The 112331-nt window shown below is 67.1% G+C and carries 105 protein-coding genes and 1 tRNA gene (1 of these 106 running past the window's edge); 48 read left to right on the top strand and 58 right to left on the bottom strand.

Annotation, left to right across the window (positions count from 1 at the left end; all coding sequences use genetic code 11):
• Window positions 1–652, top strand: partial view of a sensor domain-containing protein gene (locus V6M63_RS22480; protein ID WP_332745537.1) — the 3' portion only. 2327 nt of this gene lie to the left of the window's left edge; the window shows 652 of its 2979 coding nt (coding positions 2328–2979); the start codon falls outside the window, past its left edge; it ends in the stop codon at window positions 650–652.
• Between the two features lie 129 nt (window positions 653–781).
• Here the strand turns inward: V6M63_RS22480 and V6M63_RS22475 are convergent, their stop codons facing one another.
• Window positions 782–3757 (bottom strand): L-glutamate gamma-semialdehyde dehydrogenase, encoded by a 2976-nt coding sequence (locus V6M63_RS22475; RefSeq protein WP_332745535.1) that lies wholly within the window; start codon window positions 3755–3757, stop codon window positions 782–784.
• Between the two features lie 104 nt (window positions 3758–3861).
• Between V6M63_RS22475 and V6M63_RS22470 the strand changes: the two genes are divergently transcribed.
• Entirely contained in the window at window positions 3862–4335 is a 474-nt protein-coding gene (locus V6M63_RS22470; protein ID WP_332745533.1) for an Lrp/AsnC ligand binding domain-containing protein, read from the top strand.
• A gap of 251 nt (window positions 4336–4586) precedes the next feature.
• Window positions 4587–5129 carry a DUF3617 domain-containing protein gene (locus V6M63_RS22465; protein WP_332745531.1) on the top strand — a complete coding sequence of 181 codons (543 nt, stop codon included), beginning with the start codon at window positions 4587–4589 and terminating at the stop codon, window positions 5127–5129.
• Window positions 5130–5180: 51 nt separating this feature from the next.
• On the opposite strand, the gene V6M63_RS22460 is transcribed toward V6M63_RS22465, so the two are convergent.
• Window positions 5181–5885, bottom strand: coding sequence for a YggS family pyridoxal phosphate-dependent enzyme (locus V6M63_RS22460; protein WP_332745529.1), 705 nt, complete (start codon window positions 5883–5885; stop codon window positions 5181–5183).
• 39 nt (window positions 5886–5924) lie between these two features.
• On the opposite strand from V6M63_RS22460, the gene V6M63_RS22455 reads away from it, so the two are divergent.
• The 3 genes from V6M63_RS22455 to V6M63_RS22445 all read left to right on the top strand — a co-directional run bounded on the left by V6M63_RS22455 (window position 5925) and on the right by V6M63_RS22445 (window position 9218).
• On the top strand, window positions 5925–6968 hold the full coding sequence (locus tag V6M63_RS22455; RefSeq protein WP_056266376.1) for a type IV pilus twitching motility protein PilT: 1044 nt from the start codon (window positions 5925–5927) through the stop codon (window positions 6966–6968).
• Window positions 6969–7070: 102 nt separating this feature from the next.
• Window positions 7071–8207, top strand: coding sequence for a PilT/PilU family type 4a pilus ATPase (locus tag V6M63_RS22450; RefSeq protein WP_332745527.1), 1137 nt, complete (start codon window positions 7071–7073; stop codon window positions 8205–8207).
• 108 nt (window positions 8208–8315) lie between these two features.
• Window positions 8316–9218, top strand: coding sequence for an NAD(P)-dependent oxidoreductase (locus V6M63_RS22445; protein WP_332745525.1), 903 nt, complete (start codon window positions 8316–8318; stop codon window positions 9216–9218).
• Between the two features lie 98 nt (window positions 9219–9316).
• Here V6M63_RS22445 and V6M63_RS22440 read toward each other — a convergent pair whose 3' ends face one another.
• From V6M63_RS22440 to V6M63_RS22430, 3 genes are read right to left on the bottom strand one after another with little or no spacing between them, the layout of a single operon-like run.
• Window positions 9317–9961, bottom strand: coding sequence for a BON domain-containing protein (locus V6M63_RS22440; RefSeq protein ID WP_332745523.1), 645 nt, complete (start codon window positions 9959–9961; stop codon window positions 9317–9319).
• Complete coding sequence (locus tag V6M63_RS22435) at window positions 9958–10578, bottom strand: SIS domain-containing protein (protein WP_332745521.1); 621 nt, start codon at window positions 10576–10578, stop codon at window positions 9958–9960. Before V6M63_RS22435 ends, V6M63_RS22440 begins: the two co-directional genes overlap by 4 nt.
• Before the next feature lie 27 nt (window positions 10579–10605).
• Window positions 10606–11019, bottom strand: a complete 414-nt coding sequence (locus V6M63_RS22430; RefSeq protein WP_442909636.1) for a YraN family protein — start codon at window positions 11017–11019, stop codon at window positions 10606–10608.
• Here V6M63_RS22430 and rsmI point away from each other — a divergent pair.
• Entirely contained in the window at window positions 11019–11957 is a 939-nt protein-coding gene (gene rsmI, locus V6M63_RS22425; protein WP_332745518.1) for a 16S rRNA (cytidine(1402)-2'-O)-methyltransferase, read from the top strand. The two genes, V6M63_RS22430 and rsmI, sit on opposite strands and share 1 nt — an antisense overlap.
• A gap of 2 nt (window positions 11958–11959) precedes the next feature.
• Here rsmI and V6M63_RS22420 read toward each other — a convergent pair whose 3' ends face one another.
• Window positions 11960–12298 (bottom strand): hypothetical protein, encoded by a 339-nt coding sequence (locus tag V6M63_RS22420; protein WP_332745517.1) that lies wholly within the window; start codon window positions 12296–12298, stop codon window positions 11960–11962.
• 220 nt (window positions 12299–12518) lie between these two features.
• On the opposite strand from V6M63_RS22420, the gene V6M63_RS22415 reads away from it, so the two are divergent.
• The 4 genes from V6M63_RS22415 to V6M63_RS22400 all read left to right on the top strand — a co-directional run bounded on the left by V6M63_RS22415 (window position 12519) and on the right by V6M63_RS22400 (window position 17545).
• Complete coding sequence (locus tag V6M63_RS22415; RefSeq protein ID WP_332745515.1) at window positions 12519–13157, top strand: DUF502 domain-containing protein; 639 nt, start codon at window positions 12519–12521, stop codon at window positions 13155–13157.
• Window positions 13158–13218: 61 nt separating this feature from the next.
• Window positions 13219–15906, top strand: a complete 2688-nt coding sequence (locus tag V6M63_RS22410) for a bifunctional acetate--CoA ligase family protein/GNAT family N-acetyltransferase (RefSeq protein WP_332745513.1) — start codon at window positions 13219–13221, stop codon at window positions 15904–15906.
• Window positions 15903–16529, top strand: coding sequence for a protocatechuate 3,4-dioxygenase (locus V6M63_RS22405; RefSeq protein WP_332745511.1), 627 nt, complete (start codon window positions 15903–15905; stop codon window positions 16527–16529). Before V6M63_RS22410 ends, V6M63_RS22405 begins: the two co-directional genes overlap by 4 nt.
• A complete protein-coding gene (locus tag V6M63_RS22400) occupies window positions 16529–17545 on the top strand; it encodes a metal-dependent hydrolase (protein ID WP_332745509.1) in 1017 nt (338 codons plus the stop codon). Before V6M63_RS22405 ends, V6M63_RS22400 begins: the two co-directional genes overlap by 1 nt.
• A gap of 24 nt (window positions 17546–17569) precedes the next feature.
• On the opposite strand, the gene V6M63_RS22395 is transcribed toward V6M63_RS22400, so the two are convergent.
• Together V6M63_RS22395 and dinG are read right to left on the bottom strand one after the other, a co-directional pair.
• Window positions 17570–18040 (bottom strand): CopD family protein, encoded by a 471-nt coding sequence (locus V6M63_RS22395; RefSeq protein ID WP_332745507.1) that lies wholly within the window; start codon window positions 18038–18040, stop codon window positions 17570–17572.
• 25 nt (window positions 18041–18065) lie between these two features.
• Entirely contained in the window at window positions 18066–20375 is a 2310-nt protein-coding gene (gene dinG, locus V6M63_RS22390) for an ATP-dependent DNA helicase DinG (RefSeq protein ID WP_332745505.1), read from the bottom strand.
• 135 nt (window positions 20376–20510) lie between these two features.
• On the opposite strand from dinG, the gene V6M63_RS22385 reads away from it, so the two are divergent.
• The 3 genes from V6M63_RS22385 (at window position 20511) to V6M63_RS22375 (ending at window position 22322) form a co-directional block, all read left to right on the top strand.
• The gene (locus V6M63_RS22385; RefSeq protein ID WP_332745503.1) at window positions 20511–20798 is read left to right on the top strand and encodes a GNAT family N-acetyltransferase; all 288 of its coding nucleotides are present in this window, start codon (window positions 20511–20513) and stop codon (window positions 20796–20798) included.
• A 34-nt stretch (window positions 20799–20832) separates the two neighbouring features.
• Complete coding sequence (locus tag V6M63_RS22380) at window positions 20833–21933, top strand: patatin-like phospholipase family protein (RefSeq protein ID WP_332745501.1); 1101 nt, start codon at window positions 20833–20835, stop codon at window positions 21931–21933.
• Window positions 21934–22022: 89 nt separating this feature from the next.
• Entirely contained in the window at window positions 22023–22322 is a 300-nt protein-coding gene (locus tag V6M63_RS22375; RefSeq protein ID WP_332745499.1) for a hypothetical protein, read from the top strand.
• 14 nt (window positions 22323–22336) lie between these two features.
• Here V6M63_RS22375 and V6M63_RS22370 read toward each other — a convergent pair whose 3' ends face one another.
• The 4 genes from V6M63_RS22370 to V6M63_RS22355 form a co-directional block, all read right to left on the bottom strand.
• Window positions 22337–22738 (bottom strand): GreA/GreB family elongation factor, encoded by a 402-nt coding sequence (locus V6M63_RS22370; RefSeq protein ID WP_332745497.1) that lies wholly within the window; start codon window positions 22736–22738, stop codon window positions 22337–22339.
• 260 nt (window positions 22739–22998) lie between these two features.
• On the bottom strand, window positions 22999–25452 hold the full coding sequence (locus V6M63_RS22365; protein ID WP_332745495.1) for an ATP-binding protein: 2454 nt from the start codon (window positions 25450–25452) through the stop codon (window positions 22999–23001).
• Between the two features lie 144 nt (window positions 25453–25596).
• Window positions 25597–26274 (bottom strand): MarC family protein, encoded by a 678-nt coding sequence (locus V6M63_RS22360; protein ID WP_332745493.1) that lies wholly within the window; start codon window positions 26272–26274, stop codon window positions 25597–25599.
• Window positions 26271–27797, bottom strand: a complete 1527-nt coding sequence (locus V6M63_RS22355; RefSeq protein ID WP_332745491.1) for a BCCT family transporter — start codon at window positions 27795–27797, stop codon at window positions 26271–26273. The genes V6M63_RS22360 and V6M63_RS22355 overlap by 4 nt, the downstream gene beginning before the upstream one ends.
• 465 nt (window positions 27798–28262) lie before the next feature.
• Between V6M63_RS22355 and V6M63_RS22350 the strand changes: the two genes are divergently transcribed.
• Window positions 28263–29825 carry a methyl-accepting chemotaxis protein gene (locus V6M63_RS22350; RefSeq protein WP_332745489.1) on the top strand — a complete coding sequence of 521 codons (1563 nt, stop codon included), beginning with the start codon at window positions 28263–28265 and terminating at the stop codon, window positions 29823–29825.
• Between the two features lie 32 nt (window positions 29826–29857).
• On the opposite strand, the gene V6M63_RS22345 is transcribed toward V6M63_RS22350, so the two are convergent.
• Window positions 29858–30613 carry a helix-turn-helix domain-containing protein gene (locus V6M63_RS22345; RefSeq protein ID WP_332745487.1) on the bottom strand — a complete coding sequence of 252 codons (756 nt, stop codon included), beginning with the start codon at window positions 30611–30613 and terminating at the stop codon, window positions 29858–29860.
• 85 nt (window positions 30614–30698) lie between these two features.
• Here V6M63_RS22345 and V6M63_RS22340 point away from each other — a divergent pair, with 85 nt between their 5' ends.
• The gene (locus V6M63_RS22340) at window positions 30699–31574 is read left to right on the top strand and encodes an AEC family transporter (protein ID WP_332745486.1); all 876 of its coding nucleotides are present in this window, start codon (window positions 30699–30701) and stop codon (window positions 31572–31574) included.
• Window positions 31575–31607: 33 nt separating this feature from the next.
• Entirely contained in the window at window positions 31608–32300 is a 693-nt protein-coding gene (locus V6M63_RS22335; protein WP_332745485.1) for a glutathione S-transferase family protein, read from the top strand.
• A gap of 2 nt (window positions 32301–32302) precedes the next feature.
• Here the strand turns inward: V6M63_RS22335 and V6M63_RS22330 are convergent, their stop codons facing one another.
• The gene (locus V6M63_RS22330; protein WP_332745483.1) at window positions 32303–32815 is read right to left on the bottom strand and encodes a MarR family winged helix-turn-helix transcriptional regulator; all 513 of its coding nucleotides are present in this window, start codon (window positions 32813–32815) and stop codon (window positions 32303–32305) included.
• A gap of 100 nt (window positions 32816–32915) precedes the next feature.
• Here V6M63_RS22330 and V6M63_RS22325 point away from each other — a divergent pair, with 100 nt between their 5' ends.
• From V6M63_RS22325 to V6M63_RS22295, 7 genes are all read left to right on the top strand, one after another.
• Window positions 32916–33878, top strand: coding sequence for a Bug family tripartite tricarboxylate transporter substrate binding protein (locus tag V6M63_RS22325; RefSeq protein WP_332745482.1), 963 nt, complete (start codon window positions 32916–32918; stop codon window positions 33876–33878).
• Window positions 33879–33903: 25 nt separating this feature from the next.
• A complete protein-coding gene (locus V6M63_RS22320; RefSeq protein ID WP_332745481.1) occupies window positions 33904–34896 on the top strand; it encodes a Bug family tripartite tricarboxylate transporter substrate binding protein in 993 nt (330 codons plus the stop codon).
• A 7-nt stretch (window positions 34897–34903) separates the two neighbouring features.
• Window positions 34904–36232 carry a sulfatase family protein gene (locus V6M63_RS22315; protein ID WP_332745479.1) on the top strand — a complete coding sequence of 443 codons (1329 nt, stop codon included), beginning with the start codon at window positions 34904–34906 and terminating at the stop codon, window positions 36230–36232.
• A 29-nt stretch (window positions 36233–36261) separates the two neighbouring features.
• Window positions 36262–37923, top strand: coding sequence for a SulP family inorganic anion transporter (locus tag V6M63_RS22310; protein WP_332745478.1), 1662 nt, complete (start codon window positions 36262–36264; stop codon window positions 37921–37923).
• A 92-nt stretch (window positions 37924–38015) separates the two neighbouring features.
• On the top strand, window positions 38016–38537 hold the full coding sequence (locus V6M63_RS22305) for a response regulator (protein ID WP_332745477.1): 522 nt from the start codon (window positions 38016–38018) through the stop codon (window positions 38535–38537).
• A complete protein-coding gene (locus tag V6M63_RS22300; RefSeq protein WP_332745476.1) occupies window positions 38534–43663 on the top strand; it encodes a CHASE domain-containing protein in 5130 nt (1709 codons plus the stop codon). Before V6M63_RS22305 ends, V6M63_RS22300 begins: the two co-directional genes overlap by 4 nt.
• A complete protein-coding gene (locus V6M63_RS22295; protein ID WP_332745475.1) occupies window positions 43660–44868 on the top strand; it encodes a sensor histidine kinase in 1209 nt (402 codons plus the stop codon). The genes V6M63_RS22300 and V6M63_RS22295 overlap by 4 nt, the downstream gene beginning before the upstream one ends.
• Before the next feature lie 40 nt (window positions 44869–44908).
• Here the strand turns inward: V6M63_RS22295 and V6M63_RS22290 are convergent, their stop codons facing one another.
• Window positions 44909–49690 carry a PAS domain S-box protein gene (locus V6M63_RS22290; protein ID WP_332745474.1) on the bottom strand — a complete coding sequence of 1594 codons (4782 nt, stop codon included), beginning with the start codon at window positions 49688–49690 and terminating at the stop codon, window positions 44909–44911.
• Between the two features lie 197 nt (window positions 49691–49887).
• On the opposite strand from V6M63_RS22290, the gene V6M63_RS22285 reads away from it, so the two are divergent.
• Together V6M63_RS22285 and V6M63_RS22280 are read left to right on the top strand one after the other, a co-directional pair.
• Window positions 49888–51024 (top strand): sensor histidine kinase, encoded by a 1137-nt coding sequence (locus V6M63_RS22285; RefSeq protein WP_332745473.1) that lies wholly within the window; start codon window positions 49888–49890, stop codon window positions 51022–51024.
• 16 nt (window positions 51025–51040) lie between these two features.
• Window positions 51041–51964 (top strand): delta(1)-pyrroline-2-carboxylate reductase family protein, encoded by a 924-nt coding sequence (locus tag V6M63_RS22280; RefSeq protein WP_332745470.1) that lies wholly within the window; start codon window positions 51041–51043, stop codon window positions 51962–51964.
• Between the two features lie 3 nt (window positions 51965–51967).
• Here the strand turns inward: V6M63_RS22280 and V6M63_RS22275 are convergent, their stop codons facing one another.
• Window positions 51968–52387 carry an Lrp/AsnC family transcriptional regulator gene (locus V6M63_RS22275; protein ID WP_332745468.1) on the bottom strand — a complete coding sequence of 140 codons (420 nt, stop codon included), beginning with the start codon at window positions 52385–52387 and terminating at the stop codon, window positions 51968–51970.
• Window positions 52388–52492: 105 nt separating this feature from the next.
• On the opposite strand from V6M63_RS22275, the gene V6M63_RS22270 reads away from it, so the two are divergent.
• Complete coding sequence (locus V6M63_RS22270; protein ID WP_332745466.1) at window positions 52493–53569, top strand: ornithine cyclodeaminase; 1077 nt, start codon at window positions 52493–52495, stop codon at window positions 53567–53569.
• Between the two features lie 45 nt (window positions 53570–53614).
• Here the strand turns inward: V6M63_RS22270 and V6M63_RS22265 are convergent, their stop codons facing one another.
• The 9 genes from V6M63_RS22265 to V6M63_RS22225 form a co-directional block, all read right to left on the bottom strand.
• Window positions 53615–54604 (bottom strand): PEP-CTERM sorting domain-containing protein, encoded by a 990-nt coding sequence (locus V6M63_RS22265; protein ID WP_332745464.1) that lies wholly within the window; start codon window positions 54602–54604, stop codon window positions 53615–53617.
• 162 nt (window positions 54605–54766) lie between these two features.
• Window positions 54767–55516, bottom strand: a complete 750-nt coding sequence (locus V6M63_RS22260; RefSeq protein WP_332745462.1) for a hypothetical protein — start codon at window positions 55514–55516, stop codon at window positions 54767–54769.
• A gap of 55 nt (window positions 55517–55571) precedes the next feature.
• Window positions 55572–56693, bottom strand: coding sequence for an NADH:flavin oxidoreductase/NADH oxidase (locus V6M63_RS22255; protein WP_332745460.1), 1122 nt, complete (start codon window positions 56691–56693; stop codon window positions 55572–55574).
• Window positions 56694–56715: 22 nt separating this feature from the next.
• Window positions 56716–58071, bottom strand: a complete 1356-nt coding sequence (locus tag V6M63_RS22250; RefSeq protein WP_332745458.1) for an amidase — start codon at window positions 58069–58071, stop codon at window positions 56716–56718.
• A 15-nt stretch (window positions 58072–58086) separates the two neighbouring features.
• Window positions 58087–58773, bottom strand: coding sequence for a DUF2848 domain-containing protein (locus tag V6M63_RS22245; protein ID WP_332745456.1), 687 nt, complete (start codon window positions 58771–58773; stop codon window positions 58087–58089).
• A 42-nt stretch (window positions 58774–58815) separates the two neighbouring features.
• The gene (locus V6M63_RS22240; protein ID WP_332745454.1) at window positions 58816–60099 is read right to left on the bottom strand and encodes a TRAP transporter large permease; all 1284 of its coding nucleotides are present in this window, start codon (window positions 60097–60099) and stop codon (window positions 58816–58818) included.
• Window positions 60096–60716 (bottom strand): TRAP transporter small permease subunit, encoded by a 621-nt coding sequence (locus V6M63_RS22235; RefSeq protein WP_332745453.1) that lies wholly within the window; start codon window positions 60714–60716, stop codon window positions 60096–60098. Before V6M63_RS22235 ends, V6M63_RS22240 begins: the two co-directional genes overlap by 4 nt.
• A 79-nt stretch (window positions 60717–60795) precedes the next feature.
• Entirely contained in the window at window positions 60796–61842 is a 1047-nt protein-coding gene (locus tag V6M63_RS22230) for a TRAP transporter substrate-binding protein (protein ID WP_332745451.1), read from the bottom strand.
• Between the two features lie 73 nt (window positions 61843–61915).
• A complete protein-coding gene (locus tag V6M63_RS22225) occupies window positions 61916–63115 on the bottom strand; it encodes a M24 family metallopeptidase (RefSeq protein WP_332745449.1) in 1200 nt (399 codons plus the stop codon).
• Between the two features lie 83 nt (window positions 63116–63198).
• Between V6M63_RS22225 and V6M63_RS22220 the strand changes: the two genes are divergently transcribed.
• Complete coding sequence (locus tag V6M63_RS22220) at window positions 63199–63927, top strand: GntR family transcriptional regulator (protein ID WP_332745448.1); 729 nt, start codon at window positions 63199–63201, stop codon at window positions 63925–63927.
• 11 nt (window positions 63928–63938) lie between these two features.
• Here the strand turns inward: V6M63_RS22220 and V6M63_RS22215 are convergent, their stop codons facing one another.
• Window positions 63939–64823, bottom strand: a complete 885-nt coding sequence (locus V6M63_RS22215) for a LysR substrate-binding domain-containing protein (protein WP_332745447.1) — start codon at window positions 64821–64823, stop codon at window positions 63939–63941.
• A gap of 136 nt (window positions 64824–64959) precedes the next feature.
• Here V6M63_RS22215 and V6M63_RS22210 point away from each other — a divergent pair, with 136 nt between their 5' ends.
• Window positions 64960–65799 carry a class II aldolase/adducin family protein gene (locus tag V6M63_RS22210; RefSeq protein ID WP_332745577.1) on the top strand — a complete coding sequence of 280 codons (840 nt, stop codon included), beginning with the start codon at window positions 64960–64962 and terminating at the stop codon, window positions 65797–65799.
• Between the two features lie 22 nt (window positions 65800–65821).
• Here V6M63_RS22210 and V6M63_RS22205 read toward each other — a convergent pair whose 3' ends face one another.
• A complete protein-coding gene (locus V6M63_RS22205; protein ID WP_332745445.1) occupies window positions 65822–66376 on the bottom strand; it encodes a hypothetical protein in 555 nt (184 codons plus the stop codon).
• A gap of 183 nt (window positions 66377–66559) precedes the next feature.
• Between V6M63_RS22205 and V6M63_RS22200 the strand changes: the two genes are divergently transcribed.
• Entirely contained in the window at window positions 66560–67807 is a 1248-nt protein-coding gene (locus V6M63_RS22200) for an MFS transporter (RefSeq protein ID WP_332745444.1), read from the top strand.
• On the opposite strand, the gene V6M63_RS22195 is transcribed toward V6M63_RS22200, so the two are convergent.
• Entirely contained in the window at window positions 67779–68732 is a 954-nt protein-coding gene (locus V6M63_RS22195; protein ID WP_332745442.1) for a LysR family transcriptional regulator, read from the bottom strand. The two genes, V6M63_RS22200 and V6M63_RS22195, sit on opposite strands and share 29 nt — an antisense overlap.
• 84 nt (window positions 68733–68816) lie before the next feature.
• On the opposite strand from V6M63_RS22195, the gene V6M63_RS22190 reads away from it, so the two are divergent.
• Window positions 68817–69260, top strand: coding sequence for a PACE efflux transporter (locus tag V6M63_RS22190; RefSeq protein WP_332745440.1), 444 nt, complete (start codon window positions 68817–68819; stop codon window positions 69258–69260).
• A gap of 10 nt (window positions 69261–69270) precedes the next feature.
• Here V6M63_RS22190 and V6M63_RS22185 read toward each other — a convergent pair whose 3' ends face one another.
• A complete protein-coding gene (locus tag V6M63_RS22185; RefSeq protein WP_332745438.1) occupies window positions 69271–70710 on the bottom strand; it encodes an aminotransferase-like domain-containing protein in 1440 nt (479 codons plus the stop codon).
• 79 nt (window positions 70711–70789) lie between these two features.
• Between V6M63_RS22185 and V6M63_RS22180 the strand changes: the two genes are divergently transcribed.
• The 3 genes from V6M63_RS22180 (at window position 70790) to V6M63_RS22170 (ending at window position 73270) form a co-directional block, all read left to right on the top strand.
• A complete protein-coding gene (locus V6M63_RS22180; protein WP_332745436.1) occupies window positions 70790–71530 on the top strand; it encodes a c-type cytochrome in 741 nt (246 codons plus the stop codon).
• Window positions 71531–71627: 97 nt separating this feature from the next.
• A complete protein-coding gene (locus V6M63_RS22175; RefSeq protein ID WP_332745434.1) occupies window positions 71628–72896 on the top strand; it encodes a c-type cytochrome in 1269 nt (422 codons plus the stop codon).
• A gap of 5 nt (window positions 72897–72901) precedes the next feature.
• Window positions 72902–73270 (top strand): thioredoxin domain-containing protein, encoded by a 369-nt coding sequence (locus V6M63_RS22170; protein WP_332745432.1) that lies wholly within the window; start codon window positions 72902–72904, stop codon window positions 73268–73270.
• A 15-nt stretch (window positions 73271–73285) separates the two neighbouring features.
• On the opposite strand, the gene V6M63_RS22165 is transcribed toward V6M63_RS22170, so the two are convergent.
• From V6M63_RS22165 to V6M63_RS22105, 13 genes are all read right to left on the bottom strand, one after another.
• Window positions 73286–73702 carry a PaaI family thioesterase gene (locus V6M63_RS22165; protein WP_332745430.1) on the bottom strand — a complete coding sequence of 139 codons (417 nt, stop codon included), beginning with the start codon at window positions 73700–73702 and terminating at the stop codon, window positions 73286–73288.
• A gap of 34 nt (window positions 73703–73736) precedes the next feature.
• Window positions 73737–75095 carry an MATE family efflux transporter gene (locus tag V6M63_RS22160; protein WP_332745428.1) on the bottom strand — a complete coding sequence of 453 codons (1359 nt, stop codon included), beginning with the start codon at window positions 75093–75095 and terminating at the stop codon, window positions 73737–73739.
• Window positions 75092–75799: an SDR family oxidoreductase gene (locus tag V6M63_RS22155; RefSeq protein WP_332745427.1), complete on the bottom strand. Its 708-nt coding sequence runs from the start codon at window positions 75797–75799 to the stop codon at window positions 75092–75094. Before V6M63_RS22155 ends, V6M63_RS22160 begins: the two co-directional genes overlap by 4 nt.
• Before the next feature lie 92 nt (window positions 75800–75891).
• Window positions 75892–76482, bottom strand: coding sequence for a TetR/AcrR family transcriptional regulator (locus tag V6M63_RS22150; RefSeq protein ID WP_332745426.1), 591 nt, complete (start codon window positions 76480–76482; stop codon window positions 75892–75894).
• A gap of 83 nt (window positions 76483–76565) precedes the next feature.
• Window positions 76566–77144, bottom strand: coding sequence for an amino acid synthesis family protein (locus tag V6M63_RS22145; protein ID WP_332745425.1), 579 nt, complete (start codon window positions 77142–77144; stop codon window positions 76566–76568).
• A gap of 48 nt (window positions 77145–77192) precedes the next feature.
• Window positions 77193–78161 (bottom strand): Bug family tripartite tricarboxylate transporter substrate binding protein, encoded by a 969-nt coding sequence (locus tag V6M63_RS22140; protein ID WP_442909635.1) that lies wholly within the window; start codon window positions 78159–78161, stop codon window positions 77193–77195.
• A gap of 81 nt (window positions 78162–78242) precedes the next feature.
• Window positions 78243–79238: a zinc-dependent alcohol dehydrogenase family protein gene (locus V6M63_RS22135; RefSeq protein ID WP_332745424.1), complete on the bottom strand. Its 996-nt coding sequence runs from the start codon at window positions 79236–79238 to the stop codon at window positions 78243–78245.
• Window positions 79239–79253: 15 nt separating this feature from the next.
• Window positions 79254–80117, bottom strand: coding sequence for a fumarylacetoacetate hydrolase family protein (locus V6M63_RS22130; RefSeq protein WP_332745422.1), 864 nt, complete (start codon window positions 80115–80117; stop codon window positions 79254–79256).
• A 41-nt stretch (window positions 80118–80158) separates the two neighbouring features.
• Window positions 80159–80707, bottom strand: coding sequence for a VOC family protein (locus tag V6M63_RS22125; RefSeq protein ID WP_332745420.1), 549 nt, complete (start codon window positions 80705–80707; stop codon window positions 80159–80161).
• Between the two features lie 45 nt (window positions 80708–80752).
• Window positions 80753–81481 carry a GntR family transcriptional regulator gene (locus V6M63_RS22120; protein ID WP_332745418.1) on the bottom strand — a complete coding sequence of 243 codons (729 nt, stop codon included), beginning with the start codon at window positions 81479–81481 and terminating at the stop codon, window positions 80753–80755.
• A gap of 62 nt (window positions 81482–81543) precedes the next feature.
• Complete coding sequence (locus V6M63_RS22115; protein WP_332745416.1) at window positions 81544–82545, bottom strand: 3'-5' exonuclease; 1002 nt, start codon at window positions 82543–82545, stop codon at window positions 81544–81546.
• Window positions 82546–82590: 45 nt separating this feature from the next.
• Complete coding sequence (locus V6M63_RS22110; protein ID WP_332745414.1) at window positions 82591–83448, bottom strand: class I SAM-dependent methyltransferase; 858 nt, start codon at window positions 83446–83448, stop codon at window positions 82591–82593.
• A 67-nt stretch (window positions 83449–83515) separates the two neighbouring features.
• Entirely contained in the window at window positions 83516–85531 is a 2016-nt protein-coding gene (locus tag V6M63_RS22105; RefSeq protein ID WP_332745412.1) for a 4-oxalomesaconate tautomerase, read from the bottom strand.
• A gap of 217 nt (window positions 85532–85748) precedes the next feature.
• Between V6M63_RS22105 and V6M63_RS22100 the strand changes: the two genes are divergently transcribed.
• Genes V6M63_RS22100 through V6M63_RS22085 form a run of 4 tightly spaced genes read left to right on the top strand, consistent with a single transcriptional unit; the run spans window position 85749 to window position 90077 of the window.
• Entirely contained in the window at window positions 85749–86609 is an 861-nt protein-coding gene (locus tag V6M63_RS22100; protein ID WP_332745410.1) for an FAS1-like dehydratase domain-containing protein, read from the top strand.
• Window positions 86610–86642: 33 nt separating this feature from the next.
• Window positions 86643–87842, top strand: coding sequence for a CaiB/BaiF CoA transferase family protein (locus V6M63_RS22095; RefSeq protein WP_332745408.1), 1200 nt, complete (start codon window positions 86643–86645; stop codon window positions 87840–87842).
• A gap of 10 nt (window positions 87843–87852) precedes the next feature.
• Window positions 87853–88683: an HpcH/HpaI aldolase/citrate lyase family protein gene (locus tag V6M63_RS22090; RefSeq protein ID WP_332745406.1), complete on the top strand. Its 831-nt coding sequence runs from the start codon at window positions 87853–87855 to the stop codon at window positions 88681–88683.
• A 47-nt stretch (window positions 88684–88730) separates the two neighbouring features.
• On the top strand, window positions 88731–90077 hold the full coding sequence (locus tag V6M63_RS22085) for a class-II fumarase/aspartase family protein (protein ID WP_332745405.1): 1347 nt from the start codon (window positions 88731–88733) through the stop codon (window positions 90075–90077).
• A gap of 125 nt (window positions 90078–90202) precedes the next feature.
• Here the strand turns inward: V6M63_RS22085 and V6M63_RS22080 are convergent, their stop codons facing one another.
• Complete coding sequence (locus V6M63_RS22080; protein WP_332745403.1) at window positions 90203–91120, bottom strand: LysR family transcriptional regulator; 918 nt, start codon at window positions 91118–91120, stop codon at window positions 90203–90205.
• A 176-nt stretch (window positions 91121–91296) separates the two neighbouring features.
• On the opposite strand from V6M63_RS22080, the gene V6M63_RS22075 reads away from it, so the two are divergent.
• Together V6M63_RS22075 and V6M63_RS22070 are read left to right on the top strand one after the other, a co-directional pair.
• Window positions 91297–92274, top strand: coding sequence for a Bug family tripartite tricarboxylate transporter substrate binding protein (locus tag V6M63_RS22075; RefSeq protein ID WP_332745400.1), 978 nt, complete (start codon window positions 91297–91299; stop codon window positions 92272–92274).
• A 583-nt stretch (window positions 92275–92857) separates the two neighbouring features.
• A complete protein-coding gene (locus tag V6M63_RS22070) occupies window positions 92858–93580 on the top strand; it encodes an IclR family transcriptional regulator (RefSeq protein WP_332745399.1) in 723 nt (240 codons plus the stop codon).
• A gap of 3 nt (window positions 93581–93583) precedes the next feature.
• Here the strand turns inward: V6M63_RS22070 and V6M63_RS22065 are convergent, their stop codons facing one another.
• The 6 genes from V6M63_RS22065 to V6M63_RS22040 are packed head-to-tail and all read right to left on the bottom strand — an operon-like array spanning window position 93584 to window position 99085.
• Entirely contained in the window at window positions 93584–94567 is a 984-nt protein-coding gene (locus tag V6M63_RS22065; RefSeq protein WP_332745397.1) for a Bug family tripartite tricarboxylate transporter substrate binding protein, read from the bottom strand.
• A gap of 31 nt (window positions 94568–94598) precedes the next feature.
• Entirely contained in the window at window positions 94599–95567 is a 969-nt protein-coding gene (locus tag V6M63_RS22060) for a Bug family tripartite tricarboxylate transporter substrate binding protein (RefSeq protein ID WP_332745395.1), read from the bottom strand.
• Window positions 95568–95616: 49 nt separating this feature from the next.
• Window positions 95617–96267 (bottom strand): glutathione transferase GstA, encoded by a 651-nt coding sequence (gene gstA, locus V6M63_RS22055; RefSeq protein WP_332745393.1) that lies wholly within the window; start codon window positions 96265–96267, stop codon window positions 95617–95619.
• A 21-nt stretch (window positions 96268–96288) separates the two neighbouring features.
• Window positions 96289–97350, bottom strand: coding sequence for a cyclase family protein (locus tag V6M63_RS22050; protein ID WP_332745392.1), 1062 nt, complete (start codon window positions 97348–97350; stop codon window positions 96289–96291).
• Between the two features lie 18 nt (window positions 97351–97368).
• Window positions 97369–97995: a glutathione transferase GstA gene (gene gstA / locus V6M63_RS22045; RefSeq protein WP_332745390.1), complete on the bottom strand. Its 627-nt coding sequence runs from the start codon at window positions 97993–97995 to the stop codon at window positions 97369–97371.
• Window positions 97996–98038: 43 nt separating this feature from the next.
• Window positions 98039–99085, bottom strand: coding sequence for a WD40/YVTN/BNR-like repeat-containing protein (locus V6M63_RS22040; protein WP_332745388.1), 1047 nt, complete (start codon window positions 99083–99085; stop codon window positions 98039–98041).
• Window positions 99086–99452: 367 nt separating this feature from the next.
• Between V6M63_RS22040 and V6M63_RS22035 the strand changes: the two genes are divergently transcribed.
• From V6M63_RS22035 to V6M63_RS22025, 3 genes are read left to right on the top strand one after another with little or no spacing between them, the layout of a single operon-like run.
• The gene (locus V6M63_RS22035) at window positions 99453–100055 is read left to right on the top strand and encodes an amino acid synthesis family protein (RefSeq protein WP_332745387.1); all 603 of its coding nucleotides are present in this window, start codon (window positions 99453–99455) and stop codon (window positions 100053–100055) included.
• 27 nt (window positions 100056–100082) lie between these two features.
• Entirely contained in the window at window positions 100083–101063 is a 981-nt protein-coding gene (locus tag V6M63_RS22030) for a tripartite tricarboxylate transporter substrate binding protein (RefSeq protein ID WP_332745386.1), read from the top strand.
• Between the two features lie 5 nt (window positions 101064–101068).
• Window positions 101069–101950, top strand: a complete 882-nt coding sequence (locus V6M63_RS22025; protein ID WP_332745384.1) for an alpha/beta fold hydrolase — start codon at window positions 101069–101071, stop codon at window positions 101948–101950.
• A gap of 120 nt (window positions 101951–102070) precedes the next feature.
• Here V6M63_RS22025 and V6M63_RS22020 read toward each other — a convergent pair whose 3' ends face one another.
• Window positions 102071–102811: a dienelactone hydrolase family protein gene (locus tag V6M63_RS22020; protein ID WP_332745382.1), complete on the bottom strand. Its 741-nt coding sequence runs from the start codon at window positions 102809–102811 to the stop codon at window positions 102071–102073.
• A 47-nt stretch (window positions 102812–102858) separates the two neighbouring features.
• Here V6M63_RS22020 and V6M63_RS22015 point away from each other — a divergent pair, with 47 nt between their 5' ends.
• The gene (locus tag V6M63_RS22015; RefSeq protein ID WP_332745380.1) at window positions 102859–103314 is read left to right on the top strand and encodes a MarR family winged helix-turn-helix transcriptional regulator; all 456 of its coding nucleotides are present in this window, start codon (window positions 102859–102861) and stop codon (window positions 103312–103314) included.
• A gap of 207 nt (window positions 103315–103521) precedes the next feature.
• Here the strand turns inward: V6M63_RS22015 and V6M63_RS22010 are convergent.
• Window positions 103522–103597: transfer RNA gene (locus V6M63_RS22010), tRNA-Arg, on the bottom strand.
• A gap of 143 nt (window positions 103598–103740) precedes the next feature.
• On the opposite strand from V6M63_RS22010, the gene V6M63_RS22005 reads away from it, so the two are divergent.
• Complete coding sequence (locus V6M63_RS22005) at window positions 103741–104589, top strand: c-type cytochrome (protein ID WP_332745379.1); 849 nt, start codon at window positions 103741–103743, stop codon at window positions 104587–104589.
• A gap of 33 nt (window positions 104590–104622) precedes the next feature.
• Here V6M63_RS22005 and V6M63_RS22000 read toward each other — a convergent pair whose 3' ends face one another.
• From V6M63_RS22000 to V6M63_RS21990, 3 genes are read right to left on the bottom strand one after another with little or no spacing between them, the layout of a single operon-like run.
• A complete protein-coding gene (locus V6M63_RS22000; protein WP_332745378.1) occupies window positions 104623–105159 on the bottom strand; it encodes a DUF2946 family protein in 537 nt (178 codons plus the stop codon).
• A gap of 10 nt (window positions 105160–105169) precedes the next feature.
• Window positions 105170–106168 (bottom strand): YheT family hydrolase, encoded by a 999-nt coding sequence (locus V6M63_RS21995; protein WP_332745377.1) that lies wholly within the window; start codon window positions 106166–106168, stop codon window positions 105170–105172.
• On the bottom strand, window positions 106165–106602 hold the full coding sequence (locus tag V6M63_RS21990) for a YybH family protein (RefSeq protein WP_332745375.1): 438 nt from the start codon (window positions 106600–106602) through the stop codon (window positions 106165–106167). Before V6M63_RS21990 ends, V6M63_RS21995 begins: the two co-directional genes overlap by 4 nt.
• 138 nt (window positions 106603–106740) lie before the next feature.
• Between V6M63_RS21990 and V6M63_RS21985 the strand changes: the two genes are divergently transcribed.
• Genes V6M63_RS21985 through V6M63_RS21975 form a run of 3 tightly spaced genes read left to right on the top strand, consistent with a single transcriptional unit; the run spans window position 106741 to window position 108790 of the window.
• Window positions 106741–107349 (top strand): LemA family protein, encoded by a 609-nt coding sequence (locus tag V6M63_RS21985; protein WP_332745373.1) that lies wholly within the window; start codon window positions 106741–106743, stop codon window positions 107347–107349.
• Window positions 107346–108260: a TPM domain-containing protein gene (locus tag V6M63_RS21980; RefSeq protein ID WP_332745371.1), complete on the top strand. Its 915-nt coding sequence runs from the start codon at window positions 107346–107348 to the stop codon at window positions 108258–108260. The genes V6M63_RS21985 and V6M63_RS21980 overlap by 4 nt, the downstream gene beginning before the upstream one ends.
• A 2-nt stretch (window positions 108261–108262) precedes the next feature.
• Window positions 108263–108790: a TPM domain-containing protein gene (locus V6M63_RS21975; RefSeq protein ID WP_332745369.1), complete on the top strand. Its 528-nt coding sequence runs from the start codon at window positions 108263–108265 to the stop codon at window positions 108788–108790.
• Window positions 108791–108804: 14 nt separating this feature from the next.
• Here V6M63_RS21975 and V6M63_RS21970 read toward each other — a convergent pair whose 3' ends face one another.
• The 4 genes from V6M63_RS21970 to atpG all read right to left on the bottom strand — a co-directional run bounded on the left by V6M63_RS21970 (window position 108805) and on the right by atpG (window position 112329).
• Window positions 108805–109377: a cyclic nucleotide-binding domain-containing protein gene (locus tag V6M63_RS21970; protein ID WP_332745367.1), complete on the bottom strand. Its 573-nt coding sequence runs from the start codon at window positions 109375–109377 to the stop codon at window positions 108805–108807.
• A 120-nt stretch (window positions 109378–109497) separates the two neighbouring features.
• The gene (locus V6M63_RS21965; RefSeq protein ID WP_056266665.1) at window positions 109498–109914 is read right to left on the bottom strand and encodes a F0F1 ATP synthase subunit epsilon; all 417 of its coding nucleotides are present in this window, start codon (window positions 109912–109914) and stop codon (window positions 109498–109500) included.
• Window positions 109915–109988: 74 nt separating this feature from the next.
• A complete protein-coding gene (gene atpD / locus V6M63_RS21960) occupies window positions 109989–111419 on the bottom strand; it encodes a F0F1 ATP synthase subunit beta (RefSeq protein ID WP_305678159.1) in 1431 nt (476 codons plus the stop codon).
• Between the two features lie 43 nt (window positions 111420–111462).
• Window positions 111463–112329 carry a F0F1 ATP synthase subunit gamma gene (gene atpG, locus V6M63_RS21955; protein WP_332745362.1) on the bottom strand — a complete coding sequence of 289 codons (867 nt, stop codon included), beginning with the start codon at window positions 112327–112329 and terminating at the stop codon, window positions 111463–111465.
• Window positions 112330–112331: the final 2 nt, after the last annotated feature.

The following is a 112331-nucleotide window of genomic DNA, read 5'->3' as shown; positions in this document are numbered from 1 at the left end:
TCTGACCTGGCCAGCGGAGTTCATCCCGGTCGCCGAAGACACGGGCCTGATCCTGCCGCTGGGTCAGTGGGTGCTGGAAACCGCCTGCGAGCAGCTCGCCATCTGGGCGCACCGCCCGCAGACCGCCAGCCTGAGCATCGCCGTCAACGTGAGCGTGCGCCAATTCCGCCACCCCGATTTCGTGGACATGGTGATGGCCGCGATCACGCGCACCGGCATCCGGCCGCACCGCCTCAAGCTCGAACTCACCGAGAGTCTGCTGGCCGACCGCATGGAGATCACCATCGACAAGATGGGCATGCTCAAGGCGCTGGGCGTGACGCTCTCGCTCGACGACTTCGGCGTGGGCTACTCGTCGCTCTCGGTGCTCAAGCGCCTGCCGCTGGACCAGCTCAAGATCGACAAGGGCTTCGTGGCCGACGTGCTGACCGACCCCAACGACGCCGCGATCTCGCGCGCCATCATCGCGCTGGCGCAGAGCCTGAGCCTGCAGGTCGTGGCCGAGGGCGTGGAGACGCAGGAGCAGCGCGACTTCCTGGCCTACCAGGGCTGCGACCAGTTCCAGGGCCACCTGTTCTCCAGGCCATTGCCCATCGAAGAGCTGGACGCGATGCTGGAGAACCCGACCTCCGGCATGGTGGTGGCTGGATGACACCCCCCGCGTCGCCTTCGGCGCCTCCCCCCTCTCTCGCCTGCGGCGGGAGGGGGGCGACAGCTTGGGCCGGCCGAGCCGGACCCTTGCTGTCCCTGGGTGGGTGCTGGCTCGCTCGCGAGGCGTCTCTCAGCTGGTGAACAGCGCCACGTTGCCACCGGCTGCGGTGGTGTTGATGGTCAGGGTCTGCTCGGCACAGAAGCGCAGCAGGTAGTTGGGGCCACCCGCCTTGGGGCCGGTGCCGCTGAGGCCCTCACCACCGAAGGGCTGCACACCGACGACCGCTCCGATCATGTTGCGGTTCACGTAGACATTGCCCACGCGCGCCGCACTGGCCAACGCCTGCGCACGGCTGTCGATGCGGGTCTGGATGCCCAGCGTGAGGCCGTAGCCCAGCGCGTTGATCTGCTGCATCACAGCCATCGGGTCGCCGCTCCAGCGCACCACCTGCAGCACCGGGCCGAAGATCTCCTGCGCCACCTCGGCAATCGACGCCACCTCGAACATCTGCGGTGCGATCACGTGCGCCAGCGCAGGCACGGCACGGCGGCTGCCCAGCAGGGGCCGTGCGTCGGCGTGCAGACGCTGGACGTGGCGGGTGATGCCCTCGAAGGCTTCGGCGTCGATCACGGGTCCCAGGTCGGTGGTGAGGGCGGACGGGTCACCCGCCACCAGCTCCTTGGCGGCCCCTTCAATCATCTCGATCACACCGTCGGCAATGGCCTCGTGCACGCACAGCAGGCGCAGCGCCGAGCAGCGCTGGCCCGCGCTGCGAAACGCGCTCTGCACCACCGCGTCGGCCACCTGCTCGGGCAGCGCCGTGCTGTCCACCAGCATCGCGTTGATGCCGCCGGTCTCGGCGATCAGCGGAATGATCGGGCCGTCCTTGGCGGCCAGCGCGCGCTGGATGATCTTGGCCACCTGGGTGGAGCCGGTGAACACCACACCGGCGATGCCGGGTTGTGCCACGAGCGACGCGCCCACGGTCTCGCCCGGGCCATGCAGCAGTTGCAATGCGCCGGCGGGCACGCCGGCGGCGTGCAGCAGCTTCACCGCTTCGAGCGCGATGGCAGGCGTCTGCTCGGCCGGTTTGGCCAGCACGGTGTTGCCGGTGGCCAGGGCGGCAGCCACCTGGCCCGCGAAGATCGCCAACGGGAAATTCCAGGGGCTGATGCAGACCCACGCGCCCCGGCCTTCCATGCGCAAGGTGTTGCTCTCGCCGGTGGGGCCGGGCAGCGTCTGCGGCGCCATCACGCGCTCGGCATCGTTGGCGTAATAGCGCAGGAAATCGATGGCTTCGCGCACCTCGGACACCGCGTCATTCCAGCCCTTGTGCGCTTCCTTCACCAGCAAGGCGCACAAACGCGGCAACTGCTGCTGCATGGCATCGGCCGCGCGGCGCAGCGTGGCGGCGCGCTCGGACACCGGCGTGTGGTTCCAGCCAGCGAAGGCCTGCACGGCCTTGACCACAGCGGCCTGCGCTTGTGCGGCGGAGGCCTCGGGCACCGCGGACACCACCAGCGCGGCGTGCGCGGCCAGCAGTGGATCGCGATGCGCGACCACAGCCAGGTCCAGGCCCAGGCTGTTCGGGCGCTTGGGGCCGTACAGGTCCGGGGGCAGCGGCAGGGTTGATGACATCCCCTCGGGCTTCGACTGCTCCAGCGGCGAGAGCAGCAGCTCGTCCATGCCCACCGATTCGTCGGCGAGCTGGTGCACGAAGGAGGAGTTGGCGCCGTTCTCGAGCAGGCGGCGCACCAGGTAGGCCAGCAGGTCGCGGTGCGCGCCCACGGGCGCATAGACGCGGCACGACACGGCCGGGTTCTTCAACACCTCGCGGTAGATGCCCTCGCCCATGCCGTGCAGGCGCTGCAGCTCGAACGGGGTACCCTGACGCGCTGCCAGTTGAAGAATGGCGGCGATGGTGCCCGCGTTGTGCGTGGCGAACTGCGGGTAGATGGCATCGGGCGCATTCAGCAAGGCCTGCGCACACGCCAGGTAGCTCACATCGGTGTGCGGCTTCTGCGTGAACACCGGGTAGGCCGGCAGCCCCAGCTCTTGCGCGCGCTTGATCTCGGCGTCCCAGTAGGCGCCTTTGACCAGGCGGCACATGAACTTGAGTTGGTATTGCCGCCCCAACAACGCCACATGTTCAATGAGCTCCACCGCGCGCGTCTGATACGCCTGCAACGCCAGACCAAAACCCTGCCACTGCGGGCAATGTTGCGCCACGAGCCTGGCGAGCGCTTCGAACACCTCCAGCGAGAGTTCGAGCCGGTCAACCTCTTCGGCATCGATGGTCAGGTTCAGGTTGGCGGCAGCCGCGCCCTCGCACAGCTGCCACACGCGTGGCACGAGTTCGCGCATCACGCGCTCGTGTTGCGCGTCTTCGTAGCGCGGGTGCAGCGCACTGAGCTTGATGGAAATGCCATCGTTCTGGCTCGGTGCACGCTGGGGGTCGGCCGTGCGGGCGATCGCGGCGATCGCGTTCTGGTAGCTCGCGAGATAGCGCAGCGCATCGGCATCGGTGCGCGCGCCCTCGCCCAGCATGTCGAAGCTGAAGCTCAGGTTGGCTTGGCGCTTGCGCGCCGAGGCCGCTTCCTTCATGCCCTCTTCGATCGTCTGCCCCAGCACGAACTGGCGGCCCAGCAACTGCACCGCGCGCAGCGTGGCGGCCACCACCGTGCGCGCGCCAAGCTTGGCCATCAGGCCGGGCTCGTTGCCCGCTTCGGGCAGGAACCTCTTCGACATGGCAATCGCCGTGGAGGACAGGCGTGCCAGCGTGGAGTCGGCGGCGCCATCGAAATCGGCACGCCCCAATTGGTCCGCCGTGAGCGCGATCGCGGTCTCGGCGTCGGGCACACGCAGCAGCGCCTCGGCCAATCGCATCAACGCCAGGCCCTCGGCGCTGGAAATCGGGTATTCCTTGAGCAGGCTTTCCATGGCCCAGAACGGCGGCGGGTTCTCGCGCACCGAGCGCACCCAGGGCGCGGCCTGTGTGGCCGCGGCGGCCCAATCGAGTGCGCCCTGCAACGCGCTCAGGCGGTGGGCCAACACCCCGGCTTCGGGGCGGTAGGGGAAGGGCAGGCAATCGGTGGTGCGCGACATGAAAGGCTCCAGAGCAGGCGTTGATTTGCGAATCTGCGTATGTTCTCGCCTTCGAAGCCGAACTTTTCACTAAAAATGTTGCCTCAACTGGATAATTCACATCCATGAATCCCCATTCCGCCGAACCGGACCGCATCGACCTCAAGATCCTCAAGCTGCTGCAGGCCGACGGCCGCCTCACCAATCTCAAGCTGGCCGAGGCGGTGGCGCTGTCACCCACCGCGGTGCTCGCGCGCACCCAGCGCCTGCAGCGCGACGGTTTCATCCTGGGCTACGAGGCGAGGTTGAACCCGCTCAAGCTCGGGCGCGGGATGATGGTTTTCGTGGAAGTGCTGCTCGACCGCACCACGCCCAACGTGTTCAACGAATTCAAGGCCGCGGTGCAGGTGCGCGACGAGATCATGGAATGCCACATGGTGGCCGGCGGCTTCGACTATTTGCTCAAGACCCGCATGGCCGACATGGCCGCCTACCGGGACTTCGCCGGCAGCGTGCTGTGGCAACTGCCGGGCGTGCGCGAGACGCGCACGTATGCGGTGATGGAAGAGGTGAAGAACAGTTCGCAGTTGCCTTTGTGAGGACATAGCGATCCGTTACTCATGCGGCATCTACCCCTGTGGAGGTGTTTCCTCCCTGTGTCGATGAACCGCCGGTTCAACACAGCGCTGCGCTGATCTGCCGGCGGCGAGCAGCGTAGTTTCAAAGAACTACAACTCGGACACTGGGGTTGGTACGAAATCACTCAACCGCGTCTTGGTGATCCATTGACGTAGCCGTTGACAGCTGGGGCGGCCTTCGCACAATCGGCGCACCACTTCAAGGAATCCACATGTCACGCATTTCGCTTGTCTTGCTGCTGAGCACCCTCTGCGTCATCACCGTGCACGCCCAAAGCACCAAACCCGGCTTGTGGGAAATCAACCAGAAGATGGGCGGCAGCGCCGAGATGGACCAGGCCATGGCGCAGATGCAAAAGCAGATGGCCGGCATGTCGCCGGCAGAGAAAAAGATGATGCAGGACATGCTGGGCAAGCAAGGCATGACGATGCCCACACCCGGCGCCGGAGGCGGCATGGCCATGAAGGTCTGCATCACGCCCGAGATGGCGGCGAAGCAGGACATGCCGGTGCAGACCGAGGGCGATTGCACCACCACCATCACCTCGCGCAGCGCCAACACCCTCAAGATGAATTTCGTCTGCAAGAACCCGCCGTCCACGGGCGAAGGCACCTACACCTTCAGTGGTGACTCCGCCTACACCATGAAGATGCTGATGAAGACCACGCAGCAGGGCAAGCCGGTCAGCACGACGCTGGACGGCCAGGGCAAGTGGCTGTCGGCCAGCTGCGGGGCTGTCAAGCCGCTGAAGTGAGGCCCCCACGCTCCACCGCTGCGCGGGTCGCTGCCCCCCACGGGGGCTGATTCAGCTGCGTGTGGGTCGGCTGCCGAACACGGCCCGCCCCACGCGCACCATCGTCGAGCCTGCGGCCACGGCGGCCTCCAGGTCGTCGCTCATGCCCATGGACAAGGTGTCCAGGCCCATGCCCTGTGCGTTGAGTTGATCGAACAAACCCTTGGCGCGCAGGAAAAGATCGCGCTGCGATTTGAAATCCGGTGCCGGTTCGGGAATGCACATGAGTCCGCGCAACTGCAAGCGAGGCAGGAGAGCCATCGCCCGCGCCAGATCTGCAAGCCCCTCCGGCGCCACACCCGACTTGTTGGCGCCTCCATCCACATTGACTTGCAGGCAGACCTGCAGGGCCGGCAGATGGGCTGGGCGTTGTTCGCTCAAACGTTGTGCGATCTTGAGCCGGTCCACCGATTGCACCCAGTCAAAGTGCTCTGCAACCGGGCGTGATTTGTTGCTTTGCAACGGTCCGATGCAATGCCATTGCAGTGCAGCACCGGGTCGCACGCGGCGCAGTTCAACGATCTTTTCCACGCCTTCCTGCACATAGTTCTCACCAAATGCATGCTGACCGGCGTCCAAGGCCAGACAGACGGTGTCTGCGCCAAACGTCTTGGAAACCGCGAGCAATGCGACCTCGCTCACATCCCGATCCGCCGCCCTGCAAGCCCGTGCCAAACGCTCGTGAACCTGTTGGAGATTGCCTTCAATGGTCGTCATAATCAGTCGTCATACCTCAACACCGCACGGGACCCCGGGATGGATATCACCCAATTGCTCGCCTTCAGCGTCAAGAACAAAGCATCCGATCTTCACCTCTCGGCCGGTCTCCCACCCATGATACGGGTGCATGGTGACGTGCGACGGATCAACGTCGAACCGCTGGACCACAAGCAGGTCCACGGCATGGTGTACGACATCATGAACGACAGCCAGCGCAAGCAATACGAAGAGTTCCTGGAGTGCGACTTCTCGTTCGAGATCGAAGGCCTGTCGCGCTTTCGCGTCAACGCCTTCAACCACAACCGGGGTGCCGGCGCGGTGTTCCGCACCATCCCGAGCAAGATCCTGACGCTGGAGCAACTCAACGCACCCAAGATCTTCGGTGACCTCGCCTTGCGCCCGCGCGGTCTGGTGCTGGTGACGGGCCCCACCGGCTCTGGCAAGTCCACCACCTTGGCCGGCATGGTCAACCACCTCAACGAGACCGAGTACGGCCACATCCTCACCGTGGAAGACCCGGTGGAATTCGTGCACGAGTCCAAGAAGTGTCTGGTGAACCAGCGTGAGGTCGGTCCACACACCTTGAGCTTTGCCAACGCGCTGCGCTCGGCCCTGCGCGAAGACCCGGACGCGATCCTGGTGGGCGAGATGCGCGACCTGGAAACCATCCGCCTGGCCATGACGGCGGCAGAGACCGGCCACCTGGTCTTCGGCACGTTGCACACCTCGAGCGCGGCCAAGACGATCGACCGCATCATCGACGTGTTTCCGGCCGAAGAGAAAGACATGGTGCGAGCCATGTTGTCCGAATCGCTGGTGGCCGTGATCTCGCAGACCTTGTGCAAGACCAAGGACGGCACGGGCCGGGTGGCGGCGCACGAAATCATGCTGGGCACCAGCGCGATCCGCAACCTGATCCGTGAGGCCAAGGTGGCCCAGATGTACTCGGCCATCCAGACCGGCAGCAACGTGGGCATGCAGACGCTGGACCAGAACCTCTCGGAGCTGGTCAAGCGCAACGTGATCAGCCCGGCCGAAGCGCGGGGCAAGGCCAAGATTCCGGAAAACTTCCCGGGCTAGTCATGACGACCGCCCAGCTCCACCGCTGCCCTCCAAGGGGGCTGGCCTTGCCTGGAGCGGCCCTGCGCGGCGGCCGCCGCTGCTGATCTAAAGGACTCTTCAATGGAACGCGACCAGGCCTCGAAATTCATCAACGACCTGCTGCGCCTGATGCTCAGCCGCAGTGGCAGCGACCTCTTCCTCACCGCCGACTTCCCGCCGGCCATCAAGGTGGACGGATCGGTGGTCAAGGTGTCGCCCCAACCGCTGAACGGGTCGCACACGCTGGCTCTGGCGCGCGCCATCATGAACGACAAGCAGGCCGCCGAGTTCGAGCGCACCAAGGAGTGCAACTTCGCGATCTCACCACCGGCCATCGGCCGCTTCCGCGTGAGCGCCTTCATCCAGCAGGGCAAGGTCGGCATGGTGATGCGGACCATTCCCGCCGTGCTGCCCACCATCGACAAGCTCGGCCTGCCGCAGGTGCTGAAAGACGTGTCGCTGTCCAAGCGCGGTCTGTGCATCCTGGTGGGCGCCACGGGTTCGGGCAAGTCCACGTCGCTGGCCGCCATGGTCGACTGGCGCAACGAGAACACGCACGGCCACATCATCACCATCGAAGACCCGGTGGAGTTCGTGCACCCGCACAAGAACTGCGTGGTGACGCAGCGCGAAGTGGGCCTGGACACCGACAGCTGGGAAGCCGCGCTCAAGAACACGCTGCGCCAGGCGCCCGATGTGATCCTGATGGGCGAGATCCGTGACCGCGAGACCATGGAACACGCGATCCAGTTCAGCGAAACCGGCCACCTCTGCCTGGCCACTCTGCACGCCAACAGCGCCAACCAGGCGCTGGACCGCATCATCAACTTCTTCCCCGAAGAGCGCCGCGCTCAGCTGCTGATGGACCTCTCGCTCAACCTGCGCGCCTTGGTGTCGCAGCGACTGATTCCGCGCCAGGACAACAAGGGTCGCCACGCCGCCGTGGAGATCATGCTGAACTCACCACTGATCTCCGACCTGATCTTCAAGGGCGATGTGGCCGAGATCAAGGAGATCATGAAGAAGAGCAACCAGATGGGCATGCAGACGTTTGACCAGGCGCTCTTCAACGCCTTCGAGGCCAACCTGATCACGTTTGAAGATGCGCTGCGCAACGCAGACTCGCTCAACGATCTGCGCCTGCAGATCAAGCTCAACAGCCAGCGCGCCAAGACGCTGGATCTGGCTGCGGGCACCGAGCACTTGACGATAGTTTGACCCACCCCCGCGCCGCACCTGCGGTGCGTCACCCCCTCAGGGGGCAATGCCTGCGGCCTGGCAAAGCCAGTTCCGCGGCATTCTTGAAAACACCAAAGAGACCATCTCATGAGCAACATTGCAGAGAAAACCTACGAATCCGTGGCCCCAAAGAAGGTGGCCTTCATCGGCCTGGGTGTCATGGGCTACCCCATGGCTGGGCATCTGGCGCGGGCCGGGCATTCGGTGACGGTCTACAACCGCTCCAGCGCCAAGGCCGCCGCCTGGGTGGCCGAGTTCGGCGGTGCGCACAAGCCCACGCCGCGCGAAGCGGCACAGGGCGCCGACATCGTGTTCGCTTGCGTGGGCAACGACGACGACCTGCGCTCCATCACGCTGGGTGCGGACGGTGCGTTCGCCGGCATGGCTTCGGGCGCGATCTTCGTCGACCACACCACGGCCTCGGCCGACGTGGCGCGCGAGCTGTACCAAGCCGCCAAGACCCTGGGCCTGTCGTTCGTGGATGCCCCCGTGTCGGGCGGTCAGGCCGGTGCCGTCAATGGCCTGCTGACCGTGATGTGCGGGGGTGACGCCGCGGCTTTCGACGCGGTGAAGCCCGCGGCCATGGCCTTCTCGCGCGCCTTCACGCTGCTGGGCGAAACCGGCGCCGGCCAGTTGACCAAGATGGTCAACCAGATCTGCATCGCCGGCCTGGTGCAAGGCCTGTCGGAAGCCATCGCCTTCGGCCAGAAGGCCGGGCTGGACATGAACCAGGTGCTGGACGTGATCGGCAAGGGTGCGGCGCAGAGTTGGCAGCTCGACAACCGTGGCAAGACCATGGTGGCCGACAAGTTCGACTTCGGTTTTGCGGTGGACTGGATGCGCAAGGACCTGGGCCTGGTGCTCGACGAGGCCAAGCGCAACGGTGCACGCCTGCCGGTCACCGCCCTGGTGGACCAGTTTTACGCCGATGTGCAGGCCATGGGCGGCAACCGCCTGGACACGTCCAGCCTGATCAAACGCCTGAAATAGGGCTCCCCCCGCGCCACGCCTTCGGCGTGTCACCCCCCAGGGGGCAACACCTGCGGCCTGGCAAAGCCAGTTCCGCGGTGTTCTTGTCTGAGAGCGCTTTACCTGGCGGGCGCAGGCTGGGACTGCATGTTGGCCAGTTCGGCCTCGGTGATGATCTCGAACACACGCACCACGCGCGACACCCCCGGTGTGTTGCGCGCGAGGTCGGTCGCGCGGTCGGCTTCGCGCTGTGTCACGCGGCCCATCAGGTACACCGTGCCGCGCTCGGTCACCACCTTGAAGGCGCTGGCCGAGAGGTCTTTCGCATCCACCAGCGAAGCCTTGAGACGGCCGGTGATCAGCGTGTCCGTTGCGCGCTCCTTGAACGACGGGCTGCTGGTCACGCCGAGTTCGTTGATGACCGCACGGACGTTCTCCACGCCGGAGACGATCTGCGTGATCTTCGTTTTGACCGCTTCGCTGGACGCTTCGCCGGTGAGCAGCACGCGGCGGTTGTAGCTGGAGACGGAAACGCGCGCATGTGCATCGCCCAGTTCGTCCTTGAGGCGGTTGGACGCCCGCAGTTCGATGCCCTGATCGTCGAGCTGGGCGCCCGAGGAGCGGCGGTCCACCACCACCAGGGCGCCCACGGCCGCACCGCCGACCACCAGAGGGGCACAGGCGCTCAGCGTGGCGCCAATCGCACCCACGAGCAGGGCAGCGGCGGCGATGCGGTGCAGGGAAACGGATTTGATCGGGTTCATGAGGCACTCTCCATGTTGGGGTTTGACACGTCGGGCAGACCCAGCAGCTGGGCATCCACACCGTCACAAATGCAGTGCAGCACGAGGTGGTGCACTTCCAGAATCCGGGCCGCGAGGTCGTGTGGCACGCAGATGTGCACATCGGTGTCGCGCAGCAGCAGTGCCAGCTGGCCACCGCGCGCACCGGTGAGGGCCACCACGGTCATGTCGCGTTCGTGCGCGGCCTCCACCGCCGCCAGCACGTTGGACGAATTGCCCGAGGTGGTGAGCGCCAGCAGCACGTCGCCGGCCTGGCCGAGCGCGCGCACCTGGCGGGCATAGACCGAGCGCACGTCGAAGTCGTTGGCGATGCCGGTGAGCACCGCGGCGTCGGCCGAGAGCGAGAACGCTGCGAGCTCGGGGCGTTCACGGTCATAGCGGCCGACGAAGCTCGCGGCGAAATGCTGGGCGGCGGCGGCTGATGCGCCGTTGCCGCACGAGAGCACCTTGCCACCGCCGGTGACGCTGGCGAGCACCGCGTTGGTCGCGGCCTCGACCACCGGCGCGAGCGACTGCGCGCACTGGTACTTCAGATCGGCACTGTCGATGAACTGTTGCTGGATGCGTTGCAGAAGCATGGGGCGATCATAGCGGTGGGGTCTGTATCAAATTGCGCCGGAGGCATCGAAGGCCGCGCGCAGCCAGTCGATGTGGCCACTCGCGCCGTCGATCAGCACCGCGTCGAAACGGCATGGGGGTTCTGAGCCCAGGCGCAGCAAAAAGTGCCGCGCGGCGAACACGATGCGGCGCTGCTTGAGCGGCGTGACGCTGGCACCCGCGCCGCCCTGGCGCTGGCTGGCGCGCTGACGCACCTCGATGAAGACCAGCGTGCCGTCGGGCTCACGCATAATCAAATCGATCTCGCCACCGCCCCGTCCCGGGGTCTTGAAATTGCGCTGGACCAGCTTCAAGCCCTGGCGCTGCAGGTGCCGCAGCGCGGCGTCTTCGGCCGCATCACCCCGGGCCTTGGTGGTCGGTGCAGGGGCCATTGGCGCCCCGTCTTTTCTGGAACTCCACATTGTCTGCAAGCTCTCCATCCCTGTTGGCGGCCGCGCGCGACGCGGCGGCGCACCAGCATTATCCGCAGGGCGCGCTCTACATGGTCGCGACACCCATCGGCAACCTGGCCGACATCGGGCTGCGCGCGCTGCAGGTGCTCTCGCTGGTGGACACCGTGGCCTGCGAAGACACGCGCCACACCGCCGCGCTGCTGCAGGGCTACGGCCTGCACAAGCCGCTGCTGGCCCTGCACGAACACAACGAGGCCGAGGCCGCCCAGACGGTGGTGCAGCGCCTGCAGGCCGGCCAGCGCGTGGCCTACGTGAGCGACGCCGGCACGCCCGGCGTGAGCGACCCGGGCGCGCGCCTGGTGGCGGCCGTGAACGCCGCGGGCCTGCGCAGCGTGCCGGTTCCGGGTGCCAGCAGCATCACCGCACTGCTCAGCGTCTCGGGCACGGTGGCGGGCATGGGTGGCTGGGACGGGCGCTTCGTGTTCGCCGGCTTTCTGGCCAGCAAGGCAGCCGAGCGGCAGCGCGAGGTGCAGCTGATGGGCGCCGATGCCCGCGCCTGCGTGCTGCTCGAAGCGCCGCACCGCATCGAGGCATTGGCCAAGGACCTGGGGCTGCTGGGCGAACGCATGCTCACCGTGGGCCGCGAACTCACCAAACAGTTCGAGGAAGTGGCCCATCTGAAGGCGCAGGACTTCACCGCCTGGCTGCAGGGCAACGCCAACCGCACGCGCGGTGAATTCGTGCTGCTGGTGCACCCCCAGCCAACCACGGCGCAGGCCGAAGGCAGCGTGGACGCGGCCGCCTTGCGCACGCTGGACGTGCTGTTGAAAGAACTGCCCCTGAAAACCGCGGTGAAGCTGTGCGCCGAGATCACCGGCCAGCCCCGCAACGCGCTCTACGACGCTGCGCTGGCGCGGCGCCAGGACGGCGCCGGTTCAGGCGACTGAGGTCAGCGGATCACGCGCGCCATCGGGTCCTGCCCGGAACGCGGAGCGGGTGCATTCGGTACCTCGTGGGCCTGCACGTCGACCACATCGCCCATGGGCTGGGCAGGGCCACGGCCTGGCCACACGCCCTGGGTGTAACGCTGCGAGGTCTCGCGGAAGCGGTTGAACACCACCAGGGGCGCAGGCTTGCGGCCGGTGATCAGCGCCCAGAGCGAGATGCCCAGCACCACCACCAGCGTGGCCAGCAGCAGGATGAGCACGAACGCCAGCGCCATCACGCCGAGCGCGAGCTTGAGAACACCGCGCACCACGCGGGCAAAAAAGTCGAGTAAACCGTTCATGAATGAATGAGCCTCAATGGCCGGTGTTGGTTCCGCGGTCAGGCTGTGCACCGATCCAGCCCACACCGGCGTTCGGGCCAAACATGCCGCACATGAGGCCATTGTCCGCCCATGCAAGGTCTGCCGGCGCACCGACGGTCGTCGCACCGACCGGCGACACTGACTGATATGCTGACCGCTGCTCGCGCGCACAGCCCCCGCGAGGTCCACCAAGGCCCCCATGAAACCGATATACCAGTACTTTTTTCGCGGCCTGATCACGTTCCTGCCGCTGGCCATCACGGTCTATGTGCTCTACCTCACCGTGGCCTGGATCGAGTCGATCGCCATGTGGATGATCCGCCCCTTCATCGGCGACTTCTACCTGCCAGGCCTGGGCATCGTGCTGGGCGCGGGGCTCATCCTCGGGCTGGGCTTCCTGATCTCGCAGCCCAACGTGGCGCGCTGGCTCTCGTGGATCGAACTGCCGTTCACCAACCTGCCGGTGGTCAAGAGCATCTACTCCTCGCTCAAGAGCTTTGCCGACTACTTCTCGCCCCACAAGGACACCCCGCAGCAGGCCGTGGTCGTGCTGCGCATGCCCGGCAACGAGCTGTCCATCGTCGGGCTGGTCACGCGCCAGAACATGCAGGACCTGCCGCCCGGACTGGCCGAACTGGACCAGGTGGCCGTGTACCTGCCCATGGGCTACATGATCGGCGGCTACACCGTCTTCGTGCCGCGCAGCTGGATCACGCCGATCGAGATGTCGGTCGAGGAGGCCATGCGCTCTTCGTTGCTGGCCTGGATGGCATCGAACCGCAACGGCGACAGGGCCGCCATCCCGGAGCCCACCGAGCTCACCCGCCCCGCCCCATGAGCGCCGCCCGGCCGTTCCGAAGGCGCTCAGCCCCGCAGTGCGCAGCACGGAGGGTAGCCCAGTGAGCATCCGCCACCTCGACGCCCTCTTTTCGCCCACCTCGGTGGCGGTGATCGGGGCCTCGATGCGGCCCACCAGCGTGGGTGGCACGGTGTGGCGCAACCTGAACAACGGAGACTTCAAGGGCGCGCTGTACGCGGTCAACCCCAAACACGCCGAGCTCGGCGGCGTGAAGGCCTGGGCCTCGGTGGCCGCGCTGCCGACAGCGCCCGAGCTGGCCATCCTGTGCACCCCGGCGACCACCGTCGTGGGGTTGATCACGGAGCTGGGCGCACGCGGCACCCGCGCGGTGATCGTGCTCACCGCCGGGCTGGACGCCGCGCAGAAGCAGGCCATGCTCGATGCGGCGCGCCTGCACACGCTGCGCATCCTCGGGCCCAACTGCATCGGCATGCTGGTGCCGCACCTGGGCCTCAACGCCAGTTTCGCGCACACCGGCGCGCTGCCGGGCGAACTGGCCTTCGTGTCGCAGTCGGGCGCGCTGGTCACGGCCATGCTGGACTGGGCGGGCTCGCGCGGCATCGGCTTCTCGCACTTCGTTTCGCTCGGCGAACGTGCCGATGTCGACTTCGGCGACATGCTCGACTTCCTGGGCAGCGACCCCAAGACGCGCGCCATCCTGCTCTACATCGAAAGCATCGAAGAGCCGCGCAAGTTCATGTCGGCAGCGCGCGCGGCGGCGCGCAACAAACCGGTGATCGTGGTCAAAGCCGGACGTTCGGCCGCGGGGCAACAGGCCGCCGCCTCACACACCGGCGCGCTCGCCGGGTCCGACGCGGTGTTCGACGCGGCGATCGCGCGCGCCGGCATGCTGCGCGTGAACACCTTGCAAGACCTGTTTCTCGCCGCCGAAACCCTCTCCCGCTTCCACGGCAACCGGGCTGATCAACTGCTCGTGCTCACCAACGGCGGTGGCGCCGGCGTGATGGCGGCCGACGCCGCCGCCACCGAAGGCGTGCCGCTGGCGGCGCTGGGCGACAAACTGTGTGCACAGCTCAACGCCGTGCTCCCCGCCAACTGGTCGCACGCCAACCCGGTCGACATCATTGGCGACGCACCGGCCGCGCGCTACGTGCAGGCCCTGCAGGCGCTCGCGCAGGACAGCCGAAGCGCCGTGCTGTTCATCCACGCGCCCACCGCCATCGTGCCCAGCCTGGAGATTGCGCAGGCCCTGCTGCCGCTGGCCAGCGCCAGCCCGAAGCGCGTGCTGGGCTGCTGGCTGGGCGATGGCGCGGTGGCGCAGGCCCGCGCGCTGTTTCGCGGCGCGGGTGTGCCCGACTTCAACACGCCCGAAGACGCGGTGCGCGCCTTCTCGCTGCTGCGCACCTACCGCGAACACCAGGCCGAGCTGCTGCAGACGCCGCCGGCTCGCAGCGCGGCCCACGCCGCCGATCTGCCGCGCATCCGCGCCATCGTGGACGGGGTGCTGGCCAGCGGGCGCGAACTGCTGACCGAGCCCGAAGCCAAGGACCTGCTGGAGGCCGCCGGCCTGCCGGTGGTGGCCACGCGTGTGGTGGGACCGCTCGCATCAGAGGCGCAGACGGCCGCCGACGCGCTGGGTTATCCGGTGGCGCTCAAGATCCTGTCGTTCGACATTTCGCACAAGTCCGACGTGGGCGGCGTGCGCCTGAACCTGGGCAGCGCGGCCGAAGTGGGCGAGGCCTGCGCGACCATGCTGGCGCGCGTGCGCGAACAGCGCCCCGATGCCCGGGTGGAAGGCTTCACCGTGCAGACCATGGTGCGCAAGAAGCACGCGCACGAACTCATCGTCGGCGCCAGCGTGGACCCGGTGTTCGGCCCGGTGATCCTGTTCGGCCAGGGCGGCGTGGCGGTGGAGGTGCTGGCCGACACCGCGCTGGCATTGCCGCCGCTGAACACGACGCTGGCGCTGGCGCAGATCGCCCGCACCCGCGTGGCCCGGCTGCTGCACGGCTACCGCGACGAACCTGCGGCCGACATGGATGCCGTTGCGCAGGTGCTGGTGAGCGTGTCGCAACTGCTGGCCGACGTGCCCGAACTCGCCGAGCTTGACATCAACCCGCTGCTGGCCAACCACGAAGGCTCGGTGGCGCTGGATGCCCGCGTGCGCGTGTCGGCCAGCCGCCAGGCCGGCGCCCACCACTTCGCGATCCAGCCCTATCCCCAAGACCTGGTGGAAACCTGGGACTGGCAAGGCCAGCCCGTCACGCTGCGCCCGATCCGCCCCGAAGACGAGGCTCAGCACCGCCGCTTCCTGGAAAAACTTGACCCTGAAGACATCCGCCTGCGCGTGTTCTACAGCCGCCGCCACATCGAGCACAGCGAGCTCGCGCGCCTGACCCAGATCGACTACGCACGCGAGATGGCCTTCATTGCCACCCGCCTGGGGGCAGACGGCGTGGAGGAAACCCTGGGCGCGGTGCGCGCGGCGGTCGATCCGGACAACGACACGGCCGAGTTCGGCGTGATCGTGCGCTCCGACCTCAAGGGCAGTGGGCTCGGGCACAAGCTCATGACCAAGCTGATCGAGCACCTGCGCGCGCGCGGCACGCGGCGGCTGGTGGGCACGGTGCTGCGCATCAACCACGGCATGCTGGAACTTGCGCGCTCGCTGGGTTTCCAAGAGACGACCAACCCCAGCGATCCGGGCGACCACGAAACGCGGTTCGTCGCGCTGGACCTGCCCACCCCAGCCGCACCACCGCCATGAACAACACACCCAACCGCCGCCACCTGTTGATCGCCAGCGCCGCGGCCCTGGCCGCCCCCGCCTGGTTGCCGTCCGCCCTGGCGCAGGCGAAAAACCTGCGCCCCACGCCCAGCCAGACCGAGGGCCCGTTCTACCCCGTGGCCCTGCCGGCCGACAGCGACGCCGACCTGCTCAAGAACGGCAACGTGAACTACGGCCAGGGCCAGCCGGCCTGGGTCGAGGGCACGGTGGTCGATCTGGCCGGCGTGCCGGTCTCGGGCGCGGTGGTCGAGATCTGGCAGTGCGACCATGCAGGGCACTACCACCACCCGGGCGACGGCGGCCGGGCCGACCCGGCGTTTCAGGGCTTCGGCAAGGTCACGGTGGGGCGCGACGGGCGCTACCGCTTCCGCACCATCCGCCCGGTGCAATACACCGGTCGCACGCCGCACATCCACGTGAAGGTGCGGCTGGACCGCATGGAGCTGCTCACCACGCAGCTCTATGTGGCCGGGGATCCGGGCAACGAGCGCGACGGACTCTGGCGGCGGCTGAGCGAAGAAGGTCGCGCCGCGCTCACCGTCCCGTTCACACCCGGCAATGACGGCGTGCGCGCCACCTTTCCCATCGTCGTTCAGGCCTGATGGATTCGCTCACCCAGATTGCACTGGGCTCTGCGGTCGGCGTGGCCGTGATGGGCCGGCGCACGGCGGTGTGGAAAGCCGCACTGTGGGGTGCCATCGGTGGCACCCTGCCCGATCTCGATGCTTTCATCGACCACGGCGACGCCGTCCTCAACATGACGCGCCACCGCGCCGAGAGCCATGCGCTGTTCATCCTCACGCTGGCTTCGCCGGTGCTGGCCTGGATCGCCTCGCGCATCCACGGTGAAGCGGCCTTGTTCAAGCGCTGGTGGCTGGCGTTGTGGCTGGTGCTCATCACGCACCCGCTGCTCGACGCCATGACGGTGTACGGCACGCAGCTGCTGCAGCCTTTCACCGACCACCCATATGCCGTGGGCAGCATCTTCATCATCGATCCGCTCTACACCGTGCCGCTGATCGCGGGCGTGGTGGCGGCGCTGCGCCTGAAGAACCCGCGCGGGTTTGGCTGGAACCTGGCCGGCCTGGCGTTCAGCACGCTCTACCTGGTATGGAGTGTGGGCGCGCAGCAGCACGCCACGCAGGTCGCGCGCGCCTCGCTGCAGCAAGACGGCATTCCCGCCACCGGCCTGCTGGTCACGCCCTCGCCCTTCAACACGGTGCTGTGGCGGCTGGTGGCCACCACGCCGACGCACTACTTCGAGGGCCACTACTCCTTGATGGACGACGACCAGCGGATCGCCTGGACGCGGCACGAGCGCGGTGCCGGCCTGCTGGAGCGGCACGCCGACGAACCGTCGGTGGCGCGCATGGCGGCGTTCACCCACGGTTTCTACAGCGTGTCGGAAACCGGTGGGCGCTTGTTCGTGACCGACCTGCGCATGGGCCAGGAGCCCAGCTACACCTTCCGCTTCGACCTGGGCACCGAGGCCGCGCGCGCCAACGGCGGGCACCGGCCCACGCTCAACGGGCAGCGGCCCGACATCGGCGCAGCGCTTGACTGGTTGTGGCGCCGGATGTGGGGCGAACAACTTCCCTCGCCGCGCCCGGGTGCTTGAGCGGCCGCCGGGCGGGGCGCTCGTTCAACCCAGAACGACCGTCGCCGCGATGGTGGCCACACCCAGGATCAGGTTGACGCCGACCCAGATGCGGATGGCGGCGATTGCCGCACCGCCGGCGGCCCAGTCGCTGGCGTTCACGGCGCGATCGAGGCGCTTGAACAGCGCGAAGCGGATGTGACCGAAGATCACGATCATCAGGATGCCCAGGGCGGCCATCACGGTCCAGCCCAGCGGCATGTTGAACGACAGTCCCGCCTGCACCGACTCCTTGGCCACACGCCCGATCATCCAGAGGCCCGTGACCAGCACCAGCACCACCACGACCAGCACGACGGCGAAAAAACGCTTGAGCACGTCGTGCATGAAGCGGATGCGCACCGGCGGCTCCAGCGACTGCAGGGCTGGACGCAGGAAGGTGTGCGCGAAGAACATGCCGCCGATCCACAGAACGATGGAGAGGACGTGGATGAGCTTGAGGCTGGCGTAGATCATGGGGCGCTTTCGTTGGAGAGAAAAATCAGACGTCGGACAGCACATCGCCCACGCGGCGCTGCAAGCGGTAGGGCGGCAGGCCTTGCAGCATGCGCCGGCCGTAGCTCTGGCGCAGCAGGCGCGCGTCGTAGCAGACCACCACGGCCTCGTCGGTTTCGCTGCGCAGGGCGCGGCCAGTCCACTGCAGCAGGCGGGCGCCAGTGGCGGGCACCACGAGTTCACTGAACGGGTCGCGGCCCTGCGCCTTGAGCCAGTCGGCGCGCGCCTGGCCCACCGGGTCGCTGGGTGAGGCGAACGGCAGCTTGGTGATGAACACCCACTCGCACAGCTCACCCGGCAGATCGAGCCCCTCGCCGAACGACTGCAGACCGAACAGGATGGAAGGCTCGCCATCGGCCACACGCTCGGCGTGGCGGCGCAGCAGCACGGTGCGCGAGGCTTCGCCCTGCACCAGCACGCGCTCGCGCAGCGCGCCGTGTTCGCCGCGCTCCAGCAGGCCCTGCGCCTGGCGCATCTGCGCCCTGGAGGTGAACAGCACCAGCGCGCCGCGCTTCACCTCGCGCAGGTCGGCCATGAGCGAGGCCAGCATCTCGCGCGTGTAGCCCTCCACGTCCTTGGGGTCGGCCACGGTCTGCACCACCACCAGCCGGCCCTGGCGCGCATGGTCGAACGGGCTCTGCACCTCGCGCGCGGCCACCGCGTCGTCATACGCCAGACCCGACTCGTGCAGGAAATGGTCGAAGTTGCCGCAGGTCACGAGCGAGGCCGACGTGACCACCGCGGCGCGCACCTTGTTCCACAAGTGGTTGCGCAACAGGCTGCCGGGCTGCAGCGGGCAGGCGTGCGCGGTGAGCGTGACCAGGCCATGGTGTATGCCGGCCTCCAGCCACTTGGCCAGCGGCGGCTGGCCGTCGTTGGCGGCCTGCATCCACAGCGTGGCGGTTTCCTGCGCGCTCTGCAGGCGCGGCGCGAGCACGCCCAGGCGGCTGTAGAGCTTGGCGCAGCGCGCGGCATCACTCGGGTTCTCGCGCGCGTTGGCCTTGAGCTGCGTGGCCAGGGCTTCAAACACCTTGAGCAGCGCGCTGGCGTGGGCGTGCATCTGCGCCACCACCTCGCTCCAGCCGGGCGGCAGCACGCCGCCGTCGAAGCGGTCGACGATGGGCGGGGCGTTGTCGGTGAAGCCGCTGCGCGCGGGCGGGCGCCCCGGGGTGCGCCCGGTGAGATCGAGCCATGCCGGCAGCGCACCGATGCGCTGCATGGCCAGGCGCGCGAGTTCTCCCTGCGCGGTCTTGAGGTCCTTGGCGAGTTGCGCCACGTCCGAGGTGGGACGGGCATCCAGCGCACCGGCCACCTCGTCCACCGCGCGCGGCAGCTTGTCCAGCCACTGGCTGCGCATGAGGTCCATGGACGCGGTGAACTGGCCTTGCGCCACCGCGCCCAGGTGGTGCGCCTCGTCGAACACCACATAACAATCCTGCGGCGCGGGCAGCGCGTGCAGGCCGAGCGTGGAGAGCAGCAGGTCGTGGTTGACCACGATCACCTGCGCCTGCGCCAGTTTGGCGCGCGCCTGGTAGTAACTGCAGCTGTTGTAGCTGGGGCAGTGGCGCGCGGTGCAGGTGTGGCGCTCGGCGGCCACCGGGGCCCACAGGCTGCCCTCGGGTGGTTCGTCGAGCCGGTCACGATCCCCATCCCAACTGCCGCCGTCCAGCGCGTTGGCCCAGGCGGTGTACTGCACGCCGCGCTCCTGCCAGCGCGCCGCCGCCGAGGCCGAGGCCACGGCGCGCGCGGCCACGCCCGAGGCGCTGGTGTCGGTGGGGGCGTCGTCGCTCTCGAAGAGGTCGGCGCTCGCTGCATCGCCACCCGAGAGCTGGTCCAGCTTCAAGCGGCACACGTAGCGCCCACGCCCCTTGGCCAGGGCGAAGCTGAACGGTTGCGGCAGCGTGGTGGCCAGGGCCGGCAGGTCCTTGGCGATCAACTGCTCCTGCAGCGCCACGGTGGCGGTGGAGATGATCACGCGCTTTTGCTGCGCCAGGGCCAGCGGGATGACGGTGGCCGCGTACGCCGCCGACTTGCCCACGCCGGTGCCGGCCTGCACCACCGCGATGCCGCGCGCGGGCAGGGCCGCGTCGCTGGCCACCGAGTCGTCGCCCGGCGTCACGCCCGAGAGCGTGTGCGCGATGTGCGCGGCCATCTCGCGCTGGCCCGGCCGGGCGCGGTAGCCGCTCGCGTGCGCCACCACGTGGTCGAAGGCCGCCAGGGCCAGCGCCTCGCGCGCCAGCGGGCCGGTGGGCAGCGCGGGTGTTTCGTCAGCGATCGGCTCGAGGATGGTGGACATGCGGGGGCGAGAAGGCAAAGCGCGATTGTCCCAGACAGCATGCCTGCCCCGGGATCAGGGGCGCGGGACGTGCAAACGGTGGACGCATCGCGCGTGGGTGGTAGCCTGACGGTTCGTCCACCACCGGAGATCGTCATGGCCCATTCCATCGAACACCAGGACAACGGCTCGCGCGGCGCCTTCTACATCCAGCGCAGTGGGCAGCGCATCGCCGAGATGACCTACAGCCGCACCCACCCGTCGCTGGTCGTCGTCGACCACACCTATGTGGACCCGAGCCTCAGGGGGCACGGCGTGGCACACCAGTTGCAGGACGCCATGGTGGCCTGGGCCCGTGGGACCGAGACGAAAGTCATCCCCGTCTGTTCGTACGTGAAAGTCCAGTTCGACCGTGATCCATCGATCCGCGATGTTCTGGCATGACCAATCCTTCACCGACACCCGCACCCTGGCGCCCATGACAACGACTCCCCGCCCGAAACGCAAGCCCACCCCCCGCACCGCCAGCGGCAAGCTGCCGATAGACCTGGCCCTGCAAGGCGGTGGCTCCCACGGCGCCTTCACCTGGGGCGTGCTCGACCGCTTGCTGGAAGAAGAGTCGCTGGAGATCTCGGCCATCAGCGGCACCAGCGCCGGCGCCATGAACGCGGTGGCGCTGGCCGCTGGCCTCATGGATGGCGGGCGCGAAGGCGCGCGGCGCGTGTTGCGCCAGTTCTGGACGCGGGTGGCCGAAATCTCGCCCTTTCACAGGCTGCAGAGCAGTCCGCTGAGCGTGGCGTTCGGCCCTGCGCAGGCGCTCATGGCGCCGTGGCTGGCGCCGTTCAAACAATTCAACGCGGCGCTGGGCAGCCAGCTCTCGCCCTACCAGCTCAACCCGCTCAACCTCAACCCGCTGCGCGACATCCTGGTGGAGACGGTGGATTTCAAACGCGTGTGCGCCTGCCACAAGATGCAGCTCTTCATCTCGGCCACGCAGGTGCGCACCGGCGCACTGCGCGTGTTCGGCCAGCACGAACTCACGGCCGACATGGTGATGGCCTCGGCCTGCCTGCCGCTCCTCTTTCAGGCGGTGGAGATCGACGGTGAGGCTTACTGGGACGGCGGCTACGCGGGCAACCCCTCGCTCATGCCGCTGATCACCGACACGCCGGCCGACGACCTGCTGCTGGTGCAGATCAACCCGGTGCTGCGCGACACCGTGCCCCGGCGTGCCAGCGAGATCCTGGACCGCATCAACGAAGTGACGTTCAACGCCAGCCTGCTCAAGGAGATGCGCAGCATCGCGCTGCTCAAGCAACTCATCGAGGGCGAGGGCCGCGCCGGCCAGCGCCACCGCCAACCGCTGTTCAAACGCGTGCAGGACCTGCGCGTGCACCTGATCGACGGTGGTGAATCGCTCAGTCCGCTGGGCGCGGCCAGCAAGACCGAAACGCAGTGGTCCTTCCTCTCCAGGCTGCACGAACTCGGCCATGCCTCGGCCGATCGCTGGCTGCTCGCCCACGGGCAGCACCTGGGCGAGCGCAGCAGCTTCGACCTGGCCGGTGTGCTCGACGGTTGAAGGCGCGGGCTCCGGCCTTCAGTAGAATCGCCGACCCGATGACGACGTGCGCAAGCCGCCTCGTCACCCCCCACATTCACTGGACCGCCATGCCTTATTCCGTCTCCCACCACAAGCTCAACCAGATCCTGTCGGCCCATGGCCTGAAGGCCGGTGATGCTGGAGGCATCGACAAGCTTTTCGGCGGCAACGACGGCTACTACTGGTTCGGCACCCTGCGCGACCTGTGCCCGCCCGGCAAGACGCTGGTCTGGGAAACCCAGTACGACATGGTCAACGCCATCCAGGCGCACGAGAACGCGACCGCCGCGGAGGATGAGATGAAGCCGCAGGTGCCCAGCGCGGCCAACATCGCGGCGCTGTCCAAGGCGCTTCACGACCCCCTCTGAAGGCGTTGCGCCCGTCAGGTGGTGTAGTCACCGCTGGCTTCGGGCTGAAACAGCAGCGTGACGATCTCGGCCGCGCAGGTGTCCCCGTTGGGCGTGCGCCAGCGGGCGGTGGCGCCCACGCGCTGGCCGAGCAGGCTGGCTCCCACGGGAGATAGCACGGAGATGAAGCCCAGGTGCGGCTCGGCGTCACTGGGGTAACACAGGGTGAGCTTCTGCCGCTTCCTCGATGCGAGGTCTTCGACGATCACCTGCGAATACATCGTGACGATGTCGGGCGGGATCTCGCGTGAAGGAACGAGGTCCTGGGCATCGAGCGCGTCGACCAATGCCGCAGGCAGGGGCCCGCCGCGCAGCTTGTTCAGGCGGGTGAAGTCGAGTTCGGTGAGCAACCGCTCACCAGCAAGGTTCTTGTGCATGGGCACTCCAACTGGTGCAGGCGCGCCGCAAAAAAGGCGACGCCCGCCATCGCGCTGGGCTGGGGCCCGGCGATGGTTGGATTGCGCAAAAAGGAGGAAGGGGTATCGCCGGGCTCAGGAATGTGCAGCCGGCTGGCGCAGTCCCGCCGAGCCCATCAGCTTGCGACCGGCCACGGCGCCGCTTGCCGCGAGGGGCATGCAGGCTGCCGGGTGGGCAGTGATGGTGGGGTGGAACGCCATGGCGGCATTGTAGGCCGCGCTCACCCCGCGGGCAGCTGGAAGCAGAATGCGGCCCCACGCCCCACGGTGCCTTCACCACTCACCCGACCGCCATGGCGTTCGATCACGCGGCGCACCGTGGCCAGGCCCACGCCCGAACCTTCGAACTCGTGGTGGGCGTGCAAACGCTTGAACGGCTCGAACAGCTGGTCGGCATAGGCCATGTTGAAGCCTGCGCCGTTGTCGCGCACGCAGAACTCCACCACGCCATGGGGCCGTTCGGCTTGCGTGAACGCCACCACCGCGTCGGGCGTCTGGCTCGTGTACTTCCAGGCGTTGCCCAGCAGGTTCTGCAGCACCACCCGCATGAGGCCAGGGTCGGCGATGACCTGCATGCCGTCATCGATGCACCACCGCACATGGCGGCCAGGATCGGTGCTGGCCAGCTCCTGGGCAATCGAGTGGGCCATGCGCGTGAGGTCCACCGGTTCGCGCCGCAGCTCGGCGCTGCTCAGGTGCGCCAGGGTCAGCAGGTCGGAGATCAGCCGGCCCATGCGCCGCGACGACGCGCGAATGCGACCGACATGGTTCCGGCCGTTTTCGTTCAGCACCGCACCGCACTCCTCTTCGAGCAAGCTGGCAAATCCGTCGATGCTGCGCAGCGGGGTGCGCAGGTCGTGCGAAACGCTGTAGGCAAAAGCCTCCAGCTCGCGGTTGAGCACGGACATTTCCCGGGTGCGCTCGGCCACGCGCAGCTCCAGTTCTTCGTTCAGGCGTTTGAGCGCTTCTTCGGCGGTGTGCACTTCGGTGATGTCCTGCACGGTGCCCACGCTGTGCAAGGGGCGGTCGCCGTCGAACTCGGTCAAACCCGAGACCCGAACATGTTTGATGCGTCCGTCGGCCATGAGCAGCCGGTGCACCAGGTCGTAGGGCTCGCGCTCGTCGAAAGAGCGCTGGTAGGCCTCGGTCACGAGCACGCGATCGCCGGGGTGCACGCTGGTGATGAAGGTCTTGTAGGTGGGCCTGACCGCCGTGTCCACCTCGAAGATGCGGAAGATTTCGTCGGTCCAGCTGAGTTCGTTGGTGGTGAGATCGCGTTTCCAGCTGCCCACGCGGGCCAGGCGCTGCGCCTCTTTCAGCCGGGCTTCGCTCTCCTGCAGGGCGGCTTCGGTGCGCTTGCGCAGGGTGATGTCCTGCATGGTGAACTGCATCAGCGGGCGCCCGTCGAGTTCGAACGCCATCAAATGTCCCTCACCGTCCCACTCGGTGCCATCGGGGCGCCGCTGGCGCCATTCGAAGACCACCACACCTGAACGCTGGGCCAATTGGAAATACGCCGCGCCCTTCTCGGCCGAGGTCCGACCATCGGGTTGCACCCGCGTCGAGACATCCAGCGGCGACTTGCTCAGCAGCGCTTCGCGCGTGGGATAGCCGTAGAGCGCCAAGGCCGCCGCGTTGCAATCGACAAAACGGTTGGTCCGGATGTCCATCACCAACATGGCCAGTGGCGAGCTTTCGAACTGCCGCAGGCGCAGCACCTCGCTGGCTTCCAGCGCCGATGCCTTGCGCCCCACGCGCAGCAGGAGCGCAATGATCAAGCCGCCGCTCAACAGCAGAAGCACGATGAGCGCAGCGGTCACCCGGCGGCTGTTCTCCAGGGCCGGCGCCAGGGGTTGCAGCACCGCTGCGTCGGCAATGCCGATGGCCACCACCAGACCGGATGCGCGCAGCCGGTACCAGCCATAGGTGCGGGAGATGCCGTCCAGCAAGCCGCGGATGCGAAAGCTTCCGCTGCGGGCGTCTCGGTCGGTGAGAAAGGGCCGATCCGCCGGCACGCGGGTGCCCATGGCTCCGGCGTGGTCCAGGCTGCGCGCGAGGAACGTCCCATCGGGCGCGATCAAGGCCACCACGTCCTGATCGGAGAGCTGCAGGGAGCCCAGCCTGCGGGCGATGAAATCGGTGGACACCACGAGCTGCACGGTGCCGTCGAACACGCCCTCGCGCAGGATCGGACGGTTGACCACGACCGCATAGCGGTCGACGGTGGGCGACTTGATCGGGCGGCTGATCAAGAGACGGTCGTCGGCGGCCGCATCGCGTTGCGCGTGGAAATGCGCCTGATCGCCCACAAAGGTGTCCATCGGCGCGGCCAGGCTGTCGTAGACCAGGTATCCGGCGGCATTGACCACCGAGATGTGGGTCACGAAATCGGTCGGGAGCGCCTTCAGCACGTCCAAGGCCGCGCCGTCGAAGCCGTTCGGGTCGCTCAACCATTCGCGGCGCAGGTCGCGCAACTGCAGATCGAGCGTGGCGATCATGCCTCCGACCTGCCCACCCATGGCATCGGCCAGGTGGATGCTGCGCTTCTCGGCCTGCAGGAGCACCTGCTCGCGAAGCAGCGTCTGGGAACGCTCCGACTGCCACCACAGAAATGCCGCGGCCAGCACCGTGAGCAGCGCCACCAGGACGGGCACGAGGCGGGCGCGGTGGCTCACGGAGCGGGCCTGGACGCTGAAGGGATCGACGCGGCGCAGTGAACTCCGAGCGGCATGGGTGGGTGGCCAGTTTCGTCAGCGGGTGCCGATGTTTCAAAAATATACCCCGGGGGGCAGCACCCTGCGCAGCGGATTCACCCTAACTCAGACCCACAGTCCCCGCAGCAATTCGCTCAGTCCGTCCCAGACAATCTGCACACCCAGGCAGAGCAGGATGAAGGCCGACAGGCGCAGGAAGATCACGCTGCCGGCCTCACCCAGGGGCTTGAGCAACTGCTGGGCATAGCGGAAGGCCAGGTACAGCAGCAGCCCGATGGTGACCAGCGCGAGCACGCCGCCGCCCATGCGGGCCAGCGACAGCGACAGCCGCGTGTCGTTGAGCGCCACGCCCACGGTGATGGCCGCGGCGATCGAGCCCGGCCCGCAGCTGATGGGAAACGTGAGCGGGTAGAAGGCCTGGCGGCGCGCCTGTTCGGGCGTGAACGATTCGGCCAGCGCGGTGCGGCGGTCGTCGCTGGCGTGGCTGGCGTTGAGCAGCCGCCATGCCGCCGCGGCCACGATGAGCCCGCCCCCCACCCGCACGATGGGCAGCGAGATGCCGAAAAAGTCCAGCACGTAGGAGCCCACCAGCATGGACCCCACCATGAGCGCAAACATGTTGCGTGCGATGCGCCGCGCCAGCAGCGCGCGGGTGCTGGACGAAGCGCCTTCGGTGAGACCCAGGAAGATGGGCGCGGTGGCCGCCGGGTTGAGGATGGGCAGGATGGCAGCGAACACGAACAGGTAGCTCTTGCCCACCGCCAGCAGCAGTTCGGAGGTCATGCCACGGGCTGTTCCAGCAGGCTCTTCATGCGCCGGCGCAGTGCCTTGTCGCGCTTCTGTTCGTCGTCCCAGTCTGAGCGCACACCGCGCCACAGGGCCACCGCCATGAGCACGATGACCAGCGTGAACGGCAGGGCAAACACGATGGTGGCGGTCTGCACCGCCTTCACACCGCCGGCCAGCAGCAGGCTGATGGCAATGCCCGAGACCAGCAGGCCCCAGACGATCTTGACGCGCGCGCCCGGGTTGGCCTGGCCACCGGTGCTCATCATGCCCAGCACCAGCGTGGCCGAATCACCCGAGGTGACGAAGAACACCAGCACCAGAACCGTCGCCACGCCGCTGAGCAGGCCGCTCATGGGCAGGGTGTCGAACATGGCGAACATGGCGGTGGACACATCGGCGCCCACGGCCTCGGCCATCGGCAGGCCCTGCATGATTTCCTGGTTGAGCGCGGTGCCACCGAACACCGAGAACCACACGAAGGCGGCCAGCGTGGGCGCCAGCACCGTGCCCAGGATGAACTCGCGGATGGTGCGCCCGCGCGACACGCGCGCGATGAACAGGCCCACGAACGGCGACCAGCTCACCCACCAGGCCCAGTAGAAAACGGTCCAGCCGCTGACCCAGCCGCTGTCGCGGAACGGCGTCATGCGCAGGCTCATGCGAACGAACTCGCTCACGTAACTGCCCAGCGTGCTGGTGAAGGTGTCGATGATGGCCACGGTCGGCCCCATCACGAAGACCGCCAGCGTGAGCAGTGCGGCGAGGATGAGGTTGATGTTGGAGAGCCACTTGATGCCCCGGGTGACGCCGGTGACGGCGGAGGTCAGGAACAGCACCGTGGTCACCAGGATGATGCCGACCTGCGAGGCCTCGCCCACCGGCAGGCCCAGGAGCGAATTCAGACCGCTGTTGATCTGCAGCGCGCCCATGCCCAGCGAGGCCGCCACGCCGAACGCGGTGGCGATCACGGCCAGCACGTTGACGACCGGCCCGAGCTTCTTCAGTGGCGCCCACGGCAGCGATTCGACCGCGGTGCTCACCAGCGCGGAACCGCCCTTGCGGAACTGGAAGAAGGCGATGGCCAGTGCCACGATGCTGTAGACCGCCCAGGGGTGCAAGCCCCAATGGAAAAAGCTGTAGCGCATGGCGGCATTGGCCGCCTCGGGCGTGTGGGCCACGATGCCGGGCGGCGGCGCGCCGTAATGGGAGATCGGCTCGGCCACACCCCAGAACACCAGGCCGATGCCCATGCCGGCGGCAAACAACATGGCAAACCACGACCCGATGGAGAACTCCGGTTCGTCGTCTTCGGCGCCCAGCTTGAGATCGCCGTAGCGGCTGAAGGCCAGCACCATCGCCAGCACCACCAGACCCAGCACGACCCACAGGTAGAGCCAGCCGAAGTCGCGCGTGATCATGGCCAGCAGGGTGTCGAACACGCCGCCCAGCGAATCCGGGGCGACGACGCCCCACAGGACGATGGCCAGGATGAGTCCGGCCGAAAAGATGAGTTGCATGGGAATGGTCCTCCAAGTGATGGGTATGCGCCACAACGCGGGACATGGTCTGTCTGGCCGGACACGCAAGGTCCGGCCACTGCATGGCCAGCGGATGGTGTGGATTGGGTCGCACGGGGCGACGAGAGCGACGGCAGCGGTGGCCCGATGTGGCAGGACTGCCCGCTGCGCACCTCCTTCTTCGGAGGGGCACTGGAAGGGACCACGGGGGTCGCTTCGCTGCGGGGCTGTCAGCAAGGGCCGGCACCGCCAGCGCAACCATGTGCGCCGACCATGCCGTCGGTGAGGGCCTGCATTGTCCCCCGATTCGCGCCAAAGGCAGGGTCCAATGCCGCCCACCCCGACGGACCCAACCGCGGGGGGTGGGGAAATACGGGGTCAAACCCACCCATTTCCAACTACAGCCTGGCGCCAGGGCGTCGATACAACCGGGACCTCCCCGGCATTTCTCGACTGGATCTCCCCATGTTCAACCTGTCTTCACTCGGCGTCTCCAAGCGACTCGGCATCCTCGTGGCCAGCGCCGTGGCCGGCCTCGCCGTGCTGCTGGCCATCTTCCTCACCTCCGAAAAAGCGCTGATTCTCGAAGAGCGGCAGGCCGGCGTGCGGCAGACGGTGGAGACCGCGCACGGCCTGGCGGTGCACTTTCACGGCCTGGCCACGCAGGGCAAGATGACCGACGAGCAGGCCAGGGGCCTCGCGCTGGACGCCATCCGCTCCCTGCGCTACAGCGGCACCGAGTACTTCTGGATCAACGACATGCAGCCGGTGATGGTGATGCACCCGATCAAGCCGGACCTCGAGGGCAAGGACCTGAAGGGCAACAAGGACCCGACCGGCAAGCACCTGTTCGTCGAATTCGTCGAGACGGTCAAGAAGTCGGGTGCGGGTTATGTGTCCTACATGTGGCCCAAGCCAGGCAGCGAAGCACCGGTGCAGAAAGTGTCCTATGTGAAGGGTTTTGCGCCTTGGGGCTGGGTGATCGGTTCGGGCGTCTACGTGGACACCGTGACGGCGACCATCTGGGAACGCGCCCTGATGATGGGCCTGAGCTCGCTCGCGCTGGCCGTGCTGCTGTTGGTGGCGGGTCTGGTGGTCGCGCGCAGCATCCTCAGGCAGCTCGGCGGTGAGCCGAGCCACGCCGCCGCCATCACAGACCGCATCGCACAGGGCGACCTGAGCGTGAGCATCGACCTCAAGCCCGGCGACACCCAAAGCCTGCTGCACGGCCTGCGCGCGATGCGCGACAACATGGCCGGCATCGTCGGCCGCGTGCGCCAGGGCAGCGAGTCGGTGGCGCTGGCCAGCAACGAGATCGCGCAGGGCAACCACGACCTGAGCGCGCGCACCGAAAGCCAGGCCAGCGCGCTGGAGCAGACCGCCGCCAGCATGGAGGAGCTGGGCAGCACCGTGCGCCAGAACGCCGACAACGCGCGCCAGGCCAATGCGCTGGCGCAAAGCGCCTCGTCGGTCGCCGTGCAGGGCGGCGAAGTGGTGGGGCAGATGGTCGACAAGATGCGCGCCATCAACGATTCCAGCAAGAAGATCGCCGACATCATTTCGGTGATCGACAGCATCGCCTTCCAGACCAACATCCTCGCGCTCAACGCCGCGGTGGAAGCGGCGCGCGCGGGCGAGCAGGGGCGCGGCTTTGCCGTGGTGGCGGGCGAGGTGCGCCTGCTGGCCGGGCGCAGCGCCGAAGCCGCCAAGGAAATCAAGGGCCTGATCTCCGACAGCGTGGACCGCGTCGATCAAGGCTCGGCCTTGGTGGACCAGGCGCGCAACACCATGAACGAGGTGGTGCAGAGCATCCGCCGCGTCACCGACATCGTGGGCGAGATCAGCTCGGCCAGCACCGAGCAGAGCAGCGCGGTGGCGCAAGTGGGCGAGGCCGTCACCCAGATGGACCAGAGCACGCAGCAGAACGCCGCCATGGTCGAGCAGATCGCATCCGCCGCCAGCGGCCTCAAGAGCCAGGCCAACGAGCTGGTGCAGACGGTGTCGACCTTCAAGCTGGCTGCGGCCTGAGCCGGCTCCAGTCGCGCGAGCGCGCCTGGCCTTCAGGCCGCGCGGTGCATCGCCCGGGACAGCGTTGAAGGTCCGGCGTACCCGGTCTCCCGCGCCACGCGCTTGAGGCCCATGCCGGTGGCCACCATGCGGTGGGCCAGCGCCAGCCGCAGGTTCTCCAGGTATTTGCCGGCGGACACGCCCATCACGGCCTTGAAGCGGTTGGCGAAGGACGTCCGTGACATGCCGCCTTCGAGCGCGAGCGTGGCTAGCGTCCATGGGCTGGCCGGGTCGGCGTGCATGGCGACGAGCGTGCGCGCGATGCGCGGGTCGGCCAGGCCATTGAACAGCCGCATGCTGCCCATCGGCGCGGAGACCAGGTGACGCAACAGGCCGATCAGCAGGATGTCGCCGGCCCGGTTCATGAACAGGGGTTGCCCGCACCGCCGGGTCTCGATCTCCGACGCGATGAGGTGAACGACCTGGATCAGTGACGGGTCCGCCCGCGTCAGGCCGATCTCCAGGGGCTGCCTGAATTCGTCCAGAAAAAGCCGCCCCACCGGGCCATCAAAAGCCACCTCGAAACTCATCCAGAGCACGAGGCCACGCGCGCGCAACGCCTGGACATCCACCCCTTGGCCGGGCGGGCTCACCAGCAGCCGCAGCGCATCGATCAGCGGGGGTTGGCCGTCGGCCGGTGCGGCGCGAACGATGTGCAGGGACAACTCCTGTCCCCGGTCCGACGGCCACACGCGCGGCGACAGACCTTCCAGCAAGGCGGAGAGGCGATCCAGACGGGCTTCGGTCATTTCTGTACGAAAGGCTAACAAAAGTGATCGAATTGTTGCATGGCGTCAAGAACAATGGCGGGCCTTGTCCTTCAAGCCCTTGCCCATGTCTGCTCAGATCGCTGGTATCACGCTGCCCATCCTGGTGATCGTCCTCATCGGTTTCTTCCATGCCCGCTCGGTCAAACCCGATCTGGCGGGTGCCAACCGGCTGGTGGTCGACATCGCCCTGCCGCTGCTCATCTTCACCTCGCTGTCGACCAAGGCTTTCGAAGCACAGACGGCGCTGTGGTTCGCCGGCGGCTCGGTGCTGCTGATCGCGTTGAGCGGTCTGATCGCGTGGCCGCTGAGCCGGCTGGCCGGCCTGTCGCCACGGGCGTTCCTGCCCTGTGTGATGTTCGCCAACGTGGGGCCTGTCGGCATTCCGCTCACCGTGCTGGCCTACGGCCCGCAGGGCCTCGCGCCCGCGCTGATCCTGCTGGTCCTGTCGAACCTGCTGCATTTCTCGCTCGGCACCGGTCTCATGAGCGGGCGCGTCGAGTGGCGCATGGTCTACGCCAACCCGCTGGTGTGGTCCACGCTGCTGGGCCTGGCGTTCTCGATGGTCGGCCTGCGCCTGCCCGAGTGGCTGGGCACGCCGCTCACCATGATCGGCAGCGTGCTCGTGCCCATGATGTTGCTGTCGCTGGGCGCGCGGCTGGCCGTGGCGCAGATCGGCGATGCGCACGTGGGTGTCACCGGCGCGGTGCTGGCGATGGTGGCCCGGCTCATGGCCTGCGGCCTGGTGCTGAGCGTGGTGCCGCTGCAGGGCGTCGAGCGCGGTGCGCTCATCCTCTTTGCGTGCCTGCCTCCCGCTGTCTTCAATTTCCTGCTCGCCGACCGCTTTCACGTGGAGCCCGGCAAGGTGGCTTCCATGGTCATCGTGGGCCATCTCACCGGCCTGGCCTTTCTGCCCCTGGGCATCTGGCTGGCCTTCCTTTGAACCCCTCCCCTGTCCGACCCGAAAGGCGCCCCCATGATCCAGTTCCATTTCCATCCCTCGCCCAACCCGCTGAAGATCGCGCTGTACCTGGAGGAAACCGGTCTGCCTTACGAGTTGATCCCGGTGGACACGCGCAAGGGCGAGCAACACAGCGAGGCCTTCAAGGCGATCAACCCCAATGCCAAGACCCCCGCGATGCTCGATGGCGACACGCGCGTGTTCGACAGCAACGCGATGCTCCTCTACCTGGCCGAGAAGACCGGGCAGTTCGTGCCGCACGACAGCGCGGCAGCGCGTGCCGAGATGTATTCCTGGCTGATGTTCGTGGCCACCGGCATCGGGCCCTACTGCGGCCAGGCGGTGCATTTCAAGCACTTCGCGCCCGAGCCCAAGGCCTATGCGGTCAACCGCTACGACTTCGAGGCCTGGCGCCACTGGACCATCGTCAACGACCACCTCGCCGCGCAGCGCTACATGCTGGGCGACCACTACACCTTCGTCGACATGGCCGTCTGGGGCTGGGCGCGCGTCGCGCCCTTCGTGCTCGGCGACGACGCCTGGGAGAAGCTGCCGCACGTCAAGCGCCTGCTCGACGAGATCAACGCCCGCCCGGCGGCGCAGCGCGCCGAGGCGCTGAAGACGCGCTTCAGCTTCAAGGCCGAGGTGGACGAGGACGCGCGCAAGGTGCTGTTCCCGCAGAACGCGCGTCTCGCCAACGGCGACTGAGGCTACTCCCCGCCGTCCTGCGGCAGCGGCGCCTCGGGCGCCGCCGCCACCATGCGGCTGGCCTGCGCCTGCAGCGCGTCCACCATGGTGTCGAGCTGCTGGCGCTGCGCCGCCGTGAGCCCGGACACCAGCTCGCGGTTGATCGCCGCCACGCGCGGATAGATCGCACCGTACAGCCGCCGCCCTTCGTCGGTGAGGAACACGTTCACCTCGCGCCGGTCCGACGGCTTGGGCTGGCGCACCACCAGCTTCTTGGACGCCAGCGTGGTCAACGTGCGCGAGGTGCGCGCGCGGTCCAGCATGGCGTGCTCGGCCAGCTGCGACGACAGGGCCCCCTCGCGCTCGGCCAGGAACGACAGGATGCGCCACTCGCGCCGCGTGATGCCGAATTCCGACTCGCACATGTGCACCACCAGGCGGCCCGCCGTGATGTGGATGCGGTAGAGCCGGTACAGCAGCAGGTCGGCCTGGTGCTGCGGCTCGATCAGTCGGTCGTGAGAGCTTGTGTCCGGCATGTAGGGAAAACACCCGCATTGATTGATTTCTGCAATTGATTGTCCCTGCATAGCATGGTGAGCTGCACCGGGAAACACCCAACAACCCAGGAGACACAGCATGCAAACACGATGGATGGCGGGCACCTGTCTGGCCCTTGCGGCCTTGGTCAATCCCTTGAGCGGCTTCGCGCAGGACAAGCCGCCGCTGAAGATCGTGGTGGGCTTTCCGCCGGGCGGCTCGGCCGACACGCTGGCGCGGCTGCTCGGCGAGGCACTGCGCAACGACTTCAGCCCCGTCGTGGTGGAGAACCGACCCGGCGCGGGCGGCCGCATTGCGCTGCAACAGGTCAAGCGTTCAGCACCCGACGGGCAGACCGTGATCGTGCTGCCCAGCGGCCCGATGGTGCTCTTCCCCCACGTCTACAAGAAGCTGGACTACGACGCGGTGACGGACTTCACGCCGGTCTCCCTGCTGGCGCGCTTTCAGTTCGGCGTGGTGGCCGGGCCGGCCAGCTCCGCCAGGACGGTGAAGGACATGATCGCGCAGGCCAAGGCACAACCCGGCAAGGCCAGCTACGGCACGCCGGGCCTGGGCACGCTGCCGCACTTCATGGGCGTGCTGTTCGAACAGAAAGCAGGCGCTTCGCTCAACCACGTTCCGTTCCAGGGCGGTGGTCCGGCCAACACCGCGCTGCTGGGCGGCCACATCGACTACAAGTTCGACGTGGTGTCCGAGACCGCCGAACTGCACCGCGCCGGCAAGGTGCGCATCATTGCCGTCACGGGCAGCCAGCGCGATCCGCAGGTGCCCGAGGTGCCCACCTTGAAAGAAGCGGGCATCGACATGGACGCCACCGCCTGGTTTGCCATGTATGGCCCGGCCGGGCTCAGCCCCGGCGTGCTCGCGCGCCTCAACACCGCGGTGGCCCAGGCCATGCAGCGGCCCGAGATGCGCGAGCGCATGCGCGGCCTGGGCTACGACCCGGTGGGCTCCACGCCGGGCGAACTGGCCGCCGAACAGAAATCCGACCTGAAACGCTGGGAAGCCCCGATCAAGGCCACCGGCGTGCAACTCGACTGAGCGACCTCTGAAAGAAGCACCACCCATGAACAACCCCTGCATCTCGCGCCGCCGTCTGAGCGCATTCGCATCCCTCGCGCTGGCCGCCGGCCTTGCACTGGGCGCCACCACCGCCTTCGGCCAGGACAGCTACCCGAACAAGCCGGTGCGCTTCGTCAACAACTTCCCCGCTGGCGGCCCGTCCGATCTGCTGGCCCGCTCGGTGGCGGCGGTGCTGCAGGACACGCTCAAGCAGCCCTTCGTGGTCGAGAACAAGGCCGGCGCGGCCGGCAACATCGGCGCGGCCGACGTGGCCAAGAGCGCGGCCGATGGCTACACCGTGCTGTTCGGCATCGACACCATCTTCACCGTCAACCCGCACCTCTACCCGACGATGCCGTTCAAGCGCGGCGATTTCAAACCGGTGGTGGTGATGGCGTCGTCCGGCCTGCTGGTGGGCGTGAACCCCGCCACCGGCATCAAGAACCTCGCCGGCATGATCCAGGCCGCCAGGACCCAGGGCCTGAACTTCAGCTCGGCCGGCAGCGGCAGCCCGGGCCACCTCGCGGTGGAAGTGATCAAGGAAGCCACGCAGGCCAGGATCACCCACGTGCCCTACCGCGGCAACACGCCGGCCGTGACCGCCGTGCTCTCGGGCGAGGTCGACGGCGGCGTGCTCGCCACGCCCGGCATGCTGCCGCACGTGCAGGCCGGCAAGATCACCGCGCTGGCCGTCACCAGCCGCCAGCGCTCGCGCCTGGCACCCGAGTTGCCGACGGTGAGCGAAGCCGGCCTCAAGGCGCTGGAGCAGGAAGTGCTCTACCTGGTGATGGCACCCGCCGCCACGCCCGACGCGGTGGTGCAGACGCTGCAGAAACACATCATCGACGCGCTCAAGCGCCCCGACCTGCAGACCCGCATGGCCACCCTCGACCTGTTCTACGAAGGCCTCACCGGTGCGCAGGCCGGCCAGCGCATCGACACGCTCTACAACCGTTACGGCCCGATCGTGAAAGCCACCGGCATGAAGGTCGAGTGAGCCGTTCATGACCCAGCGCCCCAACATCATCTACATCGTCTGCGACGACCTCGGCTACGCCGACCTCGGCTGCTATGGCGGGCGCGAGGCCGACTTCGGCGTCGTCTCGCCCAACATCGACCGCCTGGCCGCGGGCGGCGTGAAGTTCACGCAGGGTTATGCCAATTCGCCGGTGTGCTCGCCCACGCGATTCGCGCTCATCACCATGCGCTACCAGTACCGGCTGCGCGGCGCGATGGAAGAGCCGATCAACAGCCGCAGCAAAGGCAGCACCACACTGGGCCTGCCGCCCGAGGTGCCCACCATGCCCTCGCTGCTGAAGGAGGCCGGCTACCACACCACGCTCATCGGCAAGTGGCACCTGGGCTACCCCCCTTCGTTCGGGCCGTTGCGCTCGGGCTACGACGCGTTCTTCGGCATCATGGCCGGCGGCGTGGACTACTTCACCCACTGCTCGTCCAGCGGCGAACACGACCTCTACATCGACGAAGACGAACACCACGAAGTGGGCTACCTCACCGACGTGCTCTCGCAGCGCGCGGTGGACCACGTGCACCAGCGCGCGGCCGACGCGAAAGCCGGCAAGCCCTTCCTGCTCAGCCTGCACTACACCGCGCCGCACTGGCCCTGGGAAACGCGCGACGACGCGCATGTGGCCTGCGACGTGGCGAAGAACCTGTTCCACCTGCACGGCGGCGACGTGCAGACCTACCGCCGCATGATCCACCACATGGACGAAGGCATCGGCAAGCTGATGGCCGCGCTGCGCGAGCACGGACTGGAAGACAACACGCTGGTCGTCTTCACCAGCGACAACGGCGGTGAACGCTTCTCCGACAACTGGCCGCTGGTGGGCGGCAAGATGGACCTCACCGAAGGCGGCATCCGCGTGCCCTGGATCGCCCACTGGCCCGCCGCCATTCCCGCCGGCACCGTGAGCAGGCAGCACTGCATGACGATGGACTGGTCGACCACGCTGCTGGAAGCGGGCGGTGGCCAGGCGGACCCGGACTGGCCGCTGGACGGCGTGAGCCTGCTGGGCGTGCTGCGCGACCCAGTTCAGCGATTTGAGCGCCCGCTCTTCTGGCGCATGAACCACCGCGGCCAGCGCGCGCTGCGCGAGGGCGACTGGAAATACCTGCAGGTGGACGGTCACGAATACCTGTTCAACATCGACAAGGACGAGCGCGAGCGCGCCAACCTCGCCCCGCGCGAGCGCGAGCGGCTGGCGCGCATGCGCGCGCAGTGGCTGGCATGGAACGAAACCGTGCCGCCGATCCCCGCCGACGCCAGCGTGAGCCTGGGCTATTCCATGAAGGACATGCCCCAGCGCTGAGGCGGATACCGCCCAAGTAGGATCGGAGCATGTCCCGCCTGAAACGCCTGCTGCCCTTCCTGAACTGGCCGCGCCCCGACGCCGCCTTGTTGCGCGGCGAGGCCATGGCCGGACTCACCGTGGGCCTGATGGTGGTGCCGCAAGGCGTGGCCTACGCCGCGCTGGCCGGCATGCCGCTGATCACCGGCATCTACGCCTCGCTGCTGCCCGCACTCATCGCGGTGCTGTTCAGCGCCTCGGTGCGCTTGTCGGTCGGGCCCACCGCGCTCACCTGCCTGCTCATCAGCGCCTCGCTCAGCGGGCTGGCCGAGCCCGGCAGCGCGCAGTGGATCGCGCTGGCCGTGTGGCTGGCGCTGCTCAGCGGCCTGCTGCAGATCGTGCTGGGTTTTGTGCGCTTCGGCTGGTTGCTCAACCTGGTGAACTCACCCGTTCTGATGGCGTTCACCCAGGGCGCGGCGGTGCTCATCATCGCCTCGCAGTTGCCGGCGCTGCTCGGGCTGGGCAGCTGGGACAGCCTGGCGGTGGCGGCGCAGGTTCACCTGCCGTCGCTCGCCTTCGGACTGGGCAGCCTTGCCGCGCTCATGCTGGCGCGGCGCTGGCGCCCGGGCTTTCCGACCGTGCTGTCGGTGGTGGTGGCCAGCGCCGCCATCAGTCACGGGGTGGGCTTCGAGGCAGCGGGGGGCGCGGTGATCGGCACGCTGCCGCAGGGCCTGCCCATGCCCTACCTGCCCACCTGGCCGGGCTGGAGCGTTCTCGGCCAGCTGGTGCTGCCCACGCTGGTGATCACGCTGGTGAGTTTTCTGGAGACGGCGTCCAGCGCCAAGGTCGACAGCGGGCAACGCGGCCAGCGCTGGGACCAGGATCAGGACCTGATCGGCCAGGGTCTGGCCAAGCTGGCCTCGGGGTTCTGTGGCGCGTTTCCCACCAGTTCGTCGTTCTCGCGCTCCGCGCTCAACCTGTACGCGGGCGCCAAAACCGGCTGGGCCACCGTGTTCTCGGTGGTGGTGGTCGTGGTGGCGCTGCTGGTGCTCACTCCGCTGCTGCACCACGTGCCGATGGCGGTGCTGGCGGCCATCGTGATGGTGGCCATCCTGGGCCTCATCAAGCCGCGCGCCTTCGTGCAGCTGTGGACGCTGTCCCGGGTGGAGGCCGGCATCGCGGGCGTCACCTTCGCCGTGACCTTGCTGGCCGCGCCGCGCCTGTACTGGGGTGTTCTCGCGGGCGTGCTGATGGCACTCTCCCACTTCCTCTACCTGCGGCTGCACCCGCGCATCATCGAGGTCGGCCTGCACCCGGACGGCAGCCTGCGCGACCGCCACCTGTGGCGGCTGCCACCGCTGGCGCCGGACCTCTACGCGCTGCGCATGGACGCCGCGCTCGATTTCGCCACCGCCAATGGTTTCGAGCGCGCGGTGGCCGAGCACATCGCGACCCATCCCGGCACCCGCCACGTGATGTGGATCGCGCACCCCATCAACTGGATCGACGCCACCGGTGCCGAGGCCTTCGGCCGTTTGCGCGAGCACCTGGACGACCTGCGCATCGAGCTGCATCTGGTGGGCATCAAGCTGCCGGTGGAGGAGGTTCTCCAGCGGGCCGGCTACCTGGACGCAGGTCCACGGCTTCACCTCTACCGCACCGAAGCCGAGGCGCTGCGCGCCACGCAGGCGTTGTCCGGCGCGCCGAGCTGAGCGCTCCGCCCGGCCAACGGGGTCAAGAAACGCACGGTTCGCGCCGATATCTCGGAAGACCCCCGTTGTTGCCCTGCATGTTGGGGTCAAATATGAACCGTTGCCGCTGGCATGCTCACGGTGGTGTCAGCCGGGCCCAAGAGCCTTCGGCGAACATGGCGCCGCGTGCCCCGGGCACAGCAACATCAGGGTTGAACAAAAAAGTGCTTTCTGGAGCCTTGATGAGCTGCCGCGTGTTGATGGTTGACGACAACGAGAACGACCTGCTGTTCACCCGCATCGCCTTGCAGCGCTGCGGAGTCGACTATGAGGTTCGCACGTTCGAGCGGGCGCAAGAGGCGCTCAGCCTGCTGGCCACCGATCCCGCGCACGGCACCGACCTCATCCTGCTGGACATCAACATGCCCGTCATGGACGGTTTCAGCTTCCTGCGGGCCTTTGAAGCCTTGCCTGCCAGGCAGCGCGGCCACGCCGTGGTGGTGATGCTCTCGTCCTCGTCCGACCCGGCGGACCGCGCCCGCGCCGCGCGTCACGGCTGCGTCCGGGGATTCATGAACAAGCCGTTGGAAAAAACAGCGGCCGCCAGCCTGATCCATCTGGTCCGCGCACCATGACACCCGGTCAGACCAGCCGCCGATGGGCGCTGGCACTGTGGTGCGCGGGTGTATTGCTCAGTGCCCTGGCCGCCGGGCAGGTGCAGCGCGACAACCACCGGCGCTTGGTGGCGCACACCAGCGCTGCCGCCGATGCGCTGGGCGCCGCGATCCAGGAGCGCTTCAAGCACTACGAATACGGCTTGCGAGGTGCTCGCGGAGCGGTGGCCGCCAGCGGCGGAGACCGGGTCACGCGCGAACAGTTCAAGGCCTATGTGAACAGCCGCGAGAGCCGGGAGTTTCCCGGCGCACGCGGCTTCGGCTTCATCCGGCGGGTACCGCGGGCCGACGAGGCCGCCTTCGTGGCCCGCGCCCGCAGCGAGGGCCCCGCAGACTTCAGCATCCGTGAGCTGGCGCCGCACGCACACGACCGTTTCGTCATCCAGTACATCTACCCCGAGGAGGCCAACCAGGGCGCGACCGGTCTGGACATCGCCTCCGAACCCAGCCGCCGCACGGCGGCGCTGGTGGCAGCGCGTGAGGCCGAGGCCCGCCTGACCGCCCCCACCACCCTGGTGCAGGCCAGCGGGCTGGCGCGCCGGGGATTCCTGTTGCTGCTGCCGGTGTACCCCGACTTCCCGCCCAGCCCGGAACCGGCGGCTCGCGAGGCCGCCACGCTGGGCTGGACCTACGCGCCCCTGGTGGTCGACGAGGTGCTGGCCGACCTGGCGCCCCAGTTGCGCACGGTGGCGATCTCTCTGACCGACGGCGCCGAGCAGGTGCCTTTTTTTGAATCGCAAGATGCGTTCCGCTCGGACGTGGAGATCATCCGCCCGCTGGATGTCCAGGGCCGCCAGTGGGTGATGCGCGTGGCCCCGCTGCCCGTTCTGATCACGTCGACCCACACCGGCTCGGTCGCATCAACCCTGATGGCGGGGCTGGTCTTGAGCAGCCTGCTGGCCGTGGGCCTGGCCTTGCTGCTGGAGCACCGCTGGCGCGCGCAAGAGCACACGCCCCCAGCAACGGTGACGCGGCAGTTTCGCCGCCAGCCCGTGCACCTGGCGGCTTTCCTGCGCAGCCGGCTCGCCCTGCGCGCCGGCCTGGGTTTTGCCGTGGTGCTGGCGCTGCTGGTCACCAACGACTACTTCCAGCAGCTCAAGACACAGCACCAGCAAGCCGAACTGGCGCTGCAGGCTGCCGTGGACTCGCTGGCACGCACCGCCGAAGGCAAGTACGCCGAGCGGCGGCGCAGCGTGCTGTTTCTGGCCAACACGCCGCCGGTCAAGGGTCTGGTTCGGGCCCTGCAGCAGGGGGGTGTGGATACGCAGGAGGCGTCCACCGAGGCACTGTGGCGGCGTCGCATGGAGCAGATCTTCACCGCCTACCTCGCCGCCACGCCCGAGGTGTTCATGGTGCGTTTCGTTGGCGCCGCCCATGAGGGCCAGGAAATCGTGCGTGTGACACACCAGGACGGCCAGATCGTGGTGGCACCGCCCGATCGCCTGCAACGCAAGGGCGACATGCCGTACATGCGAGAGGCGCTGCGCCTGGGGGACGGCCATGTCTTCGTGTCGGAGGTGAACCTCAAGCGGGAATACGGCCCGGTGGATCTGCCGCACCGCCCCACCATCCGCTACGCCACACCCGTGTACGACCCCCAGGGCCGGGTGTTTGGCGCGATCGTGATCAACGTGGATCTGACCGGGCGACTGGGTGTGCTGCCGGCCGGCGCTGGCCCCATGCCAGAGGTCTACGCGACCAATGCGCACGGGGATTTTGTGGTCCACCCCGATCCATCGATGACCTTTGGCTTCAACCTGGGCCAACGCCACCTGTGGAGCGACGGGTTCCAGCCGGCCGTTGCCCCCGATGCGTCCACCGGGGAGCGCATCACGTGGTGGAACGGTCCTCAGGGCCTGGTGATGGCCGCACACGCCAGCGTGATCGGCAACCCCGATTCGTCCATCGGCGTCCTGCGCTACACGGCCACCCGCCTGGAGAGCGATCTGAAAGCGGCGGCACTCGCCCACGCGCGCAGGGCCCTGCCTCCCATGCTGGCCGCGGGCCTCGTCGGCGCTTTCATGCTTTATCTGTACTGGGTGGGCGTGCAGCGCAGGTTTCAGGCGCGCGAGGATCGCCTGCAGCTCGCCGCCATCGTCGACCAGTCCCCCGATGCCATCGTTGGCCTGGATACCCAGGGCCGCGTGACATCGTGGAACCGCGGCGCGCAGCGGCTCTTTGGTTACACGGCGAAGGAAGCCATGGGGCAGGGGCTGGATGCGCTCACCATGCCACCTGGCCAGCCGATGCGGGCGATCGGGACACTGCCCGATTCGGGTGATGCACCGCCGATGGAACTGTGGCGCCAGACGCGCACCGGTCAGGCCCTGCTGGTGGCCATGACCCTGTCGCGGCTGGACGACGAGGCGGGCTCGCCGATGGGCGCATCGGTGATCGTGCGCGACATCACGGCCGAGCGCGCGGCCCAGCGCAAGGTGATGGAACTCAAGGAGGGCCTGGAGAGGCAGGTGCAGGACCGCACGGCCGCCCTGGTCGAGGAGCACGAGCGGCTCGACAACATCCTGCGCGGCACCGACGCCGGCACCTGGGAATGGAACGTGCAGACCGGAGAGTTGCGTGTCAACGAGCGCTGGGCCAGCATCATCGGCTACCGCATCGACGAACTCGCGCCGCTCTCCGTGGATCGTTGGCTGGAGCGGCTTCACCCGGGCGACGAGGCACTGACCGACGGGATGCTGCAAGGACATTTCTGCGGTGCTTTCGACATGTACGAATGTGAGGTGCGCGCGCGCCACCGGGACGGTCACTGGGTCTGGGTGCTCGACCGCGGCCGGGTGCGCAGCTGGACCGCCGATGGACAGCCCGAGTGGATGTACGGCACACACCAGGACATCTCCGCGAGCAAGCAGGCGCAAGAGAACACAGCCCGCAGCGAGGCGCTGTTGCGGGGCGCGATCGACGCGGTCGACGAAGCTTTCGTGCTGTTTGATCCCGACGATCGGCTGGTCTTCTGCAACGACAAGTACCGCCGGGTCTACCCGAGCGTGGCGCATCTGATGGTTCGGGGTGCGACCTTCGAGTCGCTCGTGCGCGCCGGCGCCGAACTCGGCGACTACGAGGACGCCATTGGTCGTGTGGACGACTGGGTCGCCGAGCGCCTTGCGGCTCACCGCAGTGCCAACACCGAGCTGGTGCAGAAGCTCACGAACGGCCGCACGATGCGCATCATCGAGCGCCGCATGCCCGATGGCCACACCGTGGGTTTCCGCATCGACATCACCGACCTCGTACAGGCCAAGGAACAGGCGCAGGAAGCCTCGCGCATCAAGGGCGAGTTCCTGGCCAACATGAGCCACGAAATCCGCACGCCGCTCAACGCCATGATCGGCATGACCCACCTGCTGGGCGACACACCACTCACCCCATACCAGACGCAACTGCTGTCGAAGTCGCGGGTGGCCAGCCGCTCGCTGCTGGGCCTGGTCAACGACGTGCTCGACCTGGCCAAGATCGAGGCCGGGGGTTTCGATCTGGACCAGAAACCCTTCAGCCCGCAGGACATGCTGGGCGAGATGGATGCGCTGTTCCGTCCCCAGGCCGAGGCCGCCGGCATCCGCTACCTGATCACGGTGGCGCACGATGTGCCGCGCGTGCTGCTGGGCGACGCCCTGCGCGTGCGGCAGATCTTCATCAACCTGATCGGCAACGCGCTGAAATTCACGCAGGCGGGCAACGTGTGGGTGATGCTGGACACCGTGGCGATGGACGATGCCCAGGTGCGCCTGCGCGGCACGGTGCGCGACACCGGCACCGGCATCGATGCCGACACGCAGTCCCGGCTGTTCACGCCGTTCACCCAGGCCGACTCCTCCTCCACCCGCCGATTCAGTGGCACCGGTCTGGGCCTGTCGATCGTGCGCAAGCTCACCGAGATGATGGGCGGCGAGGTGGGACTGCGCAGCGAACCCGGGCGCGGCAGCGAGTTCTGGTTCGAGCTGGTGTTGCAGCGCCCCTCGGCTGCCGCGCTGCAGGCCCTGGGCGCCGCCGCGCGCGACAACGGGGTGCGCCTGGAGGCGCCCGGGCAGGCGCTGCGCCACCTCAACCTGCTGCTGGTGGACGACAGCGAGATCAACCTGGAAGTGGCCTCAGGTCTGCTCGGACGCGAAGGTGCCCGGGTGTGCCTGGCGCGCACCGGACGCGAGGCCCTGGAGGCCATCCGCGCCACACCCCAGGCCTTCGACGCGGTGCTGATGGACCTGCAGATGCCCGAGATGGACGGCCTGGAGGCCACGCGGCGCGTGCGCGGCGAGCTCGGCCTGACCCATCTGCCGGTGATTGCGCTCACGGCAGGCGCGCTCGCCGAAGAACGCCTGCATGCCAAGGAGGCCGGCATGAACGGTTTCCTCACCAAACCGCTGGACCCCGAGCGGCTGGTGCGCATGGTGCGCGAGTGCGTCGACCAGGCGAGCGCAAACGCCGTCCACGCGCCCGATCCGCCGGGCGTGCCCACGGCGTTTGCACCACCGGACGGCGCCTGGCCACAGGTCCCCGGCCTGGACAGCGCGCTGGCCCAACACCGGCTGGGGGGCGACCTGGAGCTGTGGCTGAAGTCGCTTCAGCGTCTGCAGGACGAGTTCGGCGACCTCGCGGTGCGCACCCTCGCCCTGCCCGAGGCCGGCACCGGGCGCCAGACGCTCGCCGCGCGGCTGCACAAGTTGCGCGGCAGCGCCGGCACGCTGGGCGCCACCGAGCTGATGCAGCTCGCCCAGGCACTCGAGACCGGCCTGATCGACAACCGCCCCCCTGCGCAGCTCGACGCGCGTTGGCGCGCGCTGCAGAACGCGCTGGAGGCGCTGCGCCGCCACAGCGAACCGGTCTTGAAGGCCGCTCGCAGCGCCGCGTCTTGCAACACAGCCCCGGAGCCCCCGGGAGCCGACGCCGACATCCCGCACTTTGTGGAGCTGCTGCAGCGCCAGGACCTCGACGCCCTGGCCTGGTGGAAGCTGCACGCCAGCGGGTTGAGGGTTCGACTGGGTGCGGCCACAGTGGAACGCGTGGGACACTGGCTCGACGAGCTCGATTTCGCGAGCGCCAGTGCAGCCTTGACCGAGGAGCTTCCACCATGATCAGCCCCACCACCGGGCTTGAGACCGCCGCGGCGCCGCCGCTGCTGCCCGACATCCTGATCGTCGACGACGATCCGGGGATGGTGCAGGCCCTGGCGCGGGTGATCCGCCCGCTGGGGCGCCTGCGCTTTGCCACCCAGGGTCTGGACGCGCTGCGGCTGATGGCCGAGTCGCCGCCCGACCTGGTGCTGCTCGATGCCCAGATGCCGGGCATGTCCGGCTTCGAGGTGCTGGAAGCCATCAAGGGCGACCCGATGCTGGCCGACATCCCGGTGATCTTCGTGACCAGCCACGCCGAAGCCAGCTTCGAGCAGACCGGGCTGGAGAAAGGCGCGGCCGACTTCATCGCCAAACCGATCCGACCGGCCATCGTGCAGGCACGCGTGCGCACCCAGCTGCGGCTCAAGCAGGCCAACGACGCGCTCAAGCAGGTGGCCGCCACCGACCGCCTGAACCTGGCCGAGGCCCTGGTTGAACTGCGGGAGAGCCATGCCCAGCTGCTCAAGACCGCCGAGGAACTGCAGCTCGCCAACGAAGGCCTGCTGCAGTTCGTGCGCATCTCGTCCCACGACCTGCGCGAGCCGCTGAACACCGTGGTGCAGTTCATCGGGCTGGTGGAAGAAGACCACAGCGCAGACCTGCCCCCGGACACACGCCACTACCTCAAGCTGGTGCGCAACGCGGGCGAGCGCATGCGCACACTGCTCGACGATGTGGTGCGCTATGCGCGCCTGCAACATGGCGAGACCGAGCCGCGCACACCGGTGGCCCTGGCACCGCTCATGACCGAGGTCTGCGATGCCCTGGCCGCGCAGCTGGACGCCACCGGTGCGCAATTGCACATCGGCGAGCTGCCGGTGGTCACGGGTCACGCGAGCCTGCTCTCCCAGCTGTTCCAGAACCTGGTGACCAACGCACTGAAGTTCATGCCGCCGGGCCGCGCGCCCCGCATCGAGATCACGGCCGAGACCCACGCCGGCATGACCATGGTCAGCGTGAAGGACAACGGCATCGGTATCTCGCCCGAAGGCATGGACAAGCTGTTCCAGCCGTTTGCACGGCTGAACCTCCGGCGCGAATTCGAAGGCTCGGGGCTGGGGCTGGCGATCAGCCGCCAGATTGCCGAGACACACGGCGGCACGATCACCGTGCGATCGCAACCGGACGAAGGCTCGGCGTTCGACGTGCGGCTGCCGCTGGCTTGAACCCGGTTTCCGGGCGCTCCGACAGAGCGGTGCGCCCAGATCAATCCACCGTCCTGAACACCGCGCGCAAGGCCTCCAGCCGCGGCGGCTTGCTGAGCAGGTGGTCCACATGGGGCGGGCACTCCCCCTCTTCCTGCATGCGCCGACCCCAGCCCGTGAGCATCACCACCGGCGTGCCGGGCGACTCGGCCTTGACGGCGGCCGCCACGGACCGGCCATCGACCTCGGGCATGCCGAGGTCGGTGATGACCACGTCGAACGCCTGCGCCGACAGCGCCGCCTTGAACGCCGCGATGCCCTCGCTGCCCCCGGCCGCCGTGACCACCGTGTGTCCTTCAGCGGCCAGGGTGTCGGACAAGGAACGCAGCAGCAGGGGATCGTCGTCCACCAGCAGGATCTTCAGCACCCGTCGCCGGGCGGGTGCGGGAATCGGCGCTGCGTCGATCGGGGCTGGCTCGGCGTGCGCGGCAAAGTCCAGGCAGATCGTGGTGCCCTCGCCTGGCGCGCTCTCGATGGTGATCTCGGCGCCGTGGCGCTGCATGCTGCCGTAGACCATGGCCAGGCCAAGCCCGGAGCCGCGCTGGCCCTTGGTGGTGAAGAACGGCTCCAGGCAGCGCCGTTGCGTCTCGGTGTCCATGCCGATGCCGGTGTCGATCACTTCCAGTCGCACCCGCAGCGCTCCGTCGGCGAGCACCACACGCCGCGTGCGCAGCGTGAGCGTGCCGCCCTCGGGCATGGCGTCCACCGCATTGAGCACGAGGTTGGTCACCGCGTCGCGGATCTCGCCTTCCATGACGAAGACCGGGGACAACAGGTCGCCCAGGTCGAGTTCGATGTCAACCGAGATGCCCGCTTGCTGGGGCATGTCGCGCCAACGCGCGCGCGTGAGGTCGAGCACCTGCCTGACGAGCTGGTTGAGGTCCACCGCGCGACGCCGCACGCCGGCATCGCCGGGCCGGTAGAAATCGCGCATGCGCGCCACGGTTTCGGCCACGTCGTCGATGGCGATCTGCACCGTCAGCAGCTGGGCACGTCCACGCTCGCTCAACGCCGGTTCGTTGGCCAGCAGCGATTCGGTATAGAGCACCACCGGCGAGATGGCGTTGTTGATGTCGTGCGCGATGCCGCTGGCCATTTGCCCCAGCACGCGCAGCCGCTCCTGCTGCAGCACCGCCTGCTGCGCTTCGCTGAGCTCGTCGTAGGCCCGCTGCAACGACCGGTGCAGCCGGGCCTGGTTGGCGGCCAGCGCCACGTGCTCGGCGAGCTGGCGCATGAACTCGCATTCACCGCTGTCAAAACCGTGGCTCTGCGCGCGCGCGGCCACCAGCACGCCCAACACCTCGCCCTGCGCATGCAGGGGCGCAAACACCGCCGAGCCCATGCCGGTGTGTGCCAGCCGCTGGAGCCAGGCAAACGGGGTGTCGGCCAGCACCGGCTCGTGCACGAGTTCGCCGCTCGCGCAACGCGCCAGACCGCTGCCCGCCAGGGGCAGCACATCGCCCTCGCGCAGCCCGATCACCTGTCCACGCTCGGTGGCTTGCGCACTCAGGTGGGCGACGGTGAAGGCCTGGGTCGTCAGGTCGAACAGCAGGGCCGCCGAGAACACGGTCGAAAACCGGGATTCGATGTTGTCGCAGACCACGCGAAAGATGCGGTCCAGGTCGAGGCGTTCGTCGGTGGCGCGAACGATGTGGTTGAGCAGCTCGGTGCGCGAGAGCTGCAACTGCAGCCGGGCCTCGGCCTCGACGCGCTCGGTGACGTCCTGCACGGTGCCTCCGATCGACACCATCGCACCACTGGCGTCGCGCCGCGGTTCGTCGATGTTTTCCTCGTACCAGCGGACCTCTCCACCGGGCTGGACACAACGGTAGGTCCAGCGCCGCGAGGTGCCGTCCCGAAGGCATTCGGTCATCGTTCGCAGGTAGTCGGCACGGTCGTCCGGGTGGATGCGGTCCATGGTCTGCTCCACGCTGGGCGGGCCGTCGGCGGGATCGCGACCCGTCAGGGCATAGAGGTTGGCCGACCACACGGCCGAATGGTCCTGGGCCAGGCGTTCCCAACTGCCCATGCGGGCCAGCGACTGCGAACGCGCCAGGCTGGCCTGCGAAGCCTGCACCGCCATCAGCGCCTGCGCGCGCTGCTGCTCCAGCGCCACCTGGTCGGTGATGTCCATCGCCACCACCAGCTCGGCATCGCGACCGTTGTAGTTCAGGCTCTGGGTGGTGATGTCCACCGCGATGGACGTGCCGTTCTTGCGCAAATGCACCCAGGTACCCACGCGCTCACGGCCATCGGGCGACGCCACGGGCGCGCGGCTGCGCAGGCGATGCCTTTCACTCTCGGGGCGGATGTCGTCGATGGACAGTGCCAGGAACTCCTCGCGGCTGTAGCCGTACTGTTCAATGGCCGCGTTGTTCACTTCGAGGAACGCCCGGGTGGCGCGATCGAACACCCACATCGGGTGCGGATTGCCCAGGAACAGCAACTGGAAGCCGCCGCGCAGCCGGGCTTCCTTCTGCTCGGCCAGCTTGCGCTGGGTGATGTCGCGCTCGGTCGCCACCCAATGGGTGAAACGGCCTGTGCCGTCGGTGATCGGCACCATGTCGAGCTCCAGCCAGAACTCGCTGCCGTCCTTGCGGTAGTTGATCAACTCCTCGCGAACCGGCTCCCGGTGCTCGATGCTGCGGCGGATGCGATCGAGCGCATCGGGATCGGTCATGGGGCCGTGCAGCATGCCCGGGGTCTGTCCGATCGCCTCCGCCGCGCTGTAACCGGTCAGGCGCTCAAACGCCTGGTTGACATACAGGATGCGCGGACCCAGCCCATCGGACGACTCGACCCCGGTGATCAGCACGATGTCGTTGACCCGCGCCACGCACGTCTCCAGCAGCTTGAGCCGGGCCTCGCGCGCGTGGCGTTCCTGGGCTTTCTGCAACTGGTCCAGCGCCGCCGACAGGCTCCCGCCAATGGCCGTCAGCAACTGGCTCTCTTCCTGCAGGAAGTACATCGGCTCATCGGCCATGAGCACCAAGGCCAGGGGCAACTGCCCCTGCGACGCGATGGGCACCACCGCCAACGCCTTGAAACCACGGTGCAACGCCGTGGCAGCCCAGCGGCCCATGCTGGCGTCATTGGCTATGTCGTTGGACACCACCAGCTGCAAGGTGCGCAACGCGGTGGGCACGGGGGAAGCGTAGGTGTCCACCTCCACCGCCGCGCGGTTGAGCAGGTCGGTGTAGCCGTCATCCGCGCCCGCACTCATCAGCGCCGTCATGGTGCGCTTCTGCGGGTCCATGCTGGCCACCCAGGCCATGCGAAGCTCGCCCTGCTCCACCGCGATGTCGCACACGCGCTGGAGCAGGCTGTCCCTGGAGTCCGCCGAGACGATGGCCGCGTTGATCTGGCTCTGCACCTGGTACATGCGCCGCAGCCGGTGCTGCTCGGTGATGTCTTGCATGGCGCCGGCGAACACCACCGGCTCGCCGGCTTCGTTGCGTTCCACGAAGGCAAAACTGTCGACCCAGCGCACACCCCGGTCGGTGCGCACGATGCGGTACTGGTGGCGCAGCGCTTTGCCACCCTGGAGCAGGCTGTCGCGCTGCGCCATCACCCGATCCATGTCGTCGGGATGGATCATGTACTGGAACATCTCGGCAGTGACCGGCCCCATGGCGGGATCCAGTCCGAACAGCTCGTAGACGGTGTCGGAGGCGCTGTACTGCCGGGTCTTGAGATCGAACTGGTAGAAGCCCACGCGGGCGATCTGCTGCGCCTTGATCAGTTGGGCCTGGTTTTGGGTGAGCTCGCGCAGCATGGCGTCCAGCCCGCTTTCAAGCTCGGCGAATTCGCGGCCCGTTGCAGCCGGCAAAGGCCCGGCCAGCGGCTGGTTTCGAGCGGCCGCACGCATGCGCGCCAGCAGATGCGACACCGGGCGTGCGATGTGTCGCAGGCCCAGTTGCCAGGCCAGCACCAAGCCCACCAGCGCGGCCAGAGCCATCACGGCGAGTTGCAGTTGCAATTGGCGGGTGGTCGAGGCGAGCACATCGTTGCGCTGTCCACCCGCGATGACGAACAGCCCATCACCACCCAGGCCATCGATCGGAACCAACTCGTACAACCAGTCGATGCCCTGGGCATCGCGCAGATCGAGGCTGCCCGTTGTCCTGGCGAGCACAGCCGCTCGCAGACCGTCGTGTTCGATGGTGGTGCCGATGCGATCCGGGCCGGTCCGGCTGGACGCGAGCAGCGTGCCTGCCGCATCGGTGATGTCCACGTGAATGGAACCCGGCAGCGGCAGGGATTGCAGCTTCTGCGCGGAGGGCGACAGATCCACCGTGGTGAAGGCCACACCCACGAATGCGTTGCCATCGTCGAACACCGGCATGCCGAAGCCGAGCTGGCGCTTGCCCGAAACCCGCCCGATCAGGTATTCGCCCATGGAGAACTTCCGCTCACGGACCGTGTTGCGGAAGTAGGCGCGGTCGGCCACGTTGATGCGCTGCCGGCCCTCATTGGCCAGGCATTGAACGTCGCCCTGCAGGTCGACCACACCGATGTTGCCGTAGCCCGGCGTGGCGGCCGAGACGTTGCGCAGGAACTCGTAGCAGAGCTCGCGCAGGTCGTTTCGGCGCACCGAGGGACCGGCCGCCACCGTGGCCAGGATCTGGCGCACCCCTTCGATGACTTGCTCCTGGTTGGCTGCGGCCAGCACCCCCACGGCCCTGATTTCCTGGCGTCCGCGCTGCACGGCAGCGTGGCTGGTGCTGCTGTAGCCGACCCACAGCATGACCAGACCCGGCAGGATCGCCACGACCACCAACATGAGCAGCAGGCTGCGGATTCCCCTCTTGTGACGCAAGGCGTTGCCCCTGTTGAATAACCAGAAATAAATCACCGTTTGCCGCTGATCCGCATGCTCGCACAAACGCGGTAGGTGGTAGGGTATGCGTCAAGGTCCGATCGTGAAAAAACCCCACATGTGGCAATGACCTGCCGCTGATCGACAACTGGCACCCCACCATGCCAATCCGCAGTTCCGCCCAGCACCGTCCACGCCCACGTTTGCTCGTGGTGGACGACGAAGCTCCCCAGCAACGCGCGCTCTGCGAAATCCTGGTCGATCAGGGCTATGAGGTCGAGGGCTGCACCGATCCGCTGGTCGCCCTGAGCAAGCTCGACCAGTCCACCTTTGAACTTCTGCTCACCGACCTGCAGATGCCGGGCATGGACGGCATCGAGCTGACCCGACGGGCCCAGGCAGTGGCGCCCGACATGGTGATCGTGCTCATGACGGCGCACGGCAGCATCGGCAGCGTGGTGGACGCCATGAAGAACGGCGCCATCGACTACGTGCAGAAACCCTTTCGCATCAGCGGCATCGTGCCCGCCGTGGAGCGTGCACTCGAGGTGCAGCGCCTGCGGGTGAACAACCGCCGGCTCGAAGCCGAGGTGTCTCAACAGCTGAAGGAGCTGGTGGCGGTCAACCAGGAGCTTGACGCGTTTGCCGCCCGGCTCGCGCACGACCTGCGCGGACCGCTGGTCAACATGCGCAGCATCCTGGAGCTGACCTTGCAGGACTCGGGCGATCAGCTCGACGCGCAGCAGGCCGAGATGGTGCGCCTGGGCGTGCAGTCGGGCGACCTGGCGCTGCGCATGGTGCGCGACCTGCTCGATTTCGCCCGCCTGGGCAACCAGCCACTCACCATGGCACCGCTGCAACTGGACGATGTCCTGAAGGCGGCGCTGACCACGGTGCAACCGTCCAGCGCCAACCGCGTCATCGAATGGAGCATCGACCCGCTGCCGGCCATCAACGGGCATGCGGGCCTGTTGCAGCAGGCGTTCGTCAATCTGCTGGGCAATGCGATCAAGTACACCTCGGCGCGCGACGTGGCGCACATCAGCGTGACGGCGCAGGTGCTCCCCGGTGGCGGCCACCAGATCGTGTTTGCCGACGACGGCGCGGGCTTCGACCCCCGGCAGTCGGACCAGCTCTTCAAGCCGTTTCGTCGCCTGCACACGGCCGACGAGTTCGTGGGCGAGGGCATGGGCCTGGCCAATGTGCGGCGCATCGTCGAGCGCCACGGTGGCACGGTGATGGCACGCGGGCGGCTGGGCGAAGGCGCCAGCTTCACCATCGTGCTGCCGGCCACTTAGGGCGATGATGGGCGGCATGACGCCCCTGTTGAACGCCCGACAAACCGCCGACGCCCTGCCCTACCCGGCACTGGCCGACGACATCGAAGCCCTGCTGCGCGACCCCACCGTGGTGGTGCCGCCGCGCACCGTGCAACCCCTGGCCGGTGGTGGCAGCCTGTTCGTGATGCCCGCCGCCGATGCGCGCGTGGCCATCACCAAGCTCATCACCTTCATTCCCGACAACGCCACACGCGATCTGCCCGCGATCCAGGGCGACATCGTGGTGTTCGATGCCCTCACCGGCCAGCGCACCGCCCTGCTCGATGGTCCGACCGTGACGGCGCGGCGCACGGCGGCGGTGTCGCTGCTGGCCGCGCGGCTGCTGGCGCCGCGCACCGACGGGCCTTTGCTCATCGTCGGCGCAGGCGTGCAGGGCCGTGCGCACCTGGAGGCCTTTCAGGCCGGGCTGGGCGTGCGGGAGGTGTGGGTGGCCTCACGCAGTGCGGCGAGCGCCGACGCGCTGGTGCAGCATGCGCGCAGCCTCGGCATGAACGCCGGCCACGTGATGGATGCCGACGCCGCCCTGGCCGATTGCCCGCTGGTGGTGAGCTGCACCTCGGCGCAGGCCGTGGCCCTGCGCGCGCGGCCTCGCACGGACGCCTTCGTGGCGGCGGTGGGTGCCTTCACACCGCGCATGGTGGAGTGGGCACCCGAGGTCTGCCGCTGGCTCGCCGCCGAAGGCCTGCTGGTGGTGGACACGCGCGACGCCGACCACGAGGCCGGCGACCTCTTGCAGGCCGGCATCGACGTGCCCGCACTGGCCACGCTGGCCGACGTGGTGCGCGAGCCGCCCACGCATCGGCGCAACGGGCCGGTGTTCTTCAAGAGCTGCGGCTGGGCGGGCTGGGACCTGGCCGCGGCGCGCTGCGTGTTGAGCGGCCAGGCGCCTCGGCGGTGACCGTCAGCGGTAGGTCGCCAGGTGGATGCTGGTCTCGGTGCTCTGGATGCCCTTGATCAGGCGGATGCGCTCCAGCACCTGCGAGAGTTCGGTCATGGAGCCGGCGCTGAGCTCGGCCAGCAAGTCCCAGCGGCCGTTGGTGTCGTGCAGCGCGGCCACGCCGGGCTCGCCCAGCAGGCTGGCGATCACCGCGCGCGTCTGGTTGCCGTCCACCAGCACCGCCATCCAGGCGCGGATGCGCTCGGGCTCGGCCTCGGGCCGCAGGCGCACCGTGTAGCCCACGATCAGCTGCTGGTCTTCGAGTTTGCGGATGCGGTTGGTGACGGTGCCGCGCGAGACCTTGAGGCGGTGCGCCAGCTCGGCCACCGTGGCGCGCGCGTTCTGGCGCAGTTGGGCAATCAGGGCCTGGTCAATGTCGTCCATGCTGATCATTTTGCCATTCATGACTGACTTTTTGCTGCATTTACTCTGAATATGGCAAGTTCTTGCCGATTCACATTGCCACACGGCTGCGGGACACTGTCTGGCATGACCTCGAGCACCACCATGAACCCCGCACACACCCTGTTTCTGAGCGCACCCGCTGCCGCCGACCTCATCAACCGCCACGGCATCCCGCAGACCCTGCGCGGCATGCGCGACGCCATCGTTGAAGACTTCGCGCGCTGGGCCGATTTCGACAAATCGGCCCGCGTGGCCAACCACAGTGCCGACGGCGTGATCGAGCTCATGCCGATCGCCGACGACACGCTCTACAGCTTCAAGTACGTCAACGGCCACCCGAAAAACACCCGCCTGGGCCTGTCCACCGTGATGGCCTTTGGCGTGCTGGCCGACGTGGCCACCGGCACCCCGCTGCTGCTGTCCGAACTCACGCTCACCACCGCGCTGCGCACCGCCGCCACCTCGGCCTTGGCCGCTCAGACGCTGGCCCGGCCCGACAGCCGTGTGATGGCGCTCATCGGCAACGGCGCTCAGAGCGAATTCCAGGCGCTGGCCTTCCAGCACCTGGTGGGCATCACCACGCTGCGCGTGTTCGACGTGGACCAAGACGCCACCGCCAAGCTGGTGGCCAACCTGGCCGGCAGCGGCCTGGCCATCGTGGTGTGCGACAGCACCGCCGAGGCCGTGCGCGGTGCCGACATCGTGACCACCATCACCGCCGACAAGACCAACGCCACCATCATCACGCCCGAGATGCTCGAGCCCGGCATGCACATCAACGGCGTGGGCGGCGACTGCCCCGGCAAGACCGAGCTGCACGCCGAGGTGCTGCGGCGTGCCAGCGTGTTCGTGGAGTACACGCCGCAAACGCGGGTGGAAGGCGACATCCAGCAGATGCCGGCCGACTTCGCCGTGACCGAACTGCACGACGTGCTGGCCGGCCGCCAGAGCGGCCGCACCCACGCCGGGCAGATCACCGTGTTCGACTCGGTCGGCTTCGCGCTGGAGGACTACTCCGCCCTGCGCTTCATGCACGCCCTGGCGATCGAACAAGGCATGGGCACCACGGTATCGCTGATCCCCGATCTGGCGGACCCGAAGAACCTGTTTGGCGCGCTGCGCCCTCAGGTGGCTGCGGCCGCGCTGCGCCTGGTGGCATGAGCGCGCCGGGTAGTCCAGTGAGCCACCTGGATCGCGGGCAGCGGCTCAGACCCGCGCGAGCTTGCGTTGGCGGCGCGCCAGCGCGATGCCCAACAGTCCCAACGCCAGCAGGCTGAGCGAGATCGGCTCGGGCACCTCGGCTCGCAGGAACGGCGTCACGTCGGCAAAGGTTTCACCCCAGCGCAGTTCGTCGAAGGCACCCGGAAGATGGCCAGCGCCGGAGAACGTGAACTGGGTGATGGCGCCATGGTGGGTCACGAACAGGTCGGAGGCGGCCACGGACAGAGCGGCGTTCGACGCGATGGGCTCGATCGAATCGGTCGGATCCAGGTACAGGGTCAACACGTCTGCGTCGATGGGGTTGAAGTCAAACCGCAACACCACGAGATGCACGCCCGCCAGCGCTTCCAACGTCAACCCACCACCATCCACCAGCATGGATTCGGTGCCGCTGACGGTGGTCACCGCCAGCGTCAACTCGTTGACCCCTGAAAAGTGGTTCACGAAGAGGTCCACCGCGAGGAACGAATCGCCCACACCGCCGTTCCACATCTCGTAGCCGCGCTTGCCGAAGTCCGTCGCGGCATCCGTGCCCTGGGTACCGAAATCGATCAGGAAACTTTGGTAGAGGGTGAGTGGGTCCAGGCCACCCCCCAGCCCACCGGCAATCGGTCGGCCGGTGCGCCCGAAGGTGCAGCAACTGAACTGCACGGTTTCCTGTATCTGGCCGCCGCTGGAAGGGAACAGCGGGTAGGACAGACTGCCGATGTCCTTCACCACCTGCGCATCACCACCGCTCTGCACCCAGGCGCCTGAATAGAAAGCGGTCGGGCCGGTGGCCGGGTTCTGGCCACCCAGCGGGTTGGTGCCAGCCACCTCGTCGCCGGCCACGTAGTCCGCCGGCCCGGCGCCCACCGCGAACGGGTCGTACACCAGCAGGGCGGCGCTCGCGGAAGAGATGAAGAAGGGGGAAATGGTGATGGCAACCGCGGCGGCGAGGGCGGCGGTGCGGCGCAACAGGTGGAATCGCAACATGGGAAAGCCTCCATCAGTGGTTCCCCGGTGCGGGGGCTCGAGCGCCTGCAAGAGATGTGCCGCAACATGCACCGCGGCCAAAATCAAGCACTTGCGCGCGCCAACCCTCAGCCCGACGGGGGCATGTGTAAACGAAGCTGACACCACCGCTTCATGAACCTGTCAAGCGGATCGCCTGAACGTAAGCCACTGGATCAGCAGTGCAGCGCCGAAGGCCAGACCGAACGCCGCCGGCGCGCCCAGCGGGATGAGCGCCACTGCGAGCACGAAGCAGAACACCACGAACGCGTACAGGCCCTTGACCAGGCCGGCGAGCAGGTGGATGGCACCCTGGCCGCCCCAGGCGATGTGCGAGAACACACCCAGCACCATGCCCATCACCGGGAAGATCGTGAGCATGCCGCTGCCCACGGGACCCAGCTCGCCGGCGGACAAGGTGACCGTGGTGACGAGCGCGCCAGCCGCTGCGCAGCGCACCGGCAATTCCCAACGCGACACGGCGCGCCCCGGGTTGACGAAAGCCACCTTGGGCAAACGGCGCGCGGCCATCGGAAGGCCGAGCAGCGCCATGGCCAGCGCCACCCAGGGCGAAGGATGCAGGGTCACGAGCACCCAGCCCACCAGCACGAACGCCAGCACGCCCGCCGCGGCACACACGAACCACCGGTACCGCAAGGCCATCCAGGCGTAGGTGACACCGAAGGCGACGTTGCCCAGCACCGCCATCAAGGTCACGTGGGCGGCCTGCGCCGCAAAGGCCGCGCCCTGGTCCAGCGCAATGAAGAGCAAGGTGGGGCCGGCCACCACGGGAAAGCCCGAGAGCCAGCCCGCCATGGCCGGGCCCCAGCGGCGCCCGGCCAGCGTGATCAGCGCAACGAGGCCGGGAACGAGGAAGAGTTTGAGCAGCAGCACCAGGGGCAGGCGTTCGCAACGGCTTCAGGGCAGCGGTGGCCGCTGCCCAGCGCCGTCAGCGCTGGCCGATCCGCACGTCGCCGAAGATGGGTGCGTGCCCGTGGGGCAGGCAGCGCAGCAGCTGCCGCGGTGGCACCACGGTGCCGCCCACCTGCGCCGCGGCGCGCCAGGGCCAGCGCGGATCGTGCAGGAAGCCGCGCGCCAGTGCCACGATGTCGGCCTGCCCGTCGTGCACGATCCGCTCGGCGTGCGCGGGGTCGGTGATGAGGCCGACGGTGACCACCGGGATCGTCACCGTGGCCTTGACCTCGGCCGCGAAGCGCACCTGGTATCCCGGCCCGATCGGGATCTTCTGCTGGTGCGACAGACCCCCGGACGAGATGTCGAGGAACGCACAACCGCAGGCCTCCAGCCGGCGCGCCAGCTCCACCGTCTGCGCGATGTCCCAGCCGCCCTCGGCCCAGTCCGTGGCCGACAGGCGCACGCCCACCGGCATGTCGGGGCCGGCCGCGTCCAGCACGGCCTGGAACACCTCCAGCGCCAGCCGCATGCGGTTCTCCAGCGAGCCGCCATAACGGTCGGCGCGCTGGTTGGCCAGCGGCGACATGAACTGGTGCAGCAGGTAGCCGTGGGCCATGTGGATTTCGATGGCGTCGAAGCCGATCGCACGCGCGCGGCGCGCGGCCTGCGCGAACGCGTCGATCGCGTGGCGGATGTCGTCCTCGGTCATCGCGTGCGGGGGCGGCTCGTCGGGCTTCTGCGCCACGGCCGAGGGTCCGTGCGGCAGCCAGCCGCCGTCGACCGGTGCGATGAGCGATCCACCTTCCCACGGCGTGCGACTGGACGCCTTGCGCCCGGCGTGCGAGAGCTGCAGCGCCAGCGGGATGCGGGAGATCGCGCGCACCGCATCGACCAGCCGTTGCAGCTGGGCCTGGTTGTCGTCGTTGTACAGACCCAGGCAACCGGGCGTGATGCGGGCCTCGGGGCTGACCCCGGTGGCTTCAACGCACAACAGGCCCGCACCCGACATGGCCAGGCTGCCGAGGTGGCCGAAGTGCCAGGCGACGGGGTTGCCGTCGACCGCGCAGTACTGGCACATGGGGGAAATCATGATCCGGTTGGGCAGGGTCAGGCGACCGAGCTGCAACGGCGTGAAGAGGTTGGAGGGTTCGGACATGGTGTGCAGGCAACGTGGTGGGTCAGGCGCCCTGCAGGGCGGCCTCGATGGCCAGGCTGATCGAGAGCAGGCGCTGGTCGTGCAGGCGCGGCGCGGCCAGCATCAGGCCCACCGGCGCGTCACCCGGGCGGTGGCACGGCAGGGAAATGGCGCAGCCGTCGAGGAAGTTGATCAGCGTGGGGTTGCGCAGGATCAGCAGGTTGGTCTGCGTGTACACCTCGTCGCTGGCGGCGGTCTCGGCAAGCTTGGGCGCGATCACCGGCACCGTGGGCATCACCAGCGCATCGTGGTCGGCCATCTGCGCCTGCACCTCGGCGATCCAGGCGGTGCGCGCGTTCAGCACGTCGATGTAGTCGGCCGCCGACATGGCCTGGCCGCGCTGGATGCGCGAGGACACGCGCGGGTCGTAGCGCGGACCGCTGGACGCCAGCAACTCGCGGTGCCAGGCCCAGGCCTCGGCCGCCACCAGCCCGCCCTTGGCGTTGATGGTGGCCAGGCGCGCGAACGCGGGCACGGCCAGCTCCTGCACCACGGCGCCTTGCGCCGAGAGGCGCGCGAGGGCCCGCTCGAAGCTGTGGGCCACTGGCGCGTCCACACCATCCATCACCAGCGTGCTGGGCACCGCCAGGCGCAAGCCTTTCAACGACGCCGGGCGCAACACCGCGGGCGCGTCGCCACTGAGGATGGCATCGAGCTGCGCGCAGCAGGCCACGCTGGGGGCGATGGCCCCGATCGAGTCGAGGCTGGTGGACAGGGGCAGCGCACCTTGCGCGGACACCCGGCTGGCCGTGGGCTTGAAACCGACCAGGCCACACAGCGCGGCAGGAATGCGCAGCGACCCCCCGGTGTCGGAGCCCAGGCCCGCGAGCGCCATGCCGTCGGCCACAGACACCGCCGCGCCGGATGACGAACCACCCGGGATGCGGCCGGTCGCGCGGTCCCAGGGGTTGAGCGGCGTGCCGAAGTGGGGGTTGATGCCCAGGCCGGAGAACGCGAACTCGGTCATGTTCGTGCGGCCCACGATCACGGCGCCGGCCGCCTTGAGACGTTGCACCGCCACCGCGTCTTCCGTGGCCGCCGGGTGGCCCTGCAACGCCACCGAGCCGGCCTGCGTGGTGTCGCCCGCCACGTCGAACAGGTCCTTGATGGAAATCGGCAAGCCCTCGATGCCCGAGCGGGCCTGGCCCGCGGCCAGCAGCATGTCGGAGATCACCGCCGACTGGCGTGCCGCCTGCGCGTAGACGCGGGTGAAGGCGCGTGCCCCCTCTCCCTGGGGAGAAGCGATGCGCTCAAGCGCCTGCTCCACGAGCTCATGCGAACGGGTGGCGCCCTCGCGCAAGGCTGACGCGCAGTGACTCAGGGTGACGATGGGGTGCATGGCGGTCTCCGGGGTTCAGGCCACTTCGGGCAGGACTTCAACAGCGTAACGGTGCTTGAGGCTGCGTCCGCTGCGGGGATCGAACAGCTCCATGATGAAGGCGGTCGACGGCCGGATGCCGCCGATGGCGCCGACCGTGCCGCAGCTCATGGCCACGCCTTCGGGCAATGCGGCAGCACCGCCCAGATAACCCGCGATCAAGTCGGAGGGCGTGCGCAGTGCGCTCAGGGCCCCTTCCTGGTACAGCACCTCGGCGCCGTTTTCTTCGATGAAGGAGCGGATCACCAGCTCGTCCCAGTGCCCGGCCACATCGGCGAAGCGCCAGGCCGTGGTGCCCACGGGCTTCACGCAGAGCTGCTTGGACAGCGCCACGCTGTGCGACTCCAGCTTGCGGTCGGTGTGGTCCGAAGTCAGGCTGACATACATCTCGCCGTCAACCGTGAAGACCAGGGTCTCCACCTCGCCCGAGGAGTGCGGGCCCACCGCCTGGATGCCGGGTGCCTGGCTGAGCTGGTTCGCGGCCACGCGGTAATACAGCGGCACGGCGCTGGGGCGCGGCACGCCGATCAGTGCCAGTTCTTCGATGTGGTGTTCGATGGCGTCCCGGTCGCGACCGGCCCAGCCGGCCACGATGAAGGTGTGCACGTCGGTGCTGAGGGTGCGCGAGGCACTGCCTGCGTCAAGCTGGAAAGAGAGCTTCATGTGAAACCTGGAATGAATGGATGAAAGAGAAGCGTGCGGGCGTCAACCGAAGACGCGCGGCAGCCAGAGGGCAATGTCGGGGAAGACGGCGAGCAAGGCGACCATGACGAACAGCGCCGCCACGAAGGGCAGGCTGCCCACGATCACGGCGTTCATGGAACCGCTCTTGCGGATGCTGTGCACCACAAAGAGGTTCATGCCCACCGGCGGCGTGATGAGGGCGGTCTCCACCATCAGGATGATCAGGATGCCCAGCCAGATCGGATCGAAGCCGAGCGCGATCATCACGGGCGCCACGATGGGGATGGTCACGATCATCATGGACAGGGTCTCCATGAAGCAGCCCAGCACCACATAGAACAGCACCACGACCAGAATCATCATGCCGGGCGACAGGCCCAGACCACCAATGCTTTTGGTGAGCGCGTCGGTGAGGCCGGTGGCGCTCATCACGAAGTTGAGGAAGCCCGCGGCGATCACGATCAGCATGATCATGGCGGTGGACTTCATCGTGCCTTCGAGTGCGTCGCGCAGCATGCGGATCGACAGCTTGCGCGAGAACGCCGCCAGCACCAGCGCACCCACCACCCCCAGCGCGGCGGCTTCGGTGGGCGTGGCCAACCCGGCGTAGATCGAGCCCACCACCAGGAAGAAGATGCCCAGCGGCGGCAACAGGTGCTGCAGGCTGCGGAATCGTTCACCCCAGCTGGCCCGCACCGGCCGGCCACCCCACGCGGGTTTGACCACGCAGGCCAGGATCACCACCAGCATGAACAGGCCGGCCAGCAACAGGCCGGGGATGATGCCCGCCAGGTACAGCTTGGGCACCGACGAGTTGGTCAGCACGCCGTAGATCACCAGGTTGATCGAGGGCGGGATCAGGATGCCCAGCGTGCCGCCGGCGGCGATGCTGCCCAGGAACAGCGGCTCGTTGTAGCCGTGGCGTTTGATCTGCGGCACCGACACCGTGCCCACCGTGGCCGCGGTGGCCACGCTGGAGCCCGAGGTGGCGGCGAACAGGGTCGAGGCACCGATGTTGGCGTGCATCAGGCCGCCCGGCAGCCAGGAAAGCCACAGCGCCATGGCGCCGTACATGCGCTCGGCAAAACCGGCGCGCAGCAGGATTTCGCCCAGCATGATGAACATGGGAATGGCCACCAGCAGGAATTCGTTGCTCGAACTCCAGGCCAGTTCGCCCATGGCGCGGCTCAGCGGCAGCATGGAGAACAGCGGGTCGAGGATGAGGCCCAGCACGCCGAGCGCGGCCGCCACCGGAATGCTCAAGCCGATGAGCACCAGCAGGATGAGGACGGCGGTGGCGATCATGAACGTTCTCCCTGGATGATGCGTTCGCCTTCGAGGGCGCCCTCTTCGGCTTCCTCTTTGGCGGAGACGACGCCGCACAACGCCTTCACCGTGGCCAGGTCACCCGTGACCATGGCCACCGAGGCCCGGGTCAGCATGAGCGCGAGCACCACACACATCCACACCATGCCCAGCACCCACAAACCTTGCGGAATCCACAGCGGTGTGGCCAGCGGCGTGTTGGCCGCGGCGTTGCGCACGAACGACGTCTCGGCGACCGAATACGCGTGCCAGGTGAGGAACACCATGAACACGCCCAGGGCCACCAGCGAGAGCCAGTCGAGGAACGCCGAGACGCGCACCGGCAGGCGCTCGTAGATCACGTCCACGCGCACGTTGGCCCGCTGCAGCACCACGAAGGCCAGCGCCCACGAGGTGCTGATCGCAAACACGTAGCTGGAGATTTCGTCGGCACCACCGACGGTGATGTTGAAGAACTTGCGCACCAGGATGTCGTAGGCGATGAGGAAGACCGCGGCCAGCGTGAGCGCGCCGCCCGCCCAGACGGCGGCCCGGGAAAAGGTCTCGGCCAGCCGCAGCGTGCGGCCCAGCCAGGGCAGAGGTTGGGAAGGTTTCATGGTGATTCCGGTGAATGCCAGGCGTGACCAGCGATCCCGGACGGCCCACCGGGACGCCCGAGGTCGGCGGTCAGCGTGCTTACTTGCGGGCGGTCAGACCCAGGCTTTTACCGATGGTGGCGTTGAAGTCGCTCACGCACTGGGCGGAGCAGCGTGCAGCCCACTTGGGCAGCACGGTGTCCTGCATGGTCTTCTTGAGCAGGGCGCGATCGGCCTCCGAGGGCTGGACCAACACCATCTTGCCCTTGACCGCCTGCGTGCAGGCGGCGGCACCGGAGTTGCAGTCGTAGCCAAGCTGGGTCTGGGCTGCGGCGCCGTTCCACATCGAGTCGATCATCTTGTCGATGTTGGTCTGCAGGAAGGTCTGCACCTTGGGGTCCAGGCGGTTCCAGGCCTTCTGGTTCACCGCGTGGATCTGCGGATTCCAGTTGATGGGCAATGCCACCAGATGGGTGGACACCTCGTACCACTTGGCCGAGTAGCCCGACATGGAGCCGGTGATGGCGCAGTCGACCACCTTGTTCTGCATCGCCGGCACGACTTCACCAAACGCCATGGTGACGCTGGTGCCGCCCAGGGCTTCGATCAGCTCGGCCTGGGTGCGGCTGCTGGTGCGCACTTTTTTGCCCTTGAGATCGGCCAGACCTTTCATGTCGGCATTGCAGAACAGCACCTGCGCCGGGTAGGGCGAGAGACCCAGCAGCTTCACGCCGTTGGCGCCGCCGTACAGCTTTTCATAGACGGGCTCGAACGCGGCCACCACCTGGCGCTGCGTCTTGGCGTCGGTGGTGAGACCGGCCAGGTCCACCGCTTCGTTGATCGGGTCGTCGCTGGCGAAGTACGACAGCGTGGCGGTGCCGAACTCGACCACGCCTTGCGACATCAGGCGCAGCAGCTCGGGGCCTTTGAGGCCCATTTCGTTGAAGCCTTTGATCTCGGCCGTGACCTGGCCACCCGACAAGGCGGGCACCGTGGTGGTCCAGAACGGCTTCTCGAAATCGTTGTAGGGGGCGAGGTTGCTCAGGCCACCGACGATCTTGAGCTGGGTCTTGGGCAGCTCTTGTGCATAGACATTGCACAGACTGGCAGCGGCGAACAGTGCGGAAGCAACGGACAGGTTTTTCATCAAGAACTCCGGTGAGGTGGGGGGAAGGAAACAGGAAAGGAAAAGAGGGAGCGGGGAAAGGCGTGGGCTGTCGTCATGACCAATCGGCAAGACTGCGCGGGAAATCCAGCAGGCATTCGTTGTGGTTCTCGTGCACAAGCACCATTTCGCCGATGGCAGCGCCACCAGTACCGGCGAGAAAGACGTTGGGGTGGAGCTCCAGAAGCATGCCGGGCCGGGTCGGCGTTCGGCTGAGCTGACGTTCTGACGATGCAGCTCCGAACCATTGGGGAAAGCACGGCGTGGCATGCGCTTCCTCGTATGAATGACCAAGTCCGTGTCCGTATCGAAAACACGTGGATTCGAGAGCGCCGCGGGCAGGCAGCAACGATTGCATGGCCGCTTCAACATTCTCCAATGGCGACCCGCAGCGCAAGCCCTTGAGCCCGGCAACCAGGGCCGCCTCGATCGCCTCGTGCAAACACCGGATCGCGGCGCTCGGCTCGCCCATGTGGCCCATTCGTATGCCGTGGCCCCAATGTCCGTCCACCGTCAGCATGACGCCAAACAACACCTGATCATTGGCCTGAGGAATGCGCAGGCATTCTTCCTTCCAGTAGCGTGGATAGTCGGCCATTGGCGCCACTGTCAACCAGGTACGGCAGTGGTCAGCGCCCAGCTTGTGCGCGCGGTGCGCCATCTCGGCCTGGATGCGCCAGGCAGGTTGACCCGTTCGCAGCTCCTGCCGCAGCGCGCCGAAAAGTTGGTCACAGATACCGGCCGCCCGGCGGTGCGCTGCCTGTTGCACGGGATCCAGCTCACATCGGACTCCATCCAGCCACGAATCCATGGATCTGGTTTCACAGGAAGGAGCCAGAGCCGCCTGCAGGCCTGCCCAAGCGGCTTGCGGCATTTCATCAACGCCCACGGTCGCGACACTGCGCGCTGACCCGAGCAGGTGCTTCACATGCGCCCCCCACGTGGCGGGTGATGCGTCAATAACCACCAGATCAGGGTGTCGCAGGCGGGCGAGCGGCACCAAAAATGGACTTCCCACCAACAAAGCGCACGCTGTTTTGGTGCACACCAGCAATGAAGTGGCGTCGTGTCCATCCCAGTGGGTCAGATACCTCAATGCACCGTGAGAGCGGGTGCCACTGCCCAAGCTGCTGCCGTGCCCGAACACAACGAAACCCTGCAAACCCAGCATCTGCGCGTGCGCCAACAAGCGTTCACGGCGTTCGCGGCAGACGGCGAGGTGCGCCTCGGGGGCAAATGTGGCTTCAGTGTTCATTCGGTTTGGACATTCTCTGGATCAGGATACTGCCACTCTTGTGAAATTTCACATCAGTATTAACACTATGTCTAGCGAATTTCATGCCAGGTTTTGTCTTGCGCTACAGTGTTTCCCTTTTGCTAGGACACGCTTTGCCAGTCTCTTCGCGCGCCCGCGTCTCACAGAAACCACCCGCTGCGGACTTGTCTCAAAACGAGCAGGCCTATGCGCGGCTGCAAGAGCGGTTGACCACACTGAAGTACAAGCCGGGCGACTACTTGAACACTGCGGTGCTGATGAACGATCTGGCTCTCGGACGCACGCCAATCAACCACGCGCTGCACCGACTGTCAAACGAGGGCCTTGTTCAAATCATCCCGCGCAAAGGCGTGATGGTCTCTCCGTTGTCCATCGACGACGCACTCGACTTGATCACTGTGCGATCGGTTAATGAAGCGCTGTGCGTGCGCCTGACAGCAGCCCGGATCACGCTGGCCGAACTGAACTCGATCCGTGGCTTGGCCGCACAGTTCGACTCAGCGGTTGCAGAGCGCGACATGACGCGCATCATGAATTGCGACCGCCTCTTCCACGAGGCCATCGCAGAGGTCTCGCGCAATCAGGTCCTGATCGAGATACTCAAGGTGTTGCACGCTCGATCGCAACGCTTCTGGGCCATATCCCTGGCCATGCCGGACCACCTGAGCGAAGTGCAGGACGAGCACCGGGCCATCCTGAAGGCACTGACCGATGGCGACGCAGCCGCCGCCGAAGCGGCCGTGCAGGAGCACGTGATGTCGTTCCAGCGCGCTCTGCTGCGCACACGCTGAGGGCGCGGGGTTCAGGTCGTCTGCGCCTGCACCCACTGCACGAACGCCACCACCGGCGCCCGCGCCCGGTCGGTGGCGCGCACGCTCAGAAAGTGCACCGGCCGCACGATCTTGCGCAGGCTGCGCTCACCCAGCACCACCAACTCGCCGCGCTCGATCTCGCGCGCCGCCAGGCGCGTGCTCTCCAGCGCCACGCCCATGCCGTCGACCGCGGCGGCAATCGCCATGGCCGCGCGGTCGAACGATGGCCGGGGGCGCACGGGCAGCTCCAGACCGTTGAGCTCAAACCACTCGGCCCAGCCGACCGGGCTGAGCTGCGAGTCGATGAGCGACAGGCGCCGGATTGCCTGGGCGGGGCGCTCCCTGGCCACCAGCAAGGCGGGGGACACCAGGGGTGCGATGCGCTCGTCACCGAGGGAGATCACATCCAGCCCGGGCTTGTGGCGAGCCACACCGTAAGACAGCGCCACATCGATGTCGCGCACCACGCCCAGGTCCACCGGGTCGGCGCCGGTGGTCAGGCGGATGTTGATCAAGGGGTGCCGCGCCAGGAACGAGGGCAGGTGCGGGCCGAGCCACTTGAGCGCCAGGCTGGGCGCGCAATGCACCGCCAGCACCTCGTCGTGCATGGGCAGTTGCACCTCGGCGCAGGTGGCCTCCAGCGCGTCGAACAATCGGCCCAGGCTCTCGAACAGGCGGCGGCCCTCCAGCGTGGTCTGCACCTGGCGGTGGCGGCGCTCGAACAGCGCGCGCCCGAAGTGCCGCTCCAGGTCGCGGATCTGGTGGCTGATGGCCGAGGCGGTGAGGTGCAGCTCAAGCGCTGCCAGCGCAAAACTCTGCAGGCGCGCGGCGGCCTCGAAGGTGCGCAACCGCGCCAGCGGTGGAAGATTTCTCATGCAATGGGCTTTCAGATGAAACTGGCTCATGCTTCCATGAGCATTCATCGTTTGTCAATGCAAGCGCCCTGGCCCACCATGGCGGCTCATCACCACCCGAGGAGACACCATGTCCGCCGTGCTTGAAAAGCTCTCGATGCCGGGCCAGAAGGAATACCGGCACGACCCGCTGACCGACCTCAAGGTCTCGATCTACCAGCCCGACCAGCCCGGCCTGATCTACCCCGGCATCCCCACGTTCGACAACGTGGCGCAGGAGCGCCAGTACCTGAAAGAGCGCCTGGCGGGTGCCTGCCGCGCGTTTGCGCGCCAGGGCTTCGACTACGGCTTCGCCGGCCACCTGACCATCCGCGATCCCGAGCACCCGCACCTGTACTGGACCAACCCGATGGCGGTGCATTTCGCGCAGGTGAAGGTGTCCAACCTGATCCTGGTGGACCACCAGGGCCAGGTGGTGGAAGGTCGCCACGCGGTCAACCGCGCCGGCTTCGTGCTGCACGCGGCGGTGCACGAGGCGCACCCCGACATCATCGCCATGTGCCACGCGCACACGGTTCACGGCACGGCGTTCGCCTCACTGGGCCAGCCGCTGCAGCCGATCTCGCAGGACGCGGCCGCGTTCTTCGAGGACCACGTGGTGATTGGTGACGAAGCCGGCCAGGTGGCGGTGGAGGTGAAGGCCGGCCTGAAAGTGGCCGACTGGTTCAAGGGCGTGAAGGCCGCGATCCATCAGAACCACGGCCTGTTCACCGCGAGCCGCCACAGCATCGAGGCCGCGGCGTTCTGGTTCATCGCACTCGAGCGCTGCTGCCAGCAGCAACTGGCCGTGATGGCCACCGGTGCGACCCCGCGCCTGGTGCCCGCCGAGCGCGCGCGCTACAGCCGCGAACACGTGGGCAGCGAGTACATCGGCTGGCTGCACTTCCAGGCCATCTGGAACGACCTGGTGCGCAGCGAGCCCGACCTGTTCGACTGAAGCGGCGCCAGCGGCGCGACGTTCAGCGCTGGCCGTGGGCGGCCTTGGCGGCCTTGATGCAGGCGTCCTTGGCATCACCGGACATGGCATCGCATTTTTCAGCCGCTGCCTTGTACTTGGCCTCGTTGACTTCCTCTTTGCTGTCGGCACGGGCCTCGGCCGTGGCCTTCGAGGCTTTGGCGGCGGCGAGAGCGGCCACGTGCGCTGCCTTCGCTTCCTTGTTGCACACGTCCTTGGCGTTGCCGTTCAGGTCGTCGCAGCGCTCCTTGGCCACCTCGTAAATGCCATCGGCCTTGACGGTCTGAACCTTGATGCCATCGGCCGGCTTGCCGCTGACGCTGAACTCCAGCTCGGCGCGCGCGTTGTTTTCCTTGGCCTTGGCCTCTTCCATGCAGATGTCCTTGGCATTGGCCTTGAGGCTGTCGCATGCGGCCTTCGCGGCCTTGTAGTCCGCGCTGATCGTGGTCTTGGCGGCAGCGTATTCGGCCTTGGTGGGTGGGGCGGCCTGTGCGGCCAGCGGAGCCCACAGACAAGCGCTGACCAACAGCACGGCGCGAGAATGGGAAGTGGTTTTCATGGGGAGCCCTTTCAATGTTGACGGAGTTGCGTGGAGCGGCGCCAGGCCGCTTGAGGGATCCACGTCCACAGCATCGGCCAGCCAGCGCGTGGGGTCTGTTCGGTTTCGAACGTTGCCCAACGCACACAAGCCAGCAACGCGCGTGACAAGCGCGCTCACACGCACGGCGTAGCATCGGGCGCCATGCCCCACACCCCTGCCGACCCCAGCCTGATCGACTCGCGCGTGGCCGTGCGTCGCCTGCTCACCACCCTCGCGCTGGTCACGCTGGGCAACAGCGGCATGTACGTGGTGGCGGTGGTGCTGCCCGCGGTGCAGGCCGAGTTCGGCGTGGGCCGGGCCGACGCTGCCCTGCCCTACACGCTCATGATGATCTGCCTGGGGATCGGCGGCCTGTTCACCGGCAAACTGGCCGACCGCCACGGCATCACGCCGGTGCTGCGCGTGGGCGCGGTGGCGGTGGCGGGTGGCTTCATCTGGGCGGCCTGGTCGGGCAGCATCTGGACCTTTGGCCTGGCGCACGGGCTGCTGCTGGGCATGCTGGGCAGCTCGTCCACCTTTGCACCCTTGCTGGCCGACACCGCGCTGTGGTGGAACAAGCGGCGTGGCATGGCGGTGGCCATTGCGGCCAGCGGCAACTACGTGGCCGGCACCGTGTGGCCACCCCTGGTGCAGTGGGGCATATCGACCATCGGCTGGCGCCAGACCTACGTGATCCTGGGCGTGGTGTGCGGCACCGGCATCTTTCTGCTGGCCAACCTCATGCGCCAGCGCCCACCGCTGGTGGTGACCGCACCGGTGAGCGTGGGTGAAGCAGCGCCCGACACCAGCCGCCCGTTCGGCCTGAGCCCGAACCACGCGATGGCCCTGCTGTGCGTGGCCGGCGTGGGCTGCTGCGTGGCCATGTCGATGCCGCAGGTGCACATCGTGGCCTATTGCACCGACCTGGGCTTTGGCGCGGCGCGCGGCGCCGAGATGCTGTCCCTCATGCTGTTCTGCGGCATCGCCAGCCGGCTCCTTTCGGGCTGGATCTGCGACCGCATCGGCGGCATCCGAACGCTGCTGCTGGGCTCGGCCCTGCAGTGTGTCGCGCTGCTGCTGTTCCTGCCGTTCGACGGCCTGGTCTCGCTCTACCTGATTGCCGCACTGTTCGGCCTGTTCCAGGGCGGCATCGTGCCCTCGTACGCCATCATCGTGCGCGAGTATTTCCCGCCCAAAGAAGCCGGCGCGCGGGTGGGCGCGGTGATCATGGCCACGCTGGTGGGCATGGCGCTGGGCGGCTGGATGTCGGGCTGGGTGTTCGACCTGACCGGCAGCTACCACGCGGCCTTCCTCAACGGCATCGCCTTCAACCTGCTCAACATGAGCATCGCGCTGTGGCTCTACTTCCGGGTGCGCCGCATCACCCGCGCGCAGCTGGCCGGCGCTTGATCACGGCGGCCTTGCCCGGCTGCGCGCCCTGACGGCGCACGCCGTCCAGCAACTCCAGGAAACGCCGCGCCGCCACCCCCAGCGGCTGTGCCTTCGCCCAGACCGCGTCCACCCACAGCGGCATGGCGTTGCTGAAGTTCTCCAGCGGAATCTCCACCAGTTGCCCGGCCGCCAGCGGCGCGCGCACAAAACCCTGCGGCAACCACGCCCAGCCCAGCCCGGCGATCACCAGCCCCATGGCGGCCACCGGGGTGTCGGTGCGCCACTGGTGGCGCGACATCACGATGCGCTCGTCCACGTCCACCGAATGCCGGCCGGCCACGATGATCTGCCGCTCCACGGCCAGGTCGTCCTCGCGCACGCCACGCGTGGCCTTGCGCCCGCGCAGCATCGGATGGGTGGGCGCCACCACCGCCACCAGAATCTCGCGCCCCACCTCCTGAAAGCCCTCGCGCGCATCGAGACTGGCGCGCTCGAACACCAGGGCCACGTGGGCCCGCCCGCTGTGCAACATGCCCAGGGCGTCGGTTTGCGGTGCCGCCAGCACCTCCACCTCCAGCAGCGGGTGTTCGGCCGACAGCTGCACCAGCGCCGCGCTCCACGGCGTGGCCGCCAGCAGCTCCGGCGCCACCGCGATGGTCAGGCAGGGCTCCAGCCCCTGGGTGAGCGAGAGCGCGTGCGTGTCCAGTTTGAGCAACTGCTCCGCCAGCATGCGCGCCTGCGGCACCAGGGCCGTTGCCTGCGGCGTGGGACGCGGCTCGCGGCCGCTGCGGTCAAACAGCACCAGGTTCAGGTCGGCTTCCAGATGGCCGATCGCCATGCTCACCGCGGACGGCACCTTGCCCAGCGAGCGCGCCGCGGCCGAAAAGGAGCCGTGGTCCAGCACCGCCAGAAACACCTTGAGGGATTCGAAGTCAAATTTCATCTGTCAGTTCTCCTGATAGAAGCTGACTTTTAGTATCAATCAGAACGACATACAGTGCGGCCATTGAAACAACGGAGACGAGCTGTGCAGGGAATCTGGAGACGCGTGGTGTACATCAGCCTGTATGAAGTGGTGGCCATCGCACTCGCTGGCTGGGGCTTGATGCTCATGTCGGGCCACAGCTTGCTGGACAGCGGGACGCTGGCCATCGCCACCTCGTCCGTGGCGGTCGTCTGGAACCTCGTCTTCAACACCTTCTTTGAACGGTGGGAGGCCCGCCAGGCCACCACCGGACGCAGCGTGAAACGGCGGGTGCTGCACGCGGTGAGCTTCGAGGTCGGCCTGGTCGCCATGCTGGTGCCCCTGATCGCCTGGTGGCTGGGCGTGAGCCTGTGGCAGGCGCTGGTGATGGACATGGCCCTGGTGGTCTTCTTCCTCGTCTACACCTTCGCCTTCAACTGGGCCTTCGACGAAGTGTTCGGTCTGCCGGCCTCGGCCACGAAAGGCATGGCGATCCAGGCACCTTGATGCCTCGCGCTCAGCGCACCGATCGGGCCATCTCGGTGGCCAGCGCGCCCAGCGTGCGCAAGGCCGCGTCCACACGACCGTCGCCCGGGTGCCCGACATTGAGGCGCAGGTGGTGGGTGAAACGCCGGTCGGCTGAAAACAGCGCGCCGGGCGCCGTGCTGATGGACTGCGCGCGGGCCCGGTGGTGCAGCACGAGGGCGTCCACCGAAGGTGGCAGTTCGAGCCAGATGAAGTAGCCACCCTCGGGCCGTGTGGTGCGCGTGCCGGGCGGAAAGTGCCGCTCGATCAGCCGCAGCGCGTGCTTGCGCTGCGCCGACAGGGACTCGCGCAGGCGCCTGAGGTGGCGGTCGTAACCGCCCTGGGCCAGGTAGTCCGCCAGCGCCAGCTGGGTCGGCAGGGCGCTGGCCAAGGAGGTCGTCATCTTCAGCCGCTCCACCTGCGATGCGTACCGCCCCGCGGCGGCCCAGCCCACCCGGTAGCCGGGCGCCAGGCACTTGGAGAACGACGAGCAGTGCAGCACGCCGCCGCTCTGGTCATACGCCTTGGCCGGTGGCGGGCGCAGCGAGCCCGCATACAACTCGCCATACACGTCGTCCTCGATCAGCGGCACGCGGTGGCGCGCGAGCAGGTCGACCAGCGCCTGCTTGCGGACCGGCGACATCAGCGCGCCCAGCGGGTTCTGAAAGCTCGGCATGAACCAGCAGGCGGCCACCGGATGCCGATCCAGCAGCCCGCTCAAGGCCTCCAGGTCCACACCGTCTCGCGGGTCGGTGGCCACCTCCACGGCCTTGAGGTGCAGGCGCTCCAGCGCCTGCAAGGCGGCATAGAACGTGGGCGATTCGACCACCACCACATCCCCCGGCCGGGTGACCGCCTGCAGGCAGAGGTTGAGCGCTTCCATCGCGCCGTTGGTGATGATGAGCTCGTTGTCCGCCAGCGCCATGCCCTGCAAGGCGCAGCGCCGGCGCAAGGCCTGGCGCAGCCCTTCGTCGCCAGCGGTGAGCGCACCGGTGATCTGGGCCGGGTTGAGGCCGCGCATGGCGCGCGCACCGCAGCGGGCCAGCTCGTCGAAGGGAAACAGGTGCGCGGCCGGAAACGCCGAGCCGAGCGGCACCACATCGGCGTCGCGCGTGGACCCCAGCAGATCGAACACCAGCTCGCTGATGGCCACCGGCGTGGCCTCGCTGCGCGGCGCGGCCACCTGGGGGCCGCCCCGCACGGCGCGGCGCGTGGCCCGCACATAAAACCCGGAGCGCGCCCGCGCCTCGACCAGGCCCTCGGCCTCCAGCTGGCCATAGGCCTGGAACACGGTGGACGGGCTCATGCCGCGCTGCTGGCGGGTCTCGCGCACCGAGGGCAGGCGCTCGCCCGGGCGCAACACGCCCCCGCGGATGGCCGCGGCCAGTTCGTCGGCCAGTTGCTGGTACCGGGGCACGCGAAAGCTGTTCATCGGATCGCACCATCTGATCTGGTCATTTTTCAATTCATCTGAGTCTTGCAGATCAGATGAATTGTGTGAGGATACCCACATGCTTCCCATCCCAGCCCTGATCGCCCTGCTGCTCGCCACGTGCATCCCGTGGGGCGCCGCCGCACAACCCGCCCCCCGTTTTGAAGACACCCTGGCCCAGCGGGTGCAGGCCTGCGCCAGTTGCCACGGCCAGCAGGGCCGCGCGCGCCCCGACGGCTACTACCCCCGCATCGCCGGCAAGCCGGCGGGCTACCTGTACAACCAGCTCAAGCATTTCCAGAGCGGCCAGCGCCGACACGCGCTGATGGCGCGCATGGTCGATCCGCTGAGCGACGCCTACCTGTGGGAGATCGCGCACCACTTCGCATCGCTGGACCTGCCTCACGCGCCGGCCTTGCCTGCGCGCGCGCCGGCCGCCGTGCTGCAGCGGGGCGAGCAGCTCGCGCTGCGCGGCGATGCATCGCGGCAGGTGCCCGCCTGCACCGCCTGCCACGGGGCGGCACTCACCGGCGCGCAGCCCGCAGCACCCGGGCTGCTGGGCCTGCCCCCGGACTACATCAACGCGCAGCTCGGCGCCTGGCACAACGGCACCCGCCAGGCCCAGTCGCCCGACTGCATGGCCACCATCGCGCGCCGCTTGCCGGTGCAGGACGTGGCCGCCGTGAGCGCCTGGCTGGCCGCGCAACCGGTGCCGCCGTCCGCCGCGCCGGTGGCATCCACCGGCACCCAGCCACCCCTGGAGTGCGGCAGCTTCACGCCACCCGTGGCACCGGCCTCGGTGAAGGCGGTGCGGCCATGAGCGCGCCGGGCCGCTCCCAAGCGCTCGTCCCGAAGCGCGCAGCGCGGAGGGTAGTCCAGTGAGCGCGCATCCGTCCCGCCGACGCGGCGCCCTGGCCATGGGTCTTCTGCTGGTCTTGCTCATCTGCGCAGGCGCCTGGCTGCTGTGGCCATCCCGGCCCGTGCCCGTGCAGCCCCTGAGCACGACCGCCCGCCTGGACGACACCGCCACCATCGAGCGCGGCCGCTACCTCGCCCTGGTGGGCAACTGCCAGGGCTGCCACACCGAGCGGGGCGGCGCCGCATTCGCCGGCGGGCGCGGCATCGGCACACCCTTCGGCACGGTGTACAGCAGCAACCTCACGCCCGATGGCACCGGCCTGAAAGACTGGAACGCCGACGACTTCTGGCGCGCCCTGCACCATGGGCAATCGCGCGACGGGCGCCTGCTGAACCCGGCCTTCCCGTACACCAACACCACCCACGTCACGCGGCCCGACAGCGACGCCCTGTTCGCGTTTTTCCGCAGCCTGGCGCCGGTGGCATCGACCGTGCCGGGCAACGCCCTGGGCCGGTACCTGGGATCGCAAGCCGCGCTCAAGGCCTGGCGCGCGCTGTACTTCCGGCCCGACGACACGGTGACTGCGGCACCGGTGGACGAGCTGCAACGCGGCGCCTACCTGGTCAATGGGCTGGCGCACTGCAGCGCCTGCCACGTGCCGCGCAACGCCCTGGGCGGCAGCAGCGACATGCTGTCGCTCGCCGGCGGGTTCATGGCGGCGCAGGGCTGGTACGCGCCCTCGCTGCTCGACCCCGCCGAAGGCGGCGTGCAGGAGCGCGAGGTGGCCGACATCGTGGCGCTGTTCCAGACCGGGCGCAGCGGCACGCACATCGTCACCGGACCCATGGCCGAGGTGGTGCAGCACAGCACGCAGCACTGGGAGAGCAGCGACCTGCGCGCCATGGCGGTGCACCTCCAAGCGCTCCCCGTGACCCGCAGCCGCGTGCTGACGACGACCGAAGCGCGGTCCGACAAAGCGCTGACCCAGGGCGCCAGGATTTACGAGCAGCAGTGCGCGCAATGCCATGGCGCGCAGGGGCAAGGCACCCGGGGCAACGATGGCGCCTGGGCCTACCCCGCGCTGGCGGGCAACAGCACGGTGCTGCAGGGCGTGCCGGCCAACCTGGTGCAGGCGGTGCTCTACGGCGGCTTCGGCCCCAGCACGGCGGGGCATCCGCGCCCCTTCGGCATGCCGCCCTTCGTGCTCGAGCTGAACGGCCAGGACATCGCCGACCTGCTGACCTATGTCAGGAGCGCGTGGGGCAACGACGCGCCGGCGGTTTCCGTGCTCGACGTGCAGCAGCTCCGAAACATGGCAGGAAAGTAAGCCGCATGCCGACACCCTGGATCGTTGGCCTCTGCGCTCAGTGGTGCCATGTTTGCCGCGACCTGGCGCCCGACTTCCAGGCCCTGTCGCTGGAGCATCCCTCGGCCACCTGGCTGTGGATCGACGTCGAGGACCATGCGGAGCTGGTGCAGGCGCTGGACATCACCACCTTTCCCACCGTGCTGGTGGGCCTGGGCGAGCAGTTGGTCTTCTTTGGCGAAGCGCCCGGCAACGCCGCGCGGTTCAGGGCGTTCCTGCAACCCTTCGCGCTGGGCCGCGTGACGCACGCGCTCCAGCCGCCCGATGAAGCCGCTGCCGAGGTCTTCGCGCGGCTTCGGCAGGTGCCCGCGCCGCCGGGCCGGTTGGCGGGCTGAGCCGGCGGCCCGGCGTCAGCCCTTGGGGAACAGCACCATCTGCGTGCAGCGAAACAGCGCGATCGTCTTGCCCGTTTCGCGGTGCGTGACAACCGCGTCCCACACCTGCGTGGTGCGACCCAGGTGGGCGGGCGTGGCCACGCAATCGATGGTGCCCTCCAGCGCCGTGCCCAGGTGGTTGCTCTTGAGCTCGATGGTGGTGAAGCCCTTGGCCTCTTTGGGCAGGTTGGCCACACAGCCATAGCCACAGCTGGTGTCGGCCAGTGTGACCACGCTGCCCGCGTGCAGGAAACCGTTGGGCGCCATGGTGGTCGGCGTCACGGCCAGCTCGGAGCGAACCTCCTGCGGGCTCACGTGCGTGATCACCAGACCCAGGTGGCCGGGCAGAGCGCCGGCGCCGCGCTGGTTGAATTCGTCGGCGAGGTTGGTCATGAAAGTCTCCTGTGGTGGATGTGAATGGCGAGTGTCATCGGGTCCAGCTGCCCAGGCGGATGGCGATGGCCAGCGTGGAGCCGTAGACCACCAGGCTGAACGCAATGACGGCGAAGAGGCCGCTGGCCGAGGTCTTGAACACATGCACGCACAGCCAGCCACCCACCACCAGGATCACCAGGCGGCCCATGCTGCCGGCCAGCGGCCAGAACATGCGGCCCGCGCCTTGCGACGCAAAGAACAGCGCGAGGCCCAGGCCGAAGAAGGCATAGCAGCCGCCCACGATGTTGAGGTAGGTGGCGCCCAGCGCGAGCACCGCGGCATCCGTGGTGAACAGGTCCATCCACAGCGAAGGCGCCAGGGCGGTGACCACGCCGATGGCGCCCGTGATCGCCGCCACCACCGCACCACCGGCCCAGGCGACGCGCACCGCGCGCGCCGACTGACCCGCGCCCATGTTGGTGGCGACCATGGCGGTGAGCGCGGTGCCAAAGCCGAAGGCGATCGGCACCAGGATGTACTCCAGCCGCGCCGCCACGCCGTAGCCCGCGAGCGCGGCCGTGCCATAGCTGCCCACAAAGGCCGTGGCCACGGCGATGGAAGCGTTGCTGATCACCGGGCTCAGGGACGCCGGCAAGCCCACGCGCAGGATGTCGCGCAGCAGCGGCAGATGCAGGCGCCAGGGCGAGCGCTGCAGGTGCACGGCACCATCGCGGCGCAGCAGCCAGGCCACCATCACGGCCGCAGACAGCGCGTTGACCACCAGCGTGCTGACAGCGGCACCCGCCACACCCATGCCCGGCACGGGCCCCCAGCCGAACACCAGCAGCGGTGCCAGTGCGAGGTGCAGCAGCGCCGTGCCCAGCAGCAGCACCGAGGGCAACACCATGTTGCCCGCGCCGCGCACCACGGCGGCCAGCACGTTCGTGAACCAGATGATCAGCGCGCCGCTGAACAGCACGTTCGAGTACGCCAGCGCCGCCTCCAGCGCGGCGCCGCGCCCGCCCATGCCACCGAAGATGCTGCGCCCGAAGCCCAGCAGCGCCAGCATGAACAGCGCTGCCAGCGCCGCCGAGATGAACAGCGCCTGCTGTGCCAGACGGCTCGCGTCTTCGCTGCGCCCCGCCCCCAGCGCGCGCGCCACGGCCGCGGTGGTGGCGCCACCAATGCCGCCGGCCGACATCTGCAGCATCAGCATCGACAGCGGAAACACCAGCGCGATGCCGGCCAGCGCATCCGCGCCCAAGAGGCCGAGGATGTAGCCGTCGTAGCCGATCACGATCGTGGCCGCGAACAGGCCCATCACGTTGGGCGTGGCGAGGCGAAACAGTGTGGGCAGCAGCGGCGCGTGCAGCATCTGCTGCAGGCGGGTCTGGGCAAGCACCGAACTCATGGCGTGGGGCTTCGCAGGTAAACACCCGGCTCGGCCGACAGGCCGCGCTTGACCTGCTGCGTGATCTCGTCGCCCAGCACCTCGTCGGCGCCGGCCTCCAGCGCGTCGAAGGCGCGGCGCACGATCTCTTCGGGCGTCGACTTCGGCATCTCCAGGCCGTGCGTCAGGTCGGTGTCCACAAAGCCCATGTGCAGGCCCAGCACCTGCGTGCCCTGCGCGCGCAGCTCGTTGCGCAGGCCATTGGTCAGCGCCCAGGCGGCGGACTTGCTCGCGCCGTACGCGGCCAGCATCGGCGAGTTGATCCAGCTCGCGATCGACAGCACGTTGAGGATCGCGCCGCCGCCCTGCGACGCCAGCACGGGCGCAAAAGCCTGGCTCACGCGCAGCGGGCCGAAGAAGTTGGTCTCCATCTGGCTGCGCGCCGCCTCGAGGCTGTCCGCCGTGAGGAAGCCGCCCAGGGAGGCGATGCCGGCGTTGTTGATCACCAGCGTCACATCGCCAGCGTGCCGCGCGGCCGTGGCCACCTGCTCGGCGTTGTTCACGTCGAGCGCGATCGGCTCGACGCCGGGCAGTGTCACGCTGGCCGGGTTGCGCGCGCCGGCGTAGACCTTGCGCGCGCCGCGCGCCAGCGCCTCGCGGGCAAAGGCCAGACCGATGCCTCGGTTGGCTCCAGTGATGAGAACGGTGGCGTTGTGGAGTTGCATGGTTCAGGTTCCGGGTTGACTGCGGCGGCGGCCTAGATTATGACGATCGTCATATTCAAGAATGAAAAAAATGCGATGAAACGGCCCATGGCTCAGGCCGGGGGCGAGACGTCGTGCTGCGCCAGCAGGGCGCTGCGGTTGGCGGCCAGCAAAGCCTTGCCTTCGGTGTTGTCGCCCAGGGCGCGGGCGAGCTGCAGCGCACCCACCATCTGGCTGGCGATGGCCGCGGCGCTCCCGGGCACGGCACCGGCGGGCAGTGACCGTTCGACCAGTGCCATCAGGCTGCGCACGCGCTGGGATGCGGCGGCACGCACGTCGGGCGACTGGCGTGGCATCTCGGAGGCGAGTGCGGCCACGGCACAGCCGTTTTCGATGCCGCTCAAATGGCGGTCCGACAGATAGCCTTCGATGAGCGCCTTGAACGGGCTGGCACCGCGCGCCTGGCGCGTGGCGTTGCCCTTGGCGATGCGGCTGGCGCTTTGCTGTCCGGCGTGCTCCAGGGCCTCGGCCAGCAGCGCGTCGCGCGAGGCGAAGTGGGCATAGAACCCACCGTGGGTCAGGCCCGCCTCTTTCATGATGTCGGCCACGCCGACCCCGTTGAACCCGGCGCGCCGGATCGCGCGCGCGGCCGTGTCAATGATGCGTTCGTGGGTCAGGGCCTTGCGGCTGGGTGCGATTTCCATGGGCGCATTGTAACCATCAATATGACGATCGTCATATTGTCAAAACCCTGCCCAGCATGGGGATGCTGTGTCCAGCGGCGGGCTCAGCGCTGGCCGTCGTGCACCGACACCTTCTCTTTGGTCAGCCCGCCCAGGCGCGAGTGGATGCGCCCGCCGGTCCCCATGACGAGGGCAAACAGGATTTCGTCGGGGCGCGGCGCGTCCTGGATGCCGATCTCCATGCTGTTGTAGTGGCTGCGCACGTAGGCGGCATGGATGTGGTGCAGCGGCACCATCAGCCGGTAGCCCGTGGCGGCCACGGCCTTGGAGGCGGGAACGATGGCCTTGGGCTCGCCCAGCACCGCGCGCATGGCCCAGCCACCCGCCTCGTGCCAGACGGCGGCGTGTTCGAGCTCGCCGTTCACCCCCACGATGGCGGCCTTGCTGTAGACCTCCACCTGGTCGCGTCCCAGCGTGGCCACCAGCTCTTCGGCCAGGAGCGTGCCCAGGCTGCGGAGTTCTGCCATGAAAGGCAGCAGGTCGGGCTCGTAGCGACCGGCGTAGGGGTTGCGGATGACCGCGCACGCCGCCGCCAGCTTCAACGGCTCGGCCGGTGCCGGGCCCCCCTCGTGGTAGATGGTTTCAATGGTCAGGCTGCGCTTGCGGATTTCGATCAGGGACATGGTGTGCAGTCGGTTGGGAAGAAGGTCGTCATCGAGGGCCGATGCCGCTCACTGTTTGGGAATTTTCGCGTCCGCCACCACTTGCGACCAACGCTGGGTTTCGTTCGCCACCATGGTCTTCATTTCTTCCGGCGTGCTGCCCCGGGCCTCTCCGCCCATCTCTTCCAGGCGGGCCTTCACGGACGGCAACAGCAGCGCCTTGTTGATCTCGGCATTGAGGCGATCCAGCACCGGCCTGGGCAGCCCGGCGGGCGCCAGCACGCCAGCCCATGAGCGCACGTCGTAGCCCGCCACGCCCTGCTCCGCCGCGGTGGGCACTTCCGGCAGGCCGGGGCAGCGCTGGGGACCGGTGGCGGCCAGGGCACGCAACTTGCCACCCTTGATGTTGGAGAGCACAGCCGTGGGCGGGGCGATGATGAAGGGCACATCACCCGACAGCAGCGCGGTCAGCGAGGCCGAGTCGCCCCGGTAGGGCACGTGCAGCATCTGCACGCCCGCCATTTTGGCCAGCAACTCGCCCGCCAGGTGGTGCGTGGAGCCGATGCCCGCCGTGCCGTAGGCGACGGAGCCGGGCGCCGCGCGCGCGGCGGCCAGCACATCGGCAAAGCTCTTGTACCTGGACTCGGCCGTGGTCACCACCAGGAAGGGGAAGAAGGTGATGGTGGAGACGGCGTCGAAGTCCTGCACGGTGCGGTAGGGCAGCGTGTTGTAGAGCGCGCCCGCCACCGCGTGGCCGCCCGTGGCCAGCAGCAGCGTGTAGCCGTCAGGCTTCGCCCTCGCCACGGAGGCGGACGCCAGGGTGCCACCCGCGCCACTCTGCGACTCCACGACGATGGGCTGGCCAAGTGCCTTGCCGATCTCGATGCCGATGGTGCGGGCGATGTTGTCGGCGTTGCCGCCCGGAGCAAAGCCCTGGAGCATCTTGATGGGGCGCTCCGGGTACGCGTCGGCATGGGCCGGGAACCAGGGCGTGACGGCCAGGGCGGCGCCGGCCTGCATCAAATGTCTGCGTTGCATGGAATGTCTCCTTTGCGGGTGGTGGATGAAGCGGCGGCCACAGTGCGTGCTGTGGCGTTGTTCCGCGGTGAAGAAATCAGGTCAGGGTTGCAGCACGATCTTTCCGGTGAACGTTCCAGCGTCCAGCAGCACATGGGCCTGTCGTGCGTCGCTCAGCGGCAGCAAGGTGGGCGCGGGTGCTTTCACATGCCCCGCCGCCATCAGATCGATGGCGCCCTGCATCAGCGCGCGCCGGCGCTGCGTGTCTTCGTCGAAGGTGTGCATGGAGAAGCAGCGCACCGCCAGGCTGCGCCCGAGCAGGCTGCGCAGGGTGGCGAACACGTCCCGGGCCGGCGGGCCGGCGACGATGTTGTAGGAAACGGCTGTGCCCAGCGGCGCCAGGCTGTGCAGGCAGTCGATGAGGGTCTGCCCACCGATGGGGTCCAGCGCCAGGTCCACGCCCACGCCCTCGGTGAGGGCCTTCACACGCTGCGGCAGATCCGGCTGCGCCGGATCGAGCACCGCGTCAAAACCGTTCGCCATGGCTTGGGCGCGCTTGTCGGCCGAGCGCGCCGTGCCCAGGGTCAACATCTGGTGGTGCCGCGCCAGTTGGGCCAGCATGGTGGCCACACCGCCAGAGGCACCCGTGATGAGCACGCTGCGCGCGTCGGCACGGCCGCCGTTGAGCCCCAGCAGCAGCGCCTGGGCCAGTTGCAGATTGGGCAGGCTGACGGCGTCGGTGAACGCGATGGCATCGGGCAGCCGGTAAGGCGCGGACTCGGGCACGACGATGGCCTGCACGTAACAGCCACCGCGCTGCGCCAAATCGCGCGCGCTGACCAGCACGCGGTCGCCCACGGTCCACTGCGTCACACCCGGGCCCACCTGATCCACCACGCCGGCCATCTCGGCACCGGGGATGGCGGGCAGCGGCGGCATCCATTTGTAGGTGCCGTTGCGAATCAGCGCGTCGGGGCGCCCGACGCCGATCGCCTGGGCGCGCACCCGCACCGCGCCGGCACCGGCATTGGGCTCCGGCAGCGCCACCAGTTGCAGCGCGTCCGGACCGCCCGGCGTGTGAACCTGAACCGCCTGCACAGCGCTTCGCCTCGCTCAGACCTGCGCCACGATGGGATTGACCAGCGTGCCGACGCGTTCGATCTCGACCTCGCACACGTCACCCGGCTTCATGAACAGCGGCGGTTTGCGGCTCCAGCCCACACCGGCCGGTGTGCCGGTGGCGATCACGTCGCCGGGCACCAGGGTGAAGATGGTGGAGGCGTAGCTGATGAGCTTCGCAATGGGGAAGATCATGTGGCCGGTGTGGCTGGACTGCACCACCGCGCCGTTGAGCCTCACCTCCAGCTTGAGCTCGGCGTTGGGCTCGATCTCGTCGGCGGTGACCATCCAAGGACCGAAGCCGCCAGTGGATTCGAAGTTCTTGCCCGAAGCGATCTGCTTGGCGTGGAACTGCCACTCGCGCACGCTGCCGTCGTTGTAGCAGGCGTAGCCGGCCACATGCTCGAAGGCCTCGGCTTCCGGAATGTCGCGCCCGGCCTTGCCGATGATGACGGCCAGCTCACCCTCCCAGTCCAGCGACTCGGAGACACGCGGACACACGATGGCCTGCCCGTGGGCCACCTGCGAGCGCCAGACGCGCAGGAAGATGGGGGGCTCTGCGGAGAGTTCGCGCTGCATGCCGGCGGCCAGCACCTCCTGGTGATGGTCCATGTAGTTGCGCACGGCGCAGACGATCTTCTCCGGGCGCGGAATGACCGGCAGGTACACGATGGAAGCGAGGGCACCGTCCACAGGCTGACCGGCGGCGTCCTGTGCCGCCTGCTCCCAGCGCCCCGCGCCCAGGTAATCGGCCAGCGTGGGGTATTGCGCAAAGGCACGGCTGAGGTTCACGACGTTCTCGCCCACGGCGGCGCCGTAGCTCTCTTGTCCGTTGTGAAGGTATGACAGCAGTCGCATGAAGTCTCCTGAAAATGGAAGGGGGTAGCCGGTGTCGTGATTCAGGCGCGGGGCGCCGGCTGCGCAAAGCGGGCCTGCCACTCGTCGATGGGCATGAAGGTCGGGTCGGCGCGGCAGATGGCCTCGGTCTCGCGCATCAGTTCTTCATCGCTCTTCTCGAGGTCCAGCGGATCGCCGTGCGGCTGGGCCACGTAGTACGGCGTGTCGATGTAGACCTCCACCGTGTTGCCCTCAGGGTCCGAAAAGTAGATGGACAGCGCGTTGCCATGGTTGAGCCCGCGCATCTTGGTGGCGCCAGCGGCGAGCGCGCTTTGGCGGATCTCACGCATGGACTGGATGCTGGGCACCACGAACGAGATCTGCATGACCGTGCTGAAGGTGGCCTCCTTCGGGCGACCACCGGCAATCACGAGCTGGTGGTGCTGATCCGGGCTCGCGCTGAGGAAGATCAGGTCCACCGGAAAGGTCTTGCCCCGACCGCGATCGGTCTGCGTCAGACCGAACACCCGGGTGTAGAAGTCCACCAGCAAGTCGGGGTCGGTGGCGTAGATGCCGAAGTGCGAAGGCGTGGGTCGGGTCACGGAAAGCATGGGAGCCTTTCTCGAAGGTGGCGGAAATGGCGAAGAAGCTGGGGATCAGTTGGTCGCGGCGCGCATGCGCAGCAACGCTGCTTCCACGTTGCGCTGCGTGCCTTGCGTGTGCTCGGCCAGCAAGGCGCACGCGGTGTCGGCGTCGCGCTTGAGCACCGCTTCCAGCAGGCGCTTGTGCTCGCGGTTCTTGCTGCGCGAGCTCACGCGGTGGCGCGCGGAAAAGCGCCGGTAGCGCTCGGCCTGGTCGAACAGGCTGGCGCACAGCGCGAGCTGTCGCTGCGAAGGGCAGCCGGCGAGCAGGCACATGTGGAAGTCGCGGTGCACCTGGCTCCAGGCCTCGTCGAGCACCTGCGGGCCTTCACCGAGATGGGCTTCGGCCCGCTCCAGGCGGTGGGCCGAGGCCACCACGGCGGCCTCCCAGGCAACGTCGCCGTGTTCGATGGCCAGGCGAAGCGCGGGCACCTCCACCATCAGGCGCATGTGGGTCAGGTCGGCCAGGTCTTCCGAGGAAATCTGCGCCACACGAAACCCGCGCCGATCGTCCGCCTTGACCAGGCCTTCCTGGCTCAGCCGGTTCAAGGCCTCGCGCAGCGGGCTGCTGGAGTACCCATAGGCCGCCTGCAGCTCGTCGAGCTTGAGCTTGACGCCGGGTGCATAGGCCCCGCCAATGACATCGCGCCGCAAACGCAAAAACGCCTGTTCGGACAGCGTCTGGCCTGCGTACGAAGTGAATTCCGGGAGTTCTGTATTTTGCACAAAGTGGATTTTGTGCATAAAAACGATTTTGTGCAAGACATTTTGCAGGCACCTCCCTGCACAGACCAGCGGGCAAGGGCCTACAGCCCCCGTTGCGACACCTCCCCCAATCTCGCCGAGTAGCGCACCCGGCTGTCCAGCGTCTCGATGTCCACACGTGCGCTGCGCCGCCCATACACCTCTGCCTTCAGCCATTCGAGCTCGGCGTCCAGACGCTGCGTGTCGGGCACGGTGCAAAACCAGACCTTGGTGTCCGCATCCCAGCGGTAGCCCCGGCTTTTGAGCAGGTCCTTGGATTCGAACGGCGAGCCGGTGGCGCGCAGTTTGAAACGGGGCAACGAGGCAGCCGTGATCAGTTGCGAGAAGCCCGTGGTCGCGCTGCCGGCCACCGTCTTCGACAAGACCTGCAGCAAGGCATGGCAATCCACCTGGGCGCGGTGGGCATCAAAGAACCAACCCTGGTCCTGGGCCAGCGCGCTCAGCTTGGACGAACCCGCGCCGGCGGCCTTCCAGTCGATGTCGGCAAACGAGCACGCCCAGGCTTTGGCGGCAAAACAGGGGAACCGGGTTTCCACAAACGGGCGATCGAAGCCGGCGTTGTGCGCCACGATCAGATCGGCCTGCATCACCATGGCCTCGACCTGCGCATCGTCCAGGCGATGCCCCTGGACCATGTCATCGCTGATGCCGGTCACCTCCCGCGCCACCGCTGGAATGGGCATGCCGGGGTCTTCGAATCCTTCGAACAGCTCGACCGGCCCGAACGGCAAGCCGGTGGCCATGTCCACCTGCACCAGCAGCATGGCCAGTTCGATGATCCTGTCGGTTGGGTGCGAGAGACCGGTGGTTTCGGTGTCGAGCACCAGCACGCGCCGACAGGTCGGGTCGGTTTGCCCCGAAGCCACGGGCGCGGGTCCGAAATCCGTGACGGGGACGAGACGCCGCAGAACGCGAAAGTCAGGATGCCGCTCCAACCGCTGGGCGATCTTCTCCAAGGTTGGCAGGGGTGGTGGACGGGTGTGTTCAGCGGACACACCTTGTGCCGGACCCGGTGAATCGAATTCGAAACTGGACTGGTTCATCGAACAAGCCTACCCGACTCGCCGCGTCCCGCCCAACGCCGGCCTTCAGCCGATCGCCTCCGCGGCGCCTGTCGGCAGATGCATCGATGGCGTCTCGACACGCAGCCCCCGGATCGCCCAGGCAGCGGCCTCGAGATGAATGCCGCCATCGGGCTGTGTCGGCAGTTCGCGCTGCAACAGATCCCGAATGGCGTCCTGCCTGTGCGGCGCCAAGCCGGCCAGCCAGGTCGGCGCGGCGCCCTGGCGACCGAGAAAAGGTTGCCAGTAGTCGTCAAAGCTCGAGAAGTGGGTCGGTATGTCGATGGCGCGGACGTCGACGTTGACCAGACCCGCATCGACCCACAAGGATCGCAGCGGCGCAGGCGCACACACCGGAAAGCGGCTGGCCTCGTCCGGCACCTCGGCCGGGCCGCACACGGCGATCGCGGCATCCCAGAAGCGCCGCATCATCTGCATGCCGCCGGCGTAGTCCCAGACATAGGCGGCCACCTGTCCGTGGGGCCGCGTGATCCGCGCCATCTCGGCCACCATGGTCGCCGGCTGAGCCACGAAATTGAGCACGAGCCCGGAGACTGCCGCGTCGCAACTGGCGGTCTCCATGGGCAAGGCGAGGGCATCGGCGACCGAGAAGCGCACGCTGTCGTCGGCGATGCTCGCCGATGCAAAACCGACGAAGCCGGCCGACTTGTCGATCGCGTGGATGGAGCGTGGGTTGCAGTGGCTCAGGATGGTGTGTGTCAGCGCACCGGTTCCGCAACCGATGTCGGCCCAGTCCGCGCCCGGCCTGGCAGCCAGCCAGCGGGTGAATTCCGTCGCCACCTGTCGGCTCCAGCGCCCCACGTACAGCTCGTAGGGACCGGCCTCGCCCCAGCGGTCGTGTGTGGGCATTGGCTGATCAGTCATCTGCTTCTCCACCATCTGTTGAGCGCACGCCAGTCTGGCAGAGGGGGCGGGCGGAATCAAGCTTGAGCTACTCGAGGAAGGCCGCGAGCCGCATTTTCGTGTCGCCCAGCGCGTCCTGTGCCACCAGATCTTTCCATCGGAGGAGCTCATCGCGGAGTGTTGTGCGCAGTGCATCGGGCTTGCCCGGCTCGACGCTCGCGCCATGGTCCCTGAACTGGGCGATCACGGCCGCATCGGCCAGAACTGCATTCAGCGCCTGGTTCAACCGGGAGATGATGGGTTCTGGTGTCTTGGCCGGCGCGAACAGTCCGTACCACTGCGTGACATCCACGCCCCCTATCCCCGCCTCCGAGAGCGTGGGCAGCGTGGGCAGGCTCTGCAGTCGCTGGGTGCCTGCAACACCGAGGGCGCGCAGTTGACCACCGCGAACGAACGGGTGGGCGGTGAACAAGCTGGGAAACATGATCTGCGTGCGCCCGCTGACCACGTCCGAGATGGCAGGCCCCGCGCCGTCAAACTTCACGCCAGCCATCTCGGTGCCGCTGCCGAGCTGGAACAGCGCCGCCGCAAAGTGGGGCGGCGTGCCATCACCCGCCGAAGCGTAGATCAAGCTGCCGGGATCTGCCTTGAGTTGGGACACCAGGTCTTGAACGCGGTGCGCGGAGACACTCGGATGCACCACCATCAACGTCGGCGATGAGCCCACCAGGCCGATCGGCTCGAAGTCCCTGACGGGGTCGTAGCCCAGTTTCTGCAGCGCCGGGTTCATCGCGTGCGTGCCCACATAGCCAAACATCAAGGTGTGGCCGTCGGGCTCCGCACGGGCGACGAATTCGCTGGCAATGGCACCGTTCGCGCCCGCCCGGTTGTCCACCAGCACCTCTTGCCCCAGCAGTCGCCCCATCTTGCTGGCGATGATGCGGGCCATGGTGTCGTTCCCGCCACCTGCTGCGGTCGGAACAATGATGGTGATCGGCTTTTGCGTCGGGGCTGCAGCTTCCTCTGGACGCGAAAAAACGTAGTCAGGCAAGTGCATTTCCCCCTGCATGATCTTGCGCGCCGTGCGAACCAGCGCGGCACCCTTGACCTCGGCCGCATCGCCTTGGCCCGCGAGCTCCACCTCGACATCGATCTGGCCCGCCGGATGCAGCACCACCAGCTTGTGGCGGCCCGCTTCGCGCGCGATGCCGCTGGCGACCGTGCCGGGCAGCGCGAAAGCGCTGGCCACACCAATGGCGCCCGTGACGGCGTGCGACGCGTGGCAGCGGTGCGGCGTGAAGTATCTCGAGGTGACGCTGTTGGGCGCATCTCCTTCGCTGACCAGCACCGGTTTCGGTATGACACTGCTGGAGACGTCACCCAGCCCCATCATGCGGCCCGCCTGCAGACGCAGCGATTCGATGCGCGCCAGAAGCGCGGCGTTGGCGTCCAACGCCACCGGCTTTTCGCGGCCTGTGACGCCGAGATCGGCCGCGCGAACGATCATCAGCGGCATGGCTGCGTCGATGCAGGTGACGGCCGTGCCGTCGATGTGATCGATGCGGTTGCCCGTGGGAAAGACCTGGCCCGTCACCGCGCCCCAGGCGTCCAGAAAGTCCAGCAGGATGGGAGCAGCCGTGCCGGCGACGCCATCGATGCGTGCATCACCCTCGTACGTCACGCGGCCGTTCGGGGTGCGCACCGTGACATCGATGCGCGAACGGGTGTTGACATTGAACACGCGTACCTTGGTCACGCCGTCCTGCGCCCTCACCAGGCCTTGCTCGATGCCGAATGGCGCCACGCCCGAGAGCATGTTGCCGCAGTTGGGCCGGGTGTCGACGGAGCGGTGGCCCACGCCAACCTGCGCAAACAGATAGTCCAGATCGCAGTCGGGCTGGGCGGACCGCGAGACGATGGCCACCTTGCTGTTCAACGTGCTGCCGCCGCCAACGCCGTCGAGCTGAAGCGGGTCCGAGGCCCCGATCGCACCGATCAGCGCCTGGTCGCGGGCTTCGTCGCCTTCGGGCAGCCATTCGCGCAGAAAGAAGGGACCGCGCGAGGTGCCGGCACGCATGAGGACACAGGGGATGACTTTGTTCATGACCGCATTCTCAAGAGCTGCGCAGCTTCTGTGAATTGCATTGTTGAGAAGCATTGATCCATCGTTTGCAATAAACGGGCTGGCCCGATCATGGCTTTCTATTGATGCACCAAAGGCATCACTTGTTCTCAATATTGCAATTTACTTCGCCACTGGATGAACGGAAACTGCTTCCACAGCACCCACCATTCCAGCCCTGAGAGCGAAGGACATCCGCATGAGCCACACCACCGACGACCTGCGTGCATGGATCGGTCGCAGCGAGACGGTGCAGGACACCGTCAACCCGACGCCAGTGGCCGCCCTGACCGCCACGCTCGACCATCCTGCGACCAGCACCGGTCCCGGCACGGTGCTGCCGCCGCTCTGGCACTGGTTGTACTTCCTGCCGCTGCACCGGCAATCCGACCTCGGCGCAGACGGCCATGCCAAGCGCGGCGGCTTCCTGCCACCGGTGCCCTTGCCGCGCCGCATGTGGGCCGGCAGCCAGTTCGCGTTCCTGTCTCCGATCCGCGTGGGCGATCAGGTGGCCCGCACCTCCACCATCGATGACGTGAGCACCAAGGAAGGCCGCACCGGCAAGCTCGTTTTCGTGAAGGTTATCCACGAGGTGCGCTGCAACGGCGCGACCAAACCTGCCCTGGTGGAATTCCATGACATCGTCTACCGCGATGCCCAGCAACCCGGCGATGTGGCACCTCCCCCGCAAGCAGCCCCCACGCAAGCGGCCTGGCGTCGCCAGATCGTGCCGGACGACGTGCTGCTGTTTCGCTACTCGGCACTGACCTTCAACGGCCACCGCATTCACTACGACCGGCGGTACGTCACCCAGGTCGAAGGCTACCCGGGTCTCATCGTGCATGGCCCGCTGATTGCCACGCTGCTGCTGGACCTGCTGCGCCGCGAGATGCCCGCTGCCGAGGTGGCCGGCTTCCGCTTCAAGGCGGTGCGCCCGACCTTCGATCTGCACGCGTTCCATGTGCAGGGCGAGCCCGCCGTCGACGGCAAGACCGTGCACCTGTGGGCCAGCGACCACGAAGGCTGGCTGACGATGGACGCCACCGTTGTGCTGCGCTGAGCCGTCCATCAAGACAGACCACCCGAGACTCTCATGCAACCACTTGCAGGCATCACCGTCGTCACCCTGGAACACGCCATCGCAGCACCTTTCGCCACGCGCCAGCTGGCCGACCTGGGCGCGCGCGTCATCAAGATCGAGCGCCCCGGCACGGGCGACTTTGCGCGCGGCTACGACCAGCGGGTGCGTGGCCTGGCATCGCACTTCGTCTGGACCAACCGATCCAAGGAGAGCCTCACGCTCGACGTCAAACACCCGCAGGCCGCCAGAATCCTGCAGCGCCTGGTGCTGGAGAAGGCCGACGTGGTGGTGCAGAATCTCGCGCCCGGCGCGGCGGCCCGGCTCGGCATGGGCTACGAGGCGCTGTCCAAGACCAAGCCCGGCTTGATCGTCTGTGACATCTCGGGGTATGGCGATGACCTGGAGAACCCGGGACCCTACCGCGACAAGAAGGCCTACGACCTGTTGATCCAGAGCGAGGCGGGCTTCGTCTCGGTGACCGGCACGGCGGACGAGCCCTGCAAGGCCGGCCCCTCCATTGCGGACATCGCCGCGGGCATGTACGCCTACAGCAACATCCTCGCGGCCTTGATGCAGCGCAGCCAGACCGGCCGAGGCCAGCGCATCGACATTTCCATGCTGGAGTCCCTGGCCGAATGGACGAGCTACCCGCTGTATTACGCCTTCGAAGGCGCCGCACCGCCACCGCGCACCGGCGCCAGCCACGCGACGATCTATCCCTATGGCCCGTTTCCGGTGGGCCCGGCGGAGCAAGGTGCCCACGTGATGCTGGGCCTGCAGAACGAGCGCGAATGGGTCAGCTTCTGTGAAAAGGTGCTGCAACAGCCGGCCCTGGCCACCGACCCCCGCTTCACGGCCAACTTCAAGCGTGTCGCCGAGCGCGCCGCCTTGCGAAAGATCATTGAAGACACTTTCCGGCCCCGGACGGTGGCGGAGGTGGAGGCTCGGCTGGAAGCGGCACAGATCGCCAACGCCCGCGTCAACACCATGGCCGATGTCTGGGCACATCCGCAACTCCAGGCGCGCAAGCGCTGGACCGAGGTGGGCTCGCCACAGGGGCCGCTGCCGGCGATGCTGCCACCGGGCACCTGGAACGAAGGTCCGCGCATGGACCCGGTGCCCGCGCTCGGCGAGCACACCGATGCGATCCTCGCCGAGCTGGGTTACGACACGGACGACATCGCCGCGCTGCGCGCAGCCAAGGCCATCTGAGGAAGTGGCCATGTCAGCACGCCCCGCCCCCGCGCGCACCTACCTCTTCGTGCCCGGCACGCGGCCCGATCGCTTCGGCAAAGCCTTGGCCAGCGGCGCCGACGCGGTCGTGCTCGATCTTGAGGACGCGGTGGCGCCCGACCACAAAGCCGCCGCACGCGACCATGTCGTCCAGTGGCTGCAGTCCGCCGCGCCTGCTGAGCGCGCCCGCTGCGTGGTGCGCCTCAACGATTCCACATCGGACTGGTTTGCCGACGACCTGGCAGCCTTGGTGGGCACTGGCGTGACGCAGGTCATGCTGCCCAAAGCCGAGCAGGCGCAGCAGATCCAGTTTGTCGTCGAGGCCATGCCGCGCGTCCAGGTGCTGGCGCTGATCGAAAGCGCGCGCGGTGTGGCCCAGGTGGACGAGATCGCGGGCACCCACGGGGTGGTCCGCCTGGTGTTCGGCACCCTGGACTTCGCACTGGACCTCGATCTGGACATCCGCCGGGACCCCATCGGTTTGAGCTACGCGGCGGCGCGCATCGCGCTCGCCTCGCGCATGGCGGATCTCGAGGCACCCGTGGCCGGTGTCACGCCGCAGCTGGATGACGAAGCCCGCCTGTTGGCCGACCTGGCTCTGGCGCGTTGCCATGGCTTCGGCGCCAAGCTGTGCATCCACCCGAGCCAGGTGCTGTCGATCCATCGCGCGCTGCAGCCCGGCGAGGCCGAGCTGGTCTGGGCGCAGCGCGTGCTGGCGGCCGATGCGGCTTCGCCCGGCGTGGCCCGGCTCGACGGCCGCATGGTCGATCTGCCCGTGGTGCGCCAGGCCCGCCGCACGCTGATGGCCGCAGGGCTTTGAACCCGGACCTCATCCCCTCAACAGAACACCACGGAGAAAGACACACCATGGCTTCCACCATCATCGATTCGCGCATCTTCGGCGACATGTTCAGCGACGCGCGCATGCGCGATGTCTGGTCCGACGAGAACCGCACGGCCAAGTACCTCGACATCGAACGCGCGCTGGCCAAGGTGCAAGGACAACTCGGCATCATTCCGCAGGAGGCCGCGGACGAGATCGTCAAGAACTGCGAGCTGTCGCAGATCGATTGGGTGAAGCTCAAGGCCAAGACCGAACAGATCGGCTACCCGATCATCGCGGTCGTCAACCAGATCAACGCCAACTGCCGCGACAAGCTCGGCGAGTACTGCCACTGGGGCGCCACCACACAGGACATCACCGACACCGCCGCCGTGCTTCAAATGCGCGAGGGTCTTGCACTGGTGGAGCAGGACTTGAACGAGATTGGCGAAGCGCTCGCCTCGCTGGCCCGAAAGTACCGGGACACGCCGGTCATCGGGCGCTCCAACCTGCAGCAGGCCACGCCCATCACCTTCGGCTACAAGATGGCCAGCATCCTGGCGGGCATCGACCGGCATCGGGAGCGGCTTCGACAGCTCAAACCGCGTGTGCTGATGGGGGAATTCGGTGGCGCCTCGGGCACGTTGTCGTCACTGGAGACGGGCGCCATGGAAACGCAGGCGGGATTGATGAAGGAACTGGGCCTGGCCCAGCCGCTGATCTCGTGGCACACCGTGCGCGACACCATCGCCGAAGTCGGCGCGTTCCTGGGGCTCGTCGGCGGCTCGCTCGGCAAGATCGCCATGGATGTCAAGCTCATGATGCAGACCGAAGTGGCGGAGGTGTTCGAGCCCTATGCGCCGGGCCGTGGTTCGTCGTCCACCATGCCGCAGAAGCGCAACCCGATCTCCTGCCTCTACATCCACGCCAACATCTCGGTCGCCCGCCAGCATGCCGCGGCACTGATGGATGCGATGGTGGCCGACCACGAGCGCTCCACCGGTCCATGGGAGATCGAGTGGGTGTCGCTGCCCGAGATCTTCTGCCTGATGTCCGGCGCGTTGAAACAGACCAAGTTCGTGCTCAAGGGTCTGGAAGTGGACGCCAGCCGCATGCGCGCCAACATCGACATCACCAATGGCCTGGTGATGTCGGAGGCGGTGATGATGGGCCTGGGCCCCTACATCGGCCGTGAATACGCCCACGATCTGGTCTATGACCTGTGTCGCCAGGCGCTGAAGGAAAACCGGCCGTTGATCGAGATTCTGGCCGTGCATCCGGAGATCACCCCGCACGTGACCCGTGCCCAGCTCGAGGCCATGTGCGAGCCGTCCAACCACCTGGGCCAGGCTGGCGTCATGGTCGATCGCGTGCTCGCGGCGCGCGGTTGAAGTGGAACTCCCCGCTGCGCCGCTGCGCGGCTTCCCCCCGCTGTTGCGCGCCTTCGGCGCTTCGAGGGGGGACGGCGCCTTGGGCCGGCGGAGCCGGACCCTTGGCGCCTCTGGTCGGTGTTGTGTCAGGCGCTGCGGGCCTTGCCCCGCTTGGCCTTCATCTCTGCGAAAAACTCGTACAGCTGCAGCGCCGCCGGTGAGAGCGAACGGCCCTTGCGCCGGATCAGCCCGACCTTGCGCGTGATGATCGGGTCCACCAGCGGCACGCTCACCAGCAACGGATGACCGGGCGCGGGCATGGCCATCGAAGGCACCGCCGCCACGCCCAGCCCCGCTTCCACCAGGCCCAGCATGGTCGTGACGTGCTGCGCTTCGTAGATGTTCTGCGGCAGGCCGGTCTGGCCGGACAAGGCCTGGTCGATCAGCAAGCGGTTGCCGGACGCTTTGCTCACGGAGATGTAGTCGTACTTGGCCAGCTCGGCCCAGGACACGCGGCGCTTTCTGGCGAGGGGATGATCGCGGCGGCAGGCCGCCACGAAGCGCTCTTCCAGCAGCGGTTTGAACTCGATATCCGGCTCCTGGCTGCCCATGAAGTTGAGCCCGAAGTCCGCCTCGCCGCGCGACACGGCGGACAACACATCGTTCGCGCTGGCGTCGAAGATTTTCACCCGGATCTTGGGGTATTGCTCTCGGTAACGCGAGATCACGTGCGAGATGAAGTAATAGACCGTGGACGGCACGCAGGCGATGGTGACTTCGCCCATGCGGGTGCTTCCCACGCCGCGGATGCCCAGCAAGGTGTTGTCCAGCTCATCCAGCAATTGCTGCACCTTTCTGTCAAAGTCCCGGCCGACTGCCGTGAGTTCGACCTTGCGCGTGGTGCGCTCCAGCAACTTGACGCCCAGGGCCTCCTCCAGTTTTTCGATGCGCCTGCTGAACGCAGGCTGCGAAACGTGGAGCGCATCGGCTGCTTTGCGAAAGCTGCTGAGTTCTGCCACGGCGCGAAATGCCTGCAGGTCGTTGAGGTTGAAGTTGATGGCCATGGGGACGTGGAAGGGTGTTCCGGTTGATCCAAATTGTGCATCAATGATTCGCAAACATGCAATTTACTTGCCGTTGGACAACGGCGACGATACGTTCCGCGATGAAGGCTTTGTACACACCAGGAAGCCCTTCGCGGCGAACCATCAAGGTCACCCCCACCCATTGGAGAAGACAAATGCAGATTCAAAAACGACGTGCACTCAGCGCCGTTGCCGTTGCGATTGCCGCCACCTTCGCGTGTGGCGCAGTGCTGGCTGCGTATCCTGAAAGGAACATCACCATCGTCGTTCCGACGTCGGCCGGTGGCGCCAACGACGCGATGGCCAGGACCATTGGTCAGGCCATGTCCGTCATCCTCAAGCAATCCGTCATCGTGGAAAACAAGGCCGGCGGCAATGGCGCGATCGCCAGCGAGTTCGTCGCGCGCGCCGCGCCCGACGGCTACACGCTGATGCTGGGCTACATCGCCACCCATGCGATGAACCCCGCACTCCAGAAACTGCGCTACGACCCCGTCAAGGACTTCGAGCCGGTGGGCATGGTGGGCTATTCGGCCACGCTCATGGTGGCCAACCCCCAGGTGCCGGCCAGCAACGCCAAGGAACTGGCGGTCTTCATGAAGGCCAACCCGGACAAGATCAACTATGCGTCGGCCGGCAGCGGCACGGCGCCGCACTTCGCGGCGGAAATGTTCAGACTGTCCACCGGCACCAGCATGACGCACATCCCGTACAAGGGCTCTGCGCCGGCCGTGACCGACACGATTGCCGGCCAGACGCAGGTGATGTTCCCCAGCTTGTTCACGGCGATGCCGAACGTGAAGAACGGCAAGCTCAAGGCTCTTGGCCTGGCCGGCCTGAAGCGGTCCCCGCTGATGCCCGATGTGCCCACGCTCAAGGAGCAGGGCATCGACAATGTGGACGTGTCGCAGTGGTACGCCTTCTTCGCGCCAGCCAAGACCCCCGCGCCCGTGCTCGATCAGTTGAACAAGACGTTGAACCAGGTCCTTGCCGACCCTGCGATCGTCAAACGCCTCGAAGAGCACGGTGCTGAAGTCGACGCGATGGGCCTGTCCGAGATGCGCAGCTTCGTGCAGGCCGAACAAGTGAAATGGAAGCAGGTGGTGCAGGCGGCGAAACTGAAAGCAGATTGAACCGCCCCGCATTTGGACTGGCCCCCAGACATTGGACGAACTTCAAGTTCGAAGTCCACGAACGCGGCGTTCGCTCGTCAGCCGATCGCAGCCGCCCGAAGTGGTGGCGTGAGGTACCAGCGTGTCGGTCGTGCCATGCACGAGCAGCCGCTTGCCTTCGTTGCATGTCGGCGAGGCCATCTCCTGGCCTCGCCGAACGGGCTCCGCCGCTCCTCAACCGGGGCCCAGCGACTGATGGCCGAGCACGGCCGGCGCACGGCCGGCATCTGCTTCGAAGGCCCTTGAGCAGGCCAGCTCCTGCGACAACATCCAGCCCTTGGTGAAATTCTTCGCCGGTTTGCTTCTCGAACAATGCGAAACTCCGTTGCCCGGGCCCAACCGCGTTGGTGCTGCAGGTACGGTCAAGGCGTCAATACTTTCCACGCACGCATCCATCTCGAAGGCTCGATGCGGCAAGGGTCTGTTGCCGTCGAAGCCCCTCAGCCATCAGCGTCGCGGCTCCCCATTACTTTGAGACCTGAGTTCAAACGTGCCTGAGAAAACACCTCCCGACAACGCTGGCAGCGAGTCAAGCCTCTCGCGCATGCTCACGACGCTCGCACTCTTTTCCACGGACGTGCCGTCACTCACTGTTGAAGAAATTGCCCAGCGCCTGGGGGTCCCGAAGAGCACCGGCTACCGCTACATACAAGAGCTGTCCAAAGTCGGGCTGCTGGTGCGGCTCGACAAAAGCATCACACTGGGCCCGCGCATCATCGAGCTGGACCGGTGCATACGCGAGTCCGACCCCGTGATTCGTGCGGCGGCGCCGCCCATGAGCGCCCTCGCAGAACAAACGGGGCTGGACGTATTCCTCTCCAAGCTCTATGGCCACTCGATCATCACGGTGCATACCGAGTACAACGACACGCAGCGGCAGTTGCGTTTCGGTCGTGGCCGTCCGGTGCCCGTCCCCCGCGGAGCAAGCTCCAAGGCGTTGATTGCCTTCCTGCCCGCATCACGGCTGCGCAAGCTGCATGCCGAGTTGCTGGAGGAAGACAGCGGCATCCCCGACTGGGACACCTTCTACGAAGAAATGCAAAAGATACGGCGTGCCGGCCATTGCCGGACATCGGGAGAACTCAATGAGGGGAAGACCGGCATTTCCGCCCCGATTCTGGGCAGGGGCCGCCTCGCCGTGGCCAGCATCACCGCGCTCGGCAACGACTCGCGCGTGGCCTTGTTCAACAGCGAAGCGATCGCCGAGCTCGTGATGAAAACAGCCGAATCGATCAGCAGACGGCTGTCGGCCGATCAGCACCTGTAGCGTTCATTCAACGCGGATCTGCCGCTCCTTGACGATGCGGGCGTAGGTGGCCTTGCCTTCGGAAATGCGGGCCGCCATCTGCTCCGGTGTGCTGTATGCCGCATTGAAGCCCAGATTGCCGAATACCTTGGTGACCGAAGGCGAGGCCAGAACCACACGCATGGCCTCGTTGAGCCTTGCGACGATCTGCGGTGGCGTTCCCGCAGGTGCGAGAAGTCCGAAGAACCCCTGAATGGTCAGATCCGGCAGACCGGCTTCAGCTGCGGTCGGGATGTCGGGAAACATGGGGTCGCGCTTTTCACCCGTCGAGAACAGCGGAACCAGTTGCCCTGCACGCAGGGCGCCAATCAGCGGTGAGGTCACCTCGTCCATGAGGTGCGCGTCGCCACGGATCAACGCATCCTTGGCCAAGGCCGCCCCCTTGTAGGGCACATGGACCAGTTGGGTTCCCGTGATCGACATGAAAATCTCGCCGAGCAGGTGGTTGCTGGACCCGGTACCCGCGGATGCGAAGTTCAATGCGCCCGGGCTTCGTTTGGCGAGCGCGATGAAGTCTTGCGTGGTTTTGACACCCAATGCTGGACTGGTCGCGAAAACGAACGGCTGGGTGGCACCCAGGCTGACCGGCACCAGGGTTGCCACATGTTCCTGGTTCGAGTACAGCACGGGGGCCGCCGTCAGGCTGCTGCCGCTTCCCCAGAGCAGGGTGTAGCCGTCGGGCTTGGCCTGTGCCGCGAGTTTGGTACCGATGCGGCCACCAGCACCCCCCTTGTTCTCGACGACCACCGGTTGCTGAAGGTGTGCAGACAGTTCCTGCGCGATGACCCGGGCAGAGATGTCGGTAGACCCGCCCGGCTCGAACGAAACGACGAGCGTGATCGGGCGCGTGGGATAGCTCTGGGCATGAAGCGCCGGCGTCGCGACGGCGCTTGCGGCAGCCAGCACGACAGCCACCGCTGCGCGGCGTGAGAGGACAGATCGGGTCATGGACATTCTCCTGGGGTTGGGTGAGGGGGGTTCAATCGAGCGACACGTTCGCGTCCTTGGCCACACGGCGCCACTTGTCGAACTCGACCGCAAGCTTCTTGCGGAAAGCATCGGTGTCGCTGGCCGTGACCAGCACGCCTCGGGAAGTCAGCCTGGCATCCACGTCCGGCTGACGGATCACCTTGACCAGCGCCTGGCCAAGCTTCTGGATGACCGGGGCAGGTGTTCCTGCCGGGGCGAACACGCCCATCCAGCCTTCGGCCACCAGATCCTTGTAGCCGACCTCCTGCAGCGTGGGGACATCGGGCAGGTCTTTCAGGCGCTGCGGCGAGGGCGTCGCGAGCGCCTTCAGTTTCCCGGCCTTGATCTGGGGCAAGGCCACCGCCGCGGTCTCGAAAGCGAAGTCAACCTCCCCGGACAGCAGTGCGGTCATGGCTTGCTGGCTGCCCTGGTAGGGCACGTGCGTGGCTTTTGTGCCGGTGGCCGACAGGAACAGTTCCCCCACGAGGTGGTTGGTCGACCCCATGCCGAACGAGGAGAAATTCAGTTTGCCTGGCATGGACTTGGCGTGCGCCACCAAGTCCTGCACGCTGCCCGCTGGCGAATTGGCAGGAACCACCAGAACGAAGGTGACACCCCCCACCTCGGTGATGGGCACGAAGTCCTTGAGGAGTTCGTACGGCGCGGATTTGCGGGTGACGGGGTTGATCAGGAGCTCGGCGCCGGTCCCCAACAGCAGCGTGTAACCATCTGGCCGGGCCCGCGCGACCGACTGGGCACCAATGGTCCCGCCCGCTCCCGCACGGTTGTCCACCACGATCGCCTGCCCCAGCTCAGGCCCCAGCTTTTCGGCCAGGAGGCGGGCGGCACCGTCGGTGCCGCCGCCAGGCGGGAAGGCGACGACCAGACGGACCGTGGCGTTCGGGTACTCATCGGCGGTGGCGATCAATGGCGCACAGGCGGCGACGCCCAGCAGAAGCAGTCGTTTCAGCAGCAACATGGCAAGTCCTCCAAAAGGGCTGGTGGGAAAGGGGGAACAGAAAGGTGGATCAGCGCGCCGTGGCGATCTGCCCATGCTCGGCGCGCTCTGTCGCGCCCTGCGCCGCTGCGGCCGCTTCGGCCGCCTGCACGCTGGCACGTGCGCTCACCCGCGCAAGATAGGCTTCCAGGTTGGGCCAGTCAGACGTGTCGATGTCGTGGGCCCGTGTCCACATGGCAATCGTGTAGCAGTGCGCATCCGCGATCGTGAAGGCGTCGCCCAGCAGGAAGGGGCGACCGGCCAGTTGGTCATTGATCCATTGCAGCTTGCCTTGCACGTATTGGCGTGCGATCGCCTTGTACTCGGGTGGCGTCGTGGCCTTGAACAACGGCATGAAACCGCCCTTGTGCAAGTCGGAAGCGATGAAGCTCATCCACTCCAGAACCCGGTAGCGCGCGATCCCCGACGCGGGCAGCAGCAAGGTGCCAGGACACTGGTCTGCGAGGTACTGCATGATGATGCAGCCCTCGGTCAGGTGCCGACCATCCGCCATCTCCAGCGTGGGCACGGTGCCCTTGGAATTGACGGCGAAGTAGTCCGAGCCATCTTCCAGCCGCTTGGTCTTCATGTTGACCCACTTCAGTTCCAGCGGCAGTTGCAGTTCGCGCGCGACGATGTCGACCGCCAGCGAGCAACCGCGGACTTCGTGATACAGCTTCATGGTCTGTGCTCCTCGGACGATTCACACGGTGGCGATGGGCGTGACAGGTGAGCCCGCCGCTCCCGGCAGGTTCAGCGGCGGTGCCGTCAGCAGGAAGCGGCTGCGGTCATGGGCTTGCAGCCAGCGCGCAAGTTCACCCAGGCGCCACAGCTCGCCCAGGTGAATGCCGTTCTTGAAAAGGCAGTGCTCGTGCAGAGGCAGCATGGCGTGCCGACCTTGCATTCGCATGCCCTTGGGCATGAGCTCGACCGCGAAGTTGTCCGAGATCAGTGCCGCCACGCCGGTGTCGGTGATCCAGTTCAGCAAGCGCTGATCACCGCCGTCCAGGCCCGCGCACGATGTCAGCAATGTCGGTCCATCGGGCTGCTTGTTCATGGACAGGATGAGATCGTCCAGACCGGTGTGCAAACACAGCATGTCGCCACGTTCGACCACCACGCGGTCGGTCTCCAGGATTCGCATCAGGTCGTCGTAGCCCACCGCATGGTTCTGCCTTCCATAGTGGCGATGCAGACTGACCAGGACGGCGCGGCCCTGGGCGCCGTGGTCGGCCAGCTGCTCGATGCCCAGCGCAAGCGCCTGCGGGTTCTCCCAGGTGTCCCAGGCCGCGGGTCCAGCGCTCTGCGCGCGCGTGGCGGGCAAGACATCCGTCCCGGCGCGGTAGCCGTTGTAGAACACCCGTTCGTCCACGCCGTCCCCATCGGCGTCAAACTCGGCGCCCACATGCGCGAGCCCGTCCCACTGGGTGGAGTACTGGGTGTGCAACACCACCATGTCATCGCTGTAGACGTCGGTGTAGAACGGGTTGACACGCGACATCGCAAAACAGAAGCACTGTTCGCCCTCCTGCGGTGCACCGCGCAATGTCGCGAACCGGCGAGGGGGCTGGCGACGGGGGTGGAGCGCGGTGCCCCCGGGGTAGTCCAGCGGCAGCGACAGGTTGAAGGTGCGGCCTTCGGCGACCTCGGCCAGGCCTTTGTGCACTTGCTCTGGTCCAACCAGGTTCATCGAGCCGCGCTGGTCATCGGAGCCGAAGTCACCCCAGTTCGAGCCGTTCGGGCGGCGTTTCCATCGTTGGGTCATTGTTTGCATCCCTGTCGATCAGGCCTTGGCCCGGGACGCAATTTCTTCGCGCTCGGCAGCCAGCGCAGCACGAACACTGGACCGATCGGCGATGCGCTGCAGATAGGCGCTCAGGTGAGGCCACCCCGACAAGTCAATGTCGTGCAGGTCGCTCCACATCACAATCGTGTAGCAGTAGGCATCCGCAGCAGTGAAGTGGCCTTGCACGAGATAGTCCCGCGTCTGCAGGACGGCGTCGAGCCAGGCCAGTCGCTTGCTCAGGTTGTCGATTGCGATCGCGCGGTACTCTGGCGGCGTGGTGGCACGGAACAGGGGTGTGAATCCCTTGTGCAGCTCGGAACTGATGAAGCTCAGCCACTCAAGCACACGGTAGCGCTCCATGCCCAACGCACCGGGCAACAGCCCATCGGCACCGTGGCCATCGCACAGATACTGGATGATCACGCCGCCTTCGGACAGGAACTGGCCATCGTCGGTCTGCAGCGCGGGGACCTGTCCCTTGGGATTGATCAGGTGGTAGTCACTGCCGTCCTTGAGCCGTTTGGCACGGACGTCGACCCAGACACGTTCCAGCGGAATGGAGGCTTCGCGTGCCACGATGTCGGCCGCCAGCGAACAGGCATGCGGCGTGAGGTAGAGCTTCATGTTGGACGATTCCTGGCTGGAAGGTTGAATGTCGGATTCGTGTTCACTGCGTGGACTGCGGGTGCGCCACCAGATCGGCCTTCGTCGGCGTCCAGGCCACGGCCGTGATCTCACTGAACGCCCGCCATTCCTTGTGCCAGCGACGTCCGCCGTCGTCAGACCGATAGAGATCGCCGTACTTGGTGCCCGCGAAGACCAGTTCGGGGCGCGCAGCGTGCACGCCAAACGCCCAGACGGTGGAGTTCGGCGGCGAATCGATGCGCGACTCGGTCCAGGTTTGTGCGCGATCGTCGGATTGGTAGATGCGCGTGCGCCGCCCTGGCGTTCCATCACCCATGGCCAGCAGCAGGCGGTCCGAATCCGGCAGTCGTTGCACCGTCCGGGTGTAGTACAGGCCATCGAATCGGTCGCGTGAGAGCTCACCCTCCCAATGCACGCCGTCGTCGGTGCTGCGATGCACACAATTGACCGTCAGCACCAACGCCGTCTTGGGCGCGTCCGCCTGGGCAGGCAGCACCGTGATCGCGTGGATGTCCGAGTTGCGGATGTTGCCGGCGCGACCTTCATCAATCCGGACCCAGCTGTCTCCGCCGTCCCGGCTGCGCCAGGCGCCGCCTTCTTCAATGCCGAACCAGATCTCGCGGCTGTCGTCCGGATCGATGCAGATGGTCAACAGGCGTGGACGGTTCACCCCGGCACAGAACTCGGGGATGTCGGGCGGGAGCCGGGACCAGGTCTCGCCAGCATCACGCGAGCGGTAGATGGCAGCACGTGAGGGCGCGCCGGTGCCTGCGAACAGCACCAGAGGGTCACGCGGATCGACCGCGATGGACCACACCGCCTGACCGTTGAGGAGGTTGTCCGGGCGACGCCAATGGACGCCACCATCCTCGGAGATGCACAGCCCTGCGTCAGCACCCGCGTAGATGCGCTCTGGCCGGGCCGGATCCACGGCCAGCGCCCGCACCGTGCCATCGAACTCGATGGCCTCCTTCAGACCCAGTCGGTGCCAGGTCTGCCCCTGGTCGTTGCTGCGCAGGATGCCCTGGCCGGCAGTGGCCACCAGGATGGTGCATTCAAAGGGGAGCATGGTTTCCTTTCCAGGGTTGTCTTGGCTCATGTCGGTGCTGTCACAACCGAGTCTCATGGCGTAAAAAAATGATGAACATCATATTATCTCTATGCGGGAATAAGTTTACCGGCCACAACCATCGAACTCAAAGGCAAGAACGAGAACATTGCTGAATTTTCAAGCAAACTCTTCAGTTCAGGCCATAGTATTTACTCTAATATGGCTTTTTTGCGTTTATCTGTAGTATAGTTTTTACCGCAATATGGCAAACAGTGATGCAAGGCCTCCGCACACACCACCATTGCCCGCTGGCTGTTGTTCAGACCACGGCGAGGGCGTCGATGCCACACACCCGCCCACCCATTTCCAGAGATCTCCGAACACCATGAGAACGCCCAACTTCGGCCCCTTTCACATTCGCAAGTGGTACCTGCAGATCGAGGACACGCTGGCAGGCGAGACAGGTGCACCTGCCGACGGCGATCCGCTGCGCAAGATCGTCATTGCCGCCTGCCTCCACAACCCTTTCGCCGGACGCTACGTGCAGGACCTCTCCCCCTGGATCGAGCCTTCTCCGGACCTGGGCCGCGAGTTCGGGCGCCGCATCCGTGAAGCGGCCCGAGGCAGTTCCATCCAGAGCTATGGCAAGGCCTGCCTGGTGGGCATCGACGGCGAGTACGAGCATGGCAATGCCCTGCTCACCAACCCGGCGGCCAACCCCGTGCGCGAGGGCGTGGGCGGGGGCAAGTCATGGGTTCCATCCACCGGCAAACGCGGCGGCCCGGGCTCCACCATCGACATCCCGCTGGCCCACAAAGATGCGTTGTACGTGCGCTCGCACTACGACACCGTCAGCGCGACTTTTGGCGACGGCCCCAACCGCGACGAGGTCATCCTCATCTGGGCCTTCGCCACACGCGGCCGCCTCAACGCACGTCTGGGCGGCCTGCTGGCCTCCGACGTCCAGGGCCTCGATGGCCTCGTCTGACCACGACCCCCTCCCTCAAGGAACCCCATGAATAAAAGACTCCTCCTCACCGCCCTGGCATCCCTTTCATGGCTGGGCACGATCCCGGCCGCACAAGCACAGGTTGCGTTCCCCAGCGCACGCCCAGTCACCCTGGTGGTGCCTTTTGCCGCCGGCGGAGGCACCGACATCCTGGCCCGCCTGGTGGCGGAAAAGCTGGGCGAGCAACTGCGCCAGTCCGTCATCGTCGACAACAAGCCCGGCGCCAACGGCCTCGTCGCCATGCGTGCCGTGGAACGTGCCGCGGCCGACGGCCATACCCTCACGTTCGGCAGCAGTTCCACCCACGTGCTCGCCCCGCTGATGTCCGAGGACAAGGCTCTCATGGACCAATTGCGCAAGAAGTCGACCCTGGTGAGCATGGTCGCGGAGACCCCGCTGGTTCTGGCGGTGAGCGCCCACTCGGAAGTCGGAAACCTGGAGCAGTTGCTGCGAATGGCGCGCCAGAAGTCACTGACCTTCGGCACCTTCGGCACCGGGTCCTCGCCACACGTGATGGGCGAACTGCTGGCCGCCAGGACAAACACAAAACTGGTGCACGTCGCCTACAAGGGCTCCGCCCCGGCGATCACCGACCTGCGGGGCGGGCACATCGACAGCGTGTTCCTCACCGTCGCTGCCGTCAGCGCGCAAGTCGACAACCAGGAAATCCGTCCGCTGGCGGTCACCGGCCCGCGTCGCGTGCAGACCCTGCCCGACACACCCACCTTCAAGGAAGCCGGCGTCACGGGCCTGGAAGACTCGGGCTGGTTCGCCCTTTTTGCGCCCGCCGGCACGCCTGCGGCAACACTTGACGCCTTGCACACGGGCGTGGCCAAGGTGATGGCATTGCCGGCGATACAGACCCAGTTGACAGAACTGGGCCTGCAACACGCGCCGGGCTCCCGCGCGCAGGCAGCCCTGGCCTGGGAACGCTCCATCGCCAACACGCGCAAGATGCTTCAGCAAGTCACCATCAGCACCAAGTAGCGGCCATGCCCGACAAGCAGCATCCGCCCCAAGCGGCCACCCCCGAGGAAGGCGTTTCAACCTATGTGACCCTGGAAGGCATGCGTTTTCACAGCGTGTCATGGGGCCCACCGGACGCGCCCGTCCTCTTGTGCCTGCACGGTCTGCGCAGCTACGCGCGAACGTTTCAACCCCTCGCAGCTGCCCTGTCCAGCGAATTTCGCGTCATCGCACTGGACCAGCGCGGTCGAGGCAAAACCGACTGGGATCCGCACCGCGACTACCATGCGGTGCGTTATGCCAAAGACATCGGCGCTTTCCTCGACGCGCTGAACCTGCAGGCCGTGCACCTGCTGGGGCACTCGATGGGAGGCAACAATGCCTTGCTCTATTCACTGGAAAACGCTCAGCGCCTGCGCAGCCTGATCCTGGAAGACAGCGGCCCGGGCGCCTCCAGAAACAGCGAAGGTGCCACCCGAATCAACCATGAGCTGAGCCAGACACCCACGGTGTTTGCCGACTGGGACTCAGCCCGGCGGTTCTGGCGCTCCATCCGCCCCAACGTCACCGAGGAGGCGATTGACTCCCGGGTCTCGAACTCCATGCACCAGACGCCCGAAGGCATCGGCTGGGTGCACGACCAGGCCGGCATCACACAGTGCAGGCTGCATCCGAGCCAGCCCGACCCCGACCTCTGGCCCTGCATCAAGAAGATCAGCTGCCCCACATTGCTGTTGCGTGGCGCGCGCTCGGACTACCTCGCGCGCACGACCTTCGAGCAGATGCTCGACACCAACCCCCTCATCGAGGGCGTTGAAATCGAAGGGGCTGGCCACTACCTCCACGACGATCAACCGCAGCGCTTCAACGAGGCGGTGGCTGACTTTCTCAGAAGGCAGCCTCGTTGATTCCGGGTCAACTCCAACTCCAGGGCCTCTCGTGAGCGACAGCTCATTTGCGGACATTTTTCTGCTGGCGTTGACTGAAGATCGAGCCTCTTTTGAATGCTGTGGCTCAGGCTTGTCTGCTCAGCTTGGAAGAGCTTGGCTGAACAAGGCCAACATCGCCTCCCAGCCACGATCAGCCGAGACTTGGTCGTAGACGGGAAAATCCGGGACCATCCAGCCATGGGAAGCGTCGCGGTAGATCTCGGATCGATAGCGCACGCCCGCCCGGGTCATGGCATCTTCAAGACAGGCTGCCATGGCAGGCGGATAGCTGTCATCGTTTTCTGCGCTCGCGATATAGACCTGCGCAGCCAAATTGGGCACGAGCAAATGAGGGCTGGTTGGGCTGTCAGTTGCGAGATGTCCACCATGAAAACTGGCGACTGCTGAGAATCGATGGGGGTAGGTTGCCGCCGCAGCGATGGCCATTCCACCGCCCATGCAAAAACCAACGGCGCCGAAGCCAGCGCTTGCGATGTCGCTGCGTGTGTCCAGGTATGCCAGGAAGGACTCCGTGTCCTTGCGAACCTTGTCGACTCCCGTGGTCGCCATGAGGGGACCAAGAATCGCTGCCACATCGCCCTTGAAGACTTCCGTCGGAACCAGCGGCGCGTAAGGGCCAAAGCGGTAGTAGAGGTCGGGCAACAACACAACATATCCGGCTTCGGAAAGGCGCGTAGCCATCTCCAGCATGGCTGGCCGAATGCCACCCGCATCGCCGTAGAAGACCACGGCGGGCCAGGGCCCAACTCCGCTCGGAGACACGAGGTATGCCGGGCAGTCGGTGCCAGGGGTCGGAATCGTGATGTGTTTGGTGGGCATGTAGATCCTTGCTTAACATAGGTGACTATGCAATAAAATAGGCGCCTATGCAAGATCCACCAATCTCAAAAGTTTTGTCGACCCCAGGGCACCTGATCGGCCTGGCGGCGAGGGGATTTGCGCGTCTGAGCGAGGTGCGTTTGAAGCCTTTGGGATTCGGTGTGGGTCATCTGCCGGTGCTGGTTGCGCTCCACGAGAAACAGGGCCAGCCACAGCGTGACCTGGCCAGTTTCGCGCGGATAGAACAGCCGTCCATGGCGCAAATGCTGGCTCGCATGGAACGCGACGGGCTCATCTGCAGGACGCCCGACCCGGCCGATGGGCGCAGCAGCCTGATCTCGCTGACCGAGACTGCCCAAACTCGATTGCCAGAAGCCTGTGCGGTGCTGTTCCAAGGGAACCGGGACGTATTGGACGGCTTCACGGGTGAGGAAGAAAGCCAGCTTGTTGCCCTGCTCACACGGCTTATTGCGAACCTTGACCGCATAGCAAGTCCTGAGTAGCTCGCTCCCTTGATGGGGTGTGCTGAGCGGCATGAAGCAATGGCCGCTTCATGGCGGGATCCGAGACAGCGGACAACCGATCAGGGCCCATCTGCGACATCCACGCTTCGAGTCTCACCGCCCGGAAGCTGACATCCTATCTGGGGCGGGTCGAGATTACTCCGGCTGCCAAATCCCGCATGACTCACGTAAGGGCTTGAACGTTGTTGGTGCGGCTGGCGGGGATCGAACCCACGACCCTTGGCTTCGGAGGCCAATACTCTATCCACTGAGCTACAGCCGCAACCGCTTGAATTCTATCAGGCGAGGGGTATTTGAAAGGTCTGTGCAGAGGGCCTTGGCTATAATCGAAGGCTGTTCCGACCCCTTCCACGCGGGCAAGCTCCGTCGGTTTGTTGACCCGCCTTGCCACCCCTTGAGGACACCATGAGCGACCACGCGCACGAACAACACACCGGCCCGATCAAGACACCTTCGCAGTTGCTGTGGACGTCGTTCTTCGCATTCATCGCTCCCATCTTCATCATCATCGGCCTGGTCTATTTCGTGACCTCGGGCAACAAACCCGCCATGGGCGCGGGCGACCCCGAACTGGCCATTGCGCAGCGCATCCAGCGCGTGGGCACGGTCGAACTGCGCGACGCCAACCGTCCCCTGGCCACGGGTGAGGCGGTTTACGCCGCCCAGTGCGTGGCCTGCCACGCCGCTGGTGTGGCTGGTGCGCCCAAGTTCGGTGATGCAGCCGCTTGGGCGCCACGCATCGCCACCGGGTACGAAGCCTTGCTGACGTCCGCGCTCAAGGGCAAAGGCGCGATGGGTGCACAAGGTGGTGGCGCCTACCGCGACGCGGAGATCGGTCGCGCCGTGGTGCACTTGGCCAATGCCGCTGGTGGCAAATTTGCCGTGCCCGAGGCGGCCCCCGCCGCCGCGCCGGCTGCAGCTCCCGCCGCGGCACCGGCTGCCGCGCCAGCGCCAGTTGCTGTGGTCGCGGCTGCGCCAGCGGCCCCAGCACCGGCGGCCAGCGCCACGGTGGCCGCCGGCGCGGGTGAAGCGCTTTACAAGCAAGCCTGTTCGGTCTGCCACGTGGCCGGTGTGGCTGGTGCGCCCAAGTTTGCCGACAAGGCTGCCTGGGCTCCCCGCATGGGCCTGGGTCTTGAGGGTCTGACCGCGAGCGTGATCAAGGGCAAGGGCGCCATGCCACCCAAAGGAGGCACCGCTGCATCCGACGCCGACATCAAGGCGGCTGTGCAGTACATGCTCGCTGCGGTGAAGTAAGACCGCAGGCTCGATGCAACTGAAAAGCCGGCTTCAAGCCGGCTTTTTTGTGTGTGGCGGTTGGGGGTTGCGCACGAAACGCCCCAGGGTGGGCAAGTCGGCGGCCAGCACACCCTGCGGGGACCACAAGCGGGCATCCACAAGATCGGCGGCCTGCACCATGTCGGCGCTGTGCACCAAGCCAATGCCGAGATCGGTCACCAGATACAGCTTGCCGGTTTCGTCGAGCAGGCTGTCCTGCACGTGCACCAACACGCCGGTGTGGCTGAGCACGCGTCCATCGGGCTGAAGACGCCAGATCCACGGTGTGGCTTCGAGCTCCACGTAGACACGCTGAGGTCCGTTCTGGAAGTACCACTGCCCTTCGTCATCGGGCGCGTAGTTGCGCTGAATGAAGTCGATGAGTTTTTCGTGCCGCAGCAGCGAGCCCTTGCTCGCGGGAAACGCGCCGGCGGCCTGCACGCGGTCGTCGCGCATGTACCAGTTGCCACGCGCATCCAGCCCCAGCCAACCAAAGCAGTTGGGTACGTTGGGCCACTTGGCCATGGCGGCCTTGACGATGTCGTCCATGGGTGTCCGATCAGAGGTGGGCGAGCAGCCAGTGTCCCACGGCTTCGGGCATGGCGCGCACATGGCCAGGCACGCCGAGCACCCCGTGCGAGACGGGAAAGCCCACATGACCTCCGTGCGCCGGCTGCCACAAGGTCACGTGCCGGCCGACTTGTTGCGGGCTCGGCAGGGACTCCGCAGGAACGAAAGGATCGTTGCGCGCATTGAGCGCCAGCGCGGGCACGCGGATCTGGTGCAACACGGGTTTGGCCGAGGCGCGCGACCAATAGTCCTGCGTGTCGCGAAAGCCGTGCAGGGGCGCGGTGAACAGGTTGTCGAATTCAAAGAGATTGCGCGCGGCCATCAGCGCATCGCGGTCGAACAGGCCGGGATGCTGCTCCAGCTTCTTCAAAGCCTTGGGCACCATGCTGCCCAGAAACATGCGGGTGTAGACCAGGCGGTTGAAGCCCCGTCCGATGGCGTGGCCGCCGGCGGCCAGATCGAGCGGCGAACAGACGGAGGCCGCCGCCCTCACCGACTGGCTGGCCGACTCTCCCATCTCGGCTGCCCAACGCATGAGCGCATTGCCACCGAGCGACACGCCCACAGCGAACAGAGGCCGCCCGGGGTGTTCGGCTGCAAAGCGCTTGAGGATCCAGTCGATCTCTTCGAAGTCACCCGAGTGGTAGGCGCGTGGCGCGCGGTTGAGCTCACCCGAACAGCCGCGGAAATGGGGCACGGCGAAGGCCAGTCCGTTGGCCGCTGCAAAGTCGGCGAAGGCCACCGCGTACTGGCTGGCCGACGAGCCTTCGAGTCCGTGGAACAGCACCAGCAAAGGCGCACCGGCGAGCGACGTGTGCTGCGCCTGATCGACGTCAATGAAGTCGCCATCGGGCGCGATCCAGCGGCTGCGCGTCCACCGGGGCACGGGACCAAAATGTCGGCGGCTGGCCAACGCGGCCCACAAGGTCTGCGCATTGCCACCGGGCAGCCACCACGGTGCGGCGTAGGGAAAGCCGTCGGGGTTCAATGCAGTACGGGCTTGGCGGTGAGGATTTCGGGTGGCTCGGTGCGCATGCCCGGGCTGGCGTGGTGCGCCACCATGCGCCAGCCTTGCGCCGTCTTGGCATACACGTTGGTGGCCACCACCCAGGCATGTTGAAAGCCATCGTCGCTCATCACGGCCACACGCTCGACCACGCTGTGCACACTGCAGGCACCCGCGTCCAGGCGCCGCACTTTTTCAGGTGTGGCCTGCACGCTGCCGTTGGAGAACATGGCCTCGAACGCCGAGCGCACCGCTGCGTGGCCCACCATCCGGGGTCCGCCGGGGTGCACGCACACGATGTCGTCCTCGTCGGCCCAGCAGGCCATGAGGCGTTCGATGTCGGCGTGTTGCAGAGCGTCGTAGAACGCGGCTTCCGTGTCGTCGGGGGAGCCGGGCGGGAGTTTGGGTTTTCGCATGCGCCGTATTTTGACGGCAGCGCCGATCTTGCGCGAACGGGCGAACCGCCCAGTGCCACGCCCCAGGGGTATAGTCCCGCAGATTCAAGGCTCAGCCAGAGCCTCAGCATGAACGGCCCGCCGGCCATTGGAGGTTTTATGCACACATCCTTGCGCTCCGTCACCACCTGGGTTGCCGCCTTGTTGCTCTCGTTCAGCCTCACTGGCTGCGGCTACAACGACTTCCAGAGGCTCGACGAACAGACGCAATCGGCCTGGTCAGAGGTGCTCAACCAGTACCAGCGCCGTGCAGACCTGATCCCCAACATCGTGGCCACGGTCAAAGGCGAGGCCAACTTCGAGCAGGAGACGCTCACGCGCGTGATCGAGGCACGCGCCAAGGCCACCAGCATCCAGGTGACGCCCGAGACACTGAACGATCCGGCGGCCATGCAGCAGTTTCAGGCCGCGCAGGGCGAGCTGGGCAGTGCGCTCAGCCGCCTGATGGTGGTGGTGGAGCAGTACCCCAACCTCAAGGCCAACCAGGGCTTCAGCGACCTGCGCGTGCAACTGGAAGGCACCGAGAACCGCATCACCGTGGCACGCAACCGCTACATCCAGACGGTGCAGGAATACAACGTGCTCTCGCGCAGCTTCCCGAGCAACCTCACCGCCATGGTGTTCGGCTACAAGCCCAAGGCCAATTTCCAGGTGGCCAACGAAGCGGCCATCTCCGCGCCACCGACGGTGGACTTCAAGAAGCCATGACACGCTTCTGGGCCCGGTGCCTGCTGGCGCTGGGACTGTGGTGGGTGGTGGCCTTCGCATCGGCACAAGGTCTGGTGCCCGTGCCCGCGCTGACTGCGCGCGTGATCGACCAGACCGCTACGCTGGACGCCGCGAGTCTTGCCACCATCGAGGCCAAGCTGGCGGCGTTCGAACAATCCAACGGCTCGCAAGTGGTGGTGCTGATGGTGCCCACCACCGCCCCCGAAGACATCGCCGACTTCACCCAGCGCGTGGGCGATGCGTGGAAGATCGGGCGGGCCGACGTGGGGGACGGCGCGTTGTTCGTGATTGCCAAAGACGACCGGCGCCTGCGCATCGCCACGGCCAAGGCGCTCGAAGGCGCGATCCCCGACCTGATGGCGCGCCGCATCCTCGACAGCGTTGTGACACCGGCGTTTCGCCAGGGCGACTACGCGGGCGGCATCAACGCCGGCGTCGACCAGATCCTGGCGCGCATCCGCGGTGAAGAACTGCCCCTGCCCGATGCATCGGCGGCGCAACGCGCGGCGGGCTCCAGCAATTTTGAGTGGATGGATGCGCTGATCTTCCTGGTGTTTGCCGTGCCCATGCTCTCGGGCTTGCTGCGTGGCATGTTCGGCAACAAGCTCGGCACCGTGTTCACCGGGGTGGGCGCGGGTGCGCTGGCCTGGGTGCTCACCACCGTGCTCTGGGTGGCCATCGGCGCCGGCCTGCTCGGCATGCTCGTGGCGCTGTTCATGCAGTTCCTGCCAGCGGCTTCCATGGGCAGCTCGGGCCGTGGGGGCCGCGGTGGGGGTTGGGGTGGTGGCGGTTTTGGCGGAGGTGGTTTTGGTGGCGGGCGCGGCGGTGGCGGATTCAGCTCCGGGGGTGGCGGCAACTTTGGTGGGGGCGGCGCCTCGGGCGGCTGGTGAACATGAACAAGCTGCTGCGCATTGTCAAACACCGCTGGATGGACCGATCGGACACCGTGCGCGCGGTCCCCGACGACATGGCCGAGCGCATCGCGCGCCGCGTGGCGGCCAGCGAAGGGCGCCACACCGGCGAGGTTCGACTGTGTGTTGAAGCCTCGCTGCCCCTGAGCTACCTCTGGCGCATCGGGTCGACCAACCCGCTGCCAGCCGTGGTGCGGGAGCGCGCCCTGACCTGGTTCGGGCGTCTGCGCATCTGGGACACCGAGCACAACAACGGCGTGCTCATCTATGTGCTGCTGGCCGAGCACGCCATCGAGTTCGTGGCCGACCGGGCGCTCTCGCGCCGCGTGAGCCCAGTGGAGTGGCAGGCCATCGTCGATCGGCTCGCTTCGCGCCTGCGATCGGGGGAATTCGAGGACGGCCTCACGCAGGCGCTGGAAGAAGTGTCTGCCCTGCTGGTGGCGCATTTTCCAGCCGATGTCGGGACGGAGCGCCCCAACGAGCTCCCCGACGCAGTCGTTCGCCAGTAAACCGAGCCAGCGGCTCAGCCGCCCTTGCGTTTGTCCAGCGGACTGCGGCTGTTCATCACCACCTGCAGCTCCTGCTGCAAGGCCTTGTTCATCTGGGCAAAGGTCTTGAGCTTGCGGGTGGTTTCGCGCAAGCGGTCGGCCATGCGCTTGGAGATGGCCAGCAGCAGACGAGAACCCAGGCGTGGATCTTCCTTGAGCAGGCGCATGAGCGCGGTGCGCGAGAGCACGGCGGCAGCGATGTCGGTGTTGGCGGTGCAGGTGGCCGAGCGAGGCGCGCCGTCGAGCACACCCATCTCACCGATCAGGTGGCCCGGCCCCATGATGTTGACCACCATGCTTTCGTGCAGGCCAGGCAGCTCGTTCTCCACGGCGATATCACCTTCGAGCACCAACAGCATGTAGTCGGTCTGCCGGACTTCCCCCTCCTGGATGATCACCGTGCCCGCCTTGATCAGCTTCGGTCGCATGTAGCCCACCACCTTGAGGGCATCGCCCAGCGTGAGGTCGGCCAGGGCCGAGGGTGTGACCAACAGCCGTGCGGCCACCTCTTCGGGTGCCAGTTCCGGACTTTGAAAAATCGATGACATCGTGGCTGCCTTTGTTCGCACTCACATGGTATTCGGTTACATGTTGCAGCGAACAACAGGCAAAAAAAAGACCGGCCTGCAGCCGATCTTTTCACGCGGAGCAGACCGAGGTCTGCGCGCTCACTTCTTCTGCCGATACTTGCGCAATGCAGCAATCTGGGCCGCCATGACCGCCAGTTCCGACGTGGCCTTGGCCAGATCGATGTCGCTTTTGGCGTTTTTCAAAGCCTCTTCGGCCTGCTTGCGGGCATCCAGGGCCTTGGCTTCGTCGAGGTCCTTGCCACGGATCGCGGTGTCGGACAACACCGTGATGTGGTGCGGCTGCACTTCCAGAATGCCACCGGCCACGAACACGAATTCTTCGCCGCCATCGGCTTTTTCGATGCGCACGGCACCGGGCTTGATGCGGGTGATGAGCGGAATGTGACCGGGCAGAATGCCCAGCTCGCCCGCTTCACCCGGCAGGGCCACGAACTTGGCTTCGCCGGAAAAGATGGAAGCTTCGGCGCTCACCACATCGACGCGGATGGTGCTCATAGGGTCTCCTGTTGAAAATGGCTGAAAGCAAGCATCGGGGTGACCGGCAAAAGCCAGTCGCCGCCTTAGCTGGCTCAGGCCATCTTCTTCGCTTTCTCAAAAGCTTCGTCAATGGTGCCGACCATGTAGAACGACTGCTCGGGCAGGTGATCGCACTCGCCAGCGGTGATCATCTTGAAACCGCGGATGGTTTCGGCCAGCGTCACGTACTTGCCGGGCGAGCCGGTGAACACTTCAGCCACGTGGAAGGGCTGCGACAGGAAACGCTGGATCTTGCGGGCGCGGGCCACGGCCAGCTTGTCTTCCGGTGCCAGTTCGTCCATGCCCAGAATGGCGATGATGTCGCGCAGTTCCTTGTAGCGCTGCAGTGTGTTCTGCACGGCGCGGGCGGTTTCGTAGTGCTCCTGGCCCACGACCAGCGGATCCAGCTGGCGGCTGGTGGAATCCAGAGGATCGACCGCGGGGTAGATGCCCAGCGAGGCGATGTCACGGCTCAGCACCACGGTGGAATCCAGGTGGGCGAAGGTCGTGGCAGGCGACGGGTCGGTCAAGTCATCGGCTGGCACGTACACGGCCTGGATGGAGGTGATCGAGCCGACCTTGGTGGAGGTGATGCGCTCCTGCAGACGGCCCATCTCTTCGGCCAGTGTGGGCTGGTAGCCCACGGCGGAAGGCATGCGACCCAACAGGGCGGACACTTCGGTGCCGGCCAGCGTGTAGCGGTAGATGTTGTCCACGAAGAACAGCACGTCACGGCCTTCGTCGCGGAACGACTCGGCGATGGTCAGGCCGGTCAGGGCCACGCGCAGACGGTTGCCTGGGGGCTCGTTCATCTGACCGTACACCATGGCCACTTTGGACTCGCCCAGGTTCTCCAGGTTCACGACGCCGGAGTCGGCCATCTCGTGATAGAAGTCGTTGCCTTCGCGGGTGCGTTCACCCACACCGGCGAACACCGACAGACCGCTGTGGGCCTTGGCGATGTTGTTGATGAGTTCCATCATGTTCACGGTCTTGCCCACGCCGGCGCCACCGAACAGGCCCACCTTGCCGCCCTTGGCGAACGGGCAGATCAGGTCGATCACCTTGATGCCGGTTTCCAGCAGCTCTTGCGAAGGCGACAGCTCGTCATAGGCGGGGGCCTTGCGGTGGATGGAAGCGGTGAGCGCCTGGTCAACCGGGCCGCGCTCGTCGATGGGCGCGCCGAGCACGTCCATGATGCGACCCAGCGTGGCCTTGCCCACGGGCACCATGATCGGCTGGGCGGTGTTGGTCACCACCATGCCGCGGCGCAAGCCGTCGGACGAGCCCAGCGCGATGGTGCGGACAACGCCGTCGCCCAGCTGCTGCTGGACTTCCAGCGTCAAGGCAGAGCCTTCCATTTTCAGGGCGTCGTACACGCGGGGCATCTGGTTGCGTGGGAATTCCACGTCCACGACGGCGCCGATGCACTGAACGATCTTGCCCTGAACACCGGTGTTCATTTGTGCGGTAGCTTGAGACATGATGGGTACCTTTTCGTTTCTCGGATTCTGTTGAGCAGCTGCTTCAGACCGCTGCGGCGCCGGCGACGATTTCCGAAAGCTCTTTCGTGATCGCAGCCTGACGCGTCTTGTTGTAGACCAGCTTGAGTTCGCTGATGACGCTGCCGGCGTTGTCGGTGGCGGCCTTCATGGCCACCATGCGCGCGGACTGCTCGGACGCCATGTTTTCAGCCACGGCCTGGTAGACCTGGGCTTCCACGTAGCGCAGCAACAGCTCATCAATGACGGCCGGTGCATCGGGTTCGTAGATGTAGTCCCAGTCGCGGCCACCGGCACCGTTGTGCAGCGTGCCCGCATTCAGCGGCAACAGCTGCTCGACCACCGATTCCTGCTTCATCGTGTTGATGAACTTGGTGTAGCAGACGTAGACGGCGTTGACGCGGCCTTCGGTGTACGCATCCAGCAGCGTCTTCACCGGGCCAATCAGCTTGTCCAGGTGCGGGGTGTCGCCCAGACCGGTCACGCTGGAAACCACCTTGGCGCCTATGCGGTTCATGAACGCCAGGCCCTTGTTGCCGATGGCGACCACTTCAGCCGTCTGTCCCCGGGCTTGCAGGTCCTTGAGCTGTATCGTCACCGCACGCAGCACGTTGGTGTTCAAACCGCCGCAGAGACCCTTGTCGGTCGTCACCACCACGAAACCGGCGACCTTGGAGTCGTTGGTCTGCATGAAGGGGTGCGTGTACTCGGGGTTGGCTCGGCTCAGGTTGCCGGTGATCTGGCGCACTTTCTCCGCGTAAGGCCGGGCCGCACGCATGCGTTCCTGCGCCTTGCGCATCTTGGAGGCGGCGACCATTTCCATGGCTTTGGTGATCTTCTTGGTGTTCTCCACCGATTTGATCTTGCCGCGTATTTCCTTGCCTGCTGCCATTG

The sequence above is a fragment of the Hydrogenophaga sp. genome, from assembly GCF_036675665.1.
Lineage (GTDB): Bacteria > Pseudomonadota > Gammaproteobacteria > Burkholderiales > Burkholderiaceae_C > Hydrogenophaga.
Note: the sequence above shows the minus strand (reverse complement) of the source record. Positions and strands in the feature narration are given on the sequence as shown.

What these genes read in the sequence shown, in the direction of transcription:
- V6M63_RS22295 (WP_332745475.1), top strand. Translation starts at nt 43,660, where the DNA reads ATGATCAGCCCCACCACCGGGCTTGAGACCGCCGCGGCGCCGCCGCTG.
- V6M63_RS22340 (WP_332745486.1), top strand. Translation starts at nt 30,699, where the DNA reads ATGTCTGCTCAGATCGCTGGTATCACGCTGCCCATCCTGGTGATCGTC.
- V6M63_RS22330 (WP_332745483.1), bottom strand. Translation starts at nt 32,815, where the DNA reads ATGCCGGACACAAGCTCTCACGACCGACTGATCGAGCCGCAGCACCAG.
- V6M63_RS22240 (WP_332745454.1), bottom strand. Translation starts at nt 60,099, where the DNA reads ATGATCGCCACCGCCGTCCTCATCCTGCTGGTGCTCATCGGCTTGAGC.
- V6M63_RS22320 (WP_332745481.1), top strand. Translation starts at nt 33,904, where the DNA reads ATGAACAACCCCTGCATCTCGCGCCGCCGTCTGAGCGCATTCGCATCC.
- V6M63_RS22420 (WP_332745517.1), bottom strand. Translation starts at nt 12,298, where the DNA reads ATGAACGGTTTACTCGACTTTTTTGCCCGCGTGGTGCGCGGTGTTCTC.
- V6M63_RS22115 (WP_332745416.1), bottom strand. Translation starts at nt 82,545, where the DNA reads ATGAACCAGTCCAGTTTCGAATTCGATTCACCGGGTCCGGCACAAGGT.
- V6M63_RS22335 (WP_332745485.1), top strand. Translation starts at nt 31,608, where the DNA reads ATGATCCAGTTCCATTTCCATCCCTCGCCCAACCCGCTGAAGATCGCG.
- V6M63_RS22020 (WP_332745382.1), bottom strand. Translation starts at nt 102,811, where the DNA reads ATGCCCACCAAACACATCACGATTCCGACCCCTGGCACCGACTGCCCG.
- V6M63_RS22280 (WP_332745470.1), top strand. Translation starts at nt 51,041, where the DNA reads ATGACGCCCCTGTTGAACGCCCGACAAACCGCCGACGCCCTGCCCTAC.
- V6M63_RS22040 (WP_332745388.1), bottom strand. Translation starts at nt 99,085, where the DNA reads ATGCTCCCCTTTGAATGCACCATCCTGGTGGCCACTGCCGGCCAGGGC.
- V6M63_RS22230 (WP_332745451.1), bottom strand. Translation starts at nt 61,842, where the DNA reads ATGAAAAACCTGTCCGTTGCTTCCGCACTGTTCGCCGCTGCCAGTCTG.
- V6M63_RS22395 (WP_332745507.1), bottom strand. Translation starts at nt 18,040, where the DNA reads ATGATCTACGCCAGCCTCAAGCTCATCCACGTCCTCTCCATCGTTCTG.
- V6M63_RS22095 (WP_332745408.1), top strand. Translation starts at nt 86,643, where the DNA reads ATGCAACCACTTGCAGGCATCACCGTCGTCACCCTGGAACACGCCATC.
- V6M63_RS22465 (WP_332745531.1), top strand. Translation starts at nt 4,587, where the DNA reads ATGTCACGCATTTCGCTTGTCTTGCTGCTGAGCACCCTCTGCGTCATC.
- V6M63_RS21990 (WP_332745375.1), bottom strand. Translation starts at nt 106,602, where the DNA reads ATGCGAAAACCCAAACTCCCGCCCGGCTCCCCCGACGACACGGAAGCC.
- V6M63_RS22100 (WP_332745410.1), top strand. Translation starts at nt 85,749, where the DNA reads ATGAGCCACACCACCGACGACCTGCGTGCATGGATCGGTCGCAGCGAG.
- atpD (WP_305678159.1), bottom strand. Translation starts at nt 111,419, where the DNA reads ATGTCTCAAGCTACCGCACAAATGAACACCGGTGTTCAGGGCAAGATC.
- V6M63_RS22080 (WP_332745403.1), bottom strand. Translation starts at nt 91,120, where the DNA reads ATGGCCATCAACTTCAACCTCAACGACCTGCAGGCATTTCGCGCCGTG.
- V6M63_RS22160 (WP_332745428.1), bottom strand. Translation starts at nt 75,095, where the DNA reads ATGAGTTCGGTGCTTGCCCAGACCCGCCTGCAGCAGATGCTGCACGCG.
- V6M63_RS22460 (WP_332745529.1), bottom strand. Translation starts at nt 5,885, where the DNA reads ATGACGACCATTGAAGGCAATCTCCAACAGGTTCACGAGCGTTTGGCA.
- V6M63_RS22275 (WP_332745468.1), bottom strand. Translation starts at nt 52,387, where the DNA reads ATGGACGACATTGACCAGGCCCTGATTGCCCAACTGCGCCAGAACGCG.
- V6M63_RS22035 (WP_332745387.1), top strand. Translation starts at nt 99,453, where the DNA reads ATGAGAACGCCCAACTTCGGCCCCTTTCACATTCGCAAGTGGTACCTG.
- V6M63_RS21980 (WP_332745371.1), top strand. Translation starts at nt 107,346, where the DNA reads ATGACACGCTTCTGGGCCCGGTGCCTGCTGGCGCTGGGACTGTGGTGG.
- V6M63_RS22170 (WP_332745432.1), top strand. Translation starts at nt 72,902, where the DNA reads ATGCCGACACCCTGGATCGTTGGCCTCTGCGCTCAGTGGTGCCATGTT.
- V6M63_RS22470 (WP_332745533.1), top strand. Translation starts at nt 3,862, where the DNA reads ATGAATCCCCATTCCGCCGAACCGGACCGCATCGACCTCAAGATCCTC.
- V6M63_RS22305 (WP_332745477.1), top strand. Translation starts at nt 38,016, where the DNA reads ATGAACCGTTGCCGCTGGCATGCTCACGGTGGTGTCAGCCGGGCCCAA.
- V6M63_RS22165 (WP_332745430.1), bottom strand. Translation starts at nt 73,702, where the DNA reads ATGACCAACCTCGCCGACGAATTCAACCAGCGCGGCGCCGGCGCTCTG.
- V6M63_RS22005 (WP_332745379.1), top strand. Translation starts at nt 103,741, where the DNA reads ATGAGCGACCACGCGCACGAACAACACACCGGCCCGATCAAGACACCT.
- V6M63_RS22105 (WP_332745412.1), bottom strand. Translation starts at nt 85,531, where the DNA reads ATGAACAAAGTCATCCCCTGTGTCCTCATGCGTGCCGGCACCTCGCGC.
- V6M63_RS22325 (WP_332745482.1), top strand. Translation starts at nt 32,916, where the DNA reads ATGCAAACACGATGGATGGCGGGCACCTGTCTGGCCCTTGCGGCCTTG.
- V6M63_RS22110 (WP_332745414.1), bottom strand. Translation starts at nt 83,448, where the DNA reads ATGACTGATCAGCCAATGCCCACACACGACCGCTGGGGCGAGGCCGGT.
- V6M63_RS22070 (WP_332745399.1), top strand. Translation starts at nt 92,858, where the DNA reads ATGCTCACGACGCTCGCACTCTTTTCCACGGACGTGCCGTCACTCACT.
- V6M63_RS21965 (WP_056266665.1), bottom strand. Translation starts at nt 109,914, where the DNA reads ATGAGCACCATCCGCGTCGATGTGGTGAGCGCCGAAGCTTCCATCTTT.
- V6M63_RS22195 (WP_332745442.1), bottom strand. Translation starts at nt 68,732, where the DNA reads ATGAAATTTGACTTCGAATCCCTCAAGGTGTTTCTGGCGGTGCTGGAC.
- V6M63_RS22155 (WP_332745427.1), bottom strand. Translation starts at nt 75,799, where the DNA reads ATGCAACTCCACAACGCCACCGTTCTCATCACTGGAGCCAACCGAGGC.
- V6M63_RS22065 (WP_332745397.1), bottom strand. Translation starts at nt 94,567, where the DNA reads ATGACCCGATCTGTCCTCTCACGCCGCGCAGCGGTGGCTGTCGTGCTG.
- V6M63_RS22315 (WP_332745479.1), top strand. Translation starts at nt 34,904, where the DNA reads ATGACCCAGCGCCCCAACATCATCTACATCGTCTGCGACGACCTCGGC.
- V6M63_RS22200 (WP_332745444.1), top strand. Translation starts at nt 66,560, where the DNA reads ATGCCCCACACCCCTGCCGACCCCAGCCTGATCGACTCGCGCGTGGCC.
- V6M63_RS22435 (WP_332745521.1), bottom strand. Translation starts at nt 10,578, where the DNA reads ATGCTTCTGCAACGCATCCAGCAACAGTTCATCGACAGTGCCGATCTG.
- V6M63_RS22145 (WP_332745425.1), bottom strand. Translation starts at nt 77,144, where the DNA reads ATGTCCCTGATCGAAATCCGCAAGCGCAGCCTGACCATTGAAACCATC.
- dinG (WP_332745505.1), bottom strand. Translation starts at nt 20,375, where the DNA reads ATGTCCACCATCCTCGAGCCGATCGCTGACGAAACACCCGCGCTGCCC.
- V6M63_RS22180 (WP_332745436.1), top strand. Translation starts at nt 70,790, where the DNA reads ATGCTTCCCATCCCAGCCCTGATCGCCCTGCTGCTCGCCACGTGCATC.
- V6M63_RS22205 (WP_332745445.1), bottom strand. Translation starts at nt 66,376, where the DNA reads ATGAAAACCACTTCCCATTCTCGCGCCGTGCTGTTGGTCAGCGCTTGT.
- V6M63_RS22245 (WP_332745456.1), bottom strand. Translation starts at nt 58,773, where the DNA reads ATGAAGCTCTCTTTCCAGCTTGACGCAGGCAGTGCCTCGCGCACCCTC.
- V6M63_RS22375 (WP_332745499.1), top strand. Translation starts at nt 22,023, where the DNA reads ATGCCTTATTCCGTCTCCCACCACAAGCTCAACCAGATCCTGTCGGCC.
- V6M63_RS22085 (WP_332745405.1), top strand. Translation starts at nt 88,731, where the DNA reads ATGGCTTCCACCATCATCGATTCGCGCATCTTCGGCGACATGTTCAGC.
- V6M63_RS22440 (WP_332745523.1), bottom strand. Translation starts at nt 9,961, where the DNA reads ATGAACCCGATCAAATCCGTTTCCCTGCACCGCATCGCCGCCGCTGCC.
- V6M63_RS22445 (WP_332745525.1), top strand. Translation starts at nt 8,316, where the DNA reads ATGAGCAACATTGCAGAGAAAACCTACGAATCCGTGGCCCCAAAGAAG.
- gstA (WP_332745393.1), bottom strand. Translation starts at nt 96,267, where the DNA reads ATGAAGCTGTATCACGAAGTCCGCGGTTGCTCGCTGGCGGTCGACATC.
- V6M63_RS21975 (WP_332745369.1), top strand. Translation starts at nt 108,263, where the DNA reads ATGAACAAGCTGCTGCGCATTGTCAAACACCGCTGGATGGACCGATCG.
- V6M63_RS22450 (WP_332745527.1), top strand. Translation starts at nt 7,071, where the DNA reads ATGGAACGCGACCAGGCCTCGAAATTCATCAACGACCTGCTGCGCCTG.
- V6M63_RS22355 (WP_332745491.1), bottom strand. Translation starts at nt 27,797, where the DNA reads ATGCAACTCATCTTTTCGGCCGGACTCATCCTGGCCATCGTCCTGTGG.
- V6M63_RS22075 (WP_332745400.1), top strand. Translation starts at nt 91,297, where the DNA reads ATGCAGATTCAAAAACGACGTGCACTCAGCGCCGTTGCCGTTGCGATT.
- V6M63_RS22255 (WP_332745460.1), bottom strand. Translation starts at nt 56,693, where the DNA reads ATGTCCGAACCCTCCAACCTCTTCACGCCGTTGCAGCTCGGTCGCCTG.
- V6M63_RS21985 (WP_332745373.1), top strand. Translation starts at nt 106,741, where the DNA reads ATGCACACATCCTTGCGCTCCGTCACCACCTGGGTTGCCGCCTTGTTG.
- V6M63_RS22385 (WP_332745503.1), top strand. Translation starts at nt 20,511, where the DNA reads ATGGCCCATTCCATCGAACACCAGGACAACGGCTCGCGCGGCGCCTTC.
- V6M63_RS22430 (WP_442909636.1), bottom strand. Translation starts at nt 11,019, where the DNA reads ATGTGGAGTTCCAGAAAAGACGGGGCGCCAATGGCCCCTGCACCGACC.
- V6M63_RS22290 (WP_332745474.1), bottom strand. Translation starts at nt 49,690, where the DNA reads ATGTTGGTGGTCGTGGCGATCCTGCCGGGTCTGGTCATGCTGTGGGTC.
- V6M63_RS22360 (WP_332745493.1), bottom strand. Translation starts at nt 26,274, where the DNA reads ATGACCTCCGAACTGCTGCTGGCGGTGGGCAAGAGCTACCTGTTCGTG.
- V6M63_RS22455 (WP_056266376.1), top strand. Translation starts at nt 5,925, where the DNA reads ATGGATATCACCCAATTGCTCGCCTTCAGCGTCAAGAACAAAGCATCC.
- V6M63_RS22415 (WP_332745515.1), top strand. Translation starts at nt 12,519, where the DNA reads ATGAAACCGATATACCAGTACTTTTTTCGCGGCCTGATCACGTTCCTG.
- V6M63_RS22475 (WP_332745535.1), bottom strand. Translation starts at nt 3,757, where the DNA reads ATGTCGCGCACCACCGATTGCCTGCCCTTCCCCTACCGCCCCGAAGCC.
- V6M63_RS22235 (WP_332745453.1), bottom strand. Translation starts at nt 60,716, where the DNA reads ATGAAACCTTCCCAACCTCTGCCCTGGCTGGGCCGCACGCTGCGGCTG.
- V6M63_RS22310 (WP_332745478.1), top strand. Translation starts at nt 36,262, where the DNA reads ATGTCCCGCCTGAAACGCCTGCTGCCCTTCCTGAACTGGCCGCGCCCC.
- V6M63_RS22270 (WP_332745466.1), top strand. Translation starts at nt 52,493, where the DNA reads ATGACCTCGAGCACCACCATGAACCCCGCACACACCCTGTTTCTGAGC.
- V6M63_RS22000 (WP_332745378.1), bottom strand. Translation starts at nt 105,159, where the DNA reads ATGGACGACATCGTCAAGGCCGCCATGGCCAAGTGGCCCAACGTACCC.
- atpG (WP_332745362.1), bottom strand. Translation starts at nt 112,329, where the DNA reads ATGGCAGCAGGCAAGGAAATACGCGGCAAGATCAAATCGGTGGAGAAC.
- V6M63_RS22140 (WP_442909635.1), bottom strand. Translation starts at nt 78,161, where the DNA reads ATGCAACGCAGACATTTGATGCAGGCCGGCGCCGCCCTGGCCGTCACG.
- V6M63_RS22370 (WP_332745497.1), bottom strand. Translation starts at nt 22,738, where the DNA reads ATGCACAAGAACCTTGCTGGTGAGCGGTTGCTCACCGAACTCGACTTC.
- V6M63_RS22025 (WP_332745384.1), top strand. Translation starts at nt 101,069, where the DNA reads ATGCCCGACAAGCAGCATCCGCCCCAAGCGGCCACCCCCGAGGAAGGC.
- V6M63_RS22185 (WP_332745438.1), bottom strand. Translation starts at nt 70,710, where the DNA reads ATGAACAGCTTTCGCGTGCCCCGGTACCAGCAACTGGCCGACGAACTG.
- gstA (WP_332745390.1), bottom strand. Translation starts at nt 97,995, where the DNA reads ATGAAGCTCTACCTCACGCCGCATGCCTGTTCGCTGGCGGCCGACATC.
- V6M63_RS22345 (WP_332745487.1), bottom strand. Translation starts at nt 30,613, where the DNA reads ATGACCGAAGCCCGTCTGGATCGCCTCTCCGCCTTGCTGGAAGGTCTG.
- V6M63_RS22265 (WP_332745464.1), bottom strand. Translation starts at nt 54,604, where the DNA reads ATGTTGCGATTCCACCTGTTGCGCCGCACCGCCGCCCTCGCCGCCGCG.
- V6M63_RS22220 (WP_332745448.1), top strand. Translation starts at nt 63,199, where the DNA reads ATGCCAGGTTTTGTCTTGCGCTACAGTGTTTCCCTTTTGCTAGGACAC.
- V6M63_RS22405 (WP_332745511.1), top strand. Translation starts at nt 15,903, where the DNA reads ATGAACAACACACCCAACCGCCGCCACCTGTTGATCGCCAGCGCCGCG.
- V6M63_RS22225 (WP_332745449.1), bottom strand. Translation starts at nt 63,115, where the DNA reads ATGAACACTGAAGCCACATTTGCCCCCGAGGCGCACCTCGCCGTCTGC.
- V6M63_RS22250 (WP_332745458.1), bottom strand. Translation starts at nt 58,071, where the DNA reads ATGCACCCCATCGTCACCCTGAGTCACTGCGCGTCAGCCTTGCGCGAG.
- V6M63_RS22210 (WP_332745577.1), top strand. Translation starts at nt 64,960, where the DNA reads ATGCCGGGCCAGAAGGAATACCGGCACGACCCGCTGACCGACCTCAAG.
- V6M63_RS22175 (WP_332745434.1), top strand. Translation starts at nt 71,628, where the DNA reads ATGGGTCTTCTGCTGGTCTTGCTCATCTGCGCAGGCGCCTGGCTGCTG.
- V6M63_RS22300 (WP_332745476.1), top strand. Translation starts at nt 38,534, where the DNA reads ATGACACCCGGTCAGACCAGCCGCCGATGGGCGCTGGCACTGTGGTGC.
- V6M63_RS22120 (WP_332745418.1), bottom strand. Translation starts at nt 81,481, where the DNA reads ATGCACAAAATCCACTTTGTGCAAAATACAGAACTCCCGGAATTCACT.
- V6M63_RS22150 (WP_332745426.1), bottom strand. Translation starts at nt 76,482, where the DNA reads ATGGAAATCGCACCCAGCCGCAAGGCCCTGACCCACGAACGCATCATT.
- V6M63_RS22130 (WP_332745422.1), bottom strand. Translation starts at nt 80,117, where the DNA reads ATGCGACTGCTGTCATACCTTCACAACGGACAAGAGAGCTACGGCGCC.
- V6M63_RS22125 (WP_332745420.1), bottom strand. Translation starts at nt 80,707, where the DNA reads ATGCTTTCCGTGACCCGACCCACGCCTTCGCACTTCGGCATCTACGCC.
- V6M63_RS22400 (WP_332745509.1), top strand. Translation starts at nt 16,529, where the DNA reads ATGGATTCGCTCACCCAGATTGCACTGGGCTCTGCGGTCGGCGTGGCC.
- V6M63_RS22050 (WP_332745392.1), bottom strand. Translation starts at nt 97,350, where the DNA reads ATGACCCAACGATGGAAACGCCGCCCGAACGGCTCGAACTGGGGTGAC.
- V6M63_RS22215 (WP_332745447.1), bottom strand. Translation starts at nt 64,823, where the DNA reads ATGAGAAATCTTCCACCGCTGGCGCGGTTGCGCACCTTCGAGGCCGCC.
- V6M63_RS21970 (WP_332745367.1), bottom strand. Translation starts at nt 109,377, where the DNA reads ATGTCATCGATTTTTCAAAGTCCGGAACTGGCACCCGAAGAGGTGGCC.
- V6M63_RS22030 (WP_332745386.1), top strand. Translation starts at nt 100,083, where the DNA reads ATGAATAAAAGACTCCTCCTCACCGCCCTGGCATCCCTTTCATGGCTG.
- V6M63_RS22350 (WP_332745489.1), top strand. Translation starts at nt 28,263, where the DNA reads ATGTTCAACCTGTCTTCACTCGGCGTCTCCAAGCGACTCGGCATCCTC.
- V6M63_RS22060 (WP_332745395.1), bottom strand. Translation starts at nt 95,567, where the DNA reads ATGTTGCTGCTGAAACGACTGCTTCTGCTGGGCGTCGCCGCCTGTGCG.
- V6M63_RS22285 (WP_332745473.1), top strand. Translation starts at nt 49,888, where the DNA reads ATGCCAATCCGCAGTTCCGCCCAGCACCGTCCACGCCCACGTTTGCTC.
- V6M63_RS22380 (WP_332745501.1), top strand. Translation starts at nt 20,833, where the DNA reads ATGACAACGACTCCCCGCCCGAAACGCAAGCCCACCCCCCGCACCGCC.
- V6M63_RS22015 (WP_332745380.1), top strand. Translation starts at nt 102,859, where the DNA reads ATGCAAGATCCACCAATCTCAAAAGTTTTGTCGACCCCAGGGCACCTG.
- V6M63_RS22090 (WP_332745406.1), top strand. Translation starts at nt 87,853, where the DNA reads ATGTCAGCACGCCCCGCCCCCGCGCGCACCTACCTCTTCGTGCCCGGC.